Origin of the sequence: Chryseobacterium sp. HR92, from assembly GCF_045689405.1 — a bacterium.
GTDB classification, from domain to species: domain Bacteria; phylum Bacteroidota; class Bacteroidia; order Flavobacteriales; family Weeksellaceae; genus Chryseobacterium; species Chryseobacterium viscerum_A.
The window spans coordinates 200,172-315,514 of the sequence record NZ_CP139139.1 but is presented as its reverse complement, the minus strand read 5'-3'; the positions used below and the strand labels follow the sequence as shown (position 1 = coordinate 315,514).

Annotated in this window: 99 protein-coding genes and 3 riboswitches (2 of these 102 cut by a window edge); of the genes, 36 read left to right on the top strand and 63 right to left on the bottom strand. The window is 36.9% G+C overall.

Features of this window, described 5'->3' with window-relative positions:
- The 3 genes from SFA27_RS01420 to SFA27_RS01410 all read right to left on the bottom strand — a co-directional run.
- Window positions 1–467 carry the 5' portion of a hypothetical protein gene (locus SFA27_RS01420; RefSeq protein WP_047377355.1) on the bottom strand. It extends 283 nt beyond the left edge of the window, so only the first 467 of its 750 coding nucleotides appear in the window; its start codon is at window positions 465–467; the stop codon falls past the left edge of the window.
- Between the two features lie 204 nt (window positions 468–671).
- Window positions 672–2,789 (bottom strand): TonB-dependent receptor, encoded by a 2,118-nt coding sequence (locus tag SFA27_RS01415; protein WP_407295677.1) that lies wholly within the window; start codon window positions 2,787–2,789, stop codon window positions 672–674.
- Window positions 2,790–3,075: 286 nt separating this feature from the next.
- On the bottom strand, window positions 3,076–3,780 hold the full coding sequence (locus tag SFA27_RS01410) for a WG repeat-containing protein (RefSeq protein ID WP_407295675.1): 705 nt from the start codon (window positions 3,778–3,780) through the stop codon (window positions 3,076–3,078).
- A 353-nt stretch (window positions 3,781–4,133) separates the two neighbouring features.
- On the opposite strand from SFA27_RS01410, the gene SFA27_RS01405 reads away from it, so the two are divergent.
- Window positions 4,134–6,917, top strand: coding sequence for a bifunctional aconitate hydratase 2/2-methylisocitrate dehydratase (locus SFA27_RS01405; RefSeq protein WP_047377352.1), 2,784 nt, complete (start codon window positions 4,134–4,136; stop codon window positions 6,915–6,917).
- Window positions 6,918–7,235: 318 nt separating this feature from the next.
- Window positions 7,236–9,503 (top strand): aconitate hydratase, encoded by a 2,268-nt coding sequence (locus tag SFA27_RS01400; RefSeq protein WP_264519253.1) that lies wholly within the window; start codon window positions 7,236–7,238, stop codon window positions 9,501–9,503.
- 167 nt (window positions 9,504–9,670) lie between these two features.
- Here SFA27_RS01400 and SFA27_RS01395 read toward each other — a convergent pair whose 3' ends face one another.
- Together SFA27_RS01395 and SFA27_RS01390 are read right to left on the bottom strand one after the other, a co-directional pair.
- A complete protein-coding gene (locus SFA27_RS01395; RefSeq protein ID WP_407295673.1) occupies window positions 9,671–10,348 on the bottom strand; it encodes a LytR/AlgR family response regulator transcription factor in 678 nt (225 codons plus the stop codon).
- On the bottom strand, window positions 10,341–11,360 hold the full coding sequence (locus SFA27_RS01390; RefSeq protein ID WP_407295670.1) for a sensor histidine kinase: 1,020 nt from the start codon (window positions 11,358–11,360) through the stop codon (window positions 10,341–10,343). The genes SFA27_RS01395 and SFA27_RS01390 overlap by 8 nt, the downstream gene beginning before the upstream one ends.
- 191 nt (window positions 11,361–11,551) lie before the next feature.
- Between SFA27_RS01390 and SFA27_RS01385 the strand changes: the two genes are divergently transcribed.
- Window positions 11,552–13,675: a TonB-dependent receptor domain-containing protein gene (locus SFA27_RS01385; protein WP_407295668.1), complete on the top strand. Its 2,124-nt coding sequence runs from the start codon at window positions 11,552–11,554 to the stop codon at window positions 13,673–13,675.
- Between the two features lie 115 nt (window positions 13,676–13,790).
- On the opposite strand, the gene SFA27_RS01380 is transcribed toward SFA27_RS01385, so the two are convergent.
- Window positions 13,791–16,535, bottom strand: coding sequence for a TonB-dependent receptor plug domain-containing protein (locus SFA27_RS01380; RefSeq protein ID WP_407295666.1), 2,745 nt, complete (start codon window positions 16,533–16,535; stop codon window positions 13,791–13,793).
- Window positions 16,536–16,832: 297 nt separating this feature from the next.
- Window positions 16,833–16,930, bottom strand: a riboswitch (SAM-I-IV-variant riboswitch).
- A gap of 119 nt (window positions 16,931–17,049) precedes the next feature.
- Between SFA27_RS01380 and SFA27_RS01375 the strand changes: the two genes are divergently transcribed.
- Entirely contained in the window at window positions 17,050–19,275 is a 2,226-nt protein-coding gene (locus SFA27_RS01375) for an outer membrane beta-barrel protein (RefSeq protein ID WP_407295663.1), read from the top strand.
- 182 nt (window positions 19,276–19,457) lie between these two features.
- On the opposite strand, the gene SFA27_RS01370 is transcribed toward SFA27_RS01375, so the two are convergent.
- The 12 genes from SFA27_RS01370 to SFA27_RS01315 form a co-directional block, all read right to left on the bottom strand.
- Window positions 19,458–20,165, bottom strand: coding sequence for a HesA/MoeB/ThiF family protein (locus SFA27_RS01370; RefSeq protein WP_047377346.1), 708 nt, complete (start codon window positions 20,163–20,165; stop codon window positions 19,458–19,460).
- 26 nt (window positions 20,166–20,191) lie between these two features.
- Window positions 20,192–21,310 (bottom strand): 2-iminoacetate synthase ThiH, encoded by a 1,119-nt coding sequence (gene thiH, locus SFA27_RS01365; RefSeq protein WP_407295659.1) that lies wholly within the window; start codon window positions 21,308–21,310, stop codon window positions 20,192–20,194.
- A gap of 9 nt (window positions 21,311–21,319) precedes the next feature.
- The gene (locus tag SFA27_RS01360) at window positions 21,320–22,096 is read right to left on the bottom strand and encodes a thiazole synthase (protein WP_407295657.1); all 777 of its coding nucleotides are present in this window, start codon (window positions 22,094–22,096) and stop codon (window positions 21,320–21,322) included.
- Window positions 22,093–22,707, bottom strand: a complete 615-nt coding sequence (locus tag SFA27_RS01355; RefSeq protein WP_407295655.1) for a thiamine phosphate synthase — start codon at window positions 22,705–22,707, stop codon at window positions 22,093–22,095. Before SFA27_RS01355 ends, SFA27_RS01360 begins: the two co-directional genes overlap by 4 nt.
- A gap of 4 nt (window positions 22,708–22,711) precedes the next feature.
- A complete protein-coding gene (locus SFA27_RS01350; RefSeq protein WP_407295654.1) occupies window positions 22,712–23,449 on the bottom strand; it encodes a hydroxymethylpyrimidine/phosphomethylpyrimidine kinase in 738 nt (245 codons plus the stop codon).
- On the bottom strand, window positions 23,425–24,012 hold the full coding sequence (locus SFA27_RS01345; protein ID WP_407295651.1) for a thiamine phosphate synthase: 588 nt from the start codon (window positions 24,010–24,012) through the stop codon (window positions 23,425–23,427). The genes SFA27_RS01350 and SFA27_RS01345 overlap by 25 nt, the downstream gene beginning before the upstream one ends.
- Complete coding sequence (gene thiC, locus SFA27_RS01340; RefSeq protein ID WP_407295648.1) at window positions 24,009–25,820, bottom strand: phosphomethylpyrimidine synthase ThiC; 1,812 nt, start codon at window positions 25,818–25,820, stop codon at window positions 24,009–24,011. The genes SFA27_RS01345 and thiC overlap by 4 nt, the downstream gene beginning before the upstream one ends.
- 24 nt (window positions 25,821–25,844) lie before the next feature.
- Window positions 25,845–26,051 carry a sulfur carrier protein ThiS gene (gene thiS / locus SFA27_RS01335; protein WP_047377339.1) on the bottom strand — a complete coding sequence of 69 codons (207 nt, stop codon included), beginning with the start codon at window positions 26,049–26,051 and terminating at the stop codon, window positions 25,845–25,847.
- A 57-nt stretch (window positions 26,052–26,108) separates the two neighbouring features.
- A riboswitch (TPP riboswitch) is annotated at window positions 26,109–26,205 on the bottom strand.
- A 144-nt stretch (window positions 26,206–26,349) separates the two neighbouring features.
- Window positions 26,350–27,027: an RluA family pseudouridine synthase gene (locus SFA27_RS01330; RefSeq protein ID WP_047377338.1), complete on the bottom strand. Its 678-nt coding sequence runs from the start codon at window positions 27,025–27,027 to the stop codon at window positions 26,350–26,352.
- A gap of 11 nt (window positions 27,028–27,038) precedes the next feature.
- The gene (locus SFA27_RS01325) at window positions 27,039–27,353 is read right to left on the bottom strand and encodes a hypothetical protein (protein WP_047377337.1); all 315 of its coding nucleotides are present in this window, start codon (window positions 27,351–27,353) and stop codon (window positions 27,039–27,041) included.
- Between the two features lie 3 nt (window positions 27,354–27,356).
- Window positions 27,357–28,172 carry a 3-methyl-2-oxobutanoate hydroxymethyltransferase gene (gene panB, locus SFA27_RS01320; RefSeq protein ID WP_034692593.1) on the bottom strand — a complete coding sequence of 272 codons (816 nt, stop codon included), beginning with the start codon at window positions 28,170–28,172 and terminating at the stop codon, window positions 27,357–27,359.
- 61 nt (window positions 28,173–28,233) lie between these two features.
- Entirely contained in the window at window positions 28,234–28,947 is a 714-nt protein-coding gene (locus SFA27_RS01315; RefSeq protein ID WP_034692595.1) for a Crp/Fnr family transcriptional regulator, read from the bottom strand.
- 88 nt (window positions 28,948–29,035) lie between these two features.
- On the opposite strand from SFA27_RS01315, the gene SFA27_RS01310 reads away from it, so the two are divergent.
- The 9 genes from SFA27_RS01310 (at window position 29,036) to SFA27_RS01270 (ending at window position 38,612) form a co-directional block, all read left to right on the top strand.
- Window positions 29,036–31,414 carry a heavy metal translocating P-type ATPase gene (locus tag SFA27_RS01310; protein ID WP_407295644.1) on the top strand — a complete coding sequence of 793 codons (2,379 nt, stop codon included), beginning with the start codon at window positions 29,036–29,038 and terminating at the stop codon, window positions 31,412–31,414.
- Between the two features lie 109 nt (window positions 31,415–31,523).
- Complete coding sequence (ccoS, locus tag SFA27_RS01305; protein ID WP_047377334.1) at window positions 31,524–31,736, top strand: cbb3-type cytochrome oxidase assembly protein CcoS; 213 nt, start codon at window positions 31,524–31,526, stop codon at window positions 31,734–31,736.
- Window positions 31,737–31,757: 21 nt separating this feature from the next.
- Entirely contained in the window at window positions 31,758–34,019 is a 2,262-nt protein-coding gene (gene ccoN, locus SFA27_RS01300; RefSeq protein WP_047377333.1) for a cytochrome-c oxidase, cbb3-type subunit I, read from the top strand.
- Between the two features lie 16 nt (window positions 34,020–34,035).
- Window positions 34,036–34,236 carry a cbb3-type cytochrome c oxidase subunit 3 gene (locus SFA27_RS01295; RefSeq protein ID WP_002983870.1) on the top strand — a complete coding sequence of 67 codons (201 nt, stop codon included), beginning with the start codon at window positions 34,036–34,038 and terminating at the stop codon, window positions 34,234–34,236.
- A gap of 10 nt (window positions 34,237–34,246) precedes the next feature.
- The gene (locus SFA27_RS01290) at window positions 34,247–35,128 is read left to right on the top strand and encodes a cbb3-type cytochrome c oxidase N-terminal domain-containing protein (RefSeq protein WP_047377332.1); all 882 of its coding nucleotides are present in this window, start codon (window positions 34,247–34,249) and stop codon (window positions 35,126–35,128) included.
- A gap of 94 nt (window positions 35,129–35,222) precedes the next feature.
- The gene (ccoG, locus tag SFA27_RS01285) at window positions 35,223–36,677 is read left to right on the top strand and encodes a cytochrome c oxidase accessory protein CcoG (protein WP_047377331.1); all 1,455 of its coding nucleotides are present in this window, start codon (window positions 35,223–35,225) and stop codon (window positions 36,675–36,677) included.
- A gap of 10 nt (window positions 36,678–36,687) precedes the next feature.
- Window positions 36,688–37,140: a FixH family protein gene (locus tag SFA27_RS01280; RefSeq protein ID WP_047377330.1), complete on the top strand. Its 453-nt coding sequence runs from the start codon at window positions 36,688–36,690 to the stop codon at window positions 37,138–37,140.
- Entirely contained in the window at window positions 37,131–37,856 is a 726-nt protein-coding gene (locus tag SFA27_RS01275; protein ID WP_407295639.1) for a sulfite exporter TauE/SafE family protein, read from the top strand. The genes SFA27_RS01280 and SFA27_RS01275 overlap by 10 nt, the downstream gene beginning before the upstream one ends.
- An 18-nt stretch (window positions 37,857–37,874) precedes the next feature.
- A complete protein-coding gene (locus SFA27_RS01270; RefSeq protein ID WP_407295636.1) occupies window positions 37,875–38,612 on the top strand; it encodes a hypothetical protein in 738 nt (245 codons plus the stop codon).
- Window positions 38,613–38,672: 60 nt separating this feature from the next.
- Here SFA27_RS01270 and serS read toward each other — a convergent pair whose 3' ends face one another.
- The 11 genes from serS to SFA27_RS01215 form a co-directional block, all read right to left on the bottom strand.
- Window positions 38,673–39,941: a serine--tRNA ligase gene (serS, locus tag SFA27_RS01265; protein ID WP_047428874.1), complete on the bottom strand. Its 1,269-nt coding sequence runs from the start codon at window positions 39,939–39,941 to the stop codon at window positions 38,673–38,675.
- A 66-nt stretch (window positions 39,942–40,007) separates the two neighbouring features.
- Window positions 40,008–40,526 (bottom strand): hypothetical protein, encoded by a 519-nt coding sequence (locus SFA27_RS01260; protein ID WP_047377326.1) that lies wholly within the window; start codon window positions 40,524–40,526, stop codon window positions 40,008–40,010.
- A gap of 38 nt (window positions 40,527–40,564) precedes the next feature.
- Window positions 40,565–42,463, bottom strand: a complete 1,899-nt coding sequence (gene asnB, locus SFA27_RS01255) for an asparagine synthase (glutamine-hydrolyzing) (RefSeq protein WP_407295633.1) — start codon at window positions 42,461–42,463, stop codon at window positions 40,565–40,567.
- Between the two features lie 66 nt (window positions 42,464–42,529).
- Window positions 42,530–43,783 carry a polysaccharide biosynthesis C-terminal domain-containing protein gene (locus SFA27_RS01250; protein ID WP_407295631.1) on the bottom strand — a complete coding sequence of 418 codons (1,254 nt, stop codon included), beginning with the start codon at window positions 43,781–43,783 and terminating at the stop codon, window positions 42,530–42,532.
- Window positions 43,784–43,788: 5 nt separating this feature from the next.
- Complete coding sequence (locus tag SFA27_RS01245) at window positions 43,789–44,922, bottom strand: glycosyltransferase (protein WP_407295628.1); 1,134 nt, start codon at window positions 44,920–44,922, stop codon at window positions 43,789–43,791.
- 97 nt (window positions 44,923–45,019) lie between these two features.
- Window positions 45,020–45,508, bottom strand: a complete 489-nt coding sequence (locus SFA27_RS01240) for a hypothetical protein (protein ID WP_407295625.1) — start codon at window positions 45,506–45,508, stop codon at window positions 45,020–45,022.
- Window positions 45,509–45,618: 110 nt separating this feature from the next.
- Complete coding sequence (locus tag SFA27_RS01235) at window positions 45,619–46,755, bottom strand: hypothetical protein (protein ID WP_407295623.1); 1,137 nt, start codon at window positions 46,753–46,755, stop codon at window positions 45,619–45,621.
- A gap of 20 nt (window positions 46,756–46,775) precedes the next feature.
- Window positions 46,776–47,561, bottom strand: a complete 786-nt coding sequence (locus SFA27_RS01230) for a (Fe-S)-binding protein (protein ID WP_047377320.1) — start codon at window positions 47,559–47,561, stop codon at window positions 46,776–46,778.
- Between the two features lie 87 nt (window positions 47,562–47,648).
- The gene (locus SFA27_RS01225; protein WP_407295620.1) at window positions 47,649–48,986 is read right to left on the bottom strand and encodes a 4Fe-4S dicluster domain-containing protein; all 1,338 of its coding nucleotides are present in this window, start codon (window positions 48,984–48,986) and stop codon (window positions 47,649–47,651) included.
- Between the two features lie 8 nt (window positions 48,987–48,994).
- Window positions 48,995–49,945: an MlaD family protein gene (locus SFA27_RS01220; RefSeq protein ID WP_047377318.1), complete on the bottom strand. Its 951-nt coding sequence runs from the start codon at window positions 49,943–49,945 to the stop codon at window positions 48,995–48,997.
- Between the two features lie 129 nt (window positions 49,946–50,074).
- Window positions 50,075–52,228, bottom strand: a complete 2,154-nt coding sequence (locus SFA27_RS01215) for a SurA N-terminal domain-containing protein (RefSeq protein WP_407295617.1) — start codon at window positions 52,226–52,228, stop codon at window positions 50,075–50,077.
- Window positions 52,229–52,488: 260 nt separating this feature from the next.
- On the opposite strand from SFA27_RS01215, the gene lon reads away from it, so the two are divergent.
- Window positions 52,489–54,894 (top strand): endopeptidase La, encoded by a 2,406-nt coding sequence (lon, locus tag SFA27_RS01210; protein ID WP_407295614.1) that lies wholly within the window; start codon window positions 52,489–52,491, stop codon window positions 54,892–54,894.
- Between the two features lie 206 nt (window positions 54,895–55,100).
- The gene (locus SFA27_RS01205; RefSeq protein WP_407295611.1) at window positions 55,101–56,213 is read left to right on the top strand and encodes an AI-2E family transporter; all 1,113 of its coding nucleotides are present in this window, start codon (window positions 55,101–55,103) and stop codon (window positions 56,211–56,213) included.
- Window positions 56,214–56,338: 125 nt separating this feature from the next.
- Here SFA27_RS01205 and SFA27_RS01200 read toward each other — a convergent pair whose 3' ends face one another.
- Window positions 56,339–56,587 carry a bacteriocin-like protein gene (locus tag SFA27_RS01200; RefSeq protein ID WP_047377313.1) on the bottom strand — a complete coding sequence of 83 codons (249 nt, stop codon included), beginning with the start codon at window positions 56,585–56,587 and terminating at the stop codon, window positions 56,339–56,341.
- A 154-nt stretch (window positions 56,588–56,741) separates the two neighbouring features.
- On the opposite strand from SFA27_RS01200, the gene SFA27_RS01195 reads away from it, so the two are divergent.
- Window positions 56,742–57,119, top strand: a complete 378-nt coding sequence (locus tag SFA27_RS01195) for a DoxX family protein (RefSeq protein WP_047377312.1) — start codon at window positions 56,742–56,744, stop codon at window positions 57,117–57,119.
- A gap of 110 nt (window positions 57,120–57,229) precedes the next feature.
- On the opposite strand, the gene SFA27_RS01190 is transcribed toward SFA27_RS01195, so the two are convergent.
- Entirely contained in the window at window positions 57,230–58,588 is a 1,359-nt protein-coding gene (locus SFA27_RS01190; RefSeq protein WP_047377311.1) for an acyl-CoA dehydrogenase family protein, read from the bottom strand.
- Window positions 58,589–58,796: 208 nt separating this feature from the next.
- Here SFA27_RS01190 and SFA27_RS01185 point away from each other — a divergent pair, with 208 nt between their 5' ends.
- The 11 genes from SFA27_RS01185 (at window position 58,797) to SFA27_RS01135 (ending at window position 68,965) form a co-directional block, all read left to right on the top strand.
- Window positions 58,797–59,708, top strand: coding sequence for a DUF4349 domain-containing protein (locus tag SFA27_RS01185; RefSeq protein ID WP_407295608.1), 912 nt, complete (start codon window positions 58,797–58,799; stop codon window positions 59,706–59,708).
- A 156-nt stretch (window positions 59,709–59,864) separates the two neighbouring features.
- Entirely contained in the window at window positions 59,865–60,740 is an 876-nt protein-coding gene (locus tag SFA27_RS01180) for a TraB/GumN family protein (RefSeq protein ID WP_407295605.1), read from the top strand.
- Window positions 60,741–60,764: 24 nt separating this feature from the next.
- Complete coding sequence (locus tag SFA27_RS01175) at window positions 60,765–61,274, top strand: RNA polymerase sigma factor (protein ID WP_407295602.1); 510 nt, start codon at window positions 60,765–60,767, stop codon at window positions 61,272–61,274.
- On the top strand, window positions 61,264–61,869 hold the full coding sequence (locus SFA27_RS01170; RefSeq protein WP_047377308.1) for a hypothetical protein: 606 nt from the start codon (window positions 61,264–61,266) through the stop codon (window positions 61,867–61,869). Before SFA27_RS01175 ends, SFA27_RS01170 begins: the two co-directional genes overlap by 11 nt.
- 206 nt (window positions 61,870–62,075) lie before the next feature.
- Entirely contained in the window at window positions 62,076–63,716 is a 1,641-nt protein-coding gene (gene pgi / locus SFA27_RS01165) for a glucose-6-phosphate isomerase (RefSeq protein WP_047377307.1), read from the top strand.
- Window positions 63,717–63,763: 47 nt separating this feature from the next.
- Entirely contained in the window at window positions 63,764–64,648 is an 885-nt protein-coding gene (locus SFA27_RS01160; protein WP_047377306.1) for a bifunctional 5,10-methylenetetrahydrofolate dehydrogenase/5,10-methenyltetrahydrofolate cyclohydrolase, read from the top strand.
- 7 nt (window positions 64,649–64,655) lie between these two features.
- Window positions 64,656–65,285 (top strand): 7-carboxy-7-deazaguanine synthase QueE, encoded by a 630-nt coding sequence (locus SFA27_RS01155; RefSeq protein WP_047377305.1) that lies wholly within the window; start codon window positions 64,656–64,658, stop codon window positions 65,283–65,285.
- Window positions 65,286–65,328: 43 nt separating this feature from the next.
- Window positions 65,329–66,699 carry an exopolysaccharide biosynthesis polyprenyl glycosylphosphotransferase gene (locus SFA27_RS01150; protein ID WP_047377304.1) on the top strand — a complete coding sequence of 457 codons (1,371 nt, stop codon included), beginning with the start codon at window positions 65,329–65,331 and terminating at the stop codon, window positions 66,697–66,699.
- 103 nt (window positions 66,700–66,802) lie between these two features.
- Window positions 66,803–67,555, top strand: coding sequence for an ABC transporter permease (locus tag SFA27_RS01145; RefSeq protein ID WP_047377303.1), 753 nt, complete (start codon window positions 66,803–66,805; stop codon window positions 67,553–67,555).
- Window positions 67,555–68,370, top strand: coding sequence for an ABC transporter ATP-binding protein (locus SFA27_RS01140; protein ID WP_047377302.1), 816 nt, complete (start codon window positions 67,555–67,557; stop codon window positions 68,368–68,370). The genes SFA27_RS01145 and SFA27_RS01140 overlap by 1 nt, the downstream gene beginning before the upstream one ends.
- On the top strand, window positions 68,354–68,965 hold the full coding sequence (locus tag SFA27_RS01135; protein ID WP_047377301.1) for an outer membrane beta-barrel protein: 612 nt from the start codon (window positions 68,354–68,356) through the stop codon (window positions 68,963–68,965). The genes SFA27_RS01140 and SFA27_RS01135 overlap by 17 nt, the downstream gene beginning before the upstream one ends.
- Window positions 68,966–68,999: 34 nt before the next feature.
- Here SFA27_RS01135 and SFA27_RS01130 read toward each other — a convergent pair whose 3' ends face one another.
- Both SFA27_RS01130 and SFA27_RS01125 read right to left on the bottom strand, forming a co-directional pair.
- Window positions 69,000–69,311, bottom strand: a complete 312-nt coding sequence (locus tag SFA27_RS01130) for a hypothetical protein (RefSeq protein ID WP_149835431.1) — start codon at window positions 69,309–69,311, stop codon at window positions 69,000–69,002.
- Between the two features lie 86 nt (window positions 69,312–69,397).
- Window positions 69,398–70,204: a M48 family metallopeptidase gene (locus SFA27_RS01125; RefSeq protein WP_264519276.1), complete on the bottom strand. Its 807-nt coding sequence runs from the start codon at window positions 70,202–70,204 to the stop codon at window positions 69,398–69,400.
- 105 nt (window positions 70,205–70,309) lie between these two features.
- On the opposite strand from SFA27_RS01125, the gene SFA27_RS01120 reads away from it, so the two are divergent.
- Window positions 70,310–70,858 carry a DUF4251 domain-containing protein gene (locus SFA27_RS01120; RefSeq protein ID WP_407295595.1) on the top strand — a complete coding sequence of 183 codons (549 nt, stop codon included), beginning with the start codon at window positions 70,310–70,312 and terminating at the stop codon, window positions 70,856–70,858.
- Here the strand turns inward: SFA27_RS01120 and meaB are convergent.
- Window positions 70,855–71,847 (bottom strand): methylmalonyl Co-A mutase-associated GTPase MeaB, encoded by a 993-nt coding sequence (gene meaB, locus SFA27_RS01115; protein ID WP_407295592.1) that lies wholly within the window; start codon window positions 71,845–71,847, stop codon window positions 70,855–70,857. The genes SFA27_RS01120 and meaB overlap by 4 nt on opposite strands.
- A gap of 200 nt (window positions 71,848–72,047) precedes the next feature.
- Here meaB and SFA27_RS01110 point away from each other — a divergent pair, with 200 nt between their 5' ends.
- Both SFA27_RS01110 and SFA27_RS01105 read left to right on the top strand, forming a co-directional pair.
- The gene (locus SFA27_RS01110; RefSeq protein ID WP_047377296.1) at window positions 72,048–72,341 is read left to right on the top strand and encodes a cytochrome c; all 294 of its coding nucleotides are present in this window, start codon (window positions 72,048–72,050) and stop codon (window positions 72,339–72,341) included.
- 20 nt (window positions 72,342–72,361) lie between these two features.
- Window positions 72,362–72,649 (top strand): c-type cytochrome, encoded by a 288-nt coding sequence (locus SFA27_RS01105; RefSeq protein ID WP_034692685.1) that lies wholly within the window; start codon window positions 72,362–72,364, stop codon window positions 72,647–72,649.
- A 158-nt stretch (window positions 72,650–72,807) separates the two neighbouring features.
- Here the strand turns inward: SFA27_RS01105 and SFA27_RS01100 are convergent, their stop codons facing one another.
- The 15 genes from SFA27_RS01100 to SFA27_RS01030 form a co-directional block, all read right to left on the bottom strand.
- Entirely contained in the window at window positions 72,808–73,314 is a 507-nt protein-coding gene (locus SFA27_RS01100; RefSeq protein WP_047377295.1) for a hypothetical protein, read from the bottom strand.
- Window positions 73,301–73,999 carry a peptide chain release factor H gene (gene prfH, locus SFA27_RS01095; RefSeq protein WP_407295587.1) on the bottom strand — a complete coding sequence of 233 codons (699 nt, stop codon included), beginning with the start codon at window positions 73,997–73,999 and terminating at the stop codon, window positions 73,301–73,303. The genes SFA27_RS01100 and prfH overlap by 14 nt, the downstream gene beginning before the upstream one ends.
- Before the next feature lie 3 nt (window positions 74,000–74,002).
- Window positions 74,003–74,548 carry a hypothetical protein gene (locus SFA27_RS01090; RefSeq protein WP_407295585.1) on the bottom strand — a complete coding sequence of 182 codons (546 nt, stop codon included), beginning with the start codon at window positions 74,546–74,548 and terminating at the stop codon, window positions 74,003–74,005.
- Between the two features lie 107 nt (window positions 74,549–74,655).
- The gene (locus tag SFA27_RS01085; protein ID WP_407295583.1) at window positions 74,656–76,047 is read right to left on the bottom strand and encodes an RtcB family protein; all 1,392 of its coding nucleotides are present in this window, start codon (window positions 76,045–76,047) and stop codon (window positions 74,656–74,658) included.
- Between the two features lie 27 nt (window positions 76,048–76,074).
- Entirely contained in the window at window positions 76,075–76,812 is a 738-nt protein-coding gene (locus tag SFA27_RS01080) for a hypothetical protein (RefSeq protein ID WP_407295581.1), read from the bottom strand.
- A 407-nt stretch (window positions 76,813–77,219) separates the two neighbouring features.
- A complete protein-coding gene (locus SFA27_RS01075) occupies window positions 77,220–78,206 on the bottom strand; it encodes a M28 family peptidase (protein WP_407295578.1) in 987 nt (328 codons plus the stop codon).
- A gap of 44 nt (window positions 78,207–78,250) precedes the next feature.
- Window positions 78,251–80,371, bottom strand: a complete 2,121-nt coding sequence (gene scpA / locus SFA27_RS01070; RefSeq protein ID WP_047377290.1) for a methylmalonyl-CoA mutase — start codon at window positions 80,369–80,371, stop codon at window positions 78,251–78,253.
- A 138-nt stretch (window positions 80,372–80,509) separates the two neighbouring features.
- A complete protein-coding gene (locus SFA27_RS01065; RefSeq protein ID WP_407295575.1) occupies window positions 80,510–83,563 on the bottom strand; it encodes a reprolysin-like metallopeptidase in 3,054 nt (1,017 codons plus the stop codon).
- 137 nt (window positions 83,564–83,700) lie between these two features.
- Window positions 83,701–85,803, bottom strand: coding sequence for a prolyl oligopeptidase family serine peptidase (locus SFA27_RS01060; protein WP_407295573.1), 2,103 nt, complete (start codon window positions 85,801–85,803; stop codon window positions 83,701–83,703).
- A gap of 94 nt (window positions 85,804–85,897) precedes the next feature.
- On the bottom strand, window positions 85,898–86,575 hold the full coding sequence (locus tag SFA27_RS01055; protein ID WP_407295570.1) for a hypothetical protein: 678 nt from the start codon (window positions 86,573–86,575) through the stop codon (window positions 85,898–85,900).
- A 79-nt stretch (window positions 86,576–86,654) separates the two neighbouring features.
- Window positions 86,655–87,740: a peptide chain release factor 1 gene (gene prfA / locus SFA27_RS01050; RefSeq protein WP_047377286.1), complete on the bottom strand. Its 1,086-nt coding sequence runs from the start codon at window positions 87,738–87,740 to the stop codon at window positions 86,655–86,657.
- A gap of 146 nt (window positions 87,741–87,886) precedes the next feature.
- Complete coding sequence (locus tag SFA27_RS01045; protein WP_407295567.1) at window positions 87,887–89,197, bottom strand: APC family permease; 1,311 nt, start codon at window positions 89,195–89,197, stop codon at window positions 87,887–87,889.
- Between the two features lie 7 nt (window positions 89,198–89,204).
- On the bottom strand, window positions 89,205–91,628 hold the full coding sequence (locus SFA27_RS01040; protein ID WP_407295564.1) for a TonB-dependent receptor plug domain-containing protein: 2,424 nt from the start codon (window positions 91,626–91,628) through the stop codon (window positions 89,205–89,207).
- A gap of 96 nt (window positions 91,629–91,724) precedes the next feature.
- A riboswitch (SAM riboswitch) is annotated at window positions 91,725–91,830 on the bottom strand.
- A 74-nt stretch (window positions 91,831–91,904) separates the two neighbouring features.
- A complete protein-coding gene (locus SFA27_RS01035) occupies window positions 91,905–94,742 on the bottom strand; it encodes an alpha-amylase family glycosyl hydrolase (RefSeq protein ID WP_407295562.1) in 2,838 nt (945 codons plus the stop codon).
- 192 nt (window positions 94,743–94,934) lie between these two features.
- Entirely contained in the window at window positions 94,935–97,013 is a 2,079-nt protein-coding gene (locus SFA27_RS01030) for a T9SS type A sorting domain-containing protein (protein ID WP_407295559.1), read from the bottom strand.
- A gap of 154 nt (window positions 97,014–97,167) precedes the next feature.
- Here SFA27_RS01030 and SFA27_RS01025 point away from each other — a divergent pair, with 154 nt between their 5' ends.
- Window positions 97,168–98,040 carry a helix-turn-helix transcriptional regulator gene (locus SFA27_RS01025; protein WP_407295556.1) on the top strand — a complete coding sequence of 291 codons (873 nt, stop codon included), beginning with the start codon at window positions 97,168–97,170 and terminating at the stop codon, window positions 98,038–98,040.
- Window positions 98,041–98,133: 93 nt separating this feature from the next.
- Here the strand turns inward: SFA27_RS01025 and SFA27_RS01020 are convergent, their stop codons facing one another.
- Together SFA27_RS01020 and SFA27_RS01015 are read right to left on the bottom strand one after the other, a co-directional pair.
- On the bottom strand, window positions 98,134–98,418 hold the full coding sequence (locus SFA27_RS01020; protein ID WP_185097834.1) for a hypothetical protein: 285 nt from the start codon (window positions 98,416–98,418) through the stop codon (window positions 98,134–98,136).
- Window positions 98,419–98,511: 93 nt separating this feature from the next.
- The gene (locus tag SFA27_RS01015; RefSeq protein ID WP_047377280.1) at window positions 98,512–100,119 is read right to left on the bottom strand and encodes a fumarate hydratase; all 1,608 of its coding nucleotides are present in this window, start codon (window positions 100,117–100,119) and stop codon (window positions 98,512–98,514) included.
- Between the two features lie 225 nt (window positions 100,120–100,344).
- On the opposite strand from SFA27_RS01015, the gene fumC reads away from it, so the two are divergent.
- The gene (fumC, locus tag SFA27_RS01010) at window positions 100,345–101,739 is read left to right on the top strand and encodes a class II fumarate hydratase (protein WP_407295553.1); all 1,395 of its coding nucleotides are present in this window, start codon (window positions 100,345–100,347) and stop codon (window positions 101,737–101,739) included.
- Window positions 101,740–101,813: 74 nt separating this feature from the next.
- Here the strand turns inward: fumC and SFA27_RS01005 are convergent, their stop codons facing one another.
- Genes SFA27_RS01005 through SFA27_RS00995 form a run of 3 tightly spaced genes read right to left on the bottom strand, consistent with a single transcriptional unit; the run spans window position 101,814 to window position 104,040 of the window.
- Window positions 101,814–102,854, bottom strand: a complete 1,041-nt coding sequence (locus SFA27_RS01005) for a porin family protein (RefSeq protein WP_047377278.1) — start codon at window positions 102,852–102,854, stop codon at window positions 101,814–101,816.
- Window positions 102,855–102,884: 30 nt separating this feature from the next.
- Complete coding sequence (locus tag SFA27_RS01000) at window positions 102,885–103,493, bottom strand: hypothetical protein (protein WP_407295549.1); 609 nt, start codon at window positions 103,491–103,493, stop codon at window positions 102,885–102,887.
- Window positions 103,480–104,040, bottom strand: coding sequence for an RNA polymerase sigma factor (locus tag SFA27_RS00995; RefSeq protein ID WP_047377276.1), 561 nt, complete (start codon window positions 104,038–104,040; stop codon window positions 103,480–103,482). Before SFA27_RS00995 ends, SFA27_RS01000 begins: the two co-directional genes overlap by 14 nt.
- A 246-nt stretch (window positions 104,041–104,286) precedes the next feature.
- On the opposite strand from SFA27_RS00995, the gene SFA27_RS00990 reads away from it, so the two are divergent.
- A complete protein-coding gene (locus SFA27_RS00990; RefSeq protein ID WP_047377275.1) occupies window positions 104,287–104,484 on the top strand; it encodes a bacteriocin-like protein in 198 nt (65 codons plus the stop codon).
- Between the two features lie 18 nt (window positions 104,485–104,502).
- The gene (locus SFA27_RS00985; protein ID WP_047377274.1) at window positions 104,503–104,709 is read left to right on the top strand and encodes a bacteriocin-like protein; all 207 of its coding nucleotides are present in this window, start codon (window positions 104,503–104,505) and stop codon (window positions 104,707–104,709) included.
- A 60-nt stretch (window positions 104,710–104,769) separates the two neighbouring features.
- Here SFA27_RS00985 and SFA27_RS00980 read toward each other — a convergent pair whose 3' ends face one another.
- From SFA27_RS00980 to SFA27_RS00940, 9 genes are all read right to left on the bottom strand, one after another.
- Window positions 104,770–105,708, bottom strand: a complete 939-nt coding sequence (locus SFA27_RS00980; RefSeq protein WP_407295545.1) for a Dyp-type peroxidase — start codon at window positions 105,706–105,708, stop codon at window positions 104,770–104,772.
- A gap of 18 nt (window positions 105,709–105,726) precedes the next feature.
- Window positions 105,727–106,443, bottom strand: coding sequence for an ABC transporter ATP-binding protein (locus SFA27_RS00975; RefSeq protein WP_407295543.1), 717 nt, complete (start codon window positions 106,441–106,443; stop codon window positions 105,727–105,729).
- A 3-nt stretch (window positions 106,444–106,446) separates the two neighbouring features.
- A complete protein-coding gene (locus tag SFA27_RS00970) occupies window positions 106,447–107,913 on the bottom strand; it encodes a DUF5687 family protein (protein ID WP_407295540.1) in 1,467 nt (488 codons plus the stop codon).
- Window positions 107,914–107,987: 74 nt separating this feature from the next.
- On the bottom strand, window positions 107,988–109,637 hold the full coding sequence (locus SFA27_RS00965; RefSeq protein WP_407295537.1) for a DNA repair protein RecN: 1,650 nt from the start codon (window positions 109,635–109,637) through the stop codon (window positions 107,988–107,990).
- A 130-nt stretch (window positions 109,638–109,767) separates the two neighbouring features.
- Complete coding sequence (locus tag SFA27_RS00960; protein WP_047377268.1) at window positions 109,768–110,673, bottom strand: DUF4835 family protein; 906 nt, start codon at window positions 110,671–110,673, stop codon at window positions 109,768–109,770.
- Between the two features lie 36 nt (window positions 110,674–110,709).
- The gene (gene coaBC / locus SFA27_RS00955; protein ID WP_047377267.1) at window positions 110,710–111,915 is read right to left on the bottom strand and encodes a bifunctional phosphopantothenoylcysteine decarboxylase/phosphopantothenate--cysteine ligase CoaBC; all 1,206 of its coding nucleotides are present in this window, start codon (window positions 111,913–111,915) and stop codon (window positions 110,710–110,712) included.
- Between the two features lie 123 nt (window positions 111,916–112,038).
- Window positions 112,039–112,362: a DNA-directed RNA polymerase subunit omega gene (locus tag SFA27_RS00950; RefSeq protein ID WP_034681463.1), complete on the bottom strand. Its 324-nt coding sequence runs from the start codon at window positions 112,360–112,362 to the stop codon at window positions 112,039–112,041.
- A 42-nt stretch (window positions 112,363–112,404) separates the two neighbouring features.
- On the bottom strand, window positions 112,405–113,400 hold the full coding sequence (locus SFA27_RS00945; protein ID WP_047377266.1) for an outer membrane protein assembly factor BamD: 996 nt from the start codon (window positions 113,398–113,400) through the stop codon (window positions 112,405–112,407).
- 103 nt (window positions 113,401–113,503) lie between these two features.
- Window positions 113,504–114,133 (bottom strand): TetR/AcrR family transcriptional regulator, encoded by a 630-nt coding sequence (locus tag SFA27_RS00940; protein WP_047377265.1) that lies wholly within the window; start codon window positions 114,131–114,133, stop codon window positions 113,504–113,506.
- Window positions 114,134–114,230: 97 nt separating this feature from the next.
- On the opposite strand from SFA27_RS00940, the gene SFA27_RS00935 reads away from it, so the two are divergent.
- Window positions 114,231–114,854 (top strand): TatD family hydrolase, encoded by a 624-nt coding sequence (locus SFA27_RS00935; RefSeq protein ID WP_407295532.1) that lies wholly within the window; start codon window positions 114,231–114,233, stop codon window positions 114,852–114,854.
- A protein-coding gene (locus SFA27_RS00930; RefSeq protein ID WP_407295529.1) for a ThiF family adenylyltransferase crosses the window boundary here: on the top strand, window positions 114,847–115,343 show its 5' portion. Its footprint extends 229 nt past the window's final position; 497 of the gene's 726 nt are visible here — the first part of the coding sequence; it begins with the start codon at window positions 114,847–114,849; its stop codon lies beyond the right edge, outside the window. The genes SFA27_RS00935 and SFA27_RS00930 overlap by 8 nt, the downstream gene beginning before the upstream one ends.

Below are 115,343 nucleotides of genomic sequence, written 5' to 3'. Positions count from 1 at the left end.
CTGAATTTAAAATCTTTTTCGCGATTAACTGAAGGGTTAACCTTTTCTCCATTATTGATATCTGAAAATCTGATCTCTTCCAGTCCATAAAAGTCCGGACGTCCTGATTCTATTCTTTTGCCTTTGAAGTGGGTATGTCCTTCTTCAATGAAGACTGTTCCAAGGTTTTGAATTTCAAGAACCTGTTCGGCCTGAAGTTTCTTCTTCCAAAAATCTGTCTGGATCTTCAGATCACTTCTTGAAGCTTCTAAGGACATCTGCTTCTGTCCTGCAATAAAAGCAGTAAGATCTTCAGCCTGCACCTCGTAGTCTATTGTAAATTCAATCTGACTGGCTGGAGGTAAGATGCTCCCGTTTTCGGAATTGATAATTGCCTTAGAATTTTTCAGTGAAAACACCCCAAAGCCTGGAACCGTGGCAGTTCCAAATTGTTTTAAGTATTCTAAAATGTATGCTGAAATATTCATTTGGCAGCAAATTTATAACTTTTTCATGACTTTTTAAGATATTTAACCTATATAAAAAAAGACTGCCGAAACAGTCTTTTGATTATTCTGTATCAAAACAGGAATACGGGTATTTAAACTTCTTTTTTTAAGCTTAACAATTATAATGAAATGAGTAAAAGGGCAGAATTACAAATTCACTTATTTGCTTCCCTTACCTTCTCATTAATGAATCTTCCAGCTCACTCCAAACATAAAGTTGGTTCCTGCCTGTGAAAAATAATACGGCTGTCCTTCATAAACAGATCCGTTGTTGACATATTTTTTGTTGAACAGGTTATTCACCAATAGTTTTAATGCAACTTCATTATTAGCAATTTTAAACTGATACTGAGCATTGAAATCTGTCAGGAAATAATCTTTAAGCTGCAGGTTCGCATCTTCCGTATTGTCCAGGTATTGTTTTCCTACATATTGATTCATTAAAGCAAACTGAAAGTTCTTTGTAGGATTAAATTTCAGTCCTAAATTGGCAATCACGTTCGGGGAGAATGAAATCTGTGTATTTCCAAGGCTTTTGGGAACATCTCCATTCTGAATATTGAAATCCTGGTTTCTGCTCTGGCTTAAGGTTACATTTCCTGAAACTTCCCATTGTTTGGATAATTTTGCCAAAGCACCAAGTTCCACTCCTCTTCTGTAGCTCTTCCCGGAATTGGTTCTGATGAATGCTCCTACATTATTAAGTTCTCCATTCAAAACCAATTGGTTCACATAATACATATAATAAACATTGGCAGTAAATGATACAATCCCGAACTGTTTTTCAAAACCAGCTTCAACGTCGTGAAGTTTTTCAGCTTTAACGTCGTTATTAGCCATCAGATCATCCCTGTTTGGCTCACGGTGGGCATGAGCATATGACAGGAATACTTTACCACCTTCAATTCTGTAATTTACTCCGGCTTTTGGATTAAAAAACAGCCAGTTTTTGCTTAAATCTGCTCCTTCACCATCACCTGCCATCAGGATTTTGGTGTTATAGTTGATTTTTCTAAGTTGTAAATCACCAAAAAACTCAAAGTTCTCTACTCTGAACAAAGCCTTTGCAAAACCGGATACTTCATTCTTTATCGAGCGGCTTCTGTAGTACTCACTTTCATCAATCTGAGGAAAAAATACACCGGTAACATTTCCGTAGTGTCTTCCGTAATATTGGTTGGCTACTACCCCAACGTTCAAATCTAAGTTTTCAAACTTCCCATAAAGCGTTGAAACCATTCCATAGAAATCATTATTCAGCCATTTTTTTCTGATGAAATCTGAAGATTTTATAATTTGTCCACCTTCTGTTATATCCGGCAGATTATATCTTGAAAAAGGATCTCCCTGCTTATAATTTTCGTAATATCCTTTTCCTTTGGTATAGTGAAAAGTAGTTTCAAGATTCCATCGGTCACTGAATTTCTGTTCCCAAAGCAGCTGATAGTGGTTCTGTCTGTAATTGTCTGTTTCGTTGTTATAGAAACTTACGATATTCTCCCAATTGGCATCATAAATTGCTCCTGAAACATTAAACTTAGGATCCGTTTCCCACGTTTTATGATCAATACCGTTCCATGCCTGATACGTTTTCTCTTTTCCACCAAAAGCCATTAAGCGTAACTTGGTATTCCCTTCTTCAAATAAGGCCGTAAAATTATAGGAATGTAAGTTTGATGAAGCCCTGTCAATATATCCGTCAGAGTGAATATGAGTATATCTTCCCATTACGGAAAGACGGTTTTTCCAGAACTTACCGGAACCTATCTCAGCAGAATATTTATAGGTATTAAATGAGCCATAGCTGTCATCTGTTTTAAAATAAAATTTGTCTTCAGGATCTTTAGAAATCACATTGATACTTGCTCCGAAAGCAGAAACACCGTTATTGGAGGTTCCCACCCCTCTTTGAATGACAATCTGTGAAGCAGAACTTGTTAAATCCGGAACATTGACAAAAAATGTTCCCTGGCTTTCAGAATCATTGTATGGAACCCCATTCATCATTACATTAATCCCGCTTCCTGAAACTCCACGGATTCTAAAGCCGGTGTATCCTACCCCATTTCCCGCATCTGAAGTAGAAATAATAGAGGTTTGATTTTTTAAAAGAATAGGAAGATCCTGTCCTAAATTTTTCCCGTCTAAATCTTTCTGTACATTGATGATTTCCTTCGCTACCGGAAGTCTTTTGGTAAAATTGACCGCTTCAATTTCTCTGATTTTCAGAGAATCTTTATTTTGGGCCTGCATAAAAGCCACAGAGGCTACACTAAGCCCTAAAAAAAATAATCCTTTCATTCTATAAATCTTTGACATTTAATGAATAAAAGGGGATCGATAAGATATTATACAATTCAGCGCCTGATGAAGACGCATCCCTAAACAGCATTACCTGTTCCAGGTTCATTGGGTATAATCTCAGCCTGTTAAAGCACCCCTTTATTTCAGCCGCAAAATTACAAAAAATATATGAATTGAGATTCGGGGTGCGAGGTACGGGGTTTTGAGTTACAGGATAGGAAAAAGCAGAATGAAAAATAAGAGTTATTAGATGAATCATTCATCATTTATAATTTATAATTCTTTAGTAGGTTTTATTATCCGCATCAACATAATAGTAACTTTTTCCATCTTTGGAGACTTCAAACATCTTCCCCAGCTTCCAGCTGAAGTTTCTCTTAATATTAGCATACTCAAAAGGAATAATAATCTTATTGTTAACGTCAATAACTCCAAATTTATCATTATTGGAAGCAACAATCATTGGATTGGCTACATCATCTCCTTCCATAATGTACAAATACTGATATTGAGGATAAATCTGGAACTGCCTGTAATCTGCGGCATTGACAAATTTTGATTTTTCTATGATTCCGTAAAAGCCGTTCATAGTATAAGCCTGAAACAGCTGCTGCTTGTACTCTTCAAATTTACATTTTCCAAAATCTGCATCTTTGAATTGGTATACCCTCTTCCCAGACTGGTCTATCCTGTAAGAAATCATATCTTTTTCTACTGTAGCATAGTTTTTTGTTCCAAATTTCCTGACTTTTTCATTAGGCGAATTCAAAAGATTACAGTCTTCATAAAAAAATACGGCAATATGATATTCCGGCTGAATTATAAATTTTCCATTCTGGTTGACATACCCGAAATGATCTCCTTTCTTCTTAGGAATCAAAACCGGAAGATCTTTATTGATTACTACTAAATCAGGATTAGGCTTATTGGCTGCAGGCCCTTTATTAACTGTAGTTTTCACACCTTTCTTCGTCGTTATTTTCTTCACAGATTTAGTCTGTGAAAAAACAAAAACCGAAGTAAAAATGCATAAAACGTTAAGGATATTTTTCATATTCGCCATATGTCTACAAAAATATGACCAAAAATAGATATTATAAAATTCATATTTATAAAGAATCTAAATAATTTCGTTTCTATAAAATATTAAAAATTCGTAATTTTGGGAACATTTTGAATTGTTTGATAATTTTAAAAAACTTTTAAAAAAGTGTAGATTATGCTGACTTTATTCGGTTAATGTTGCATCAAAATGCGAGAACTCAAAATGTCATTAACTGTATTTGTACAGACCGGTAAAGAAGAAGCAGGCCTACCTTTAATGTTGAAAGACCTTCTATTATGAATATTTATAAGGATTACATCAAAGAGATTGAAGAAAGAAAAACCCAGGGGCTTCATCCAAAGCCAATTGACAGTGCTGAATTACTAAGCGAAATCATTACACAGATTAAAGATTCAGGTAATGCAGACCGATCGGATTCTCTTAAATTTTTCATTTATAACACGCTACCCGGAACTACAAGTGCAGCGGGAGTGAAAGCAAAATTTTTAAAAGAAATTATTCTGGGTGAATCCATAGTAGAAGAAATTTCTCAGGCATATGCTTTTGAACTATTATCTCACATGAAAGGCGGACCTTCTATTGAAGTATTGCTTGATCTTGCTTTAGGTAATGACACTGCTATTGCTAAAGAAGCTGCTGCTGTTCTTAAAACACAGGTTTTCCTTTATGAGGCGGATACTAACCGTCTGAAAGAAGCTTTCAACAGCGGTAACGAAATTGCACAAGAAATCATCGAAAGCTATGCAAAAGCTGAATTCTTTACGAAGCTGCCGGAAGTTGCTGAAGAAATTAAAGTAGTAACATTCATTGCTGGTGAAGGAGATATCTCTACAGATTTACTTTCTCCGGGTAATCAGGCACACTCAAGATCAGACCGTGAACTTCATGGTAAATGTATGATCACTCCTCAGGCTCAGGAAGAAATTAAAGCTTTGCAGGCACAACATCCTGATGCAAGCGTTATGCTTATCGCTGAAAAAGGAACAATGGGTGTAGGTTCATCAAGAATGTCAGGAGTAAATAACGTTGCTCTTTGGACAGGAAAACAGGCTAGCCCATATGTACCATTCGTAAACATCGCTCCAATTGTAGGAGGAACAAACGGTATTTCACCAATCTTCCTTACAACAGTTGACGTTACCGGAGGTATTGGTGTTGACCTTAAAAACTGGGTAAAGAAAGTTGACGAAAACGGTAACCCAATTCGTAACGCAAATGGAGACATCGTTCTTGAAGAGGCATATTCAGTAGCAACAGGAACTGTTCTAACAATCAATACAAAAGAAAAGAAATTATATAACGGCGATAAAGAACTTATCGACCTTACCAAATCTTTCACTCCGCAAAAGATGGAATTCATCAAAGCGGGCGGATCTTACGCTATCGTATTTGGTAAAAAACTACAGACATTTGCAGCTCAGCTTTTAGGAGTTGAAGCACCTGCTGTTTTTGCTCCGTCAAAAGAAATCTCTCACGAAGGACAAGGACTTACTGCTGTAGAAAAGATTTTCAACAGAAATGCTGTTGGAACTACTCCTGGAAAAGTATTACACGCTGGTTCTGACGTTCGTGTACAGGTAAATATTGTTGGATCTCAGGATACAACAGGTCTTATGACTTCTCAGGAACTTGAATCCATGGCAGCAACGGTGATTTCTCCAATTGTTGATGGTGCTTACCAGTCAGGATGTCATACCGCTTCAGTTTGGGACAAAAAAGCTCAGGCTAACATTCCGAAGCTAATGAAATTCATGAACGAGTTCGGTTTGATTACAGCCCGTGACCCGAAAGGTGAATACCACGCGATGACTGACGTTATCCACAAAGTTCTTAACGATATCACTGTAGACGAGTGGGCCATCATCATCGGAGGTGACTCTCACACAAGAATGTCTAAAGGAGTAGCTTTCGGAGCTGACTCAGGAACTGTTGCTCTTGCATTAGCTACAGGTGAAGCATCAATGCCAATCCCGGAATCTGTAAAAGTAACATTCAAAGGAAACATGAAAGAACACATGGATTTCCGTGATGTGGTTCATGCAACTCAGGCTCAGATGCTGAAGCAGTTTGGAGGAGAAAATGTATTCCAGGGTAGAATCATTGAGGTTCACATCGGAACACTTCCTGCTGACCAGGCCTTTACCTTTACAGACTGGACTGCTGAGATGAAAGCAAAAGCTTCTATCAACATTTCTGAAGATAATACCTTGATTGAATCACTGGAAATTGCAAAAGGCAGAATCCAGATCATGATTGACAAGGGTATGGATAACCATAATAAAGTTCTTCAGGGCCTAATTGACAAAGCAAACAAGAGAATTGCAGAGATCAGATCAGGAGAAAAGCCTGCTTTGACTCCGGATTCAAACGCTAAATATTACGCTGAAGTAGTAGTAGATCTTGACGTAATTGTTGAACCAATGATTGCTGACCCGGATGTAAACAACGACGATGTATCTAAAAGATATACTCACGACACCATCAGAGATCTTTCTTATTATGGAGGTGAGAAAAAAGTAGACCTTGGTTTCGTAGGATCTTGTATGGTTCACAAAGGAGACCTTAAGATTGTTTCTCAGATGCTTAGAAACATTGAAAAACAACAAGGAAAGGTAGAATTTAGTGCTCCTCTTGTAGTAGCAGCTCCTACTTACAACATTATTGATGAATTAAAGGCAGAAGGAGACTGGGAATTACTAGAAAAATATTCAGCTTTTGAATTTGATGATAATGCTCCAAAAGGAGAAGCTCGTGTTGAATATAAAAACGTAATGTATCTGGAGCGTCCTGGATGTAACCTTTGTATGGGTAACCAGGAAAAAGCAGCTAAAGGAGATACTGTTTTAGCTACTTCTACCCGTCTTTTCCAGGGAAGAGTAGTGGAAGATTCTGAACGTAAAAAAGGAGAATCTCTTCTTGCTTCAACTCCGGTTGTTGTTCTTTCTGCGATTATCGGAAGAATTCCTAGCATTGATGAGTATAAAGCTGCAGTTGAAGGGATTGATCTTACCACTTTTGTACCTTCTATTAAAGAATTGACTAGCACAAGTGCTCACTAAGAGATTAATGAATTAGTCGTAAGACTATTAGAAATTATATAATTGGAAGATTTTGATCCTTAAAGATTTAAAATCTTCCAATTTTTTGTTTAGAACGTTTCTATTTTAAGATAGTTACGTTTTTTTTTCGATAAAATCCGGAAAATAAATTCTAATTTTTCTTAAATTGAAAGTTATAAAATCTATTGATTTTGGAATCAAAAACACCCCTGTTTATGGATTATAGGAACGTTTTTTGATATATAAAAAAGTGATTTTTCTTTTTCAGACAGTAGAAAAAGAAGCATTAACGGAAAAAGAACAAAACTAAATTAAGATATGACTTTTGATATTGATATGATCAAAAAGGTGTATGAGCGTTACCCGGAAAGAATTGCTGCGGCAAGACAAACTGTAGGAAAACCTCTTACCCTTTCAGAAAAAATCCTTTACACCCACCTTTGGGAAGGAAATGCTACACAGGCTTATGAAAGAGGAAACTCTTATGTAGACTTTGCACCAGACCGAGTAGCAATGCAGGATGCCACTGCACAGATGGCCCTTTTACAGTTCATGCAGGCAGGAAAAACTAAAGTAGCTGTTCCTTCCACTGCCCATGCTGATCACTTGATCCAGGCGAAAGTAGGTGCTGACAAAGACTTACAGGAAGGGATCAACAAAAACTCTGAGGTATTCAACTTCCTTAGTTCTGTATGTGATAAATACGGAATCGGATTCTGGAAACCGGGAGCAGGTATCATTCACCAGGTTGTACTGGAAAATTATGCCTTCCCTGGAGGAATGATGATCGGTACCGACTCTCACACGGTAAATGCAGGAGGACTGGGAATGGTAGCAATCGGTGTAGGAGGTGCTGATGCAGTAGATGTAATGGCAGGAATGGCATGGGAACTTAAAATGCCTAAACTTATCGGAGTAAAATTAACCGGTAAAATGAGCGGATGGACTTCTGCAAAAGATGTTATCTTAAAAGTAGCAGGAATCCTTACTGTAAAAGGAGGAACAGGATGCATCGTAGAATATTTCGGTGAAGGTGCTGAATCCCTTTCCGCTACAGGTAAAGGAACTATCTGCAACATGGGTGCTGAAATCGGAGCTACAACTTCTACTTTCGGATATGATGATTCTATGAGAAGATATCTTTCCGCTACAGGAAGACAGGATGTAGTAGATGCTGCTGATAAAATCGCTGAACACTTAACAGGTGATGCTGAAGTATATGCTAACCCTGAACAATATTTCGACCAATTAATAGAAATTAACCTTTCTGAACTGACTCCACACTTAAACGGACCTTTCACTCCGGACTTGGCGACTCCGGTTGCTGAATTCAGATCTAAAGCTGAAGCTAACGGATGGCCTTTAGAAGTTGAGTGGGCTCTTATCGGTTCTTGTACCAACTCTTCTTATGAAGATTTATCAAGAGCTGCTTCTATCGTAGAAGATGCAGTATCAAAAGGAGTAAAACCTAAAGCTATATTAGGAATCAACCCTGGTTCTGAGCAGGTAAAATTCACAGCAGAAAGAGATGGTTTCTTAGATTCTTTCAGAAAATTTGAAAACGCAAGAATCTTTACTAATGCTTGTGGACCATGTATCGGACAATGGGATAGAGAAGGCGCTGAAAAAGGAGAGAAAAACTCTATTATTCACTCTTTCAACAGAAACTTCGCCAAAAGAGCTGACGGTAACCCAAATACCCACGCATTCGTAGCTTCTCCTGAAATGGTAGCTGCTGTGGCGATCTCAGGTAGACTAGACTTCAACCCGATTACAGATACATTAACTAACGAAGCAGGTGAACAGGTAAAACTTGACGAGCCTAAAGGTTATGAACTTCCTTCAAAAGGATTCGCGGTAGACGATAACGGATATCAGGCTCCATCTGAAGATGGTTCAAGCGTTGTTGTGAACGTAAGCCCTACTTCAGACAGACTTCAGTTATTAGAAGAATTCCCGGCTTGGGATGGTAAAAACATTGAAGGCGCTAAAGTATTGATCAAAGCTTTCGGAAAATGTACTACTGACCACATTTCTATGGCTGGACCATGGTTGAAATACAGAGGTCACTTAGACAATATTTCAAACAACATGTTGATTGGGGCTGTAAATGCTTACAATATGGAAACCAATAAAGTTAAAAATGAATTAACCGGTGAATACGGTGAAGTTCCGGCTGTGCAAAGAGCTTACAAAGCGGCAGGCGTTCCAACAATCGTTGTGGGAGACCAGAACTATGGTGAGGGTTCTTCAAGAGAGCACGCTGCCATGGAGCCTAGACATCTGGGTGTAAAAGCAGTATTGGTAAAATCATTTGCGAGAATCCATGAAACCAACCTTAAAAAACAAGGAATGCTTGGAATCACTTTCGCTAATGAAGCTGATTATGATAAAATCCAGGAAGATGACACTGTTAACTTCTTAGATCTTGATCAGTTTGCTCCAGGAAAACAATTGACTTTAGAATTCGTTCATGCTGACGGAACTAAAGACATCATCATGGCCAACCACACTTACAACGATCAGCAGATTGATTGGTTTAAGGCTGGTTCTGCTCTGAACCTGATCAAACAACAGGAAAAATAAGATTAATTGTTAGATTAATTAATATAAAGACGGCTTCAATTGAAGTCGTCTTTTTTTATTTTAACCGTATTAAAATTTTCTTTGCTGAACTTTGGTAAATGTTCCAAACCTTACAGGTTTCTAAAACCTGTAAGGTTTAACTCTCAAATTAATATCATGATATTCTATCACTTTAATCTATCAAGAAGACCTGCTCTATAACTTTCTCCTATAGGAATCTCATATTCAGGAAGAATCACTTTTTTAGCTCCAATACTTTTGACTTTATCCAGGTTGACAATGAAAGATTTATGAATCCGTACAAACCTTTCAGAAAGTTGATTTTCCATTGATTTAAGAGTATCCAGAACAATAAACTCATCGTTTTCCGTCCGGATATTAATATAATCTTTGATACTTTCCACGTAAAGGATCTCGTGAAAGCAGATACGATGCCTCTGCCCGGAGGATTTCACAAAGAAATGGGTATTTTCCTCCTGTGGAAAAGAAAACCGCTCCTGAACCTTTAATACACTCTTTTGAAATCTTTCAAAGGAAATAGGTTTTAAAAGGTAATCCACAACATTATGTTCATATCCTTCCAGAGCATATTCTGAATAGGCTGTTGTCAGAATATACTTTTGATCAGGCCCAACAATCTTCATAAAATTGATTCCTGTAAGCTCAGGCATCTGAATATCCAGAAAGATGAGGTCGGAATCATTTTTCTGAAGATATTCTAAAGCAAGAATTGGGTTTTCTGTAGAAAAAACCAGTTCAAGAAAAGAGATTTTTTCTACATAATGTTCAAGAAGAGAGATTGCCAGTGGCTCATCATCCACAATGATGCATTTGATCTTATTCATCCCGTAATTCAATTTTTAAATCTACAATAAATTCTGTTTCTGAATCACGGATCTCAAGCTGATGTTTAGGATATAATATTTCCAGCCTTTTTTTTACATTCTGGATTCCTATTCCTGAAACGGTATCTTTCATTTTATGTGTTTTAAAATTTAAAAGATAAAAATGCAGCACCTTATCATGATCTGAAATTTTCATTTCAAAACCTTTATCCCGGAAATCACCATGTTTGAAAGCATTCTCAACAAAAGGAACCAACAGCATCGGTGAAATTTTAAGCTGTGGGTGCTGAATATCTTTTTCGATACTCAACAGTTCAGGATTTCTGATTCTAAGCTTTTCCAGTGCAATTAAACTGTTAATATATCCAATTTCTTTATCCAGAGAAATTGAGTCTTTTTCAAGATCTTTTGTGCTGTACCTCAGCAATTGCCCAAGTTCTTCAATGGCAGGAAGTGCTTTATCCGATTTTTGATACACCAGGGAATAGATATTATTTAATGAATTAAAAATAAAATGAGGATTGATCTGGGTTTTCAACGCCTGAAGTTCTGCCTGTTTTTTTTCAATCAGAAGTTGCTTTTTATCATTTTCGGCAACACCATATTTCTCTACGATCCACAAAATTCCTGCAATGAAAACGGTCAATGATGCATTGTAGATATTATCTGTCAAATAATATAAAAGTCCGGTATCTTTATTATAATTTCTGAATCCAAGAGTAATAGGAAGCAGCACTTCTTCAATTCCATACCGAATGACACCAAAACTTAAAATAGAGATCAAAAAAACTAAAACAGCAGAATAAAGTTTCTCCAGATTTAATACTTTCGGAATAATAACCAGATACAAAAGATAAAAAGTAGAAATTTCAGTAATAAAATAAGTAAAATTCAGCACATACGTTTCAAATCCTCTTCGCTCAGGAAAAAAGAAATAAGGGGTGATATTGTTTCCTATAAAATTGAAACTCCAATAAAAAATCTGAAGCCAGATAATTTGCTTTTTATTCATATTCAAATATAAATCTCTGTGGGGATAATTCATCAACCCTTTTCGATAAAAACCTGTTTTTTTCCGACGAAACTATTTTTACATGCATAATCCTGGGCTTCGTCTAAACGCTATTTCCAATCAAAGGCTCTCCCTATACTTTTGTCAGAGAAATTCAACATAAAGATCAATTAATCTGACATTGATAACCTATGAAAAAGCACCTTTTATTAATAACTACCCTTGTTTGTTCTTTTATAACAGCACAAACAAAAGACACTGCTAACGTCAACAAAATTGAGGCAGTAACGATGAATGGCAAAAAAGTTCTTGTAGAGCGTAAAGTGGACCGCCTGGTTTATAATGTTCAGAATTCTATGCTTTCACAGGGAAGTTCCGGAACTGAGGTGTTGGCTGGCACTCCATTATTACAGGTGGATGAAAATAAAGGTCTTCTTTCTATTGCCGGAAAAAACGGTGTTTCTGTGATGGTGAATGACCGGATGCTGAATCTTTCCGGATCTGAACTGATTAATTATCTGAGAAACCTCCGTTCTGAAAACATATTGAAAATTGAAGTTATTACTACTCCACCCGCCAAATATGAAGCACAGGGAAACAGTGGAATTATCAATATCGTTCTTAAAAAGAATCAGAATCTTGGATGGAGCGGCTATCTGAATACCAATTACACACAGAGAACATATGCTGGTTTCAGCAGTGTAGCAGGAGTAAATTATCAGAATGAAAAAGTAAAAGCCTCCGTAAAAGTAATGGGCTATGACGGAGATAAAAGATCAGTGGAAAAATATAATATTATCGGCCAAAATTCTTCTGTCAGCAAGGATGAAAGAAGGGATATGAATGACGGACTCGGTCTGAATGCAAATTTTGACTATTCTCTTTCTAAAAATTCCAATATCGGATTGGTATACGATATTACAAAGGGACATACCAATATGGATATCCATTCAACACAAAGTTACTTTACAGATGGTATGCCTACTTTACAAACAGAGACGGATTCAAAGCATCGTTCTCCTTTTACAACCCAAATGCTTAATCTCTATTTTGATCAAAAGTTGGGGGAGCATAAACTTAGTTTTGGAGCCAACTATTATGGAAATTTACCTGATACGGAAGTTAATTTTACGACAAGAAATGTCACCAGCAATGCAATACAGATTGTGAGAAACCTTTCTTCCGTAGATTATAAAATCTACTCCGGACAGGGTGATTTGACTTTAAATTTCAAAAAAATTCAGGTAGAAACAGGTGCAAAATACAGCCAGTTTTCTAATAATTCGGACATTGCATATTTTAATTTTAACAATGGAAATTATATCATAGATCCGGTAAAGAGTAATCTTTTTGATTATAATGAAAAGAATTATGCTGCTTACATCAGTGCCAGTAAAGACCTTGGTGAAAAATGGTCTGTAAAAGCCGGACTCCGTTATGAATATTCACAAACCAGCGGTTTTTCTCCTACTACACAGTCAAAATCTGAGAATAATTACGGAAAATTTTTCCCAACAGCCTATTTGTCTTATAAAGCGAATCAGGATAATCAGTTCAGCATTAATTATTCCCGAAGAATCAATCGCCCTTATTTCCGGGCTTTAGATCCGTTCCGATGGTATTCTAATCCCAATTCTTATTATACCGGAAACCCAAGCCTGCAGCCTTCTTTTAATCATAATATTGAATTCAATTATATTTTTAAAAACAAATTTTCTGCGAATCTTTACTATCAGAGAACAAAGAATAACTTTGATCAACTCTCATTCCTGAACGGAATTGACCTTACCAGTACTTATGAAAATTATTACAATCAAAATATTTACGGGCTCAATTTCAATTATACGGATACGTTTTTCAAAATCTGGGAAAGTAATATCTCAACCTCATTCAGTTATAATGAAACTCAGATTACAAAGTTCAATCTGGTTGCTAAAAACGGACAGTCATTTTATTTTTCTTTGAACAATACTTTCCAACTGAATAAAGCTAAGACATTCATGCTATTTGTCAATTACTGGAATAATCTTCCTTCCAGAGACGGATATTTTTCTATGAAAAACACAGCGAGTCTGGATGCAGGAGTAAAAATGAGTTTTGCGGAAAAAGCCCTTCAGGTCAATCTTTCTGTAAGCGATATTTTCAGACAGTCCGGATTGAGAGCTGATATGTATTTTACTGATAATACACAATCTTTCAACAACTATTGGGATGCCAGAAGAATGAACCTCAGCATCACCTATAATTTTGGAAATCAGAAAGTAAAATCGAATAACAGATCAGTCAATTTTGAAGAAAAAAACCGTGCCCAATAACTGCAAAAAACTAAGCTCAGGGAATTTTTCCTGAGATAACCATCATCATATATAAAAAAAACAGAGAGTTCATCTCTGTTTTTTTGTTTAAATAATTTATAAATCATGCCTCTATTTAGAACCTGAATTCAATTCTTGCAAATAAGAACCTTCCTCCTATTCCATACTGAGAAACCTGTCTGGAATATACAAACTGGTTATCAGCCGTTAATGAACTTATATTCGGGCTTTTGGAAGGCAGTATATTCAGGATGTTATTGCTTCCGATAGTTGCTGAAATATTTTTATTAAAATCATATCCCACAGATAAATCTGTCACGAAGCGGTTATTAAGAACAAAATGCTCTGTACTCCCTGTTACCCCGTCAAAATTAGCATCTAAAACGTCTGCATCTGTCACCTTACCAAAGAAAGAATTACGCAGTACGAAAGTAAGTCCGGAAACCCTTAATGTATTGGACAAAGTAGCTTTTACGCGCGGTACAGCTTCTTCGAAATACACTCTATTCGGTTCTGAGAAATAATTATCAATCTGGCTTACCAATTTAGGAGACGCATGAATATCTCCGATTCTTTTGGTTTGATTAAAGTTAATTCCCAGATTATTCTCTAAGGAAACTCCTGATGAAATTTTTGAATTTTGAGAAATGGTAATATCCAACCCCTTTGTCTGAGAATCTACTGCATTGGCAAAGAAGTTGGCAGCACTAGCCCTTGCCAGATCAAAAGCGTCCTGAAGAACTGCCTGATCCGAACCTGGAGTAAAATTACCGTCAGGACGATAGAAAAGGTCTGTAAGCACTACTCTATCTTTAATCTTTATTAAATAAGCATCTGCTGTGAAAGTAAGGCTTAATGTTGGAATCTTCCATGTAATTCCTGTGCTGTAGGATTGTGAGGTTTCCTGTTTTAATTTCGGAATACCCAATGCCTGCGCTGCTTCAGAATTATTCCTGAAAGTACCCACCTGTGTAGTTTTTCCCTGCTGAATCAGTGTAGAAGTAGAGCTATAATAGATCTGCGCTAAAGAAGGTGCTCTAAATCCTGTAGAAACAGCACCTCTCCAGTTCAGATTGGGAGCCAGTTTTACATTGGTTGCCACCTTATAATTGAATGTAGATCCGAAGTCTGAATAATTCTCATATCGCAAAGCACCTTCCAACAACCATCCGTCAGTAACTTCCAGCTCTGCATCAGCATAAGCCGCAATACTGTTTCTGTTTCCGGAAACTGCATTTTCCGGACTAAAGCCTGGAAAAACCTGAGCTCCGGCTGGTCTTATACTTCCGAAGAAATCGGTTACTTTTTCATTTTCAGGAGTTTTGGTAGTTACCACACGACCATAAATATCATAAGAAGCATAAGAGTTTTCATTTCCGGCGTTCACTTTATAATTTTCGTGTCGGTATTCAGCTCCGAAAGCAATGTTCAATCCTTTCAGTACATCATATTTTTTGGAGAAGTCAAGATTGACGGTATTTTGTGAAAACTCAGATCCTCCGGCGTCAAAAGTTCTTGGAGAGCTGTCTGTAAGTGAGGCATTAAAGGTATTTACAACCCCAAAACCAAAGGTATTTTTCCCAAATGTATTACTTAAATCCACATTCCAGCCATTCCATTTTCCTTTAATTCCGGCAGCAAGAGAATAATCATTTACAGCTGCTTCAATCTGAGGGAGATATCCATTGGGAGTAACTGCATTGATGTTTCTCTCCGTATTTGGGAGTCTGTAAAATCCTCCGGCATTTCCAAGACGGTAGCTATAGCCTCCAAATGAGTACACTTTCCAATCCTCATTCACAGGAATTTCAGAATTGAAGAAGAGCTGCCCCGATTGTAGCTTAGACTGTCCTGCTCTCAGGCTGAAATCTTTTCTTTCCAATCCTCTGTAGTTAAGTTCCTGGGACGTAAAATCTTTACCTAATATTTTTTGAAGATCAGAAATACTGTTTGCCCCTGAGATCTGAGACTGGAAATCAGTTCCAAAATAACCAACCTTAGTCGCATATTGTTTTACCGTATTGATAATCTGCTGAGTATTGGAAGTGTTGGTAATATTTTTATACAAACCATCAATATTAACTCCGTCCTGTAATGCTCTGTAATTAATAGCATTATACGCATTGAAAATATCTCCTTCCCTTACTCCCGCTCTGGAATAAGGATCACGGTATTGCGCAGAACCTGTCACGTTAATAAATCCGGATTTTCCAATTTTCGCTCCATAATTAAGATCTACAGAAATAGTCTGTCCGTCAACTCCTCCTGAGAAATTATTAGCAACAGGCGAAGCATATCCACCGAGAAATACCTGTCCGGAAAGTCCTAATCTTTTTTTCAATCCCAGGTTAACTACTCCTGCAATGGCATCAGAACCATATTGAGCAGAAGCTCCGTCTCTTAAAACCTCAATTTTTTCCAAAGCAAAAGCGGGAATAGCATTAAGATCAGTTCCTACAGAGCCTCTTCCCGGTGTAAGCGTTACATTAATCAATGAAGACTGATATCGTCTTTTTCCATTGAGTAACACTAAAACCTGATCAGGACCCAACCCTCTTAGAAGAGCAGGATCTACAAAGTCAGTTCCATCGTTCACCGTGTGTGAAGTGGATGAAAATGAAGGGACAATATAATTTAAAGCCTGGCTGATATTGTTCGTCGGGCTTTGTTTTAAAATTTTTGATATATTAATGATATCTACCGGAACGGGCGTATCTGTGAGTGATCTTCCGGAACCTCTTGATCCAAGGATGACTACATCATCTATTTTTTTAGATTGTAAAGTGTCCGTCTGTGCGTAATAAAATGTAGAGATAAGCGCGAAAGAAGGAATAAATATTTTTGTTTTGAAATTATGCATGTTGTTGGTTGTTTACTTTTTGTTGTTAAAAATTGTTTTTTTGAGCAATACAAACCCTGTAGCCTTAATTGTAAGGTTACCTTTGATGATCGGAATGTTTGTATTATTTTTTAGAAATAGAAAGTGCTAGCAGCAACAACACATGCGCATATAGAAATGGCATGAAAACATATCAGAATAATGAAGATTCACTTCATGATCCGAGGAATAAAAAATAACTGATGTAAGGTGATTTCCCTTGTCTTTAAACATTTGGTTTTAACTTTAAAACAAAAATTCAAGATGGGTAATGATAGAATGATAAACATTTTTTCCGGAAGATCCGGCTTATCGATTGCAGCACCTTGCTTGTTTTTGCAGGTTGCTATCCCATCTAGAGATTCTTGATAATTACCCGGCAAAGATATAATTATTTCGGAAATAAAAAAAATTTTAGCTTAATTTTTCGATTTTCACAATTTTAGCGTAACAAATTATCTTTTTCAGCGTCTAACCGGATATCAGTAAAAACATTATGAAAAAAACGATTTTCGCTTTATCTTTATTAGGCTCTATTTTTGTTTTCTCGCAGGAGAAAAGTAATAAACCTCAGGAAAAACAAATTGAAGGGGTAGTGATCACCAAAACTAAAAAAGCCGTTGAACAAAAAGCAGACCGTACTATTTTTGACTTTTCTGAACAACCTCAGCTGAATAACGGAAATGTTATGGAGGGAATTAAAAAACTTCCGGGACTTGTATCTACCGACATCGCAGGAATGATGTATCAGGGAAAAATGCTTGAAGTGTATCTGAATGGGAGACCCTTGAACATCACTTCCAATGAATTAAACTCCTTCCTTGAAGGAATGCCCGCCAACTCTGTAGAAAGAATTGAGGTAATCACCCAGCCCGGCGCTGAATTTCCGGCTACTTCCGGAGGTGCGATCATGAATATTATCACTAATAAAAACGCCAATAAATATTTAACAGCAACTTATTCCGGGAATTATTCTTTCACGAATTATGATAAATACAGAAACAGAACAACCAATTCTGTTAATTTAAATGCAAGAAATAAATATTTCGGATGGCAGCTGAACGTAGGTCAAAATTACCGTGAAAGTATGCTGAATGGCCAGCAGGATGAGCTTTTAACAAGTCATACCGATAGATACGGACGTGGATATTTTGCAAAATCAGGCTTAACTTTTGATTTGGGGCAGGACAGATTATTATTAAACTACGATATTTATCACAATAATAATGACAATTATACTTTAAGTAATGGTCATGGAGATTTGCCTTTCCAGAATAATCCAAAAGATTTAAGAGAAGCTTTTTATACATCTTCGGATGTTGCTCATACCAATAGCCTGAGACAGGAAGCTGTTGTAACGTATCAAAAACGTTTTGCTGACAAATCTCAAAAACTGGACTTTCAGTTTGGGTATACAAGATCAGACAGTAAATTTTCTCAGGATAATTTCTTTCAAGATGGGACATTTGTAATGCCTGCAAACCCGCCAATCAATAGTCCTACCAATGGTTTGAAAGATATTCTGAACAATAAATCTGTGATGAATATTGCCAACTTCAAAGTAGATTATGCCCAGCCTATCAAGCTTCTTGATGGCGGAAAAGTAAGCTTTGGAGGTTTATACGAGAAACAGGATTATGATACGGAAAGTTTTGGTTTAACCAATCTTGAATATCAGAGACAAACGGCATCTACCTATTTGGAGTTTCAGGCAAAATTGAAAAAATTTGACTTCACATTAGGTTCCCGTGCTGAGAACTATGATATTTCAGGAGTAACAAGATATTTTGATAAAGATGCGAAATTGGTAGAGGCTAATTTGATTCCTTTCAATAAGTTTAAGTTTTTCCCGAATGCGAGTGTACAGTATAACATGATGAATCAGGTTTATATTGCCGCAAATTATAACAGAAAAATCAGTTTACCTAGTATTTCTGCCCTGAACCCGAATAACGTGACGTTCTCCGGACCAAGTACAGAAGTAAATGGTAACCCCAATCTACAGCCTACTATTTTTGATAACTATGAATTGAAAATTTCGGCTTTTGATTATGCATTTATCGGATACAGCGTAAGTTCGGCAAGCAATCAGGTAGCACAGATCATCCGAAAAGACGGAAGAAAACTTTTCAACGAGCAGGTGAACATTTCAAATATGAAAATTCACAACTTCAACGTGGGATTACCGGTTCCTTTTATGATTTTCAGCAAGCCTTTGAGCGAAATTATGAAGTTTAATTTCAACCCGGATAAAATTAATTTCATGTACTTATATGCAGGATATCAGAAGCATGAAATCGACAATCTGAATAATAAAGGGTTCTGGATTTTTAATATCATGACTCAGATTATTTTGCCGAAACACATCAAACTGACAGCCAATTACAGTTATCTGACTCCAAAGGCAGGATATTTCTACTTCACGGCAGAGAAACCGTTCAACAACTCTCTTGATATTACGTTGACGAAGAAGTTTATGAACAACCGTCTGACACTTTCTATCTTTGCGAATGATATTTTCAACGGACAGATGATGCAGGTACGTTCTAACCCGCCATCAGGAACTCCGGTAATGATCAGCAGTAAATATGACACGAGGAATTTCGGATTTTCCATCAACTATAAAATTCCGACAAGAAATAAGCTGGCAAAAGAGGACCCGAATATCCTGAACCAGACTAAAAAAGAGGATAACGGAGGTGTAATGCAGCAGGCACAATAATCCTTTTTTGTAATAGAATAAAAATAGGCGGTAAATAATTATCGTCTATTTTTTTGTAGGTAAGTTTTTGGCTAAAGCCAATGGACGGTTTTATAAAAGTAAAACGGGCTAAAGCCCGTTTCTATTGATATTAAAATGGTGTTATTTGTGAAAGATTCGTGATATTAGTGTTTATACTAACATCAGAAATCTATCGTCTGAAATCTCCAACTCAGCGTATCTACCAAAGTCAGCTGATTAACACTCACAGGAAGATTAGTAATAATTTTTAACGTCTGAAGAGCCATCATGCTTCCTATCATCCCGGGAAGAGCTCCCAATACGCCAAGGCTGTCACAATCCGGCACATCTTCATCAAAAGGTGGTTCAGGGAAAATATCCCGCAAGTTTTTGCTTCCATTATGATTAAATACAGCAACTTGTCCTGAAAATCCTAAGATACTTCCGTAAACCAAAGTTTTATGCAATTTTATACAGGTATCATTCACCAGATATCTTGTTGAAAAATTGTCTGAGCCGTCAACAATAACATCGTATTGAGAAATGATTTCTTCGGCATTCTCTTTATTGATTTTCTCTTCAATTCCTATCAATTTCACCTGATGATTGAGTTCTTTTACAAATGTTTCTGCGCTCTTCACTTTGGATAATCCTACTCTGTTTTCGGTATGTATAATCTGCCTATTCAGATTATGAAGTTCAACTTCATCAAAATCGATAACGCCTAGAGTTCCTACTCCTGCGGCGGCAAGATATTGTATAACCGGACTTCCTAAACCTCCGGCTCCAACGACAAGAACTTTGGAAATTATTATTTTCTTTTGTCCCTCCAGTCCTATCTCTTCGATAAATATCTGCCGGCTGTATCGTGAAAAATGATCTTCTTTCATAATTATAACTGAACCATTAAGATTCTTTAAAATCCACTGTACACAGAATCCCAGTCTTTCATCACAGGATCATAGCCTGCTTTTTTGATCATGAGTCTGATTTCATCCATACTTCGTTCATCACTGGTTTCAAACTGTTCCAGAGATTCTTTATCTACAGCATAACCTCCGGGGTTGGTTTTTGATCCCGCACTCATGGCTGTTGCTCCCAAAGACACTATATTATTCCTGAATACTTCATTTTCTCTGGTAGAAATGGAAATTTCAAGGTCTTCATTCCAGATTCTGTAAGCACAAATGAGCTGAAGAAGATCTCTGTCTTCCATAATAAAATTAGGTTCAATGATTCCTTCTGCCGGTCTGAGCCTTGGAAAGGAAACAGAAAACTTACTTTTCCAGTAGTGTTTCTGAAGATAATCGATGTGTAATGCGTTGAAAAAGCTATCGACCCGCCAATCTTCGAGCCCAAGGAGAACTCCGAGCCCGATTTTATGAATTCCGGCTCGTCCAATTCTGTCCGGAGTTTCCAGGCGAAAATGGAAATTTGATTTTTTACCTTTCGGATGGTATTCTCTGTACACGTCCTGATGATAGGTTTCCTGATACACCAAAACGGAATGCACTCCTTCTTCATGAAGCAGTTTGTATTCTTCTTCCATTAATGGCTGTACTTCAATGGATATATTGGAAAAATGAGGTTTTAACTTACGAACAGCATTCTGAAAATAAGGGACTCCCACTATTTTATTGGCTTCACCACTTACCAATAACACATGATTCACGCCCATGGATTTCAGTACTGAGGCTTCAATCATCAATTCTATATCGGAAAGTGTTTTTCTTTTCAAGCTATTATCGAGGCTGAATCCGCAATAGGTACAGATATTCTGGCATTCATTACTGAGATACAGCGGTGCATACAACTGAATGGTTTTTCCAAATCTTTTTTGGGTAAGCATCTGCGTCATTCTTGCCATCAGTTCCAGTTCATGAGAAGCGGCTGGTGACAGGAGATTCAGAAAATCATCAAGAGTTTTATTCTTTTTCTGAAGACTGTATCTTACCTCAGCCAGATTTACTTTTTCAAGCTTATCCTTTACCTCATCCCACTGGTAGTTTTCAAAAACATCTTTAAAGCTTTTCATGATTCTGATTTATTCAAATAAAAACGAAGTAAGCGGGCTTGAAGCTTCAGCATGGTTGCCAATGGCTCCCAATCCTGATTCAAAAGCTCTTCTTCCGGCAATCACACCTTCTTTAAAAGCTAAAGCCATATTCAGTGGATTTCCGGCAACGGCAATGGCGGTATTCACCAAAACGGCATCTGCTCCCATTTCCATTGCTTTTGCGGCATCTGATGGTGCTCCAATTCCGGCATCTACTACTACAGGAACATTACTCTGGTTAATGATTATTTCCAAAAAGTCCTGAGTTCTTAATCCTTTATTGGTTCCAATTGGTGCACCCAAAGGCATTACTACAGCTGTTCCGGCATCTTCAAGACGTTTGCACAAAACAGGATCTGCATGAATGTAAGGCATTACAACAAATCCTAATTTGGCCAATTCTTCAGTGGCATATAAGGTTTCAATAGGATCCGGCAGTAAATATTTCGGGTCCGGATGAATTTCCAGTTTTACCCAGTTGGTTTCCAGAGCTTCTCTGGCTAATTGTGCTGCTAATACCGCTTCTTTGGCAGTTCTTGCTCCGGAAGTGTTCGGCAGAAGATGAACGTTGGTTTCTTTTAATGAATCAAGCAGATCATCTTCATTAGATTGGGCATCAATTCTTTTGAGAGCCATCGTTACCATATTGGTTTCTGATGCGATGACAGATTGTACCATATCTCTCATACTCCCGAATTTTCCTGTTCCTAAAAACAGTCTTGATTCAAAAATTCTTCCTGCTATTTCTAATTTCTGATTGTTCATATCATTACTTTTTTTAGTTCATTAATAATAGTCGGCTGCTTTGTAATGAGCCCGGATACGGCAACACCATAAATCCCTATTCCCTGTAACGGCAAAATATCTTCAAGGGTAACGCTTCCGATGGCAAATATTCTAGGGATATCTATTGATTTTTCTCTTAATCCATCAATGATCGCCTGATAGCCTTCAAATCCAAGAACAGGGCTTAGTTTTTCTTTGGTTGTGGTAAATCTCAATGGTCCTAAACCGATATAATCACAAGATTCTTTGATTCTCTGAATGACATCTGAAAGGGTATTAGCCGTTCCACCAATAATTTTATTTTCGCCTAAAATCAATCTTGCTTCTTCAATAGCGCTGTCGTTTAATCCCAGATGAACACCATCTGCATCTATTTCTTTGGCTATTTGTACATGATCATTGATGATACAAACCGACTGATATTCTGAACAAAGTTGTTTTGAAACTTCACAAAGGCTGATTAATTCATGTTCAGGTGCATTTTTCCATCGAACCTGCACCCATTTGATCCCGCTATCAAGGGCTTTACGGATACAAAGTTCCTGCTCCTGTTGGGTATTTCCCTGCGATATGTATTGTAATTTTTCCATTTTTCTATGAATGTGTTCCCAGTAGAGAGGGATTGCTTTTTAAAAATTTTTCGATGTATAATTTCCCATTTCTACAAGCGGTTTCCCTATTTTCACCTTTGGCAAGTTCTGCTGTAATTGCTGATGATAACACACAGCCGGAGCCATGTTTAGGAAAATATATGGTATTGTCTTTAGTGGGAACTAAAAAAGTTTCTTTTCCGTTTTCAACTAAAATATCCGTTCCTAAATGATCTTCTCTATGCCCACCTTTGATCAGCAATGAGCATTGATGAGTATTTGGTAGAAGATCATTTTCCTTTAAAACACTGTACTCATTATAATTGGGGGTTATTAAACTGAGTTGATTAACTGTACTTTTTAATTGAGAAAGTGTTTCAAGATCAAAAAAAGAGAATTCGGAAGTACTTTTCAGCACAGGATCCCAGACGATTTTTACTTCAGGGTTCCCTTTTTGAACTGTTTCTACAATTTTACCCAGAAATTCTGCATCTTTCACAATTCCGATTTTCACGGCTGAAATGGGATAATTTTCCATCAGCACCTGAATTGCTTCGGTTACTTCATCTATAGGACGCCATTCTAAGCTCAGGCATTTGGCAGCGGTTTGCAATGTCAGTGCAGTACATACTCCCAGTCCTATAACTTTCGACTGTTCAAAGGTTTTACTATCTGATAACAAGCCTGCTCCACCACTGGGATCAAAACCTGCGATACTTATGACATAAGGCCGTTCCTGCATTTTCTGAATACTTTTAAAGGGTCTTCATTTTCCCAGATGGCACCTAATAACGCGGCTCCATCTGTTTCTGCTTCGAAAACTTCATTAATATTATCCTGATTAATTCCTCCAAGGGCAATCAATTTTACATCCGGATTGTTCCGGTGTTTTATTTCTTCTTTAATAGTAGAATCCATTCCATATCCTTTTTTGGAGATACTTGGAAAGAACGGGCTTATGAAAGCATATTCCCATTCTTTATCCAAAGTATTATAGGTTGTGATATCATGTACCGAAGTTGAAATGATATTTTCTTCTGCAAAAGGTTTATATACTTCTTCCTTTCGATCAATCTCCCTGAAATGAAATCTTGAAATATTAAATTCCTTCCCAAGATCATAATGCGTATGTAAAACCAATTGTGAATGAAAGGGTTCATCAATCTGGGTGATGAATTCAATCATTTCATTGCGGCTGAGCCATGGTTTACGGATATGAAGCAAATCAAGTCCTTCCTGAAACATTTGATTAATTGTATCTGTTTCGTTCGGGACAATCAATTCAGGAGTGATGACTAGGATCATATATAAATTTCTTTCCCTTTTTCGATGAATTCCTGTGATTTATCCAGCATTCCTTGTTCTGCAGATTCACGAATTTCCTGAGTAATTTTCATTGAACAGAATTTCGGTCCGCACATGGAACAGAAATGGGCAATTTTTGCACCTTCTGCCGGAAGTGTTTCATCATGATAAGCTCTTGCTGTCTCTGGATCTAATGAAAGGTTGAACTGATCTTCCCATCTGAACTCAAACCTTGCTTTACTTAATGCATTATCTCTGTATTGTGCTCCAGGGTGGCCTTTTGCCAGATCCGCCGCATGAGCTGCCAGCTTATAGGTAATTACCCCAACTTTTACATCATCTTTATTCGGAAGTCCTAAGTGTTCCTTTGGTGTTACATAGCAAAGCATTGCACAACCAAACCATCCGATCATTGCTGCACCGATTCCGGAAGTAATATGATCATAACCTGGAGCGATATCCGTTGTTAAAGGACCTAAGGTATAAAACGGAGCTTCATGACATTCTTCCAGCTGCTTTTCCATATTTTCTTTGATCATATGCATCGGAACGTGCCCGGGGCCTTCAATCATAACCTGTACATTGTGTTTCCATGCAATTTTCGTCAGTTCACCTAAAGTTTCAAGTTCTGCAAACTGAGCGGCATCATTGGCATCTGCAATAGATCCCGGACGAAGACCGTCTCCCAGAGAGAAAGCAACATCGTATTTCTTCATGATTTCACAAATGTCCTCAAAATGGGTATACAGGAAGCTTTCTTTATGATGAAATAAGCACCATTTTGCCATGATAGATCCACCTCTGGAAACAATTCCGGTGACTCTTTTTGCTGTTAAATGAATGTATCTCAACAAAACTCCGGCGTGAATAGTGAAATAGGAAACTCCCTGTTCTGCCTGTTCAATTAAGGTATCTCTGAAAATTTCCCATGTCAGATCTTCCGGAACTCCTTTTACTTTTTCCAATGCCTGATAGATGGGAACAGTACCAATAGGAACCGGACTGTTTCTGATGATCCATTCTCTTGTTTCGTGAATATTCTTCCCGGTGGAAAGATCCATAATGGTATCAGCTCCCCATCGGCAGGCCCATACTGCTTTTTCTACTTCCTCTTCAATACTGGATGAAACGGCACTGTTTCCGATATTGGCATTGATTTTCACCAGGAAATTTCTTCCAATGATCATCGGCTCACTTTCCGGGTGGTTGATGTTATTGGGAATAATAGCTCTTCCGGCAGCAATTTCGTCTCTTACAAATTCCGGTGTGATCTTACTTTTCGGAGTATTGGCTCCAAAACTATGTCCGGGATGTTGAAAAGCCATTTCTTTGGATACAGAGTCAAGCTGTTCTATTCTTTGATTTTCTCTGATCGCCACATATTCCATTTCCGGAGTGATGATTCCCTGTTTTGCATAGTAAAGCTGAGTAAGCTCTTTTCCTTCCTGTGCTACTTTAGGTTTATGATCATAGGAGAATCTCAGTTCATCAAGACGCTGATCTGCTAAACGGGCTTTTCCGTATTCAGATGTTATTCCGTCCAGAATATTCACATCATTTCTGTCCAGAATCCATTGTTCTCTGATTCTTGGAAGTCCTTTCTGAATATCAATGACTGCATTTTCATCGGTATAAGGACCTGAAGTGTCATAAATGGTAACCGGGGCATTATGTTCAAAGCCGCCATTGGTCAATTTGGTCGGGCTAAGCTGTATTTCACGCATTGCTACATTGATAGGGTGTAATGTTCCTTCAATATAGATTTTCTTTGAGTTCGGAAATGGCGAACATGTAATGGAGTGAGCCATAAGTATTGGTATTAAATATGAGAATTAACCGCCTTGAGTGGCAGTAATGATTAAAACTGAATCGTTATTGTTAAGGATGGTTTCCGCCCAGACTGACAGGGGAATAATGCGATTGTTGAGGGCTACAGCAATACCTTTCTTCTTTCCGGGTAGCTCAATAGCCAATAATGCTTCCAGGTTGGCAGGAAGTACATCAAATGTTTTTCGGGTGTGGTTGATAATAAGTTCCATTCCTAATAATTTAAATATACTTTAGGAATGGCTATTATTGTACAATAGAATGTACAGCAAAAGTCATCTACTTTTCCCTACGCTGGTATGATCCAGATCAGGTTCAAAGGGTAAAGTCTCAGTCTGTTGGTAACAGACACCCCTAAAGTTTGGGACGAAGTTAGACATTTTTTTAGAATAGGCAAAAATTTTTTGAAAGACAGAGCAAAAAGCTAAGTAATGTGAACAGGAAATTATTTAATCAAAAAAAATAGGCTGAAAGTGTAACACTCCCAGCCTATTTATTATTTTTCTCTTATTATTCTTCACAAGCCCTCCAGATTGCATCATTCTGCGGAACAGGAGCTATAATTTCAATTTCTTCTTTGGTTACCGGATGAATAAACTCCAGTTTTCTTGCATGAAGATTGATTCCTCCATCAGGATTGGAACGCGGTGCTCCATATTTCAGATCTCCTTTGATTGGAATTCCTGTTTTGGACAATTGTGCTCTGATCTGGTGATGTCTACCGGTTTCAAGATCAATTTCAAGAAGTAGGTAATTATCCAGAGTCTTAATAACATTATAAGTCAAAATCGCTTCTTTTGCTCCTTCCGTAGCTTTTGGAAAAACAATAGCTTTATTATTCTTCTCGTTTTTCTTTAGGTAATGAACCAGCTTTTGACTTTGCGGGATCATTTCTTTTCCTACAACAGCCCAATACGTTTTTTTCACTTCACGGTTTTTTACCATCTGTGTAAGACGGGAAAGTGCTTTGGAAGTTTTTGCATAGATTACCAGTCCGGATGTAGGACGATCTATACGATGAACCAAGCCAAGAAAAACATTTCCCGGCTTAGTATCTCTTATTTTTATAAAGTTCTTGATGGATTCTAGTAGTGATTCATCTCCGGTTTTATCACCCTGTACAAGCTGGCCAACCTTTTTATTAATCACCAGAAGATGGTTGTCTTCATATATAATCTGCTCCTTCATATTTCTTTCATCTATCTTCTTCTATTGGATAAAGACAGGATAATTCCTGCCAGAAGACCTACCGTTTTAACAGCTGAAAGCTTTGAACCTTCTGGAATGAATGCTCCGAATACACAAATTGCAGCTGCAGCATACATTGCATACACGAAGTTTTTATTGGTAAGCAGCGGTGCCTGAATAAAGAAGCTTGCTCCTATCAGCACATAAAAAACTTTTCTTGAAAGTAAATGATTGATTTCCGGAGAAAATAGATTAAACCATCCTACAGCAAGACAAATCAAAGCTGCGATAGATAATATTCCCTGGATTGATTGTTGATTCTGCATGAATTAATAGCTTTCGTTTTCATTTGGGAACTCAACACTTTTTACGTCTTTTACATATTGAGCGACAGCTCCTGTAATTTCTGTATAAAGGTCAAGATATCTTCTTAAGAATTTCGGACTGAAACCTTTGTTCATTCCTACCATATCGTGATAAACTAAAACCTGTCCATCACAATCTGCTCCGGCACCAATTCCGATAGTAGGGATAGAAATACTTTCAGTTACTTTTTTGGCTAATTCTGCCGGAATTTTTTCCAATACAATTGAAAAACATCCTAATTCTTCCAAAAGCTGTGCATCAGCGATCAGTTTTTCGGCTTCTGCCTCTTCTTTAGCTCTTACTTTATAAGTTCCGAATTTATAGATGGATTGCGGTGTTAATCCCAAATGCCCCATTACCGGAATTCCGGCATTGATGATCTTTTTGATAGACTTGGAGATTTCTTTTCCGCCTTCAATTTTCACAGCATGCGCTCCACCTTCCTTCATCATTCTTACCGCAGACTCCAGTGCTTTTTCAGGGTTACTCTGATAAGTTCCGAAAGGTAAATCTGCTACCACCAAAGCTCTGTCGGTTCCTCTTACCACACTTTGAGCATGATAAATCATTTGATCCAGCGTAATAGGCAATGTAGTTTCAAAACCAGCCATTACATTCGCTGCAGAGTCTCCAATTAAAATAGCATCTACTCCACCTGCATCTACCATCTTTGCAGTGGTAAAATCATAGGCTGTAAGCATTGTTATTTTTTCCTTGTCGAATTTCATTTTACGCAAGGTTTCAGTTGTAACTTTTTTAATTTCAGAGTGAACAGACATAATTTATCTATTTTTAAAAGTTAAAAAGTCGGCCTTGGGCCGACTTAAGTTTTTGTATGATTTATAAAACTACGTGACCGAGTTTCATGAGTTTGTCGTGATTTAAGATCTTGATATTTCTTCCGTCTACTTCAATGAGACTATCCTGTTTGAATTCTGATATCAGACGGATGGCACTTTCTGTAGCGGTACCGATAATATTGGCAATTTCTTCTCTCGTTAATGAGATCTTGATAAAACCTTCAGGATCTACTCCCAGTTTCTGTTCCAGAAGCAACAGAATTTCTGCAAGCCTTTCTCTTACCGTTTTCTGAGCAAGGAAAGTGATGGTATTGGAAGATTCTCCTAATTCGTATGAGATTTTCTGAAGCATTACGAAAGACAGCTGTGGATCTACCTCCAGAAGATACATAAAGATATCTGCGGGTAAGAAAACACATTCAATATCTGTCATTGCTTCTGCTTTGGCCTGGAAATTTTCCCCGCAAAGCAAAGAACGATAGCCGATGATATCCCCTTCTTTGATAAATCTTAAAATTTGATCTTTCCCGAACGCTCCTGATTTTGAAAGTTTGGCAGCCCCTTTTTCCAGAACAAACACTCCTTTCGGAGTTTCGCCATCCTCGAAAATGGTATCGTGTTTCTGAAAACTCAGTTTCTTTTTGCCATTAATGTATTTCTCAAAATCTGCGCTAGAAAGTCTTTCTTTAAATGATTTATCATTAAAAACTCTGGCGAACCTCTCTTCAATTGCTATCTGTTGTTCCTGCGGCATTTTATATGATATTTATCACAAAAATAGAACTTTTTAACGCGATAAACAAAAAAATTTGTTATAATTTTGTAGTTCAATATTTTATGGGGTGAGCGAGAACTGTTTTCATTGTGGTCAAGGGATAGAAAAAGAGAGAATTTTATTTGATGAAAAGACTTTCTGTTGTAATGGATGTAAGTCTGTTTACGAAATTCTAAATTTAAATAATTTAAGCAATTTCTATGAGCTTAATAAAGGAGCGGGAATTCGTCCGAATGATGAAAATTCTTCTCAATTTGACTACTTGGACACACCGGAAATTTTTGAAAAAGTGACTGATTTTTCTGAAGGAAACACCAGTCTCGTTACATTCAAAATCCCTGTTATTCACTGTTCTTCTTGTATCTGGCTATTAGAAAGCCTTCACACGTTAAATAAGCATATTAAATATTCGCAGGTTAATTTCACAAGAAAGACCTTACAGATTTCATTCAATCATAATGATATGAAATTAAGCGAACTAGCTAAATTTTTAACCAATCTAGGATACAAACCGGTTATCAGCCTTGAAACCGCTGATAAAAATGAAGATCATCTTGACAAATCTTTATTAGTAAAATTTGCCATTGCTGCCTTTGCTTTTGGTAATGGAATGTTCCTTGCCTTTCCTGAATATATCGGAGGGGAAGATTATTGGATGGAACATTACAGAGGCTTATTCAGAACCCTGATATTCCTTTTGGCAACACCTGTCGTATTTTACTCCGCTTCAGATTATTATAAATCTGCATGGTACGGTTTAAAAAATAAGATTGTTAACATTGATGTTCCGATTGTCTTAGGAATTTTTGTTCTATACGGAAGAAGCATCTACGAAGTGCTAACAGATTATGGTCCAGGATATTTCGATACTCTTTGTGGACTTTTATTCTTCATGCTTCTCGGAAAAATTTTCCAAAAAAGAACATACAGTGCTCTTTCTTATGACAGAGATTACAAATCTTTCTATCCGATTGCCGTAACGAAAGTTGATTTTGAAGGAAAACAGGATAATATTTTACTATCTGAAATAAAAGTAGGTGATAGAATTCTGGTTAGAAATCAGGAAATCATCCCGGTAGATGCTATTCTGATCAACGGAGAAGGAAATATTGACAACAGTTTTATTACCGGAGAAAGCGAAAGTATCAGCAAACAGCCAGGTGATAAGATTTTTGCCGGAGGTAAGCAGATAGGCTCATCCCTGGAACTGGAAGTGATTAAAAACGTAGATCAAAGTTATCTTACCCAGTTGTGGAACAAGGAGGCCTTTAAGAAACACGAGACCGGACTTGACACGCTGACAAACAACATCAGTAAATACTTCACATTCATAATTTTAGGCATTGCTCTCGTTGCGGGAACCTATTGGGCATTTATTGATCTGGAGAAGATGTTCCAGGTTATTTCTGCCATTCTGATTATTGCATGTCCTTGTGCGCTTGCGTTGTCTGCACCGTTCACTTTTGGACACATTATGAGGATTTTAGGTCGAAATAAGTTCTATGTAAAAGATACTTTAACGATTGAAAAAATCGCGAAGCTTGATACCATTGTTTTTGATAAAACCGGAACGATTACCCACAGAAAAAAATCAAATATCAAATACGAAGGGCCCGAAATCAGCGAATTTGACTCCCTGAATATTAAAACATTATTAAAGAATTCCAACCATCCGCTTTCAAAATCTTTGTATGAATTCATCGAAGTAAATGATGAATATTTCCCGGTAGAGAAATTTGTTGAAATCTCAGGAAAAGGATATGAAGCCAGCATAAGAGGAAATCTTTATAAAATCGGCTCGGCACGCTATAACAACCAGGAACCCAAAAACCTTGAAACAGCAGTTTACATCAGTAAAAATGATGAATACTTAGGGAAATTTATCTTTAAGAATGAATACCGCCCGAAACTGAGAGAACTTTTCACAAAACTTACCAACTACAAAATATTTATCCTGAGTGGAGATAATTCCTCAGAAGAAAGCCAGCTTAAAGAGCTTATTCCAAATTATAAAGGAATGGCCTTTAATCAGAATCCGGAAGATAAACTGAATTATATTAAAGCCCTTCAGGATCAGCACATGAAAGTAGCAATGCTTGGAGATGGCCTTAATGATGCGGGAGCTTTAAAACAAAGTAATGTAGGGATTGCAATTGCTGATGACACCAACAGTTTTACACCATCTTCTGATGTAATTATGAACGGTGATAAAGTGGTTACATTAGACAATTACCTGAACGTTTGTAAGGGCTCTATCACCATTGTGAAAATGACATTTATAATCAGTTTTCTATACAATATCGTTGGTTTAAGTTACGCTGTTACAGGACATATGCATCCGCTCTTCGCAGCAATCATCATGCCAATCAGTTCCATCACGGTGGTTACCTTTACTACACTTTCAACCTGGATATTAGGACGTAAACATTTCAAAAAACAGGCGTAGAAGCCCTTATTTAGACTGATTTTAAATTAGCTGAAATCGGCATTTCGTGATGAATGTCATTATTTTTCACTAAATTTGAACCCCGAAAATAGGTTAATTTTGTTGTCCAATGGATATTCTATATTTAATGATCCTCTGCAGTGTTTCTTTAGCTGCGATTTTCTTGGTCGTATTTATAGTGTATGCCCGAAAAGGACAGTTTGAAGATGATGAATCTCCGGCTGTCAGAATCCTTTTTGATGATGAAAAAATCAAAGAAAATGATGAAGCAGGCAACAAAGATAAAGACGAGAAAGAAATAGGAGAAAATAATAAAAATTGAGAAAAATAGTGAATAGTTGATATGGAAACACAGAAGTTTAGTTATGACAATAGTATTGTCCGTGCGTTCCTTTATGCGACCTTAGTTTTCGGTCTTATAGGGTTTACGTTCGGGCTTACGGCGGCATTAATGCTTTTCTACCCTGAATTACCTGAATTCTTTTTCGGGACAGATGACACAACCATCAAAAGTTTGGCATCGGGAAATATTCAAGGTTTAATAAACACTCATGGTGCATTTGGTTTTGGTAGAATCAGAATGCTGCACACCAACACCGTAATCTTTGCATTCGTTTGTAACATTGTTTACACGGGTATTTATTACTCATTACAGAGATTATTAAAAACAAGAATGTACAGTGACACATTGTCTTGGTTACATTTCTGGACTTGGCAGTTTATGATCGTTGCTACGTTCGTTACGTTCTTTATGGGAATCAATACCTCTAAGGAATATGCTGAACACGAGTGGCCGATCGACATATTGATCGCATTCTCATGGATCATTTTCGGTATCAATATGTTCCTGACTATTTCAAAGAGAAGAGTGAGACACCTTTATGTAGCGATCTGGTTCTACATTGGTACATGGATTGCGGTAGCAATGCTTCACATCTTCAATAACCTTGAAGTACCTTTATCTTTCACAGGCTGGAAATCTTATTCAGCATATGCAGGGGTAAAAGATGCTATTGTACAGTGGTGGTATGGACACAATGCGGTTGCATTCGTATTGACGACTCCGGTTCTAGGTTTAATGTATTACTTCCTTCCGAAGGCTGCAGACAGACCGGTATTCTCTTATAAACTGTCTATTATTCACTTCTGGTCATTAATTTTCGTATATATCTGGGCTGGTCCTCACCACCTTCAGTATACAGCTCTTCCGGCTTGGGCTCAGGCGGTAGGAACAGGGTTCTCTATCATGCTTATTGCACCATCTTGGGGAGGAATGTTAAATGGTCTTCTTACGCTAAGAGGAGCTTGGGATAAAGTAAGAGAAAATCCTATCCTTAAGTTCTTTGTAGTAGCTGTTACTTGTTATGGTATGGCAACGTTTGAAGGACCGCTTTTGGCAACTAAAAACATCAACAAAATTGGTCACTTTACAGACTGGGTTATCGGTCACGTACACTTAGGAGCTCTTGGATGGAATGGTTTCATGGCATTCGGAGTTATCTATTATTTGGTACCAATTATGTGGAGAACAAAACTTTGGTCTGTAAAATTAGCTAACTGGCATTTCTGGTTAGGTACTTTAGGAATCATTTTCTATGCAGTTCCAATGTATATTTCAGGATTTACACAAGGATTAATGTGGAAGCAATTCAACCCGGACGGAACATTATTATGGAAAAACTGGTTGGATACAGTAACTGCTATTATCCCTTACTTTAAAATGAGATTTGTAGGAGGTTTATTCTATATCTCAGGATCTATCTTAATGATCGTAAACGTAATTGCTACGGTAAGAAAAGGATCATTCCAGAAAGAGGTTCCTGCTGAAGCGCCTGCATTGGCAAACATCAGTAAGAACAGAAAAGAAGGAGAAGGTACTCACCTTTGGTTGGAAAGAACTCCGGTATTATTAGGTATTTTATCTTTCATCACAATATCTATTGGTAGTTCAATTGAAATCATTCCTACGCTATCTCTTAAGAAAAGTGTACCTACGATTTCTGCAGTGAAGCCTTATTCACCACTAGAACTTGAAGGTAGAGATATCTATATCCGTGAAGGATGTAACGCTTGTCACTCTCAGATGATCAGACCGTTCAGAGATGAGATTACAAGATTCAACGGTAAAAACGGACAATACTCCAAAGCTGGAGAATTCGTATACGACAGACCATTCCTATGGGGTTCTAAGAGAACAGGACCGGATTTACATAGAGAAGGTGGTAAAAACCCAAGTTCTTGGCACTACAAGCACATGTATAACCCAAGATCAACTTCTGCAGGTTCCATCATGCCTCGTTACCCTTGGTTAATTGCTACTGACTTAGACAGAACTAAGATGGTAGACAAAATGAAGCTGATGAAGAATGTATTCGATGTTCCTTATTCTAAGGCTGAAATCGATTCTGCAGACAAATGGGCTAACAACCAATCAGCAAAAATTGTAAAAGATATCTTCTCTGAAGCAAATGACCTTAAGCAGGCTTATGCTAAGAGACCTCAGGGAGAACTAGAGAAAAAAGAAATTGTAGCTCTTATTTCTTATCTTCAGAGATTAGGTACAGATATCAAAACAACTGAAATCAAAACAGCAAGTAATAACTAAACATTAAAAGGTTCATATGATTCCTCAGAACTTTAAAGATATATTATCCAATACAGAAAACGCTGGTTTCTACCAGACGCTGGCTCTGATTTTCTTTATGCTGTTCTTCATAGCTTTAGTAATCTATGTTTTTAGCAGACCTAAGAAATATTACAAAGAAGAAGAAGAAGCACCACTTGGGGATGATGAGGATGACGATTTTAATTTAAAAAATTAAACTATTTTTTATGAAACAAAGAACACCTGTTGTCGTAAACATCTTAATAATAATCGGGCTTTTAATAGTTTTTTATTATTTATTTGTACAGAGCTACGCGTTCCTAGCTTCGCCTTACTTCTGGGGAACTGTTGTGATCGCTGGTATCCTTGCCTATATCCATGGTGCAATTGGAGATCTGATTGAAAACAACAAATTCAAAAAATTATCTCCGGAGGAAAAAGCAGCTTATTTAGCTGAAAAGAAAGTTCCTTTCTTAAAAAGAATGTATTTGGCTGCATTCAAAAAGCAATCTGAAACTGAAGAAAAAGATATCCTTATCGACCATGGTTTCGATGGAATTATGGAGTTGGATAACCAGTTACCAAAATGGTGGGTAGGTTTATTCTATTTTGGGACCGCATTTTGTATTGTATATATTGCTGCATACTCTTTCACAGACTTCGCTCACCCATTAAGCGAATATGAAAAAGAATATAAAGAACAGTTGGCAAGTATTGAAGAATACCAAAAAACTCAACCTCCTGTAACGATAGAAACAGCAAAATACTCTGCTGATAATATTGCAGAAGGTAAAGAATTATTTAAAACAAACTGTGCATCTTGTCACAAAGAAGACGGTAGTGGTGGTATCGGACCAAACCTTACTGATAACTACTGGATCAACCAGCCTGAGAAAACGTTATTCAAAAATGTATTCCATATGGACTGGAATGGTTCTCCTACTAACCCTGCGATGAGAGCTTTCGGTAAAAACGGAGAAGTTTCAGGTGCAGAGATTGAAAAGATTGCAGCGTATGTATATCACATCAATCAGGAACAACCACCAGTGACTCAGGCTCAAGGAGGAGCAGCTCCTCAAGGAACTGAAGCACATTGGGAAAAAGAATAATTTAAAAAATTAGAAACATATGAAAAAAACATAATTTGTTATTAGATAAAAATAGTAACGAATTATGTTTTTTCTTTTTTAAAACCTATTACATATGTCAGACATAGAAGAAATAGAAGTACGCGGCGGACAGGGACAGGTTCTGGACCCTGAGACTTACAGAGATTCTATAGGGACAATGGAGCAATCCGGAAAAAGAAGATGGGTATTTCCTAGAAAACCTAAAGGGAAATATACCAACTATAGAAACATTGTAAGCTATTTATTATTAATTATTTATTTTACATTACCGTTTATCAAAATCAATGGTAATCCATTATTGTTGTTCAATGTTATAGACAGAGAGTTTTTCATCTTTGGACAGCCTTTCTACCCACAGGACTTTTTTATCCTCACTTTAGGTGCTATTGCATCTTTAATCTTCATTATTGTTTTTACGATTGCGTTCGGAAGAATTTTCTGCGGGTGGATTTGCCCTCAGACAATTTTTATGGAATCGATCTTCCGTAAAATAGAATATCTGATTGAAGGTGACCGAAATAAGCAGATGAAGCTGGACAGACAGGAGTGGAACAGTGAAAAGATCTGGAAAAGAAGTTTAAAATGGTCTGTTTATATCATTATTTCATTAATCATCACCCACTTTATGTTCATGTACATTGTAGGATATGAAGAGGTATTTAAGATCATTGGTGAAGGACCATTTGCACATCCTACCAATTTTATTGTAATGATTCTTCTTACCGCTGCATTTTATTTTGTATTTGCATGGTTCCGAGAGCAGGTTTGTACATTGGTATGCCCATACGGAAGACTTCAGGGGGTATTGATTGATAAAGACACCATCAATGTTTTCTATGATTTCAAAAGAGGGGAAAACAGATCAAAATGGAGAAAAGGTGAAGACCGTCAGGCTGCCGGCAAAGGAGATTGTATAGACTGTCACCAGTGTGTAGTAGTGTGTCCTACCGGAATTGACATCAGAGACGGACAACAGCTGGAATGTATAAACTGTACAGCCTGTATTGACGCCTGTGATGAAGTGATGGAAAAAGTAGGGCTTCCAAAAGGACTGATCCGGTATGCTTCTGAAAACGAAATTGAAAAACAAACTCAATTTAAGTTTACAGGCAGAATGAAAGGATTTACAGTATTCTTATTCCTTTTGGTAGGATTCTTGGGATATCTTCTATACAGCCGTGGTGAGATGGAAGCTAAATTCATCAAGCCGGCAGGGAGTACATTCTTTGTAAGAGATGGTAAAATTACCAATACCTATAATTATACTTTCCTTAATAAAACGAACGACAAAAAAATCGTTACCATCAAAGTAATTGATCCGGCACATGGTGAAATTACTTATAGTGCATCAAGCAAAATTCAGGTAGACAGAGATAAAATTTCGAAAGGAACGATTAATATCAGCTTCCCGGAAGATGAAATGAAACTCTCTAAACAGAATATCACAATTGGTGTTTATGATATGAAAGGAAAACTGATTGATTCATATCAGACATATTTTGAAGGACCATTTAAACTGCAATTTTAATTAGAAAAAAATGAAGAACTTTAGTTGGGGACACGGTGTTGTAATTGCATTACTTGCATTCATAGTTTTTATATTATCCATGATGTTTCTTTTCCCAAATGGGCAGAAAAACTCTGAAATGGTAACAGATAATTATTACGAAGAGGAGTTGAAGTACCAGGATGTGATTGATGCGAAGAAAAAAGCAGATGAATTACAGGAAAAACCTGTATACAGTCAGGATGCCAAAGGAATTAAAATTACTTTTCCAAAAGAATATAACAACTCAAATACTACGGTAAAATTTGTTTTAAACAGAACCGACGACCAGAATTTAGATATCAAAAAATCTGTACAGCTTGATGCCAGCCAGTCTTTCACAATACCAGCACAGGTATTGAAAGTAGGAAACTACACATTAAGATTAAGTTGGACAAAAGATAAAGCAGACTACCGAATGGATTATGATGTGATATGGAAATAGGACTTATTGTATCGGCTATTGCTTTAGGCTTTGCTTCCGGTTTTCACTGTATCGGAATGTGCGGTCCTATTGCCCTGTCGATGGGATTAACCAAAAAGCAGGCAGCTAACTTCTATCTTCAGAACCTTACCTATCAATTCGGGAGAATATTCACTTATTCATTATTAGGTGCGCTTCTTGGAATTATCGGACAAGGATTTGAAATGGCAGGATTCCAAAAATATTTGACTATTACGGCAGGAGTTCTTCTGATTATCATGGCTGTATTTTCATTTGGCGGAAAAGATTTTGCTTCGAAAATACCCTTTCTTTCCAAATTTTTATACTCTGTCAAATTAAACTTAGGAAAACTTCTTCAGAAGGCAGATTACCGTTCAAGATTCTCTACAGGAGTTTTGAATGGCTTTTTACCGTGTGGAATGGTTTACATGGCACTTACTGCCAGCCTTGCAGGAGGAGGAATATGGCAGGGAGCTTTATATATGGCTTTATTTGGTCTTGGAACCCTTCCATTCATGTTTGCAGTTGTTTTAGCCGGAAACCTGATGAATCAGGCCTTCAGGGTAAAAGTTTTGAAAGCAGTTCCGGTCATCATGATCATTTTGGGAGGATTATTCATTCTAAGAGGTCTTGAGCTGGGAATTCCCTATGTTTCTCCGAAAGCTGAATCTATGACCATCATTAAAGATCCAAACGGGGCTGTTAACTGCCATTAATTTGTATTTAAATCTACCATGAAGAAAACCATTGTCTTATTTCTTATAAGCCTTTTTATACTGCAATCCTGCAGTGTGAATTCTGAAATTGTCTATCACAAGGATGCCGCCTCTACTTCCGTAATGGATATTGATACAAGAGAGTTTATGGCAGAGATGATGGCTATGACACCAGATTCATTAAAGCAAAAGGAATTTGGAGAAATGGACAGACTTCCAACTACCTGGACAAGTATGTATGATGTTGCCAGAAAAGAAGGAAAATTAAAAACAGAAAATCCCGATTCCATCAAAATCATGAAAAAAATCTTCATGAAGTCTACGAAAGAAAACAACACACTTGCAGGGTTTTCTTTTAAGATGGATCATTTTTCACCGGAAGATTATCTGATTCTGAAAAGTTTTACAAAAACTGAAAAAATTCCGCTGGATCAGAATATTTATAATAATTGGGACGGAAAAACCTTGACGATTGATACCGAAAACTTTAATCTTAAAAGTATTGAAGAGGCTATTCGCTCCAAAAGCTCAAAGGAAGAAGCTGAGAAAATGGCCGGAATGATGATTATGTTTTTCAAAAAGATCGGCACTACTTTAAAGTTTGAGAGTCCCATAAAATCAATTACAGGCAAACATGACTGGGTAAAGCAGATTGATGATCATTCCATAAGAATAGAATATGATCTGAAAACCATTTATGATAAAGATTCAAAATTCAAAAAAGAAGATAAAAAGATTATCATTGTTACAGAATAAAACAAAACCCACCGGAATCCGGTGGGTTTTTATTTGTATGCTAAACGAACTGATCGCTGTTTAGTTAATTACATCAAATCTAGCATATTCTGCAATCTTCTTAGGCAGCTTGATACCTTCCGCTGTCTGGTTGTTTTCAAGCAATGCAGCCATAATTCTTGGTAACGCCATTGCTGACCCGTTTAAGGTGTGAACCAGCTGAGATTTACCATCTCCTTTGTAACGGCATTTCAATCTGTTTGCCTGGAATGTTTCAAAGTTAGAAACAGAACTTACTTCCAGCCACATTTCCTGAGCAGCACTCCATACTTCAAAATCGTATGTCATCGCAGAAGCAAAACCAGTATCACCACCACAAAGTCTTAGTACTCTGAATGGAAGCTCAAGATCTGTAAGAATTTCTTTGATGTGCTCTACCATCTCTTCCAAAACAGCATAAGAGTTTTCAGGCTTTTCAATTCTTACGATTTCAACTTTTTCAAACTGATGAAGACGGTTTAACCCTCTTACGTGAGCTCCATAGCTTCCTGCTTCTCTTCTGTAACACTGAGAGAATGCTGTATTTTTAATCGGAAGATCTTTTTCATCCAGCAATACATCACGGTAAAGATTCGTTACGGGAACTTCAGCCGTAGGAATGAGATATAATTTATCTTCGTTGATATAATACATCTGTCCTTCTTTATCCGGCAGCTGTCCGGTTCCAAAACCTGACGCTTCATTTACAACGTGAGGAGGATTCACTTCTGTATATCCTTTCTCTACATTTTTATCTAAGAAATACTGAACCAAAGCTCTTTGCAATCTTGCTCCTTTCCCTAAATAAACAGGAAAACCTGCTCCTGCAATTTTCACCCCTAATTCAAAATCAATAAGATTATATTTTTTGGCCAGTTCCCAGTGAGGAATAGCGCCTTCACCAAGACCTTCTACCGGATGAGACTGGAAAATCATTTCATTATCATCAGCAGAAGCTCCGCTTTTTACCAATTCGTTTGGAATGTTCGGAAGCTGGTACAGAATATTCAGTAAGTCGTTTTCTTTAACTTCTAACTGGGATTTCAATTCTGAGCTCGACTCTTTGTATTGTGCTGTTTTAGATTTTGCTGATTCCGCTTCTTCTTTTTTCCCTTCTTTCATCAAAAGCCCAATTTCTTTCGAAATTTTGTTGATTTCGGAAAGCTGGGAATCTAGTTCAAACTGGATTCTTTTTCTTTCGTCGTCGGCAGCGATAGCCTCGTCTACCAACTCAAGATTTTTGAATTGTCTTTTCTTAAGACCTTCTAAAACGCGTTCTTTATTGTCGCGCAAAAAATTGACTTGTAACATTTTATTTAGATGTTAAATATTAGATGTTTAGCTTATAATAAGCTAACAATTGTACAAATTTAAAAATTATTTTGTGATCGTAACTGTATTTATCGAAGTTGGTGCATCAGCATCTTTTGAAAATACCGGAACCCTGTTATACAAAACTTTTGAAACTTGGAATACAGTTGGTGTATTACGATACTGAATTTCCAAAGTATCAATCACATTATCAGCCACATTAGTACTTTTTGTATAGGTAATCTGCATTTTGGAAAAGTAAGAATTTCCTGTCCCCGGATTATCAGGACTGATAGAATCCAGCCTTCTTCTTTTTGCTCCTGCCAGATACTCCATATAAAATAATGAATCCGTTGTCATTCTTAATGAAACACTTACCGGAGCAATATCCTTAGTTCCAAAAATATCATTTACCGAAAATCCTGTATAAGACCCGGCTTTTTTACTGTTCAGAAGATCCTGTCCAGCGCTGTTTTTCACATAGATATTCATTAACTGATCTATTCTCTGCAAAGAATCATCATCACTTTTACAACTTACCAATGCAAAAACCGCAACAAGTATGCCCCAAAAATATTTCATCATAAATACAAAGGTAAAATATTAATCTTTAGACTGCTTCTTTATTTTTCAAAATATTTCTGATACCACAGTTCAAAAGTAACCAGCTGCCATATTTTCACCCAGTCGTATTCATTTTCCCGATGATTCCACCACTCGTCAATCACTACACTATTGAAGAAGTTTCTCTTTTTTAAACTTTCAAGGTTTTCAACAATAAAATCCCTTACTCGCTTTTCATTTTTAATGAAATAATGAACCGGAAAAGAAAACCCTTTTTTAGGCATATTCAAAACAGATTCAGGGAGATATTTTTCAGCTGTTTTACGAAGTAATGGTTTATTCTGAGTTCCACTAAATCTAATCTTTTCAGGTAATGAAGCCACATAATTAATCAGGCTGTTGCTCAGGTAAGGATAACGAAATTCCACACTGTATTTCATTGCACTCAGATCATCCCGGAATACATGATGGGAAGACAGCGAATATTTCATATCATATTCAAAATACCCGGAATAGTTTTTTGATTCCGAAATATGGTACTTTGAAAAATTTGAATCAATCTTACTGTAAATATCTGACGCTATAAGACTTTTAGCTTCCAAAGGTCTCATACTGATCTGGCTCTGTCTGAAAAAATCAAACATATCATCCTGAGAGAAATAATTTTTTACCCGCTGAGAAAATTTATCTTTTGTAAAAATAAAAGGGCTTACAAAATTGAAATTCCGCATCAACAGCCATCTATTCAGTTTCAGCGTATGGGAATAGCCGGCAAAAAGTTCATCGGCACCATTTCCGCTTAATACTACTTTAAAATCTCTGTCATGTGCATATTTTGCGGCATTGATCAAAACTTCAAAGCCGCTGTAAGGTTCTTCAAAATGCTGAATATTTTCCTTAAGCTGCTCCAACGCTTCATGATCACTCACCTCTTTTATATCATGCGAAACGCCAAAATGCCTGGCAGCCAGAGATGCATTTTTCACTTCTTCCTCAGAAAAGGGGTAAGAAATGGTGTATGTGTTGACATCAGAGTTAAAAGATTTTGATTTTGAAGCAATTAAGGTAGAATCTATCCCTCCGCTCATCATTACTGCCACAGGAACATCTGCATATAATTGCTCTGATATACTTTCAGAAAGCAGTTCATCTATTTTCCTTACAGCTTCTTCTTCCGAAACATTTTTCACAGATGATGAAGGCAGTACCCAGAATTTTTCTTTGGTAATTTTATGATCTGCTAAATCAATAGTCATAAAAGAAGCAGGTTCCAGGGAAAAAATATCCTGAAAACAAGTTTGCGGAGCCAATGTTGTTTGAAAAAGAAAATTGGTATACACTCCATTCCAGTTGATTTCAGGCTTTACAAATTCATTTTTCAACAATGCTTTTATTTCTGAAGCCCAAACCAATCCTTCTTCACTTTGATGATAAAAGAGAGGTTTCATTCCTACTCTGTCTCTTGCCAGTATAAGTTGTTGGCTGACAAGATTAACAATACAGATCGCAAACATCCCATCCAGCATTACAAAAACTGAATTTCCCCATTCCTGATAAGCTTTGAGAATAACTTCAGTATCGGAATTACTTCGGAAAACATGTCCTAAAATCTCAAGTTCTTTCCTTATTTTTTTAAAATTATAAATCTCTCCGTTAAAAGTGATAATAATCTGCTCATTCTCTGAGAGCATGGGCTGATGGCCTTTTTCAGACAGGTCAACAATAGATAATCTGCGGAAGCCCAGGGCAATCTCTGAACCCCTTTCCTGTAAAACAGGAAACTGTTCTTTAATTTTTGTGGTAGAATCATTTCCTGAAAAAGAAATCCCCTGACCATGATTATACAGCCAGAATCCTTCATCATCCGGTCCGCGATGTTTGATCGCCTGATTCATTTCCAGAATATTTGTTGAGGAAATACTTTTATGAAATGAATAATAACCACTGATTCCGCACATAGTATGACTTAATAGATTTGTAAAAATAGGAAAATGACTTTGTTTTCTGTACCTGAACAGAATAAATTATTTCTTCAAAAACTTTTCTTTTAAAAGCTGAATTTCCTCTTTTGATACTGTATAATCTTTCAAACTGAACGGAGTAGAACTATAAAATTTCCGGAACAGCAAGAACGCTGAAACCAAATAAGATGATGTGGTAGCAAGGCAGGCTCCCAAAATTCCCCATCTGGGTATTGCAATGAAAGAAAATACCACCGTAACAATAAGTCCAATTAATGATTTTACATTGAGAATCCTGAGCTCTCTCATTCCTGAGAAGTAATGTCCTACCATATCACTTACAGCAATAGCAAAAATTCCCGGGGATAAGAGGAGCATGATTTCTTTTGTATTCCTGAATTCTTTTCCGAAAATCAGTTCATAAACCTGAGACGGGATAATGATTATTCCCAGTATAAAACCTATCATCAGAATAAAGGTCAGCTTTAAAGATTCTTTGGTTTTTTCTACAGATTCTTCCCTGTTTTTACTATTCACCACATCTGAATATAAAACTACAGCAATACTTCTGGTAATTGTCCATATAGCTTCAGAAAAAGTTACTCCTATCGAAAAGATCCCTACACTGGAGATCCCTTCAAAATATTCCAGGAAATAAAAGGAAAGTCTATAGTTCAGAAACTGAACAAAAGCACTTAACTGGGTTTTCCAGCCATATTCAAACATATTTCTGGCAACCTCTTTACTGAATGATATTTCAGAAATATTGCATTTTTTGATGATCTGAAAAAAGCTGGTAAGAAAGAGAAGCCCCAGGCATCCAATCTGTGCAAGAAAGTATACTGAAACATCTTTTTTACCAAACAGATATACCAATATTCCGATAAAGATAATATGTACCAGCTGTTGTAAGACAGTATACACATTAAACTTTCTAATATCCTGTGTTCCAATAAACAAACTGATATTGGTAGATAGAAGTGAAGAAAAAACGGAAATTCCGATAAGATAAAATAGATATTCGCCCTGAATAGAGGCTAGACCAAATAAAAACGGGATTAAAAGTCCTGTGAAAAGTGACCACAAATAGGCATACAATAAAACTTTTTCTATTTTAAACCTTGAAGCGAAATAAGAAGCACTGCTTCCGGAAAAGATACTGCTGAAAAAACTTACTGCTGCAGCATTGGCAACCACAATTGAAATGGTTCCTTTACCTTCACTTCCCCACATATTCGTAGAATAGATCACAAGCCCGAAACTTAGGATCAGAATAAGAAAACGTGAGACAAATGTTTTAATAATAGTAAGCTGCATGGCGGTTATTTATCAATAGATTTTTTTACAAAATCAACAAAAGACTCTTTTATCGTGCTCCAGTTATATTTTCCTTCAAATTCTTTCCGGGCATTGAGAGCATGCAAACGATACAGCTCCGGATTTCTTACATAATTGAGGATAACTTCTGAAATGGCATCAGCATTCTGTGGATCTACCAGACTACCAAATGAAAGCGAACCCAAATGTTTTCGGATTCCCTTCAGGTTTGAATAGATCACGGGTTTTCCTGCTCCCATAAAGTAAAACAATTTTATTGGCAGTGAATGATCGTTTTCAAAATTAATTTCCCGAAGATCAAAACATATATCAGCATCTGCAAATGCTTCTGTAAACCGCTCAAAAGCCGTAGATTTTCTGATCTCGATATTATCAAAAGAATATTTCTTTAGTAATGTTGAAAAATAGAGTTCATCATTTCTCTGTACTGTCGATCCGATAATCAGAATACTGATATCGAGAGCAGGAGCTTTTTGGCGAAGCTGATCTATAGCATTAAAGAAGTTTTCAATTCCTTTATCTTTAGAAATCTGACCTGTATAGCATAAAGTGATAGTATTAGGCTCAAGGCTTTTGATATTTTCACTGATATAAACAGGGTCCGGATAATAAGGAAGAATCATCTGTTTTTTAAAGTAAAAAAAATATGCTAAAGGAAACTTTTTGGTAGTTTCACCAAAAATAAGACGAGTGCTTAAAAATCCTGCATACCACTGAATAAGAGAAAACTTAACTGCCTGGAAGATTTTTGCCGGAAATCGGTACCTGCCAAGCATTGACATAGAAGGATACCATTCTGTAACATCATAGATACAGCCTGCATGATATTCTTTTACAAATTTCTTTGATGCCGCCACAGCAAGAGGTTCGGAACAAATAATAGTCTGGGGGTGAAAATGATCACAAACCTTATGGAACGTTTCCATTTTCTTTTCTATACTTTCTTCCAGAATGGCATAGGACTCTATTTCAATTCCGTCAATAACACCTTTATATTCTGCATATAAACTGCATATTTTTACTTCATACCCATTATCTCTAAGAGCTTTTGCCTGATGATAAAAAATACGGTCATCATTATAGCTGTGGGATGTCGTTAAAAAAAGTACTTTAGGCATTAGTCATACTCGAATCTATGCAAAGATACATTAAAACAAAAAAGTGAGAAACAGGTTCCCACTTTATGATTATTCGCCTAAATTAGCTTAATAGCGATTATTTTACAGAAGCCGCCCAGCTTTTCTCCAAAGGAAGAAGGAAATGGCTCAAAAAGTCAAGGTAGGTATTTTTTGAAAAGTCAAAAACCTGAATATCATCTGAAAGTTCTCCGCTTCTCAACTTCGTTTTAAAGTCAATCAGCTTTAAAGTCTTCACTTCACCATTTTCTACAAAACTAGCTTTCATTCTGTCAAAAAGCCCCAATTGATATTCTTCATCAATTTCTCTCATGATCTTTCCTAAAGCATCAATGCTGCATCCTGAAGCCATTTCTTTTTCTTCATCTACACATACTACAATAAACTGATTCTTTTCAATTTTAAATGAAGAAGAAAGCGGCTTTCCGTGAGCTGCCCATGTAGCAAGGAAATCAAACAGTTTTTCGGTAATCGCTTTTGCTTCTTTCGTTTCAAAAGGTCTTGAAGCCGGATATATAATGACTCTGTAGTCGTTGGTTTCTACAATATTAGATTCTTCGATTTTCATAATGTAAGTATTTATTTTTCAAGGAACTGTGCAATCACTTTCAATTCTGATTCTTGAACAGAATGTTACTGTAATCGTGATTTCAAACCCTTATCATTTTAAAGACAAAATTACGCAATTTTCTCGAGTTTGAGATCATTGTATTTTTTACTCAGCACATAGAGCATCATAATGAAAAGCGGAAAAATAAACGGAAAGAAGAACCTTAATGCAGCCGGTTGTGGAAAGAAAAAGAATTTGATGTACACATTCGCCAGAAAAAGTACTGAAATCATCCTTATCCATGCATCTTTGGAACGCCAAAATACTACTGCAATCATGATGCTTACAGACAAGGTTACTTTTTTGAAGTAGATAATTTTGATATAAATAATGCTTAGATAATCTTTTAGGCTGACTTCGATGGGATGTGTTGAAATAATAGCCCTTCTCTCGATAAAAGTATCATAAAAGACGTCTTTCCAACCGGGATAATGATAAAATTTAATGATCGCCAGATACATCACTAAAAGTACTGTGCCTTGTGCAATAAGGGAAGCATCAATTTTCTTTTCTCTGAAGTAGTAAAAGAAGAAAACAGCAATAATATAAGTGAGGGTAAATGTAATATAGTCCGGACGTATAAAAGTGATTGCAAACAAAAGCACAAACATGCCCCATTTGCTCCATTTTTTGATCAACCCAATAATAAAGATCAGGATAAACTGAAAAATAAACATATCCGGAGTGGGAGTTCTGGACATATGCGCCATTGGTGGCAAAAGCATGGCGGCAACCGTTAGTCCTATTGCAACCCAGTATTTCTTCGGAAACAGAAGCTTTAGAATATAAAATAATAATAATCCTGAAAAGAAGTAAGAAATAAGACTTGTAAACAGAACGGCCATTGGGGATGAAAGTCCAAGCTTATAAAAAATAGTGATTACAAAAATATACCCTACTTTGATTTGAAAATAGGGTAATTGTTCTGTAAAAGATTGTGTATTTTTTACGAAATACTGCCTTGGAATATCCCACTGCTTTATTCCGATTATGTCTGTATAATGGTCTGCAGGAGCCTCTTTCTTTATTTCATCATAGGTGATGATTCGAACTTTATCCGGTGAATTCGGAAATTCAGAAGTATACATACACCCTAAATAACCCGGCATATCCCAGTCATATACTCTATTTTGGTAATTCCAGAATGTAAGAGCAGCAAGTATTGAAATTATAAACAAAAAGGAGAGTCTCCATTCTACCTTCATAAACCTGTATAAGATTACAATTATAAATCTTCTGCTTCAGCAAGAAGTTCAACGATATCTTTTACGGCAACTTCGGTATTTTTGTTAAAGTGTTTTACACCATCTGTCATCATGGTATTACAGAAAGGGCATCCTGTAGCAATTACCTTTGGTTCAAAAGATAAAGCTTCCTCTGTTCTTTCGATATTGATGTCTTTATTTCCTTTTTCAGGCTCTTTAAACATCTGTGCTCCTCCTGCTCCACAGCATAGACCGTTGGTCTTGCAACGTTTCATTTCTACAAGCTCTGCATCCAGCTTCTCAAGCAGCATTCTCGGAGCTTCATATTCGTCATTGGCACGTCCGAGGTAACAAGGATCATGGAAAGTGATTTTTTTCCCTTTGAATGCTCCTCCTTCTATTTTCAGTCTTCCTTCTTCCATTAAGGTTTTAAGGAATTGAGTATGGTGTACTACATCAAAGTGACCACCTAAGCTTGGATATTCATTTTTCAGGGTATTGAAACAGTGTGGACAAGCTGTTACGATTTTCTTTACTTCGTAAGCGTTCAGCACTTCAATATTCGTAAGGGCCATCATCTGGAAAACGAATTCGTTTCCTGCTCTTTTTGCAGGGTCTCCGGTACAGCTTTCTTCCTGTCCCAAAACGGCAAACTCTACCCCTATTTTATTTAATATCTTGCAAAATGCTTTTGTAATTTTTTTAGCACGGTCATCAAAGCTTCCCGCACATCCAACCCAAAATAAAACTTCCGGGGCTTTTCCTTCGGCAGCATATTCTGCCATTGTTTTTATATTGAAATCCATTTCTTTTCAATTTGAAAATGTGAGAATTTGGAAATTTGAAATGATGCAGATCTGTATCAATTTCAAATTTTCAAATTGATTAATTATCTAGTTTTCCGATGCCCAGTTCAGACGGTCAGCCTGATTATACTGCCAAGGGGCTGCATTGTTTTCCACATTGGTCATCATCAGATTCAGTTCCTGTGGAGCAGCAGACTGTTCCATGACCAGGAATCTTCTCATTTCAAAAATAATGGAAAGCGGGTCAAGCAATACAGGACAAGCTTCTGTACAGGCATTACATGTGGTACAAGCCCAAAGTTCTTCTTTTGTGATATAATCGTTCAGCAATTTTTTACCGTCATCAACGAATTTTCCATTTTTATCAATGTTTCTTCCTACTTCTTCAAGCCTGTCTCTTGTCTTCATCAGGATGAGTCTCGGAGAAAGTTTTTTACCGGTAATATTTGCCGGACAAACGGAAGTACAACGTCCGCATTCTGTACATGAATAAGCGTTAAGCAGCTGTACCTGATTCAGGTCAAAGATATCCTCAGCACCAAATTTAGAAGGTACATCAGCATCAGCTCCTTCAGCCGGTGCAGCATAAGGATCTGCATTAGGATCCATCATTAATTTGATCTCCTTCGTTACAGACTCAAGATTATTGAATTTTCCTTTTTTATCAAGGTTTGCATACCATGTACTTGGAAACGCAAGGATAATATGCAGGTGTTTTGAGTAATAAAGATAGTTCATGAAGAAAAGGATTCCTACAAAATGAAACCACCAGGCTCCCTTCTCTGTAAAAATCAAAAATCCGCTATCAAAATTGAAGATTTCCAAAAAGGGAACCAATGTCATTTCACTAATCGGGAAGCTTCCATGTTCAGGAAAAACACCTCTTGATTGTAAAATAAAATCTGAAGCATTCATCATAAAGAAAGCCATCATCAGAGCGAATTCAATGATCAGAATCCAGTTTGCATCATTTTTCGGCCATCCGAAAAGTTCTTTCATTGTCAGCCTTTTCACTCCGTAAAAATTTCTACGAATAAAGAAAATGACAACACCAATCACTACCAAAAGTGCTAAAACTTCTAGTGTTGCAGTGAAGAAACTATAAAATGTATGTCCTAAAATGCTTGATAAGAAACGATGTGTCCCAAATATTCCATCAACAACAATTTCTATTAATTCGATATTAATAATCACAAAACCTACATATACAAAAAGGTGTAAAACTCCTGCAACAGGGCGTGCTGTCATTTTACTCTGTCCCATTGCTACACGAGCCATGGTTCCCCAACGTTCTCCTTTTCTGTCATTTCTGTTGATTTCGTGACCCAACCTGATATTTCTATAGATCTTTAGAAGGCTTTTGGCAAACAAACCAAATCCGGCCACTAATAAAATCAGGAAAATAATGTTACCGATGTACTGCATAAAGTGAATTAGTCTTTATTATTTTTACCGAAAACCGAGAAATTGATATATCTCTTCGGATTCGCTTTCATATCTTCAATTAATGTATTCAGATTGGAAGAAGCTGAGTTCAGATTATTGTAAAGCTGATCATCTTTCATCAGTTTGCCTAAACTTCCTTCTCCTTTATCTATTCCACCAATCACCTGATTCAATTTCCCTACCGTAGCATCCAAATTGGCGATAGTTGCATTCAACTGTTTAGTATCAATGCTCTGAGCCAGGTTTCCGTATTTATCCAGGGTAACTTTTCCGCTCTGCATCGTAAGGCTTGCATCATCCAATACTTTCTGCAATTTAGGGTCATTGTGTCCTACCAGGCTGTTTACACTTCCGGCAGTAGTCTGTAATGCTCCTACTGTTTTATTAAGATTGGATAATAAAGCTTTTATTTCAGCTCTGTTTTGAGCATCAACAAGCAGATTGGCATTAGCCATTAAAGAGTCTACTCTGTGCAGAACTACCTGCAGCTGATCTTTTACCGGACCTACCTGAGAAGAAAGACTTCCAAGCGTTCCCAGTTTGAAAGCACCTTTCAGAGTATCTCCGTCTTTAGCCGTCTGGCCTCCGTAGGCAAGGTTCACTCTCATTTCTTTACCGGACATTAGTCCCGGTTCAAAGATTTCTAATGATGAATTTTTTGAGAATTCGAATTTGTTATCTACTGTAATTTTTACAACAAAATTAATTTTTCCGTCTTTTGAGGTCAGCGGAATAATTTTATCCACCTGCCCTACTTTCAACCCGTTGATAGAAACAGCCGAAGACTGCGCCAGGCCTTCTACGTTATCATATTTTGCGTAAAATATATTATCGGTAGTAAAAAGGCTTTTCCCTTTCATAAACTGAAACAACACCACAAAGCCTACAATAGCCAGAAGTGTGATCACACCAGCTTTTAATTCTTTACTGAACTTCACTTGCTAATTTTTTTCTAATAAGCAAATATAACACATTTTAAATAAATCTTTTCCAATATTGTTCTGCGTTAAATACAAAAAAAAGCGACAAAAAAATTTGTCGCTTTTTATATCATTGAAATGAATTTCTTATTGTTGCTGATTTCCAAGTTTACCCCAGATTTCAATTCTAAAATCTTCAATATCTGCATTGTCCTGAAGACTTTTCATCCAAGCCTGTCCGAACATTCCAGAACTTCTCTGAGTAAGAGACTCTGTAAATTGCTTAAGATCTCCAGGTTGTTTGTTTACCGTTTCTGATTTTTTGATCAAAACATAAACTCCTGTTCCTCCTTCAACCGGGTTAGAAAGCTTACCTTTTGCAACACCGAATGCTGCACCGGCAACTTTAGGTTCCATAGCACCCGCTACTGAAGGATTCAATAGATTTACCTGAGCAGACTGTTTTGGAGCTGCAAATAATTTAGCAACCTGATCCAGACTAGAAGCTTTCGCCGCTGTAATCTTATCAGAAATTTGTTTTGCCGCCAATTTATTTTTAACTACAACTTCGATCTGATCTCTTACAGATTCCGGATCAGCAAGACCTGCATCTTGTTTTCCGTTCAGATAAACTACAATTTTATCGCCTGTACCATCTACAGTAAATAGTTCAGTATCTCCTTTAGTTCTTTTCTTATCGAAAGCCCAAGTAAGAATCTCTGCATCTTTTTCAGTACCTAAGCCCTGAATCTGACCTTCAAATCTTTTTGCCGCTTTTGGATTAGAGAACTGGTAATTTCCTTTTTTAGCAATATTCACGAAATCGTTGAAAGATTTCCCTTGAACCTGCTGAATGAATTTTCTTGATTTCTTGTCTGATTCAGCCTCAGTAGCATCTGAAGGTTTGATTGCTTTCACAAGGTTAGCAACTTTATACCCCATTGATCCTGATTTTTTATCTTCAATATTGATGATATGGTAACCGAACTGTGTTTCTACTACACCTGTAGCTCCTTTAGGATTGCTTGCAAGGTAAGCAAGGAATTCAGGAACGAAAGGTGTTTCAGGAGTTGTCCATCCTAAGCTTCCTCCTTGTGCTGCAGAATTCGGATCGCTTGAAAGCTTAAGGAATTCTGTAAATTTAGCAGGAGTAGCTTTTACAATAGCACCAATAGAGTCTGCCAATTTCTTAGCCTGCTCCTTAGTTCTTGTTACCCCTTCACCTGCAGGACTTCCTTTGAATGCAATAAGGATGTGTCTTGATAAAGTAGAATCTGAAGCTCTTTTACCTACAAGTTTAGAAACTACATAAACGTCTTGCTCTTTATAAGGACCAAAAGTCTGACCTATAGCTGCAGCTGTAATCTGATCTTTGATCGTTGGCGGCAATTGAGCAGGATTCATATACTGAGAATTGAATGGCGCATCAGAATTTGCCATTACAAACATAGAATCATTTTTCGTATTCTGGAAGTTTTCAGTACCTCCGCTTGCATCTGTACCTCCTGAATATAATTTTGTAATTTCTTTCAGGGTTGCTGCATCATCTGCTGCACTAGGTTTTGACGGAAAATATACAACACCGATATTTCTGCTTGGTTCAGCTTTGAACATTACAGGGTGCTGCTTGATATAATCTGCCAGATCCTGTGTTGTAACATTGATTTTTGTTTTCTGAAGATAAGCTGCATAATCCACTTTCACAAAGTCAATATCAGCAAGCTGATCTCTCTGCTTCATCAATTCTTCTGCTTCTTTCTTACCGGTAGTGATACCTGCTGAAATATTGGTAAACACCTGTCTTGCCATCAGTCTGTACTCAATCGTCTTTTTAGTTTTCAACCATTGATTATACCCTTCAGGATTGGTGTTTTTTAATGTTTCAATTTCTTTTTTAAGCTCTTGAGTTTTAAAATTACCTTTCTCATCAAAGAACTGTTGATTTTGAGCAAACATCTGATCGTACTGGATTTGGTTCCAGAAATAATCATCAGTCATTTCAAAGCCTAGTTTCTCAAACTGTTGTTTGATAAGTTTAGATTGTACAAGTAACTGCCAAGCCTGCTCTTCAAGACCGCTTTTCGGACGTCCTTGCTGATCAGCCTGCTGCTGCAACACGAAAAGCTGATCATTGAACTCTTCGCGGGTGATTTTCTCACCATTTACTTTTCCTAAAACGTCAGGATTCTTACCAAAAACCTTGTCGATACTATCGGGGTTCACCAGGAACGCCAAAAGCGCTAAGGCTATTACTCCCATTAAAAGCCAAGGCTTACTCCTAATCTGTCCTAAAATTGCCATTTTATAAATTATAGTTTTTTATCAGTTTGCGAAAATACACATTTTTAAGAAATTACAGAAACAGAACTGCTTTATTTTGATTTTTAATGCAAAGTTTATCTAAAAAAGGAAATTTTGACCGTATTTTTAAGTAAAAAACAAATGGCATAAGTATTGTGCATTTTTAGAATATTATAATATGCCACACGTTTTCAACGCATATTATAAAAAATCCCTTTAACGATAAAAAACGAAAATGACAATTTGTCATTCGATTGACTATGACAGAATTTGAAGATATTAGTTTAGAAGAAATGATCAGCGATGGATTTGATATCGTAGCTGAAGAAATCAATCTTTCCGACTTCGCAGAGACTGATAAAAATTCCGAACAGAAAATATTCCCGATACTTCCCGTAAGAAATATGGTTATGTTCCCTAATGTAGTAATTCCTATTACAGCAGGGAGAAAAAACTCTATACAGCTTCTTGAGGAAGCACAGAAGAACGGAGATTTCATTGGAATTGTAAGCCAGAAAAATTCGGATATGGAACAACCTTCCGAAAAAGATATTTATTCTACCGGTACATTGGCTAAGATCATTAAGATCATCAAGCTTCCGGAAGGCAATATTACAGCTATAACCAAAGGTTTCCACCGATTCAAGATTAAAAAAATCATTGAAAACCAACCTTATTTTCGGGCAGAAATATCAAAATTAAAAGATACACGTCCTAAAAACCAAGACGAATACGAGGCATTACTGGAAAACATCAAAGATCTTGCTTTAAAAATCATTGAACTGGATCCGAATATCCCTAATGCCGCAAATTTTGCGATCAAAAATATTACTAATAATGATGATCTTCTGAATTTCATCTGCACCAATGCCAATTTTTCTTCGATAGCAAAGCAAAAGCTTCTTGAAGAGAAAAATCTGATGACGAGAGCGAATCAGTGCTACGAAATGATGCATGAAGATTTCAGAAAACTGGAACTGAGAAGTCAGATTCATCAGAAAACCTCCAAGGATCTTGACAAACAGCAGAGAGAATATTTTCTGAATCAACAGATCAGAACCATCCAGGAAGAATTGGGTGGTGGCCCCGAAAGTGATGTTGAAGATCTTATTGCTAAGGCTAAGACCAAAAAATGGAGTAAGGAAGTAGAGGAACATTTCCAGAAGGAAATTAGCAGACTGCAACGTCAGAATCCTAATTCTCCGGACTATAATGTACAGAGAAATTATCTGGATTTCTTTACGGATCTCCCTTGGGAAACTTATACAAAAGACGTTTTTGATATTGCAAAAGCAGAAAAAGTGCTTGACAAAGCTCACTTTGGGCTGGAAGATATCAAGAAAAGAATCCTGGAGCACATGGCTGTTTTAAAATTAAAAAACAATATGAAGTCTCCGATTCTACTGTTGGTAGGGCCTCCGGGGGTTGGTAAAACATCTTTAGGAAAGTCTATTGCAGACGCTCTAGGAAGAAAATATGTAAGATTATCATTAGGCGGCCTTCATGATGAGAGTGAAATCCGCGGGCATAGAAAAACCTATATCGGTGCTATGGCGGGAAGAATTTTACAGTCTATCAAAAAATCCGGCACTTCAAACCCGGTAATCGTTCTTGATGAGATAGATAAAATCGGACAGGGTCTTCATGGGGATCCAAGTTCAGCATTGCTGGAGGTTCTTGATCCTGAACAAAATAAATCTTTCTATGACAATTTCCTTGAGATGGGTTATGACCTGTCAAAAGTAATGTTTATTGCTACGGCCAATTCTCTTTCAACAATACAGACTCCTCTTTTAGACAGAACGGAGATCATTCAGATTGCCGGTTATACTTTGGAGGAAAAGATTGAGATTGCGAAAAGACACTTAATCAAGAAACAGCAGGAAGAAAATGGTCTGGGTGCAAAATCATTCAAACTTGGAAATGCAGAACTTAAGCATATTATAGAAGCCCACACTTCGGAAAGCGGTGTAAGAACTCTGGAGAAAAGAATTGCTGCCGTTGGAAGATGGGTCGCTCTTCAGACGGCTTTGGTAAAAGAATATGATCCAAAAATTTCGCTTGAAAAAGTAGATGAAATTCTGGGGGTTCCAAGACCAAAAAGCTTATCTGAAATCACTGGAGTTCCAGGGGTTGTAACAGGTCTTGCCTGGACAAGTGTAGGTGGAGATATTCTTTATATTGAAAGTATTCTAAGCAATGGAAAAGGTTCTTTGACAATGACCGGAAATCTTGGAACAGTGATGAAAGAATCTGCTACTATTGCTCTTGAATATATTAAGGCTAAGCATGACGAACTGGGAATTCCTCAGGAGGAACTGGACAAGAAAAACGTTCACGTACACGTTCCTGAAGGAGCAACTCCTAAGGATGGCCCATCTGCAGGTATTGCAATGCTTACTTCAATGGTTTCTTCTTTTAAAAATAAGAAGGTAAAACCTCACCTTGCGATGACCGGAGAAATCACCTTAAGAGGAAAAGTACTTCCTGTAGGAGGAATCAAAGAAAAACTTCTTGCCGCTACAAGAGCCGGAATTAAAGATGTTATCCTTTGTGAAGCCAACAGAAAAGATGTGGAAGAGATCAAAAAGGATTATTTAAAAGGTCTTAATGTACATTATGTAAGCAGAATGGAAGAAGTCATTGATATCGCCATTGAAGAATAAACAACTTATAACATATTAACTTCTCAATAGGGAAACACGTTCTGAGTATCAGAGCGTGTTTCTGTTTTATAAACAAATACATACTTTTCTTCATTACGTGGAATAAAATTTGATGCAATAGAATAAAATTCTGAGGATTGAATAAAAAAATTTTTCAATTCAGAGGGGTTTTCTTACTTTTATTCCACACTGCAGATTTTTAGATTATGAATTTTCTTCGACTTCCTTTCCTTGTCAAGCTTACGCTTGTGGTGATCTCCATCATTGGCCTTGGCTATCTTCTGGCATTAGGACAGAGTATTTTAGCTCCGTTTTTCCTTGCATTCCTTATGGCCATGCTGTTTTTGCCAGCGGCAACTTTCATGGAAAGAAAGTTAAGATTTCCAAGATCAATGTCCACAATGACCTCAGTGTTCATCATGTTGATCATTTTAGGTGGAATCATTTACTTTTTCACCAATCAGTTATCGGACTTCAGTAAGGATCTTCCTCATCTCAGTGAGCAGTTTACAACTGTTTTTAATGGTCTGCAGCATTGGGTTTCCAAAACATTCAATGTGAAAGTAGATGAGCAGGTAGATTATATCAACCAAGGACTGAATAAACTCCTGTCTTCTTCAGGGGCTATTTTAGGATTTACTTTTGGGATTTTCTCCACGGGATTCGGCTTTATTATATTTTTCACCCTGTTTTTTATCTTTATTTTAAATTACAGAAGGCTTTTAAATAACTTTATCGTTACCGTTTTCAACGAAAGACATAAATCAAGTGTACAGGAAGCTGTAAATGAGATTCGTATCATGACCAAGAAATACATCTTCGGGCTTTTTCTTCAGGTAATTATCGTATCCGTTCTTACTTCCACTCTTCTTACAATTCTGGGAGTGAAATACGCTATTCTTTTAGGGGTTCTTACTGGGTTATTAAACGTTATTCCATACCTTGGAATTTTTATTTCACTTTTAATTTCCTGTTTTATAGCTTTTGCAACTTCTACTCCTTCAACGTGTATTTATGTTGCTTTGGGATATATTGCCATTCACGCAGTAGACGGAAATATTGTTCTGCCATTTGTGGTCGGCTCCAAAGTAAAAATTAATGCTTTATTTTCTTTTATTGGTATTCTTTTAGGAGAGCATCTTTGGGGAATTGCAGGTATGTTCCTGTGTATTCCGGCGATTGCCATTATTAAGATTATTTGCGAAAGAGTAGACGATCTTAAACCTTGGGGAAGATTGCTTGGGGAAGAATCGGGACCTCATAAGAAGAAGAAAACTTATAAGATTTCCAAGAATATTACGCTGAAGGAGATGGACTGATCATGAATAATGAGTGATAAGTAATAGACAAAGGACAATAACTAATATAGTCCACCTTTGAATGCTTAAACTTTGGACTTTAAATAACAAAGACTGCCTTTTTCAAGACAGTCTTTTTATTTTTGTTATGAAAGAGGACACAAAGGACTTGTTCCATTTGGACAAGTATCTGTACATAGGATATAGTTCTGACTGTCCGGACAGTAACCATAAGTCGGGCCTCCGGGCTCTCCTCCAGGACCACCTAAACAAGGATCTCCCGGTGGAATTTTACATGGACATCCTATTGGGCCAATATCACATTTTCCAATACCTACTCCTCCCTGGATTTCTCTTAAATCCGTGCGGCTTAATTTTTTAAGATTTTTTTGCATGAGTTATTAGTTTTAATTTGCATTTCGAAGATATACAATAAAAATCACACAAAAGCACTAATTAACGTACATTAACAATTGATTTCATATTTTATGTTAAATCAAACTCAACATATCCCATTTTTATTTTACATTTGATATTAAATCATCAATCATGAAAATAATAAAATTCATTTTATGCTTACTTTTCGGGCTTATGTTTATTAATGCCGGATTAAACAAGTTTTTTAATTATATGCCCATGGAGAAACCCACTCCGGAGCAGATGAAACTTTTCGCAGCTTTTGGAGAAATCAGCTGGCTGATGCCATTAGTGGGTGTTGTAGAAATCATTGGTGGCTTATTATTCATTTTTCCAAAGACAAGAGCACTGGGAGCTATTGTTATTCTACCTGTCATGGTAGGAATTGTCACCCATGTGTTCACTATGGATAAATCTCCAATGGGAATGGGGATTGCCGGTGTGATGTTCCTGATCAATCTTTGGATGATTATTGACAACAAGGAAAAATATAAACATTTAGTTTCTTAAGGTTGCAGATAATAGGTTATAGGTTGCAGTTTTTATGGTGTTCAATTAAAATTTACTGTTGTTAATCAGTTTGAAAGACGCACTAAAAACTACAACCTATCATCTGCTCCTTATACGAAAGCACTGAAGCCTGTAATGGAGCGTCCTACAATTAATGAATTGATTTCTTTCGTTCCTTCATAGGAATAAATAGCTTCAGCATCGGCAACAAATCTGGCTACATCGTACTCCAGCAGAATTCCGTTTCCTCCCATCACCTCTCTTGCCCTGGAAACAATATCTCTTGTTCTGAGTGTACAGAAAACTTTAGCTAAAGAAGCATGTTCATCTTTTAAAATCCCTTCATCCTGCATTTCGGACAACCTGAAAACCATAGTTTGCATCGCAGTAAGATTTGACAGCATTTCTACCAGATGCCCCTGAATCATTTGAAACGAAGCAATAGGTCTTCCAAACTGTTCTCTTTTTCGGGTATAATCCAAAGCGCTTTCATAAGCTCCACGTGCGCAGCCTGTAGCCATCCAAGCTACTCCCGCCCTGGTCATTCTCAGTACTTTTCCGGTATCTTTAAAGGAATTGGCATTCTGCAAACGGTTTTCTTCAGTTACAAGGCAGTCTTTTAAAGTAATCAATCCATTCTGAACAATCCTTAAAGCCATTTTCCCCTTGATTTTTTCTACAGAATACCCCGGATTATCTTTTTCTACAATAAATCCCTTCACTTCACCACTGTCCAGATCTCTTGCCCAGATAATGATAAGATCTGCAAAAGTGGCATTCCCAATCCATTTTTTCTGACCATTCAGAACCCAGCCTTCCGGTGTTTTTTTACAGGTTACCGTAAGTCCGCCTGCTGCTCCGGATCCAACTTCCGGCTCCGTAAGCCCAAAGGCTCCTATTTTTTCAAATTTCTGCATCTGTGGAAGCCATTTCTGCTTCTGCTCTTCAGATCCGCAGATATAGATAGAACCCATTGCCAGCCCGGATTGTACTCCGAAAAATGTAGCTATAGAGGCATCCACTCTTGCCATTTCCATCGCGATAACACCTTCCATCAGGAAAGGCATTCCGGGGCAGCCATAGCCCTCATAAGTAACACCGCAGATATCAAGCTTCTGGAATTTCGGAATCAGCTCAAAAGGGAATTCGTCTCTGAGCCAATAATGATTCACCAGAGGTTTTACTTCTTTTTCCATAAAAGCTCTTACTTTAAGCTGAATTTCACGCTGTTCAGGAGTAAGGGTATGGTAGATATCATAAAAATCTCCATCAATAGGAGGTAGTTCTTTCTTTTTCTTTTCCGGATCAAGCATTTTCATGAGCCCGGAAAGCTGTTTATCATCCAGTTTTGAAAAATTATGCATCAGTTTTGAAAGATCCACCTTCTGAGAAATGGCACTCAACTGATCAAAATCTATGGATGTGAATAGTCCTATTACGTTTCTGATTTTGGAAAAGGTATTTGACATAGTGATAGATTGTAGTTTTGGTTTGTAAAAGATAAGCAAAAATTGCTCCGAAAGCAAAGCACCAGGTCCTGCTCTATTTTACAAAACACTTAATTTCAATCAATTAAAACATCATACTTTATTTACAAGCTTTTTACTTTTGTTTTTCAAGCGTTACAAAAGATCCTGACTGAACTTTGACTTCAGGAAAACAATAAAAATCAACGCTATGAAAACGACTTACATTAAATTATCTCTATCTGCTGTTATTTTACTAGGTATTTATTCATGTAAAAAAGGCGAAGTTTCTTCAACAGATCTTGATGCCTACGCTACAACAGATTCAGCATCTGCTATTGTTTCAGACAGTATTTCATCTGTTGCAGAGATGAAGGTAAAGGATAAACAGTTCATTAAGACCGCAGATGTGAATATGGAAGTAAAAGATGTGTATAATGCAACTGTTGCTATTGAAAAATCAGTACAGGAGCTTGGAGGATTTGTTACAAATAGCAATCTTCAGAGTAATGTGGTTTCTGAAAACACCTACAACACATCTAATGAAGAAGCTATGCTGATCAAGAAATACCAGACAGAGAACAGGATGCAAGTGCGTATTCCTACGGAAAAGCTCGGTGAACTTTTAACAGCAATCAATACAAATAAATTATTTCTTAATTCAAGATCCATCAATGCTGAGGATGTGACGGCCAACATCAAATATTCTGAACTGGAAGGAAAAAGAAATCAAAAAACTTCTGAAAATATCAGCAAACTGAAAACAAATAAAGATAAAATAACACTGGACAATGAAAATATGTCTGAAGGAAATCTTCAAAAACTGCAGAGTATGAATATGACAGACGATTTGAAATACAGCACGATTGACATCTACATCAAAGAACCTCAATTGCGCATTGCTGAAATTGCTGTTACCAACACAACAAGTATTGACAATAAGTATAAATACAATTTCATCTATGATGCTAAAGATGGTTTTGTATACGGATTCTATCTGATTCAGAGAATCATAGTAGCTCTTATCAATGTATGGCCACTTTTATTAATTGCTGCTGTAATCCTCTATTTTTTAAGAAAAAGAAAAATTTCAAAACCTGAACATTCAAAAATACAGGAATAAAAAACCATCCTAACCAATTGGTTATCATCATAATTTTAGATTTTACAACCTCCTGTTTTCGGGAGGTTTTTATTTTTTTTGAAAAAAAACTGTAACGATTGTAATGCCTGCTTTACCTACTATTTAAAAGAACAAAAAATCAAAAAAAATAATACTATGAAAAATTTAATAAAACTCGGAGCTGCAGTGTTATTATCACTAAATTCAATGACAACAAATGCTCAAAGTAAAAGTTCTGAAAAAGACAACAGCCTGCTTTGGGAAGTCTCAGGGAACGGTCTCTCTAAGCCTTCCTACATTACCGGAACTTTTCATATCTTATGCAGTAAAGATTTTGAAATAAAACCTAAAGTATTGAAAGCTCTTGAGAAATCTGACAACTTTGTTATGGAAATCAATTATACAGATCCCGCTGAAATGATGTCACTGCAAAAAATGTTTACTGCAGATAAAAAAATATCTGATCAGCTTTCTTCTGATGAAGCTAAAGAATTGAATACTATTCTTGCCAATTATGGAACTGATCTGAAAAGCATAGATTCTTCAAGTCCTCAGGCGCTGTATGCTCTGCTTTCCACAAAGGCTATTCCATGTCCAAAGACTGAAATAAAACTTTACGAAATGGAACTTCTGCAGAAAGCAATAAAAGACAAGAAGAGTATCAGAGGATTGGAAAAAGTAGAGGACCAGATGAAGTCTATTAACAAAGCTTATGATCTGAAAAGCACCATCAACCAACTGAAAATGGATAAGGAATATGAAATATTATTCAGGCAGATGATCGAAGCTTTTAAAAATGAAAATGTACAATCTCTTTACAATCTTTTTAAGGATGAAAGATTTATGAATTCCCAACAGGAAAAAGCAATGCTGACTGACAGAAATCAAAACTGGGTAAAAATAATGCCGGAAATGATGAAAAAAGAAGGTTCCTTCTTTGCTGTCGGGGGATCTCATCTTATGGGTAAAAACGGAATTATTCCTCTTCTTCGGGCAAAAGGCTACACCGTAAAACCTGTATCAGGTTTATAACCATAACCAAACCACGAAAAGACTGTGAGCAATCCCACTGAAACTGCTTTTTTAAAGCTTGTCAACCAGCATAAAGGTATTTTATATAAAGCCTCGCGGATCTATGCAGATTCTATAGAGGACCGGGAAGACCTGCAGCAGGAGATTCTTATCCAGCTTTGGAAATCTTATCAGAATTTCAAAGGAAACAGTGAGTTTTCCACCTGGATGTATCGGGTTGCCATCAATACTGCGATTACGTATTTAAAAAAGGAAAAAAAGAGATCCAATAACCATACAGATGCTCCTTCCCATTTTGAAGTACAGCAGGAAGATTATAATCCCACAAAAGACAGACAACTGGAAATCTTCTATACTGCCGTTCAGGAACTAAACTCTTTAGAAAAAGCCGTCATATTTTATTTCATGGAAGGGATGTCACACAAAGAAATAGGAAATAATTTAGGTCTCAGCGAAGGCAATGTCCGCGTAAAACTCAACAGAACAAAAGAAAAAATACAGCAAATCATAAAAAAATCAGGCTATGAATTTTGATCAATTAAAAGAACAATGGAATAAAGAAGACAGCGACGTCCATATTCCTGATACCATAGAACAGTTAAAGGAAAGCAAACACCCTATAGAAAAGATTCAAAAGAATATGAAGAGAGAGTTTCCTATGCAGATTCTTGCTATTATTCTGATTGCTTTTTTTCCTCTTCAGTTTAAATTTCCATCTTCACAGTACATTATTTATTATGTGTCTTATACAATGATGGTAGTTATTTCATCTTACTACCTGTTAGGATTTTATAAATTCTATAAGCAGACGGAACTTTACACCGGAAACACCAAAAACAGCCTTTGGAAGATATACCATGAACTGCGCCTGAACATGGAACGATACCAGTCTTTCGGATTTTTATTACTCCCTCATTTTCTGGTAACAATAGGACTTGTCATTTATAACACAATGGAAGAGCAGGGAAAATCTTTGACAGAACTTACGGCTTCTCATCAGCAGGGATTAATCATCGCTGTACTGCTAGGGACTTTGGGAGTCATTACAAGTATCGTTCTATGGACAAAATATATCTATGGAGGAAGCGCCAAAAAACTGGAAAATATCCTGAACGAAATGGATGAATAAGATCTTAAATTCTTATCATAAAACACTTTTTATACAACCTCAGATGAACTCTGAGGTTTTGTTTTTTAAAAAAATGTTATTTATCGTCTTCAAATTTATCTGAGGTTTTATTTTTCCGTAAATTTGCAAATCAGAAATAAATCATTATGGATTATGAGCTATTTTCATCCGATACATGATTTTCTGAATGATAAAAATTCTGTAATATGCTATCAAAAATAAATCCAACACAAACTAACAGCTGGAAAGCACTTGATGAACACTTCGGTGGAAATGACTTTGACCTTAGAACCCTTTTTCATTACAATCCGAACCGTTTTAATGAGTTTTCCCTGCAAAAGGACAACTATCTTTTTGATTATTCTAAAAATTTAATTGATTCCAGAACAAAGGATCTTTTATTACAATTGGCTGAAGAAAGCCAGTTAAAAGATGCCATTTCAAGAATGTTCTCGGGTGATAAAATAAACGAAACAGAAGGAAGAGCTGTACTGCATACGGCATTAAGAGATTTCTCAGACCGTGAAATTCTTGTGGACGGAGAAAATATCAAACCACAGATCAAAAGAGTTCTTGATCACATGAAATCTTTTTCTGAAAAAATCATTTCAGGAGAGCATAAAGGCTTCAGTGGAAAAGAAATTACGGATGTAGTAAACATCGGTATCGGGGGATCAGATTTAGGTCCTGTAATGGTTTGTTCTGCTTTAAAGCATTTTAAAACAAGATTAAACGCTCACTTTGTTTCCAATGTGGACGGAAATCATATTGCAGAAGTGGTAAAAGATTTAAATCCTGAAACCACTTTATTCATCATTGCTTCCAAGACCTTTACGACTCAGGAAACAATGACCAATGCAAACTCAGCAAAGGACTGGTTCCTGAAGGCCGGAAAACAGGAAGATGTAGCGAAACATTTTGTTGCTCTATCTACTAATATTGAAGAAGTTAAGAAGTTCGGAATTGCTGAGGAAAATATTTTTGAGTTCTGGGACTGGGTAGGTGGAAGGTATTCTCTATGGAGTGCGATCGGATTAAGCATCGTGCTTTCTGTAGGATATGAAAACTTTGAGCAGCTTCTAAGAGGTGCTTTTGATACTGACCAGCACTTCCAGACTGCAGATTTCTCGGAAAACATTCCTGTTTTAATGGGACTTCTGGGGATCTGGTATCGTAATTTCTATGCAGCAACCACGTATGCAATCTTACCTTATTCCCAATATCTGGACAGGTTTGCAGCATATCTTCAACAGGGAGATATGGAAAGTAACGGAAAATGTGTAGACAGAAACGGAGAATTTGTAGAATATGAAACGGGGCCTATTATCTGGGGAGAGCCAGGTACAAATGGTCAGCACGCATTCTATCAATTGATCCATCAGGGAACTGAACTGATTCCGGCAGACTTTATTGCCTATACAAAAAGTCCGAACAAAGTTTCAGATCACCAGGATAAATTATTAGCTAACTTTTTCGCTCAGACTGAAGCACTTGCCTTCGGAAAGCTGGAAGAAGAGGTTGAAGAAGAGCTTAGAAATTCAGGAAAATCCGATGAAGAAATAGATAGACTAGTCAATTTCAAAGTCTTCCACGGAAACACACCTACTAATTCCATATTATTCAAAGAGTTAACTCCTTTTTCATTAGGTCAATTGATAGCTTTATATGAACACAAAATTTTTGTTCAGGGAGTAATCTGGAATATTTTCAGTTTTGACCAGTTTGGAGTGGAATTAGGAAAAGTATTAGCCAATAAGATTCTTCCAGAGCTTGAAAATAATGAAGCAATAAGCTCTCATGACAGCTCAACCAACGGATTGATTAATTACTATAAAGAAAACAAATAGTAAGTAAAAAGAAAGTAAAAGTAAATCTATAAAGTAAAAAAGTAAAAATGGCAGAAATTCTTGACGGACTTAAAGTATCCAAGGAAATTAAAGCAGAGATCAAGGTTGAAGTAGAAAAGATTCTCGCAAGCAAAAGAAGAGCACCGCATTTGGTAGCAATTCTTGTAGGAAATAATGGAGCAAGCAAAGCCTATGTAAACTCTAAAGTAAAAGACTGTGAGGAAGTAGGATTTCAATCCAGCTTAATCAAATTTCCAAGTACAGTTTCAGAATCTGAACTATTGGAAAAAATTGACGAGCTAAACAAATCTAAAGCAGTTGACGGATTTATCGTTCAGTTGCCTTTACCAGATCAAATTGATCAGGAAAAAATCATCAACGCTATTGATCCAAGAAAAGATGTGGATGGTTTCCACCCTGAAAACTTCGGAAAAATGGCTCTTGAAATGGATACTTTCTTACCGGCGACTCCTTTTGGCATTTTAACATTATTAGAAAGATATAATATTGAAACTAAAGGGAAAGACTGTGTCATTATCGGAAGAAGTAAAATTGTAGGAAGACCAATGAGTATTCTGATGGGAAGAAAAGATTTCCCTGGAAACTCTACGGTTACCCTTACACACTCATATACGAAAGACATTGAAGAATACACGAGAAAAGCAGACATCGTAATTACCGCTTTGGGAGATCCTCATTTCTTAAAAGGAGATATGATCAAAGAAGGAGCCGTAATTGTTGACGTGGGTATTACCAGAGTAGATAATGACTCTCCAAAAGGATATTACCTTGCAGGTGACGTAGATTTTGACAGCTGCGCAGAAAAAGCGAGCTGGATTACACCGGTACCTGGAGGAGTAGGCCCAATGACAAGAGCGATGTTAATGAAAAACACCATCATTGCTTACAAAACTTCGGTCTATAACGACTAATTTTAAGATGAATAAAGAAGAAGATATTTTATTAAAAGAAGGTAAAATGCTCCCTGTAATGGAGCATTTTTACACTTTGCAGGGAGAAGGAGCACACACCGGAAAAGCCGCTTATTTTATCAGGCTGGGAGGTTGTGATGTAGGATGTCACTGGTGTGATGTAAAAGAAAGCTGGGATCCGGAACTCCATCCTCTGATGAATACAGTAGAAATTGCAGAAATGGCTGCAAAACATTGTAAAACAATTGTCCTAACGGGTGGTGAACCTCTAATGTGGAACTTAGAAGTACTGACTTCCAGATTGAAAGAACTGGGATGTACAGTACATATCGAAACTTCAGGAGCTTATCCTATGAGCGGACAGCTGGACTGGATCACCCTTTCGCCAAAGAAAACAGGACTGCCTAAAGAAGAAATCTATCAAAAAGCCCATGAGCTTAAAGTCATTATCTTCAACCAGCATGACTTTACGTTTGCACAGGAACAGGCTGCAAAAGTTTCTGAAAACTGTAAGCTTTATCTTCAGAGTGAATGGAGCAAAAGAGATGATATGTATCCTAAGATCACAGATTTTATCCTGGAACACCCGGAATGGCAGGCTTCAGTTCAGACTCATAAATATCTGAATATCCCGTAAAAAAGCTTAAATTAGCTGGGCTTATCCGCTATAATACCGATAGATGCAGAGAATTCGATACTCTAGATACCTGAAATCGATCATTATGTTGCTTGACCTCATGGTTATTGCATCTATCTTCATATTCTTTTTTATAAGCAGAAACGAAAGTTTAAAATACAATAAAGAAACCTGGTATCAGAATATTTTTTCTCTGATTCTGTTGTTTTTGTTCTGGGTGCTGTTGAGCGGTAGGACAAAAATATACAATATTCCGAGGAACCTTACTTATACCTTATTTCTTGAACGCCTTTTAATCCACTTCCTCTTTTTTATACTTGGCGTACTGCTTATAGGAAAGGTAAGTAAAAATGTATTTTTCAGTTCGGATATATACTGGCTCTCACTTTATCTTTTCATTTTCATCTTTCTTGTAAAATCACTAATTTATTTCGCGATCAAGTACTTACGATCACTTGGAGCTAATTACAGGAATGTCATGTTTTTAGGAGATAGCCACTCCACAGAGATCCTGAAAAACATTTTTACAGACCGTAAAGACTACGGATACAGAATATTTGAATATGAAAACTCTGAGATCAATATTGATGAACTGGTTACTTTCTGGAAAAAAAACGGGATACACACTCTGTTTTTATCGATGGAAAACTCCTATGATGAATGGATTCAGAATGAGCTTTTCAAATTGGCAGAGGATAATAAGATTCATATTTCATTGATTCCCAGCATCACACAAAGTGATTTTTTCCTGTATGATCTTGGATATATACAAACCCAGCCAGTCCTTAATCAGGCAAGATATCCTTTGGATTATTATTCTAATTTCCTGATGAAAAGGACGTTTGATATTTTGTTTTCTGTTATAATACTGGTTTTTATCTGCTCCTGGGTATTTCCCATCATTGCGGTTTTAATCAAAGCAACCTCCAAAGGCCCGGTATTTTTCCTTCAGAAAAGATATGGTTTCCATGAAGAGGTATTCAATTGCTTTAAATTCAGAACAATGGTTGTGAATGATGAATCCACAACCAAAACCACATCGGTAAATGATGCAAGGATTACCAGAGTAGGTAAGTTTTTAAGAAAAACCAGTCTTGATGAACTTCCACAATTTATCAATGTACTGAAAGGAGAAATGTCTGTGGTAGGTCCGCGCCCTCATATGCTTTCCGTTGACAATTATTATAAACCAAAAATCGGAAGATACAGCTTAAGAAGTATGGTAAGCCCAGGTATCACAGGATTAGCACAGGTAAATGGACTGCGTGGTGACTTCGGGGATGTGGAAGTAGAAATGAAAAAACGAGTCCTGGCTGATGCTTTTTATGTAAGAAACTGGAGTTTTGTACTCGATCTGGTGATTATTTTAAAAACCGTTTTCCTGGTTATAGGTGGAGATAAAAACGCAAAATAAAGAACAGGACCAGACCAATATTGAAATAATTTTAACACAAAACCAGGCTTTAGTCTTGTTCTCGACTCTAGCCTAATTAAATAAAAAAGTCTAATTTAGCAGTATGTTAAAAAAGTTTTTCACAGCAGTAGGGGAATACATGATCCTCTTGGGAAAATCCCTTCGGAAACCTCAGAAAATGAGGGTTTTCTGGAAGCTGTTCATGAGAGAAATTAATGATTTGGGAGTAAATTCTTTCGGACTTGTCATCTTCACATCCATATTCGTTGGAGCTGTTGTGGCTATTCAGATGTTCAACAACTTTGATGCTTCTTCTTTTCCTATTCCACCTTCATTTGTGGGATATGCTACGAAGGCGGTTTTGGTATTGGAATTTGCCCCTACTATTATCAGTCTGATTCTGGCAGGTAAAGTAGGTTCATATATTGCTTCCAGTATTGGAACTATGAGAGTTTCTGAACAGATTGATGCATTGGACATCATGGGAGTAAACTCACCCAATTTTCTGATACTTCCTAAAATTATCGCCTGTATGCTGTTTAATCCTCTTCTTATTGCTATCAGTATCGTATTTGGTATTGGTGGAGGCTATATTGCCGGGATTTTAACAGGGAACTGGACGGAAAACGACTATATCGTTGGTATTCAAATGTATATGCCTAATTTATTTATTTACTATGCATTTAGCAAGACTATCGTTTTCGCTTTTATCATTGCAACAGTTCCTTCCTATTTCGGATATTTTGTGAAAGGAGGATCTCTGGAAGTGGGAAGAGCCAGTACGCAGGCAGTGGTATGGACAATGGTATTTATTATCATTTCTGAATTAATTTTAACCCAATTAATATTAAGCTGATGATTGAGGTAAAAGATCTTAAAAAAAGTTTTGGTGATGTTGAAGTACTTAAGGGAATTTCAACTTCATTTGATAAAGGAAAAGTAAACTTAATTATTGGGCAGAGTGGTTCCGGGAAAACCGTTTTTTTAAAAAGTTTATTGAATGTCTATATGCCATCTTCAGGAGAAATCCTGTTTGACGGCCGGGATGTCAATACCATGAACAGGGATGAAAAACAACATCTCCGTTCAGAAATCGGAACCCTGTTTCAGGGAAGTGCATTATTTGACTCCTTAACTGTGGAAGAGAATATTATGTTTCCGCTTGATATGTTTACCAATCTTACCTACAGAGAAAAAAAGAAAAGGGTTTTTGAAGTTATAGGAAGAGTACATCTTGATAAGGCAGATAAAAAATACCCTTCAGAAATCTCAGGAGGAATGCAGAAAAGAGTTGCTATTGCCCGGGCGATTGTCAACAATCCCAAGTACCTGTTCTGTGATGAACCCAATTCCGGTCTCGATCCTTATACCTCTAAGGTAATTGATGATCTTCTTTACGAAATCACAAAAGAATATAATACCACAACCATCATCAATACTCACGACATGAACTCTGTAATGACGATTGGCGAGAAAATTGTATACCTAAGACTGGGAATCAAAGAATGGGAAGGGAATAAAGACATCCTGATTACCGCAGGCAATAAAAATCTGATTGATTTCGTTTATTCTTCAGAACTATTTAAAGAGCTGAGAGAATATTTACTTGAGAATAATAAAACGATTGAAACTACAACTACAAAAATAGACGATAATGAAAAAGGTACTTAGTATAGCGTTAATAGGATTTTCAATGTGGGCTTCTGCACAGATTTCACTGGCAGGTAAGGCTAACTTAATTTTTCCTACCGGCTCTCCTTCGTGGTCCAATATTAAAGGAACAGTGAATGATGCCATTGACGGAACAGGTAAAAATAATGTAGGTTTCAATGTCGGCCTTTCATTAAAAGTAGGTCTTCCTACTTCATTGTTTGTGATGCCGGAAATCTATTATACTCACTTCAAAAATGAGTTTACTACAGAGAACACTACTTTTGATGTTAAAAGCAACCGTATAGATGTTCCGGTTCTTTTAGGATATAACCTTTTGGGGAATATGTTAGGTGTTTTTGTAGGACCTGTTGGAAGTTTTAATTTAAACAAAGACAATACTTACAATGATTTCAAAGAAAATGCTAAAAATGACTTTACAGTAGGTTACCAGTTTGGGGCACAGCTTGAAATCAAAAAACTTATTGTAAATGCAAGATATGAAGGAGCTTTCAGTAAAGACGAAAGAAACTTTATCAACAGAGTTTCCGGTTCGGAAATCAGATATGATAACAGACCTAACCTGTTTATGGTAGGTTTAGGATATAAATTCTAATCAGATATTGAAATAACAACTTTAAACCCTCAAATTAAATTTGAGGGTTTTTATTTTGTTCTTCAAGTTCAGCCTGGCGTTTTGCAATGTCTGCAGCCTGTTTTTCAAGCTCTTCTTTGTCTTTCTGCAGCTGTTTGAATTCTTTTTTCTTCTGTTCCGCTTTTATAGCGCTTCCTTTGCTTACATAACCTACCATTCCTCCAATGATAAGCCCTATTCCTACTCCTGCCATTATTCCCATAATGTGGGAAATTTTTATTTGTTCTACGGCAAAGTCAGTAGTTAAATAGAAAAGTAATGCAGAAACAGCCAAAAGTATAAGTCCGGTAATTGATAAACTCTTCATAATATTGTGTTTAGGTGGTTATATAAAAAAGCCTTACCAAATTTACTAAAAATTTAATAAGGCCTTATTCAAGATTAAAATTCTAATTATATTTTTCCTCCCGCAGCCTTATAATATTCTAAAGCTTTCGGAAGATCCTTATTGATATCTGAAATTCTTGTTTCCGGATTCGGGTGGGTAGACAAGAATTCCGGTTGTCTTGAACCTGTAGATGCGGCTTCCATTCTGTTCCAGAAAGGGATTGCCGCTCTTGGATCATATCCTGCCATAGACATCAGGTAAAGCCCCATTTCATCAGCTTCTGATTCCTGACCTCTTCCGTATTTCAATAATGCCACCTGTGAACCGATAGGATATACCTTCTGGAAAACACTGGCCCATTGTGAATTTGAGATTGTTCCTCCCAGAATAGCACCTCCGTACTGGGCTACCATTGCCTGAGAAATTCTTTCGTTTCCGTGGCCTGCCAATGCGTGGGAAACCTCATGTCCCATTACTACGGCAAGTCCGTTATCGTCTTTGGTAACCGGTAATATTCCGGTATAGACAGCTACTTTACCACCAGGCATACACCAGGCATTCAGTTCGCTGCTTTGCAGAAGATTAAATTCCCAGCTGTAGCTCGCAAGATCTGCTGATCTTCCTATACTCTGATAATATCTTTCTGCAGCGCTTTTAATTCTGTTTCCTACATTTACCACTCTCTTTGCATCTGCCGTACCGGTAATCACCTTACCTTTAGACAATGTCGTCTTGTATTCCTGCGAAGACATTGTTAAAATTTCCGAGTTGTTGGCCAGCTGTAAAGACGATCTTCCAGTAATCGGGTTTGTAGTACAGGCAACAGCCGACAGAGCAATAGCTCCCATTCCTAATAGATGTGTAACTTTCATAGTTTGAGTGTTAATAATTCAACCTTAACAATTTTTATTCCAAAATAATTCAGAAAGAATATATTTGCATACATTTTGCTATTTAAATGTAATAATTATATCATTATGAAAAAGTATATTTCTTTACTGATGATTTTTGGATTTCTGTTCTTTTTTCAGAGCTGTGCTTCACAGGGTTCATTAGATTCGAAAACAGTGGATACATTAATCAATTCTCAGGAGTTTACGTTCCATGCAGAAAGAGCCAATCCTACGAATTATGACGTTATCAATGTCATGAATTCAATGCCTAATGCTACTGCCACGAGAATATTGAATCTGAATGGCGATTATACTATTGACGTAAGTAAAAATACACTGGATGTAGTGTTGCCGTATTTCGGAAGATTATTCAACCCAACCTATGGAAATACGAGTGATAACAGCTACAGATTTACCTCAAAAGATTTTACTGTAAGTAAAATTCAGAATAAAAAAGGAAAATGGACTTTAAAGTTCAAGCCTAATGATGTAAGAACTGTAGATGAAGTGAATATTGAAATTTTCAAAAACGGTAAGGCTTTCGTTTCTATGAGAAGTAACGACAGACAACCAATTAGTTATGACGGATATATTTCTAAAACTGAGGTAAAACAGGAAAAAGAGAAACCTTAATCTCTGTTTTTATTAGATAGAAATTTTTCTACAAATAATTTTGCTTCAGTACTTGGATTGGAAACCATGGCTGAAGCATTTTTTTTGTGCATATGATAAGCTTCTTCCACTGCATTGCTCTTTTTCATCAGGGATAAAATATATTCCTGAACCCAATATTCAAAGCGTTTTTCAGCTTGCTGAACACGGATTTCTTCAAAACGGCCGCTTTTCTTTTTCAGATCAATAAATTCGAAGATTCCATCATAAACCTCCTGTAATCCTTCGTTATGAAGGGCAGAGCCTAATAAAACAGGGATCTTCCAGCCTTTTTCTTTAGGCGGAATAAAATCCAGCGCTCTTTTTAATTCCAGTCTTGTATTCTTTGCTTTCTGAAGATTGTCCTGATCTACTTTATTGATGAAAATAAGGTCTACCATTTCCATGATGCCGCGCTTTATTCCCTGAAGTTCGTCTCCGCCTCCAATGATTTTAAGGAATAAGAAAACATCGGTAATATCAGCAACAAGGACTTCTGACTGCCCTACTCCAACTGTTTCGATCAAAATATAATCGTATCCTGCTGCTTCACAGATCATCATGGTTTCAAAAGTAGTATTGGCTACTCCACCCAGAAAACCTGAGCTTGGGGAAGGACGTATGAATGCATTCTCTTCCTTCGCAAGTTCTTCCATCCTGGTTTTATCCCCTAAAATACTTCCTTTATTGATTGCAGAACTTGGATCAATAGCCAAAACTGCCACTTTTTTGCCTTGTGTGATAACCAACCGGCCGAAGTTTTCTATAAAAGTGGATTTTCCGGCTCCTGGAACTCCTGTTACTCCTACTCTCACAGAGTTTCCGGTAAAAGGCATAATCTTCTTCAGAAGGTCTTCTGCCTGTACTCTGTGCTCTGCTTTTTTACTTTCAACCAATGTAATAGCTTTTGCAATCAGGCGTTTGTTTCCTGACTGTATTCCTTCTATTAGCTCTTCTGTAGAAAATTTCATTGATTCAAAATTAATAATTAAAATGGGAATGGTCAATACCCCAACCTTAATGATGAAACAAAAGACTTAAAATTTTATTCATTCTGAATTACAGATTTTTCATGAATTTAATTTTTATTTCTTCTAAATTAAAACTAGAACGCCCTGTGTCAAAGGCTTAAGGAATTTATTACATTTGTTATATCTCAAAAAGAAGAAACATGAAAAAACTCATCGCTGCGGCTTCATTTACTGCTATTTTGGTGGTTTCCTGTACGCCGAAAGCTGCTACATCCACTACCACTGCAGGAACATCTACATCTACTGCAGAACAGATTGCTCAAGGAAAAACAATTTTTGAAAACTCTTGTGGAAGATGCCATAAATTACCTGATCCTGCTTCACACAATCCTGTACAATGGGTAGGAATCATGAATTCTATGGCTCCAAAGGCAAAATTAACGGATGAACAGCACCAATGGGTTTATGATTATATTGTTTCTGTAAAGAAGTAATCATCAAACAAAAATAGGATATGAAAAAATTCATTTTAACAGGTATTGCGGCATCAGCATTTCTGGTGTCCTGCGGACCAAAAAGTGTGGCTGTTACAGGGCCAAAGTATACCTCATCTGAGCAATTGGCACAAGGGAAAACTATTTTTGAAAATTCCTGTGCAAAATGCCATAAGCTGCCAGAACCAACCAAGCATGACAACCAGGGATGGATCAATACATTAAGCAGAATGGCTCCAAAAGCTAAACTTACTGATGACCAGCATCAAATGGTGTATGATTATCTGATTTCTGTTAATAAAAAATAAGACTGCCTCAAAATTGTCATTCTGAACGAAATGGAACGGAGTGAAGAATCTCACGCTTATGGTTATCAATGAGATTCTTCCTTCGTCAGAATGACAGAAGTCAAATGATTTGACTTTTGAGGTAGTCATACTATTTTTATTATAAGTTAAAAAGCAGATTATTCCGTCTTTTTTATAGTTCTGTTTCTGGTTACCTTTCCTTTGACAAGTTTCTCTCTATCTTCAAGTATTTCTAGGGCTGCACGGTTGTAAGCAAATTTTTTGGCTTCTTTAAGGGTTCCTAAAGCTTGCTTATACTCAAAGTTTCTTTCCTGCAGAAGGGAGAGACAGTTCAAAATTTCCGATTTGTCAATTCCCTTTAATTTTAAAGCAAATTCAATTAATTTTTCTGCTTCTTTATAATCTTCGTTATTCAAAAGACACTCAATGTAATATTTGGGAGTATTGATATTTCCGATGTTACTCTGCATAGCTTCATCGAAGTATTTTTTAGCTGTTTCATAATCCTTCAATTCTTCTGAATATACTCTTCCCATCAGACAAAGGCTGTCGGCATCTTCAGGTTCATAAGACAGAGCATAGTTCAGAGCATCCATACATTCGGAAAGATTGAATGGAAAATAGTCTAATGCTTCAAAATAGTATTTACTTTTAGTTAAGGTCATGTCTGTAGTTTTTAAGTTCATTTTTTAGGACGTTCCTTTGTTTTTTGAATGTCCTGTCTTCATAATTCTTTTTAAAATCTGTTCCTGAAAATGTACGAACCGGATTTCCCCGTTCCACCTGCATCTGAAGAGACCAGGTTTCTTTCAGTTTTCGTTCGAGTTGTTGGATAAAAACAGCCATTACTTTTTCTTTAAGTCTGATAACAGATAGTCTTTTATTTTCCAGCTGCGAACGAGAGTCCTGTACAAAAACAGTTTCATTGGTAGGAATATAAGTAGCACGCACAGCGGTATTCACCTTGTTTACATTTTGTCCTCCGCTGCCCTGACTTCTCGTTGTCTGAAACCGGATATCTTTTTCATTGAAATCAATCATTTTTACATCGTCCAATTCAAAAATTCCGATAAACCAATTGCTTCTTTTGTGCAGTTTCCTGAATGTACTTTTTCCAATCCAGCAAACACTTCCCAGCCAGTTTTTTAAAAACAGGCTTAAGTCTTTTCCTCTTAGAAGTATGGTCACAGACTTTAGGGTTAGGTTTTCATCACCGTTTTCACGATGAATGATTTCGTATTCTATTGTATTTTGTTTTGCCTCTTCAAGAAAGGTCTTCAGAACCTTGGCTGCTACCCACTGGCATTCTAAAGGACCTCTTCCCGAAGTGATCTGTATTAATTTTTCCATTTTTTATGTTGGCATTTTGCTTAATAAAGGGTTTCCTACCGGATCTATTCCCTTTTGTAATAAATCTTTTGCAGCCATCACTGCCCAGCATTTGTCACTGGAATGAATATTTCTGTAAAACGAAAGTAAAATATCAGGTTTCACAATGGTAAAACCATTAGCTTCAATGGTTTCAAGACCATCCTTTTCAAAGAAGTCTATGGTAATTCTATGAAATTTTTCATTTTCCATCTCAACTGTTTTCTCATACCTGCGAAAGTTTTCTTCACTCGGCAGATGGTCATATCGGGTCCAGACTTTCTGGAACCCTTCCTGCTGAAGAATGATAACTACTTCTGCTATATTTTCTTTTTTTACAAAAACATCAATATCCTTGTGATCATGGGCATGTTTGTATTCTGTATGTCCTGTTTCAGACATGAAATGCCATGCCCAGCCACCTGATATAATGATTTTATCTTTTAATATATTTAAAATTTCGAGCCCTAACCGGATTCTGAATTCCGGCCAGACTTCACCGTATCTTTTTATGTTATGTGGTGCTCCCATTTTTTTGTTTTTTAATTGAACATTTTAAACCTTGTAGATTTTAAAATATTTCCTTGTTAAACCTTATAGGTTTTTGAAACCTATAAGGTTGTAAAGTATTAGACAAATTACCTATCCATTCTCACAATTCTCGGTTGGAATGTTCCCAGAATATCTACCAGCTCACTCTGTGCATTCATCACTTCATTGATATCTTTATAAGCCATAGGTGCTTCTTCTGCATTTCCACCCATCAGGGTAACATTTTTCAATTTCAGTTCTTTTTTGATGTCATGCTGAGTAAAAAGGCTTCTGCATTCCCCTCTTGAATGGGCTCTTCCCGCACCATGAGATGCTGAGTTCAGTGATTCCGGGTTTCCTTTTCCGCGAACAATGAATCCTTTTGCCGTCATAGATCCCGGGATCATTCCCAGTTCATTTTCATTGGCAGGTGTTGCTCCTTTACGGTGAACAATCAATTCTTTACTGTTATGGATTTCTTTCCACGCAAAGTTGTGATGGTTTTCAATTCTGGCTTTTACTCTTCCACCGACTGCTTTTACCAGCCTTCTGTGAATATCATCGTGGCAGGCTGAAGCATAATCTCCGGCAAGATTCATTGCTGTCCAGTATTCAAGTCCGAGATGGGTACTAAGATCCAGCCATGCGAAGTTTTGTGCTTCTTTTGGTAACGGACATTGTTCTGTTGCCACTCTTGAATAATACTGTGCGATTTCTGCTCCGAGGCCTCTTGAACCGCTGTGAGAAAGGATTCCCAGATATTTTCCTTTCGGCAGGCCAATCTGTTTATCTTCTTCGGTGATTTCTACTTCTCCGAATTCAACAAAGTGATTTCCTCCGCCTGAGGATCCCATCTGTTTGATGGCTTTTCCTTTTAATCTTCTTAAGATCGGGATCATATCGAATGTATCTCTGTCGAAAATCTCATGATCTATGTGAGATTTATGCGTTTCATACATTCCGAATTTTGTATGTTCGGCAAGCGCTTTTTCATATTTATCTCTTGCTCCTTCAAGATATGAAATAGGTGTATCCAAAATGCTAAGGCTCATTCTGCAGCCAATATCCATTCCTACTCCGTAGGGGATTACCGCATTTTCCACTGCCAGAACACCTCCTATCGGAAGTCCATACCCGCTGTGGGCATCTGGCATTAATGCTCCCTGAGTAGAAATAGGCAGTTTCAAAGCAGTATATAACTGATTTTTTGCCTCTTCTGAAATATTGTTTCCAAAAATCTGAAATGAAGCACGTTGTGAATTCAGCATTCTTTTTTCAGTTTTTTTGGATGAAAGCAGGGTTTCTGCAATTTGTCCGAAGGTGAGATCTTTTTCAAAATTCTCCGGATTCAGCAGGATTTCCTTTAAAAGAGATTTTACGTGATGAATATTTTTCGTTGCAAAATTTCTTTTCATGACTTCCAATGCTACGTTTACGCTTTGGTTATTTGGATAGCCCAGTTTTAATATATCTTTTCCTTTTAGTTTTAAATTTCCCATTGTTTTTGTTTTAAATAACAGTTGGACCTATAAGTCCTGTAAGCTTTCTGCAATCTCTGTTGCAGACATTGTGCAGGTTGCATATTTCCTGCCTTTGATAAGTGGAATATCTTCTCTTTTCCTTTTCCATGGATATGATCTTCCATAAATTGTTTTGTGGATAATACCAACAATCTTATGTTGTCCTAAATAATCGTCCAGTTCTGCACATTCTTTTTCTAATTCAAAATTTACAGGTTTATAATGGGTAATCATATTAGGTCTTGTACGCAGGGTAAATCTCCAGGATTCGGTAAATTCGTAGTAAGGCACATAAGTCTTCCGGGCAGAACAGTATTCTTCCTGTTTCAAAAAATACTGTCTCTCCCTTGGAGTGAGTCCCAATTTTGGATCATTCCATGAATATGAAGAGATCTGTTTGAGCTTCTGTACTCTTTCTACATATATTCTTCGTCCGAATTTTCTTTTCTTTTTCAAAAACTGACGACTTTCCGAATACATGTAGGTGTTAATCTTCTTCAATATTCCTTCAAAGAAATCTCCGTCTTTAGATCTCAATACATCTTCCCTTACTGCAAAGAATCTTACAAATCCTCTTTGATAAGGTTTATCCAAAGGAATCCATGGGGTATTTCGTCTTATGTCCCAAAGTTCATCACTACGTTGATATTTTTTTCTTATCTGCTTTTCTACATCTTTTCTAATTGTTCTTTTTCTGCTTCTCACGCTTCTCAGCCGGTAAAACAGAAAGTTATCATTTTCCATTGTTTACAGAAGTATGATGTAAGATTGTAGAAACTGAATTCTTTTATCTCACACAACTTTTAATCAACTAAAACATTAGTTGAATGGATTAATAATAGACGGTTACAGTGTGAAGATATAATTCACCTGCTTCGTCTGTAATGACACTAAAAAAGATTTCGGGTAAACCTGAGAGTTTGAAATATTGCGCAATAAAAAACCCGAAATCTCTACGACTTCGGGTTCTGATATTTCATTGTACTGTTATTCTAAGAATGTACCAAACCGCGAAGCCTTACCACCATAAGTGGCAATCCAACTGTAGAATTCTGTTTTGTTCTGAACATTGCTTCGTTGTTTTTTTATTGGTTAAACTTGATTTTCAGGTGCAAATATATAAATTTTTCTGAGAATCAAAATTATTTTTTTCACTTAAGGTGAATAATACTGAGAAAAATAGCATCAATAACTTTTGTCATTCTCTTTGTATCGAGGGTTTCCAGAGTGTCTGTAGGTTTGTGATAATTTTTATTTCTGAAAAAAGATGAATCCGTGATCATGAGTGCCGGAAAATCAAAATTCCAATAGTTGAGATGATCGGAAAAGTCTATTCCAGCCACAAATTTAGGTGCTGAAAAAGTTTCTGCTTTGATCTGCTTTGAACCTTTAAAATTGCTAATAAAGTTTTTTACAAACGGACCTGCCCCACTGAACTTTTTAGCTAAAGTAATAAAGTCTCCTTTATCACCGTAAAACCATGAAAGGATCCCTAAAGGAAAGCTCTGTGATCCTTTTTCATCTCTGAAATATCCAATCATTTCCACGCTGGCCATTCCATACACATCAATATTATTGTCTTTTAAGTATTTCGCATGGACATAACTTCCCATGTTTTCGGTTCTGAAATAAGGAGGTTCTTCCAAGGTATAAGCCACAAGATCTATTCTATAGTTCAGCTTTTGTCCTTTAAGCATTCTTGCCAGTTCCAGGAGGGCTGTAACTCCGGTTGCATTATCATCTGCACCCTGCTGATCTCCGCAAACATCGTAATGAGCTCCTATGATGATCCGTTTTTTGTTTTCTGTTCCAAAAGAGGTAATTACGTTCTTATATATTTTCCCATCCACTTTATATTCCTGGTAAGCGGTGCTGTCCCCATAGGTATTGAAAGTCTGATGAATATAGTCTGCAATGGTATTCAGCTGATCAATATTTTTATGATTACGGAATTGTGGAGTTTGAGTAAGTGCCGTCAAATGCTTTTTAACCATAGCGGTGTCTGCTACAACCCGCGAACTTTGTATCAGTATATTTTTCTTATCTGAACCGGGCAGGAAAATCCCTGTAATAATAAATAAGCCTACGAGAAGAAACAGTTTTTTCCTCGTAGGCTTTATTATATTTTTCAGATTCATAGGATATGCTTTTAATTTCTGTGCTGAAATTAAAGCTTTTCTGTTTATTTTTCTAAAAATCTTTCCAGAATTTCCACTGCACATTTCGGAAGGTTGGTCCCAGGTCCGAAAATGAAGTCTGCGCCGTTGGCATACAGGAATTCGTAATCCTGCTGAGGAATTACACCTCCTACCACAATGGTGATATCATCTGCACCCAGTTTGGATAATTCTTCTACAACCTGCGGAACTAATGTTTTGTGTCCGGCGGCCAATGATGATACTCCTAAAATGTGAATATCATTTTCTACGGCCTGTTTAGCTACTTCTTCCGGTGTCTGGAACAATGGAGCGACATCCACGTCAAATCCCATATCTGCAAATGCGGTTGCTACTACTTTTGCTCCTCTGTCGTGTCCGTCCTGTCCCATTTTAGCGACCATAAGTCTTGGGCGGCGTCCTTCTTCTTCTTCAAATTTCTGAGTCAGATTAAGGGCTTTTTCAAAGTATTCGTTTTTACCGGCATTCATTGCGTATACACCAGAGATTGTTTTAATATTTGCTTTATATCTTCCGAAGGTTTCTTCCATGGCATCACTCATTTCGCCAAGGGTAACTCTTCTTCTTGCTGCTTCGATACATAATGCCAGAAGGTTTCCTTTTCCTGTTTTGGCACTTTCACGGATTTCATTGAGGATTTGTTCTACAGCTTCAGTATTTCTTTCAGCTTTAATGGTGTTCAGCCTTTCGATCTGCTTTCTGCGGACTTCTGTATTGTCAATGTCTAAGATTTCTATTTGATCTTGTTTTAATGAGGATTTGAATGAATTGACTCCGATAATGAATTCTTCTCCACTGTCTATTTTAGCTTGTTTCTTAGCTGCAGCTTCTTCAATTCTCATTTTTGGAATTCCGGCTTCAATAGCCTTGGTCATTCCTCCTTCCTGTTCTACCTCATCAATATACCTCATCGCTTCTTCGATCATTTGCTGGGTAAGGCTTTCTACAAGATTACTTCCTCCCATCGGATCTACAACATCGCATATTCCGCTTTCCTGCTGAAGAATGATCTGTGTATTTCTTGCAATTTTTGCTGAATAGTCTGTAGGAAGGGCAATGGCTTCATCCAATGCATTGGTGTGGAGAGACTGTGTTCCTCCTAATGCTGAAGACAACGCTTCTATTGCTGTTCTTGTAATATTATTGAAAGGCTCCTGCTCTGTTAAAGACCATCCGGATGTTTGGGAATGGGTTCTTAATGCGAGAGATTTTGGATTCTGAGGATTAAACTGTTTTAAAAGGGTTGCCCAAATGTATCTTGCGGCACGCATTTTAGCAATTTCCATGAAATGATTCATCCCGATTGCCCAGAAGAAAGATAGTCTTGGAGCGAAATCGTCTACGTTCATTCCTGCTTTGATTCCTGTTCTCACATATTCAAGGCCGTCTGCCAGTGTGTATGCCATTTCAAGTACCGGTGTAGCACCAGCTTCCTGCATATGGTATCCGGAAATGGAAATAGAATTGAATTTTGGAATGTTTTGCGAAGTATATTCAAAAATATCTGCGATAATCTTCATGGAAGGTGCCGGCGGATAGATATAGGTATTTCTTACCATGAACTCTTTCAAAATATCATTCTGAATGGTTCCAGAAAGCAGATCCTGTTTTACACCCTGCTCTTCTGCAGCTACGATATAGAAAGACAAAATGGGAAGTACAGCTCCATTCATTGTCATGGATACTGAAATCTGATCCAATGGGATTTCATTGAAAAGTATTTTCATGTCTTCCACAGAATCGATGGCAACTCCTGCTTTTCCTACATCTCCTACTACTCTTGAGTGGTCAGAGTCATATCCCCTGTGTGTTGCTAAGTCAAATGCTACTGAAAGTCCTTTCTGTCCTGCAGCAAGATTTCTTCTGTAAAAAGCGTTGGATTCTTCGGCAGTAGAAAACCCTGCATATTGACGAACCGTCCATGGTTTTTGAACATACATGGTAGAATACGGTCCTCTCAGATAGGGAGCAATTCCTGGAGAAGTCTGCGTTAATGATTCATCTTTTACATCATTTTTTTCATAGGATGATTTGAGTTCAAGCCCGTCTTTTTCAAAATTGTAAATCTCTCTTTCCTGAGGTGATACACTAAAATCCGGTTTTTTCACAGAAATTGTCTTTCGCATTCCAATTATTTTTGTCCCCGTAAAGTTAATTTTTTTGAACGAAACATGAAACTTCTGTTAACGTTCTGTTTTTCTATTTTTTAGGGAAAGAAAAAGGCCGGACAAATGCCCGGCCTTTCTTATTGGTATATCGTCTGCTTATTTTTTGATAAGCTTCGTATTGTAAGTATTTTTGTCATCTTTTATCGTGATTACATACATACCTTTGATTAATGAAGCAACATTAATTCTTTGTCCATCAATCTGCCCTTCCTGAGCTAATCTTCCGTCAGCAGTATAGATTTTATAATCTGCTTTTCCTTTAAGGTTTTTCACTTCAACGAAAGTATCTGCAGGGTTCGGATAAATTGAAATTTCGGTTGATTTAACATCTTTTGTTTCGTTTACAGCAAGAGTACCTGTAATTTTCACAGGCAGATCCATTACTGAACCTCCTCCAGTTGAGATGTCTCCACATGCACTTGCTAAAGCAGCAGTATTATACTTTGTAACAATTCTCATTCTTAAAAGCTTATCTCCAGCATATGTTGTTGAAGGCACTGTAAAGTTTTGTGCTCCAAAACTTACACTACCCGGAGGAACTCCTCCTGAAACAGTAATTACTCTTTCAGATATCTCAAACACTCCATTTCTGTTATAATCAATCCAAACAGAAAGATTTAAAGGAACATTCGAGTTACTAAATGCTTGTCTCACTACGGGTGTAATAGCGTATGCTGTTCCCTGAACCAAATTAACAATCTTGCTAGGATCCTCAGATAAATCTTTATATGATCTTAATGAAGGATCATCATAAACAAGGTTTGATATTGTTACTTTTCTGATTGCTCCGACATACGATGTCCCTGAATTCATTATACAGTAATCTATTCCAGTCTTTAAGCCATTTGTTTTAAATACATAATTATTAGAGAATGCACCAGGAACACTATTTACAACAGCTGCTACCTGCACTTCATAATTTGTTTCATCTTCAAGACCTGTTAATACAACTGAATTCGTTGTACTTGTTGTATTTGACCAGCTTGAAACGCCTTGTTTTCTATAGTTAACAGAATAAGTTGCTCCAGGTACGCTATTCCAAGATGCTCTGGCTGTTGTCTTAAACACCTCTGTGCTTATTGTTGTAAGCCCTGTTGGAGCAGCAGTTGTAGAAGTAGGTGCATCTGCAACAGTAACCTGAGGAGAAACGGCATAGAAAACGTTACCAATTGATGATACTCTCAACTTAATTGGTGTCGTAATTGTATTTGGCATCTGCACTGTGAAGCTACCTGTATTAGGTGTAGAAGCTACTAAGTCTGTCCAGGTTGCTCCATTATCTGAAGTATAATCAATCTTTACGTTAGGTGAGTTATAAGGAGCTGTATTTGTATTGGCTACTTCCCACTGAATAACGTTATTAGCATTTTTATATAATACTGATGATGCAGTAAGTCCGTTAAACTTAAAAGGACCATCATTTCCAATGACTGTATTAACTTCTGAAGAAGATAGCATTGGTCTTTGTGCGTTTTGATCTCTAACAGTTACGGCATAACTTACCGTTCTAGGAACATAAGATACAGTTTCCCAATTTGGATTAGGATTATTTGCAGCATCAGTTTTATTAGTCAGAATTCCATTCATCACTAGAGGAAGGCTTGGGAAATATCTTCTTCCACTAGCTGTTCCAAAACGTGATCTTGTTAAAGCCCCCTGTGTATTGTATCCCCATCCTGTATCTCCGGAAATTGAAGCTAGGGCGGTAACACTATTTGTCTGCTCCCATGTGTAATTAATAGCATCTCCTTCTGCATCTGTTGCGGATGCATCAAGATAATAGGCGGTTCCTTTAGGAACTGTATATGACGTAAGTGCCGCTATTACAGGTGGTGTATTATTAGTAATATTTTCTGACGTACCACATGTTGCAGGCTTACCTTCTAAATTCGTTAAAATCTGATCCACGGATTTATAGTGGAAATAGGCATCTGAAGACATTTGAACATTATCACTTGTAATCCCCGCATATCCCATAATAGTAGTTCCTCCTCCTGGTTCTACATTAACATTACTTCCTTCCGATTTATTTGAAAATGTATGATTCCCTCCTAACTGATGCCCCATTTCATGAGCTACATAATCAATATCAAAAGAATCTCCACTTGGAACATTATTAGATGGTGAAGTAAACCCTGATCCTTTACCCGCAGGTACACTAGTGGTAGGGTCGACACATATACAACCTATACATCCGGCATTTCCACCTCCTCCTGAAGCACCGAATAAGTGTCCGATATCATAGTTTGCATTAGTTACCTCCGCTGTCATAGCATTCTGAAGTTCAAGATTCCAAGCTCCAGCTACACCATCATCAGCAATTGAATAAGGGTCTGTATTTGGATCTGTATAGATAACATTCGGGAAGTTCTGAACCAATAATTTTATTCCAAAGTCTTTTTGAAATACTCCATTCACACGGCTCATCGTGTTGTTGATTGCAACCAATGCCGGGGCTCTCTTTTGATCATCAGTAGCTGTAGCAGGTACACCAGCCAAATTCATAAAGTATTGGGTATATTCTCCTGTAACAGAAACTGCTAACCTGTAAGTTCTGAATTTTGTACTTGATGGTCTGTTAGTGATTCCTACGTTAGAAAGAGTCTTTTTTCCATTAGCTTCTAATGCTTTAATGTCTTTAAAATTCTTTTCATCTGTAGCACATTCAAATCCGTGTTCGCTTTCTGTTCTGTTTGTTTTATAGAAAACACCATAAACCTGTTTATCTGTAGTAATAGGTTCTATGAACTGAAACTTTCCGTCTTTGATAATCATTGACTGCATTTCAGTAGGTGCAGTACTGAATCTTACGTATTTCCCTGGATCATCAACTCCTACTCCTACATAAGACCCTAACTGATATCTGTCTGCCATAGATTTTTCTATAACAGGGTCGCTATATACTGCAAACTTTTCAATCTTTCCTTCTGCAGTAGGCAGAGATACAATAACAGCCTGAGCTCCTTTTCCTGTCTCTACAGCATCTTTTAAAATATTTCTAAGCGACTGAAGATCAAACCTGTAAGAGTATTGAACTTCTACTTCTTTTCTGATCTGAGATGTTCTTTGTGAGGCCGGTTCCCACCTCTGTGCATTAAAACTGGACAATCCAGCAGCCAATGCACAAACCAGTAAAATTCTTTTTTTCATAATTATTGAATTAATTTAGAATTAATAAACTTTAAATATCCGCCATAAAAATACTAATTATAAACACAACAACATAGAAAAAACGGCTTATTTTAAATTAAACAAGCCGTTTTTTTGAAATATTTCTATTTCATAAACTATTTCTTTATTCCCATCTCAAACAAAGCAAATGATATAAGATCTGCATTTTCACTAATTACCTGATCTGTTGCTCTTCCTGCTCCGTGACCTGCATTTTTTTCAATTCTCAAAAGAATAGGGTTTTTACATGCCTGTTTTTCCTGAAGTTCAGCTCCAAACTTGAATGAGTGTGCCGGAACTACTCTGTCATCATGATCACTGGTGATAATCATTGTTGATGGATAGCAAGTTCCTGCTTTTACATTGTGTACAGGAGAATATGACTTAAGATATTCGAACATTTCTTTACTGTCTTCTGCTGTACCATAGTCATAAGACCATCCTGCTCCGGCTGTAAATTTATTATATCTCAACATATCCAAAACACCTACTCCCGGGAAGGCTACTCTTGCCAGATCCGGTCTCATCGTCATTGTAGCACCTACCAGTAATCCCCCATTCGACCTTCCTGAAAGAGCCATATATTGTTTTGAAGTATAACCTTTGCTTTGAAGATATTCCCCAGCAGCAATAAAGTCTTCAAAAACATTTTTCTTTTGTTGCTTTGTTCCGGCATCGTGCCATTTTTTACCATACTCGCCTCCACCACGGATGTTTGGAACAGCATAAATACCACCATTTTCCATCCAGATAGCATTTACTACAGAGAATGATGGCTGCAGACTGATGTTGAAACCTCCGTAAGAGTATAGAATAGTAGGGTTTTTACCGTCAAGCTTAGTTCCTTTTTTATAATTGATCATCATAGGAACTTTTGTACCGTCTTTTGAAGTATAGAATACCTGTTCTGAAACATAGTCGTCCGGATTAAACTTCACTTTAGGTTTTTGGTACACTTCAGATTTTCCTGAGTCTACATTGAATTTATAAGTGGTTCCCGGTGTAATATAATTGCTGAAAGAAAAGTAAACATCTTTCTCTTTTTCTTTTCCTCCGAATCCTGAAATATTTCCTTTACCCGGAAGTACAATTTCTCTGATCAATTTTCCAGTCTTATCAAACTGTTTTACCTGATCTATGGCATCAATCATATAGGTTGCAAAGAAATATCCACCGCCTGAAGAAATTCCTAACACATTTTCAGTTTGTGGAATTACATCCTTCCATGTTGCCGGAGCAGGATTGCTTATCGTTGTTTTTACAAGACGCATATTCGGGGCATCTTTATCGGTAAAAATGAAAAGATCATCACCTTGTGTATCTACAATGCTTGCATTGATATCAAATCCGCTCATCATTTGCACAAAGTCTCCCCCTTTTTGAAGATCTTTGATATACAGTTCATTACCATTGGTAGCATTAGCCGCAGAAATAATAAGATATCTCTGGTCTTCAGAAACTCCTGCACTTAAATATCTTCTTGGTGTTTTATCACCTCCGAAAATCAATTTGTCTTCAGACTGTTTTGTTCCTAATTTATGAAAGTATACCTTGTGTTTGTCAGTCATACCGGAAAGCACAGTTCCTTCTTTCGGTTTGTCATAGCTTGAATAATAGAATCCCTCATCTCCCTGCCAAGAAATTCCACTGAATTTTACATCCAGTAAAGTCTCATCAATCTGTTTTTTGGTAACAGCATCAATGATGATAATCTTGTTCCAGTCACTTCCTCCTTCAGAAATAGAGTAAGCAGCAAGGTTTCCTTTTTTATTGAACGAAAGATTGGAAAGGGAAGTCGTTCCTTTTTCCGAAAATTTATTAGGATCTAAAAATACTTCTGTAGCATTGGTTTTGTTGTTTGTTCTGTACAAAACAGATTGCGCCTGCAGACCATCGTTTTTATAATAATAGGTATAATCTCCCTCTTTGAAAGGAGCTGAAATTTTTTCATAATTCCAGATTTCCTTCAACTGATTTTTAATTTTATCCCTGAACGGAATTTTAGAAAGATAATTCTGGCTGTAAGCAACTTCTTCATCTACCCATTTTTTTGTAGGCTCCGAATCGTTTTCCAGATCTCTGAAAGGATCAGAAACAGCGTTTCCGAAATAGGTATCTGTCTGGCTTCCTTTTAATGCTTTAGGATAAATCATTTTCTGAGAATAAAAAGATGCTGAAAATAAAACTCCAGCAGTTAACAATATAGGTTTAAAATTCATACTGATCGGTTTTTCTCAAAAATACGCAAAGTATGTGAAATAAAAAAAGTCCCTTTGTATTGGGACTTTTTATTCTTTATAGTAGTTTTTTTAACTATTCATTGGCTCCGAAGCTTTCAAAATAGAAATCAGTAAGATTGGAAACAATCTCATCGGGACTTCCGTTCCAATAGTATATTTTATCACCTTCTTTAAGTTCGTATAAACTAAAGTTTTGATCTGTTGTTACGGTCTTATCCGCATTTTTGAAGTCCTGAGCTGCCTGAGTCAAATATTTTTTCAGATCTTCAGCTTTTACTTTATTAAGTTCTCCCTTTGGTCCGGAAGTAAGTTTTGATGGAACCAAGAAACTCACGGAATAACTGATTTCTGCAATTTTTTGTCCTTCAACGTATTCATTAGGAACTACTTTTACATTTTTAACCGTTAATTTTCCTGTTTTAAAATTCCCAAACATTGCGGTGAAATACTCTTCCGCCTCTTTTTTACAAGCTGCAGCCGTAGCTTTAGGGAAAGCAGACAGGAAATTCTCTACACTGCCGTTCATCATTTCTTTTGAAGTTTCTTTAAAATCTACCTGATAAGCATTCTGCCCTTCTACTGTTGGTTTCAAATAATCATTCAGCTTATTCAATGCAGCGTCGTCATTATTCACAAAAGTTCCGAAGAATAACTCAAATGCTTCTTTAGGTTTCTTTACTTCAGTTTGAGCCATAAGGTGTTGCCCCATCATGGTAAGCAGCAACAGCAAAATAATTTTGTAATTTTTCATAGTATATATTTTATGTTTAGTTATTTGAAAAAGCAAAGCCCCTGAAGGATCAGAGGCTTTGTTTTTATTTTTTCTAATTTTAATAATTTTCTTCTTCCCCTTTCATCTTTTCTGCATTTTCTGCCATGATTACGGCATCAATCATTTCAGAAATATCTCCATTCATGTAAGCATCCAGGTTGTACATAGACTTGTTGATTCTATGATCCGTAACTCTTCCCTGAGGGTAGTTGTATGTTTTAATTTTTGCAGAACGGTCACCGGTAGAAACCATAGATTTACGCTGTGCAGCAATATCTCCCTGTACTTTCTGCAATTCGATATCGTATAATTTTGTTCTTAGCATTTCCATCGCCAACTCACGGTTAGCTAACTGAGAACGAGCCTGTTGACATACTACAACAAGTCCCGAAGGTTTGTGGGTAAGCTGAACTTTCGTTTCAACTTTGTTTACGTTCTGACCTCCGGCACCTCCTGAACGTGAAGTCTGCATTTCAATATCAGCTGGATTCAATTCAAAATCTACTTCTTCAGCTTCCGGAAGAACAGCAATTGTGATGGCAGAAGTGTGCACTCTTCCCTGAGATTCTGTTTCAGGTACACGCTGTACACGGTGAACTCCGGATTCAAATTTCATGATTCCGTAAACGCCTTCTCCTTCCACTTTCATGATCAATTCTTTGTATCCTTTTGCTGCTTCATTAGAATCTGTTACTTCATGTCTCCATCCTTTTGTTTTGAAATACATGGTATACATTCTGTAGATATCTTCCACAAAGATCGCTGCTTCATCACCACCTGTTCCGGCACGTAATTCCACAATAACGTTTTTGTCATCGGCAGGATCTTTAGGGATCAATAATACTTTCAGTTCTTCTTCCAATCCTGGAATTTTAGCCTGAGCTTCAAGCTTTTCTTCTTTAGCAAGATCTACCAGATCTCTGTCTGAACCATCTGCAATAATTTCTTCAGATTCTGCAATACTGTCCAGTGCCCCTTTGTACTGATCATAAACTCTTACAATTTTTCCCAAATCACTATATTCTTTGTTCAAAGAAGAATATCTTTTTTGGTCTGAAATGACATCAGGCTGTATAATAAGGTCTGCAACCTCATTATATCTTTGTTTTATAGCTTCTAATTTTGGAATTAATGATTTAGACATTGTAGAAATTTTGTGGGTGCAAAGATAAGGATTATTAATTCAAAATTAAAATTACTGAGCACCATAAATTTTTGAGCATTAGGGATAAAGGAAGCAAAACTGTAAAAGGGTGAATTTATAAATTGTCTATTACCCTTTCTATGCTATTAATACTTGTTTTGATGTTGCCCGGAAAGTCTTCTGTCAACTAAATATAAAATAATTCCCACGGCTATAATTCCTACTCCAATAAGGCTTTCTTTAGGGTTATGAATAAATGTAAAATAGAGAATATAGATACTGAATAATAGAAAAAAAGCCGGAAAAATATGGAAAGCATTCGACTTAAAAATTTTCCTGTCTTTTTTCTTAAGGAAGAAGACGGTAGAAATCGCCAGGCTTGCAAAAAGTTGTAAAATAAAAGCTGTGTATACAAAAATCTCTTTAAAACTTCCTGTGAGAATAATAACTGCGGCAATGACTGCATGGGCAAAAATAGCTCTTACAGGAATGCCTTTTGTATTGCCCGTTGATAATGGTTTCCAAATGTAGGTATGTTTTGCAAAAGCCTGGGTCAACCTCGAACCAACCCATAAATATCCGCTAATTGTTGCAATCAGCTGCAGGGCAATAAAAATATTGACGATCTTTCCGAAAGCAGGTCCCAACATATTGACTGCCGCTTCTCCCATCACGTCTTCTTTTCCTGCCAGCTGGCTCACAGGAGCGTGTTTCAGCATAATATAATTCACCAGAATATAACTTACCGTCACAAAAACAGTCCCAATAATCAAAGATTTTGGAAGGTTTTTCTGAACATCTTTTATTTCTCCTGCGATATAAGAAGCGGAGTTCCAGCCTGTGTAGGAATAGGTGACAAATACCAGAGACGTAGCAAATGCCGGAAGCATGATTTCATTTTTCCAGCTGTCACTGAAGTTTAAACTATTACCAATCTGTGGTGAATCTGAAAGTCCGACTCCCAAAATAACCAATACAATAATAAAAGCTATTTTAATAAATGTAAAAAAGTTATGAAATCTGCTGGATGTTTTTAAACTGAATGATAATGAAACTGCAACAAGAAAAATGGCTGCAATCGCAAAACCGTTTCCAAAGGTATAATCAAATACGGAAAGATATTTTGACATGGCCAATGCTGCCAGTGCCACAGGAGAGGAAAATCCAATAATCAGAGAGACCCAGCTAATCAGATATCCGAACAGCGGATGATAGGTTTCTTTAAGATAGATAAAATCGCCTCCGTTTCCTTTGAAATGTGAACCTAATTCTGCGTAACAAAAAGCACCGAACAAAGCGAGAATTCCTCCGATGGCCCATAACAGGAATATACTGTAGGTATTGGTAATATCAGATAATTGAAAACCGAGGGTAGTAAAAATCCCGGTTCCTATCATATTGGAAACAACAATGGCAGCGGCTGTTTTCCAGCCAATCTGATGTGAGGTAGTACTCATTTAATGATTAAAAGTTAAAATTAAGCCTTCCGAAGAAATAATTCCCCAGTGTTCCCATCTGAACCGGTGCATATTTGAATACTCCATAATATGAATTTTCATAAATCTGGCGGTCCGGGAAGACATCAAATACATTATTGGCACCTACCGTAAAATTGATGCTTTTTGTGATATCATATCCCACACTGATGTCAGTAACCACCTTTGGAGAGAACTCCTGCACCCCTCCAAACGGATAACCATCTCTTATTACTTTGCCAAAATAGGTATTTCTTACGAGAAAATTGAATTTCCCGATTCCATAATTTAATCCTAATGAGGCTTTTGTTTTTGGAGACAGGGTTTCAATAATGTTGATCTGATCAGGACCGAAAAACTGATCCTGAGGAGTTTCTAAATTTTCCGGAAAATGGAAATCTGTAATTTTTGTTTCTGTGTAATTTCCGGCAAGGTTCATATTTAATTTTCCATTCCCAAGAATCCAGTCATAAGAAACCACTACATCTACTCCTTTTGTCTCTGTATCAATAGCATTGGCGAAGAATCTTCCGCTTTCTACCTTAAACTGGTCTAACCTTGAGTCTGTAATATTGCTGGTAATCACAATTCTGTCTTTCACTTTAATCCAGTATCCATCTATAGCGATCGTCAAATTGTTTAAAGGTTTCAGCGTAAATCCAGCACTCGCGTTGATAGAAGTTTCCTGTTTGAGTTTATCAAATCCAAGAATTCTGGCGGCTTCGCTATCATTACTGAATATTCCTTTGGTAACAATCTTTGAGCCGGAAGTAGAAATATCCGCATATGAATTATTGAAATACTGCTGCTGAAGCGAAGGCGCTCTAAACCCTGTTCCAACCGCTGCTCTTACTGCATAATTTTTCACGAATTCATATCGTATGGCCAGCTTTCCGTTCAAGGTATTCCCAAAATCTGAATAATTTTCAAATCTGGCAGCGGCATCAATATTTAATTTTTTATCTAAATCATACGAAACATCAGCATACACCGCAGTGGAATGTCTGTCTTTCTTCAATGCATTGTTGGGAGAAAAACCGATAAAGGATTGAGATCCTCCTGCGCCAAGTACTGTGGATCCTTCAGTGGCAACGTTTCCATTGATATCATATTGGGTATAAGATGCTTCATCGCCGGCTTTGATCTCATATTGTTCAAATCTGAATTCTCCACCGAATGCGATATTGAAACGGTTTATATTTTTGGAAATATCAAGATTCACAGTATTCTGAAGGAAACTATGAGCGCCTGCGTAAAAACGGGTTGGTGATTTTGACCCGAGAGAAGCATTGTTGGTATTGCTCACATTATAATTGAAGGTATTGCTCCCGAAGGTATTGCTTAAGTCAAATAGCCAGTTATTAACATTATATTTAGCCCCTACAGCATAAGAAACATCATATACCTGAGATCCAAGAACTGCCTGAAATCCGTTTGGATAAATGGACGCAACTACATTGGATGTTTCGCTAGGAAGTCTTCTGAAACCAAATCCTTTTCCTTCTTTGATACTGAAACCTCCGAAAGAATATACTTTAAAATTATCATTAAAAGGATATTCTGCATTGAAAAACAACTGTCCCTGTCTGATCTGGGCATCTCCGATCTGAAAATTGAAATCATCACGGGTCAATCCTCGTTCCTTTATCTTCTCATCATCCGCCGCTCTTGCTGCAGCGGGATCATCAGCAAATGCATACGCAAAATTATTCCCGAAAATATCGAGGTCATGGTTTTGAGTTCTTGTGGTTTTGCCCCTGTGGCTTAACTGCAGGGAAAGGTTGATATACCCGTCTTTTTTTCCTAATGAAGTTCCATAATTGACTCCCGCCTGATAAGTATCCCCATCATTTCTTCCGGTCAATCCGTAAGTAAGACTTGCTGAAGCACCTGGATTTTTTTTAAGAATAATATTGATTACTCCTGCAATGGCATCAGAACCGTATTGTGCTGCTGCACCATCCCTTAAAACTTCTATTCTATCAATAGCAATCACAGGAATTGTGCTCAGGTCTGTTCCTACAGAGCCATTTCCCACTGTATTCTGATAGTTGACCAAAGAGGTTGTATGTCTTCTTTTTCCATTCAGCAATACAAGAACCTGATCTGGTCCCATTCCTCTTAAGGTTACGGGGTCAATATGTTCGGTTCCATCAGAAGCTGACTGTCTCACTGCATTAAACGATGGGATCACATAGTTCAGAAGATCCTGAGCTGTCATTTGCGGAGAACTTCTTTGGATTTTGTCAATACTGATAACATCTACAGGAACCGGTGTTTCCAGTTTTGTTCTTTTGACATTACGGTTTCCAACGATGATAATATCTTCTATTTGCTTTCCTTTTTCCTCATTCTCCTGAGCAGCAACCCAAATTGCTCCAAGCAATAATACAGCTGTACTTAATTTTTTCATTTTTGTTCTTGCCAATTAAATAATAACGGTCTGGCGGATATTTCCGCAGCGATTACAAGACTTCAAGAAATGGAATTCATATAAGAATATTGACTTCACTTATCTCCCCCTCAGGGTTGGAATTAGCACCTTTACACTTCTCGAATTGTGCAGGTTGCTAAGGTTTCTTTGGGCCAAATCCCTCCACCTTTCTTGATAAATCTACTGCAAAAGTAGACTAATTTTCTTAATATACAAAAAAGGCAAATCTGCAATACTGCAAATCTGCCTTTTCGTTTATTTAACAATCATCTTTTGAATGGCGGTTCCTGTTTCCGATTTCAGCTGTATCAGATAAGTTCCTGCCGGATAATTGACTTTCACTTCATAAGTTCCGTTTTCTTTATTTAGCTTGAATGAATCCAGTTTCTTACCGGTCATATCAAAAATCAAAATTTCTCCGTTTTTCGCTTTACTGAAAACTAATTTTGCAGTTCCGTTTTGTATCGGATTCTCAGCAATCTGAAGGGATAATTTATTTACAGCGTTTGTATCAATTGCCGACAAGGCACCAGCATAATTCCCGAAGATTCTGAATTCTCCCGGCTGTAAATTGATTGGGGCTGTTGTGGAAGCTACATTCGAAATAGTATCATCCATTAGGTTTTGCCATTGCCCTGTGTAAGGAAAGAAAGGAACAACGTTTTGTGCTGATGTGGTGTAATTGGCCAGTACTACCACATTTTTTATTCCGGTTGTAATAGCCGGATCATAGAGATAAATTCTCGTGATCAATCCATCCGGATCATTAGTCAGATTATTGGATTCTATACTGTATGTTTTAGTTTTAAAAATCTGATGAGTATTTCTGATCGTGATTATTTTAGCCCACGTGTCATATATTGATTTTCTGTTTACATTGGTATCGTATCCCAGAGTAAATGCAACAGGTTTTTCATCGGTTCTGCACCCATTATTGATGGTACCGTCAGCACATCTGTTGATACTGAACTCATAGCCTAATTCCCCAAACTGCCAGATCATTTTCGGACCAGGAATGGTAAAGAAAGTTGCTCCGAAAGTTTTCATTCTTTCAAGAGCAGTATTAAGATTTTTAACATCGTAACTTCCATTAACGGCTCCGTAAGCAAGGTTTTTAAACATAAGCCTTTCTTCATCATGACTCTCTCCATACCCTACAGCTCGCATATTGGTAAAACCATGAAGACTGTGGTTCATTCTGTCATAATTACTGTTGTCTTTATATCCCATGGTATTCTGGTTATAAGGATCAGTTTGTTTATTCCAAAGCATTACTCCTTTCCCTTCTGCTACTCTGTAATTGGCCCATTGCTGTTCTTCTGCATCCGTTCCCAGATGCTCAAAGATCATGTAAGAATTGGGATCAATGGCCCATTGTCTTTCTGCATAATGTTTCATGATATCCACTCTGTCCTGTTGATAGGCATTGGTGCATGCTTCGTCATTTTCGGAACAGCTTTGGGTAAATCCTTTTGTTAAATCCCAGCGGAATCCATCTATTCTATATTCTGTCAGCCATTGCTGAAGACATCTTTCAACGTAATATTGAGTTGAAGGGCTCGTATGATTAAAATCGTTAAACACATTATATGAATGTTTCGGAACCTGATTGAAATAAGGGTTGTTTGCCGCAACATTTCCGTAACCATCTCCATCCGGATCTATATTCCAGAGTCTTACTAAAGGTGAGCGCCCTGTAGCGTGATTAAATGCTATATCCAGAATCACAGCAATTCCGTTCTGGTGGCAGAGATCTACAAATTCTTTGAATTTTTCAGGAGTTCCATACGCTTTATCCAATGCATAATGAAACGAAGTATTGTATCCCCATGAAAGGTTTCCATCAAATTCCATGATAGGAAGTAGTTCTATAGCATTGATCTTTAAGTTCTTTAAATAAGAAATTTTATTGATTAATGACTGCCAGTCCTTTTCCTGTGTAAAATCTCTCAATAATAATTCATAGACCACCAGATCTTCTTTCGCTGGTCTTTGAAAATTGGTAACCTGCCAGTTATAAGCTGTCTGCCCTGTTTTAAACGTTGAAACTTCAAACCCTTGTCCGGCTGGGAATCCAGGCAAATTCGGATAAGTTGAAGCTGAAATCCACGGATCATCATAAGAAGATAAGATTTGTGGTGAATAAGGATCTGCTACTTTTCTCAAATCGTTTGTTCTGTATTGGAAAGTATAGAGCTGCTGAGGGGTCAATCCAATCAATTCTATCCAGTACAGATCCGGATTTGTGGTATCTTTTTTCATTAAATAGGTATCATTCACCACCCAGTTATTGAAACTTCCGATGACATGTACAAAACTTTTCCCCGGTGCATATAACGCAAGTCCTACTTTGGTAGGATCTGTAGGGTGATAATTGATTCCCTGCTTGATCCAGGCTGGAATGGCTTCAGAAACTACATTTCTCGGAACCTGTAAAATAAACGTTGCCGTTTTAGAATTAGCTCCTTCTGTAGCAACAAGTTCCATGCTGGCATCCTGAGTGACGGTATAACTGTAAGAATAGGATTGTGAGGGTGTGGCTGTAGAGTTGACAACAATTCCATTTGCTTTTAACTGAAATGTTGCGTTGGCATTGGTGGCAGCAGTAATATTGATAGAGTTTCCTGCCAGAACAGAAGTCAGGCTATTGGCTAATGGATTGGTAAGATTTAAACTTAAAGTACCCACATTTACAAAAATGTCCGGTGTAGTCTGATGAGATCCCGTTTTATCTTTTAATAAAAATCCGAACCTTCCTATTCCTGTTCTTCCGAAAAAAGAGGTTGGAGCAAAAGTGAGTGAATAGCTATCTGTAACAGCATTATAATTGAGCTTATTCAGATCATTGGAGTTATCCCAACTGCCATTGGTAGGACAATTCTGGCTGTTCTGGTAATTAGTGTCAAAAGACCATGACCAGATATAAATGCTGTTATTGGAAACTCCCCAGGCAGATTCATCAATCTGGTCTCCCGGAACCGTAAGTGTGATAGCATCTGTTTCATTGAATGGATTGGGAGAAATCGTATAACTGATCTGCCCAAAAACAAACATGGTAACAAGCACAAAAACAACGGAATAAAACTTTTTCATTTATTATTTTTTATCGAATATAGTATAAATTTTTCTTCATAACGACTATTCTCATCCCGTTTTCACCAAATATTTCAATTTTCCGGGAAAAAATAAATTTAAAAAAGACTCATGAAAATTTCATGAGCCTCCCAATAAAAGTAATTGTAATGAACTATTTTTTGAACGAAAATCTCTGTTGTTGAAATCCGATTAGTCTTTTATAATTTTTTTAGAAACGGATTGTCCATTCTTTAATTTTAAATCTACGATATATAACCCTGATGGAAGTTCAGCCATATTGATCTGATGATCTGAGAACTGTACATTAATACTTTGTCCTACTGCATTGATAACAGTTGCTTTTTCAATTGCGGAATCTGATTTAACAGTAAGAATTCCTTTTGTAGGATTTGGATATATTCCTATAACAGATTTATTCAGTTTAGTTTCTGAAGTACTTAAAGAAGATGTAGGTTTAATACATCTTACTGACGAACCCTGTCCTCTCATTGCTCCTGCTGATGAATTGGCAATAGTTGATCCGATATACAGATATTTCGCTCCTAAGCTTGATGTATCTGAACTCCAGAAATATCCTCTTTGACCAACGAAAGTAAAGTCCCCATTACTTGAGCTTCTGTATCCTCCTGCCGGTAATTTAAGATTGCTGCTGTAAGCCGTTGCCGGATTACCAATACCTTCAGCTCCTACTAAAGCAGTCCAATCTGCCTGAGAAGGCATTTTCCAGTCTGCTCCTATCGCTTTACAAGGATCTACCCCTACTGATGCATTAACATCCGCAACTGATGCACCAGTCCATGTATCTGAACCTGCAAAACCTGCCCACCATGCCGGAGATCCTGCAATATATAATCCTCCTGCAGCACCAATTCCTTCCGGAGTATTAGGTGAAGGAGCTTGTGCTGTCTGAGAATTTCTAAGCTGGTGTCCGTCATCCCATCTTCCCCATTGGAAAAGATCTCCATATGAATTGGCGTCAGCCACTGATGAAGCAACCTGTATACTTCCCAGATTCTGCTGAAGCCATATTTTTCCGTCAGCACCTCTTACCGTGGAATAAGCTACCTGCTGGCCACGATACATAAAGCTCACACAGCCTGTATCACCCACATTGGTTCCGGGGTCTGTATTGCTGCATGTTTGAGGATTTACAGTCAGAGAAATTCTTTTAACTTTTGTGGCATTATCAGAATAAGCAAGAACAAGATAATTGTGTGCTTTATCTATAGCAAGGTCATTGTATTTTGCTTCACCATCCGAAACAAAATCTCCTCCAAAAGCAACCCAGTTTTGGGAATCATCTAATTTATAAACTGTATTTCTCAGGAAATTATCAGTTTCAAAACGGCTGGCAACTACATATGGTTTCCCGGATTCTGTCACCGCTAAAGCAACGTGCTGAACTTTCCCTTCAGAAAAATTAGCATTTCCAACCTGTACCCAAGAGTTTCCGTCAAATTTTTTAACATTCACTTTTCTGCCTCCTCCTGAGTTTGAAACATAGGCTACATAAATCGTATTAGATCCATCCAAAGCAATATCAGCATTGTATTGTTCTCCTGAAGAAGAAGCATCTGCAGGAGCTCCGCCTACCAAACTCCAGTTTTGCATTGAGCTTGCGCCAGTGCTGTTTTGATACACTTTTAAGCCTCCGGAAACATTACACGTATAGATCATATTATTAGTTCCGATGACCATTTCAGCAAATTCTGCACCTCCTGAAAAGCCCGCGTTTCCTACCTGTTCCCATGTACCTCCAAAATATCTTTTTACCGTTCCGGAACCATAAGATCCATAGGTGAATATAATATTATCAGAAGAAACTGCAGAAGCCTGATAATTTACAGAACTGTCTGTAGCATTCGGAAGTTGCGACCATAAGGATCCGGTAAACAAACGAACTTCCATTCCTGACTCCGGATAACCACGTTGATTGGTATAATAAAGACTGTTTCCATTTGGACTTATTGACAGGGAATTGTAAGTTGCCGTTCCAGTTGTAACCCCCGCGCTTCCTCCTAAATATGACCAAGAATTTCCGTCAAATTTCTGAACAGAACCTCTGGCCACGGAAACATCATAATATGACAGATAATAATTTCCTGAGTTGTCAATCACTAAATTATTAAAACTGCTTCCCCCTGCTGATACATCCTGAATGCCTCCAACATTTTCCCACTGCTGCGCATACAAGCAGCTTCCGGCAATGGTCAGCAATGTTAATCCCGTTCTGATTTTCTGTATTGCAAAATGTAAATCTTTAAACATATAAAATATTATTTTTAATTATTCTAAATTTAATTTAATTTTGCGCAAAAGTACTTCACATTATTAACCTCAAGTTATCATTTTCAAACTTTTTGTTATCCTGAGAAGCACTTTTACCTTAAGTAGTTGTACCATGGCCGTAAAAATGTGTTGTATGAGGAATCAATATAAAAGTGGACTTTTGTTCAGATCCGAAGACATCAAAATCATCATGCAGGAAGATCTGAGTCCTGATCAATCCTTCAAGTCTCATATACTGGAAGGGAAGTCCAGCTTTAATCTTCTTTTTCTGCTGAGTGATGGTATTAATTTGGAAGCTCATGACTGCGGAACCCAATTTTCATTCAAGAAAAATCAATATATTCTCCATTACTCACCCAAAGAAAGTGTTGCAGAGCTATGGACGGAAAACCAGGAAATTCTGAAATTTCTTCAGATTCAGATCAATTATCAATATGTTTTCAACCTCATCAACCCGGACCTCAACCACGAGAATGCAGAAATTCTGGAAAACATGACCCATAATAATTTCATATTCCTTCATAAAGAGACACCGCCGGACATGACGGTTGAAATGCATATGATTGTAAAGGAAATTCTGGGGTACACCAAAAAGGGAATCATGCAGAAGCTATTTATAGAAGCCAAGATTATTAAGCTGCTGATTTTAATTTTTGAGCAGTTCAATGAGAAAAACATTTTGGAATCTACTCCGAAGACTCCAGAAATGATCAGGAAATTCATTGATGAAAATTACCACAGAAATATAAAAGCAGAAGAGATCGGAAAGTATATCGGCATGAATCAGAATATTATCCGAAAGGAATTCAAGGCCCAGTATCATACAACTATTGCCCATTATATCTCTGAACTCAGAATGCTGAAAGCAAAGAAACTGATCACCAACAAAGAGATTATGATCAAAGAAATTGCTATTGAATGTGGTTATGAATATCTCCAGAACTTTACACGGGCTTTTAAAAAGAAATTTGGAATGTCCCCGGAAAGCCTTAGGAATAATAAATAGAAAAACCGCCTAACGAATTAAGCGGTTTTATATATGTTGTTTTGCTTTGATATTACTTTTTCAGAATTCAGGTGAAAAAGCAATGACAATCAATTAATGATGATGTCCGTGATCGTGAAGGAAAGGTCCATTTCCTTTAGGCTCGCTATAGATAACCTCTACACCTTCCTGCTCAGTAATAAGCTTTCTTCTGATATCTTCAGGGTCGAAAGGCTTTACTTTTCCGAAATACTCTTTCAAACCTTCAGTTAGCCACATTGGGATTACTAATCCGAAGAACATAAAAATGCACCAGAATCCTACTAAGAACATAGTAATGAAGAATATAGTCCAAAGGAACTGGTAGAACGGCCAAAATGCTGATAATATCGTTATCATTCTCTTAAAGATTTTAGGCAAAAATAAAGCTTTTTTCTTTTTTACACAAAAGATCAGTGCTCTATTTTATTATTTATTTTAATTTTAAACTAATTAGTGAGCAAGATTTGCGAAGAAATCGTTGCCTTTATCATCGGAAATAATGAATGCAGGGAAGTCTTTTACTTCGATTTTTCTTACGGCTTCCATTCCTAATTCCGGGAAGTCTACTACATCTACAGACACAATATTGTCTTTGGCAAGAATAGCAGCAGGCCCTCCGATAGATCCTAGATAAAAGCCTCCGTATTTATGACAAGCATTAGTAACATCTTTACTTCTGTTTCCTTTTGCCAGCATAATCATACTTCCGCCGTGGCTTTGGAATTCATCCACATAAACGTCCATTCTACCTGCTGTAGTAGGCCCGAAGCTCCCTGAAGCCATTCCTTCCGGAGTTTTTGCTGGTCCTGCATAATAGATCGGGTGGTTTTTGAAATATTCAGGCATTGGTTTCCCGCTGTCGATAATTTCTTTGATTTTTGCGTGAGCGATATCTCTTGCTACGATTAGTGTACCGTTCAGTTTCAATCTTGTTTTGATTGGATATTTGGATAGCTCAGCAAGAATTTCCGGCATTGGTTTATTCAGGTTAATCTCAACAGCTTCTTCTAAGTGTGGAGGGGTATCAGGTAAGAATCTTTTTGGATCCTGTTCCAATTGCTCAAGGAAGATCCCTTCTTTTGTGATTTTTCCTTTGATATTTCTGTCTGCAGAACATGAAACCCCCATTCCTACCGGACAAGATGCAGCGTGTCTTGGAAGTCTGATTACTCTTACGTCATGGGTAAGGTATTTTCCTCCGAACTGAGCTCCGATGGCACTTTCCTGGCAGATTTTCTGAACTTTTGCTTCCCATTCAAGGTCTCTGAATGCCTGGCCGGCTTCATTTCCTTCTGTAGGAAGATGGTCGTAATATTTTGCTGAAGCTTTTTTCACTGCAGCAAGGTTAGCTTCTGCTGAAGTTCCTCCGATTACCAATGCTAAGTGGTAAGGCGGGCAGGCAGCTGTTCCAAGGTCTGAAATTCTTTCTTTAACGAACTCTTCAAGAGATTTTTCGTTCAATAAAGATTTCGTCTTTTGGTATAAAAATGTTTTATTAGCTGAACCTCCTCCTTTTGTTAAGAATAAGAATTCGTAGTAATCTCCTTTTTTAGCATAGATATCAATCTGTGCAGGAAGGTTAGACCCTGAATTTTTCTCATCAAACATTGTCAAAGGCACAACCTGAGAATATCTTAAGTTTCTTTTCTGATAGGTATTGAAAATTCCTTTGCTCAGGTATTCCCCATCCTCTACTCCTGTGTATACATTTTCTCCTTTCTTTCCCATTACGATAGCTGTTCCCGTATCCTGGCATGAAGGAAGAGCTCCCTCAACGGCTACTGCAGCGTTTTGCAGAAGGTTATAAGCAACGAATCTGTCATTATCTGTAGCTTCAGGATCATCAATGATTCTTCTAAGGCTTTCCAGGTGTGAAGAACGAAGCATGAAAGACACATCTGCCATAGCTTCTTCAGCTAATAATTCCAGTCCTTTCGGATCAATTGTTAAAATTTCTCTGTCACCCAGTTTTTCAACCTTTACATAATCTGATGTAAGCTTCTTATACACCGTATCATCTTTCTGAATTGGATACGGATCCTGATATCTAAAGTCCATTCAATTTTTGTTTGTGCAAAAATACGGCTCATTAAAAAAATATGAGTAAAATCAGTCATTTAAATTGATATTTATAATGATTATAAATTGGAGGTTTCTGAGTTTATAAGTACCTTTATAGAAGCTAAATAAATAAAGCCACAGCATTATTTTTTCATCAAAGTTGAATAATGTTTAAAATTTTTATGGCTTTAAAATCAACAGATCATACAAATTTCAACCACTATGAATTACAGAATAGAAAAAGACACCATGGGAGAAGTGCAGGTACCTACAGATAAGCTTTGGGGTGCACAAACCGAACGTTCCAGAAACAATTTCAAAATAGGGCCTGAGGGTTCAATGCCGCATGAAATCATTGAAGCTTTTGCCTATCTGAAAAAGGCTGCAGCTTATACCAATACTGAGCTGGGCGTACTTCCTGCAGAAAAAAGAGATATGATTGCCAAGGTATGTGATGAAATTCTGGAAGGAAAACTTAACGACCAGTTTCCTTTGGTGATCTGGCAGACGGGGTCCGGAACACAGTCGAACATGAATGTCAATGAAGTAATTTCAAACAGAGCTCATGTTAATAATGGAGGAACATTGGGTGAAAAATCTGAAATCCACCCGAATGACGATGTCAACAAATCCCAGTCATCCAATGATACCTACCCTACGGCAATGCACATCGCTGCCTATACAAAAGTTGTGGAAGTAACAATTCCGGCTGTGGAAAAACTAAAAAATACATTGGCTGAGAAATCAAAAGCCTTCAAAGATGTTGTAAAAATCGGCAGAACCCACCTGATGGATGCCACTCCGCTTACTCTTGGACAGGAATTTTCCGGGTATGTGGCTCAGCTGGAATTCGGATTGAGAGCTTTAAAAAATACTTTACCTCACCTTTCTGAGCTTGCATTAGGAGGTACTGCTGTAGGTACAGGATTAAATACACCTAACGGTTATGATGTAAAAGTAGCTGAATATATTGCCCAATTTACCAATCATCCTTTTGTTACTGCAGAAAATAAATTTGAAGCTCTTGCTGCCCATGATGCTATTGTTGAAAGCCATGGTGCTTTGAAGCAGCTTGCTGTTTCTTTATATAAAATTGCTCAGGATGTGAGACTTCTGGCGTCTGGACCTCGTTCAGGAATTGGAGAGATTCATATTCCTGAAAATGAACCAGGATCATCTATTATGCCGGGGAAAGTAAATCCTACTCAGAATGAAGCCTTAACAATGGTTTGTGCTCAGGTTTTAGGAAATGATACGACAATTTCATTTGCAGGAACTCAAGGGAATTATGAACTGAATGTTTTCAAACCTGTAATGGCTTACAATTTCCTTCAGTCTGCTCAACTGATTGCTGATGCATGTATTTCCTTCAATGATCACTGTGCGGTAGGTATCGAACCGAATCATGAGAGAATTAAAGAGCTTGTAGACAAATCTTTAATGCTTGTTACAGCTTTAAATACTCATATCGGATATGAAAATGCGGCTAAAATTGCAAAAACAGCCCATAAAAATGGTACAACTTTAAAAGAAGAAGCCATCAACCTTGGTTTACTCACTGCTGAGCAGTTTGACGAGTGGGTAAAGCCTGAAGATATGGTAGGGAGTTTAAAATAATGATTCTATAACTGATACAATGCAAAAACTCCGGGAGCTTTTTCCGGAGTTTTCGTTTTGCTGTCAAAATGTATTTAATCTAATCCGATGGCCAACCCAAATATCAGCGCTTTATCATTTTTGAAGTAACTGTCTTTAAAGAAATTACTGAAATCTTTTTTAACAAACAGACTGAAACTGTTATATGAGAATGTAATCTGTGCCCCATATACAAAAGGATTCACCTGATAATTTCCACGGTCTCTGGTTTCACCATCAATTCCTTTTACAATATTGTTGGTAGACATTTTTACCCCGCCATATACATTGGCTCCAATTTTAAATCCTGTATAATAACTTCTGTACTGGATATCCATTCCGGCATTTTTAAGCTTGGAGAAATTATACTGTACCCCAAGAGGAACCATAATATACCCGGTTCTCAGCTTACTTTTCTCAAGGTTTTCGCTGTACTGAGCCAGAGCAACCCCCTGATTTGCATTTCTTATAAACATCATATTATTATCCGCTCTTACTGTTCTCCAAGAGAATCCTAACCCTGAAGTAATTGCCCAAGGGCTTGTTCTGCTAAGCTGGTAATTCAGTTTCAGACCAAATTCCAGATTATTGGCATATCCTATGTTTTTATCCAGTTCATTATCGGGAGAGCTATTTGTCAATGTCATAATTCCGTAAGAGAAATATCCTGTAAAGCTTCTGCTGGGACGGAATTTTTTCAACAGTTTCTCTTTAAGCTCTTCTTTAGAGGTAACATCTGTATTCAGAAGGGAATATCTTACCTGTTTCTGAATAACGTCATCCAGATCAAACCCAAGCGCCTCAATTCTTTTATCCATTTTCTCAGAATAGCGATCTGCAATCTGAGCTTTTTCTCTGTCAAAATCTGCTTTATCAAGGTTTCTTGCCTGCAAAACTACCAGTTCTTCTTCCATCAGTTTCTTTTCTTCCTGAATAATGGTATTGATTTTTGTGGCATATTCTTCCACTTTCTCTTTTACAATAGGACTTACCTCAGTATCTTTTTTAGAAGACAGGTTAATATTCAAAGCCTTTTGTGCATGGAATGATGCTGAAATAGAGCATAGCAGTCCCATTACGATTAATTTCTTGATCATATTATTAATTTTTAATTTTTTACGGACAAATTATCTGGCATTTAAATCAATAGTGGTAGCCACATTACTTCCATCCTTTGTTTTTTCGATAACATCTTTATGTTCTACTGAAAAAAGGAGTGTAGAAGGATCTACATATTTTTTCTTTTTAACCGGAGTTTTTAAAGAATCAGCTTTTGCCAGAAGTTTTGGATTAGAAATCTGAGGAATTTCTATTTTTTTTACTGCAGTTTCTCTGGGAATAAGTTTACTCTGATCTATTACTACTGCGGAAATCATTTCTTCTTTATCTTGGGAAGGTATCTTCTTTACTTCCTTTTTATCATTATTCTGAGCAGCCAGAGCTGTATTATCTTGAGCCTCATTTTTTATAATTTGACCTGCCTTATTTTCTTCTGTTTTCTTTACTATTTCAGGTTGAATTTCTGAAGGTTGATTGAGAAAAAACAGAACGGTTCCTAAACTCAATGTCAAGATCAGACAGGCAGCCACTAAAACCCAGTTCATTTGTGATTTGGGACGGTTATTGTTGCTGTTTTGAACCTCTATTTCAGACCACAGATCACGGGATGGAGCAATCTCTCTTTCTTCGATCTGTTTTTTGATCTGACATTCAATATTATCCTTAGACGTTTTCATTTTTTACTTTTTTTTGTTGTTGAAAGTAAATCTTTCTTAATTTTTCTTTTGCTCTGAACAGCTGTGTTTTACTGACAGCCATTGAAATCTGCAAAGTATCAGCAATTTCCTGATGAGAATATCCTTCCAGGACATAGAGGTTAAAAACCATCCTATAGGCATCGGGAAGCTGATCCAAAAGGTCCTGTGCATTAAAGTCACAATCAATCTCCGGTTCGTGAATGTCTTCATGAAAAGATTGGTTGATCTCATCCAGATAGAATACCGTTTTATGGCTTTTGATAAAATTCAGGCATTCGTTAACGACAATTCTTCTTGCCCAGCTATCCAGGTTCGACTCTCCTCTGAAGCTTTCTATGTGCTTAAAAATTTTACAGAATGCTTTAATGAGACAATCTTCCGCCTGGTACAAATCGCTCACATAGCTTTTGCTTACACTAAGGAATCTCTTGACATTCTGTTCATAGAAAATCTTCTGTGCAGCCGGATCCTGTTTCTTCAGGAGGCTCAACAAATCATTCTTTTTATTTCCGAACAAAAGTTTCATGCTTATGCTGTTTCTATATTAAAGACAATGAAAACAAAAAAAGGTTACAACTTTTTTAAAAAAATTTCCTGTTTAATACAATGAGTTGATTTTTTTTATTCAGAGTTACAAATTCTATCATCTTTTTTATTCAAAAAAACAGAAGAGCGGTTCTATATAAAAAACTGAAATACAATTTTTTAAACACAAGTAACTTATATTTATTTTTTCCTATATTAGGGATATAATTAACTCAAAACTAAACCCATGAAAAATTTAAAAAAATTAGACAGAGAAAATTTAAAAGCTGTATTAGGAGGAGACTTTACGTGTCTTGGTAATCTTTACTTAGTAGAAGCTAACGGTTATTATGCCTGCTGTACAAAACCTAATGTAGATCCGTGCAATACGTCTGCAATGTGTCTGACTCCTGTTGGTATGTGTGACTCTGGTATTCCAGCTTAACAATATTAAAGCAATACCATGAAGCATTTAAAAAAATTAAAAAGAGAGAATCTGAAAACAATTAAGGGAGGAAATACACCATTTTGCGATATGTATCTGGTACAATTCAACGGATATTATGCATGCTGCAGTGTACCTACAACCAATCCCTGTGAACTGAAAAAAAGAGAGTGTCTGGTGGAAAACGGAATGTGTGATTCATACAATCCGGGAAATCCGGTATAATTTCTGTAAAAGTAATTGATAAAAGGCTGCCTTACTTATGAGACAGCCTTTTTTATTGTTTTATCCAGAGAATTCATCAAGCATATTTCTGGTAGGAACAAAAAAAAGTGTTCCGGTAACTGATGTGCTGAAATCTAAAATTCTGTCATAATTTCCTGGAGGATCACCTATAAACATATGGGTCAACATCTTTTTTGTTGTTGTAAATGTACTTGAGTAGGCAATAAAATAGGTTCCGAATTCATTAGTAGAAGGATTTCCAAAAGGCATATTATCTCTGACAATTTTCAATTCTTCTCCATTTTCTCCTTCGATATTGGCTAAAGCAATGTGTGAGTTGGAAGGTTTTACATCATCAGACATTTCAATATCGTTTTCTTTTGATCTCCCGATGACCTTCTCCTGATCCTCTGTTGACAAACCTTTCCATGCATCCATATTATGCAGGTATTTCTGAACGAAAAGGTAACTTCCACCTTTATACTGAAGATCCTCATCTCCGATCTTTGCAAAATAATCACGGTCGTCTCCATGCGGATTTTCTGTTCCGTCTACAAATCCAAGAATAGAACGTGCATCCCAATATTTAAAGCCATGAATTTCCAGAATACTTTCCGCCGCAGAACTTAATAGTTTGGATATTTCCACAGCCATATCGAAAATCAGGCTTTTATTGTCTGCTCTTAAGTGGAAATGAAGGTCTCCGGGAGTAGAAACCGCGGTATGCTTCATCCCCTTTATTTCTTCAAAATTGATTAATTCTTTTGGCAGTGGTGTCGGAAGCTCCAGTTTTCTCCATGCTTCTGCACCAATTCCCATTACACAGCTTGCTCTACTGTCCGGGAAACGGTTAAACACTGAATTATTAAGATTTAAAACCAATGCGCATAGTTCCTGAAAAATATCTTTAAGCTCTGGGCTGTCATGAAGTTTCCAGACCATGAAAATAGTATTGCTGTTTGGATAATCTGTTACATTCTGTGACTCTATCGTATTCATACCTCTATTTTTGTGGTATTAAATATCCGAAACAGAAACCTGATCTGCAAAATATTGTTCCAAATCTTTCAATGTTTCCGGGTTGGTCTGAATATCTTTTACCAAAAGACCTTTATTCACCACCACAATTCTGTTACATACTTCTGTGGTATGGGAAAGATCATGACTGGAAATAAGAAAAGTAACGCCATCCTGTTTTGATAATTCTTTGATCAGGTTTTTCAGCTTGATCTGTGTAGAAGGATCCAGGTTGGCAAAAGGCTCATCAAGGATAATAATTTCAGGATTTCCAATAATAGCCCCTACAATTCCTACCTTTTTCTGATTTCCTTTTGAAAGGTCTCTGACGTATTTCCCGGATTTAAGGATTTCCCCATTGAAAAAATCATGAAAAGGCTTCAGAAATTCGTCTACTGATGCTTTGTTCTGCCCTCTCAACTCTCCAATGAAGTAAAAATATTCCTCAGGAGTAAGATAACCGATAAGAAATGTATCATCTACAAAGGCAGAAACTTTATTTTTCCATGCTTCAGATTCATCGACTTTAATTCCATCAATGCTTACAAATCCTGTAGTAGCCTGAATTAAATCCAGCATCAGGCTGAAAAGGGTTGTTTTTCCTGCTCCGTTATTTCCCACGAGACCAAATGTTTCCCCGTTTGAAATTTCAAGATGTTCAATATTAAGAACTGTTGATGTTCCGTATGTTTTAGATAAATTTTGTATGTTGATCATGGCTTAACTTATATTTTTAAATGCATCCAGTGTGCTGTATTTTTCTTTTTTATAAAGTTTCACAATAATATCGAAGATTTTCTCTCTCAGGAAAAACCCTACAATTCCGATAACTGCAATACTTATGACTCCTCCGGTAATTCCCCACAAAAATTTTGTTAAGGCAAATACTCCCATTGGAAGAAGCATTTTAGGAATCAACAAGAGCATAGCGATCATATTGAAGCTCCCTTTCTGTCCCAATCTTTTTTCTTTTGTATTAAGGTCAATCTGAGTTTTATTGAAAGCTCCGGACCACAGGGTAAATTGAGAATTCACGCCAATATTATATAATCCTGCGGCAAAAAATGTAATGTAAACCTCCCAGCCGAAGTAGGCATAGCAAAGCGCTATAATGATAGAAATTCCTGTTACAATATTCATCAGCCACCATTTTGCTTTTAAATATTCTTTATAAGGAACATTCAGGGTCATCATCAACGGATAATATGAGCTGTCAAAAGCGGGAACTCTCTGCCCGAACAGAAACTGAAAACCTCCTGTTACAAAAAGTCCCATAACCATCATCATTGCGGGTGTTTTGTACATTGAAGAAGTAAACATCAGCAGTCCGTAGAACAGAAACATAAAGCTGCCCAGCAAAATCCCTTTAGGTACTTTATTACGTCTCAGCATTTTAATATCATTATTGATAAATGTTCCGATAACTCCATATTTATTCAGGAAAGCAATATTCTCTGTTTTTCCAACTGTTTTCTTTGCCTCAAGCCCCTGATCAAGGTAAAATTCATTACGAAGATAACGGAAACAGATCCACCACAACATTACGAACAAAGCAACAGGTATCAGTGCAAAGTAAGGTTTCTCATAGAAACTGAAGAAAATTGATTCGGAATAAGACAGAACCGGAATTATTTTATAATATCCCAGCATTCCTATGCCCAAAAAGCATATTCCAATAATCACCGCCAGGGTTTCTTTACCATTGAAAAAAATATTGATGAAATTATTAAGATAAAGTAACGAAATCACACCTATAAGCCACACCAACACCCCTAAGATACTATATCCGTTGAATAAGGCAATCAATGAAAATGTGATAAAGAATAAAGAACTCAGCCAGCTGAATGCTGAAAGAAAAGTTTTGGCCAGCATATAATTGACCAGCGTATTCTTTCTGATGTTCATGGTAAGGAAGGGTTTAATATTCTGAGTAGGAATTTCCTGCCAGAGATATTTAAGAACAAGATCAATAATCCAGGCAACAATCATGAATTTTGAAACTACCTTTACAGGATTCTGGTGCATCTCCTCCTGTATGTAGAAAAAGGCAATAAAAGCCCCACCTACAAGACAGCCCACGAAATAGAGTATTCCAATAAAACGGAGAATTTTCATGGTCAGATTGATCCCTAAAGATGTACCACGGAAGAAGCTTTTTATTTCAAGCCTAAGGAACTTTAGAAACATATGTTAGTTTTTTACATTAGTAAATATAATGTAAAATATGTTACAAAGTTTTAAAGAAAAGTGTGATTTTATGGTTATCCTATAAGCTCTTTTGCCTGTGCCAGAGCAGCTTCTGTAATTTTGCTTCCGGAGAGCAGCTGGGCAATTTCATTCAGCTTTTCTTCGTTGCTCAAAGGAATTATAGTAGATTGTGTTCTGCCTAAAACATCCTGTTTTACCACTTTATAGTTATCATTTCCTTTTGCTGCAACCTGCGCCAGGTGTGAAATAACGATCAGCTGCATGTCTTCAGACATTTCTCTCATAAGGTTTCCGATCTCTTCAGCTACTTTTCCTGAAACTCCGGTGTCAATTTCATCCAGAATTAAAGTTGGCAATTCATCACTTTCAGCGATAATCTTCTTTACAGCCAGCATTACTCTTGATCTTTCTCCTCCGGAAATAGCAGTCTGGATAGGTTTTAAAGGGAAACCGGAATTGGCCTGGAATAGCAGCTGGATATTTTCTTTTCCAAACTGATTGAATTCCTGAGCATCCTGCAGTTCTATATCTACTTTTGCTTTTTCAAGACCTAATTTTTTCAGCAGGCTTTCTGCTTTTTTGATGAAAACAGAAACATTTTTATGTCTGTTCTTGGAAAGCTTTCCAGCAAGAGTTTGAAGTGTTTTTTCTTTTTGAGAAATATTTTCTTCTGTTTCTTCAATCTGTGCTTCCAGCTCTGAGGCTCCTTTCTGGTCTCCTGCCAGCTGGTTTCTGATTTCAATCAGTTCATTAAGATCTGATACATTATGTTTAAGAAACAGGGCGTTTATTTTATTATTCAAATCGGTAAGATATACCAGATTTTCAGGATTGATTTCAACTTTTTCTGCCGCATGTTCAAGTTCAGAAATGATATCCTTCAGCTCTACAAAAGAGGTTTCCAGCCTTTCATCAAGCTCTGCGAAACTGGTAGAAACTTCAGAAATTTTTGAAAGCTTGTTGGTAGCTTCATTAAAGAATGACAGAATTCCTATTTCTTCCTGATGGAACCTGGATAGGATCTGGCCTACGTTTTCGGAAATCATCCCTGCATTTTCCTGAATAGAAAGCTGGTTCTGAACATCTTCATAGTCTACATCATCAAGCTTGAGTTCCTCCAATTCGTTAAGGAGAAATTCTTTATAATCACTTTCTTTATTGGATTCTGAGAGTTGGATTTTCAGTTTTTTCAAAACCAATTTAAGGCTCTGAAAGTCAGAAAATTCCTGTTGATACTCTTCAATGATATTTTTATTACCGGAAAGTCCGTCTATGATTTTAAACTGATATTCTGATGTAAAAAGATTGGATGTTTCAAACTGGGAATGAATATCGATCAGCTGTGAAGAAAGCTCTTTAAGGATATCCAGCGTTACCGGCACATCATTGATGAAGGCACGCGATTTCCCTGATGGAAGGATTTCTCTTCTTATAATCGTCTGAAGCTCGTAATCCAGATCATTTTCAATAAAGAATTTCTTAAACTGGTTGTTCAGGGAAAATTCAGTTTCCACCACGCTTTTCTCTTCAGTTTTGGCAATAGATTTTACATCTGCTCTTTCTCCTAAAATAAGTCGGAGCGCTCCTAAAATAATAGATTTACCTGCTCCCGTTTCACCGGTAATAACCTGTAAACCATTATTCAGAGATACTTCAAGAGTATCAATCAGGGCAAAATTTTTAATGTAAATTCTCGAAAGCATTGATAATCCGGGTTATAATCCAATTTGAGTTTGAACTGTAAAAATAAGTTTTTTTTTAATGAATTGAGAAAATGTTTAAGTGCTTTCTGCTTCTCAAAATTTTTTATCGCTTATTAAATGGATTTCGAACTTACACCTTCCACTTATTCCACTTATTATCAATATTTTTTGGTGAAAGAATAATCATTGTCTGTTTAAGATCATTCAGAATCAAACCTCCATTATTTCCGGAATTGAATATATTGAAGATTTCATCACTTTTTGTATCCATAAACAGATTAAAGAAAAATGCCTGCTGAAACGTGTTTTCGTACATTTTCAATTGCATCAGGGCATCAAAGATCACTTTTTTCCCGGCAGTCTGGTCCTGATTAAAAAGGTTATCCATTCCGGCTCTGTGGTAAGTATAAATTGTAGAACGCAACTGGTTCCAGTTAGGATTCATAATTTCATTAATCAAGATAGAACGGCTTCTTGGTTCATTGATAGTATTCCAGCCTTCATAGTTTCTGTTCTGGGAATTCTGAGCAATCTGCTGTGCTTTTGCGTACCATTGAGATCCTCCCATAGACTGGAAACTATCTGCATCTATCCCCAAAATAAGATAAATATAGAAGCTGACCACATCAGTAAGATTTTTCCCCGAAAACTGCCTTTCATTAAAAATAAGACTTTCATTCTCAATATATTCAAAACCAAATCTCTGATCCTGAAGGTTAATCAAAGGGGATTCGTAAGTTGTATTATAAACAGGGCGCATAGCCTGAACTACAATGGATCCTTTGAATCTATTTCCATCTCTTTCTCCAATAACAACGGAAAAACCACATTTTATTTTTTCAAAATTCTGAAGCTTTTTCCCTGTCCAGCTGGTATTATTGATAAAATCCCTGAGACTTTTCTCCAATGCTTTAAACGCCTGCTGATTACTCCCTCCTACCTGTTGGGAATTTACCTGAACGGTTGCCAACAGCTCCTGGGAAAAACTTTGGGTATATATGAGAAACAGAAAAAATAAGCTTATAATTTTTTTCATTGTCTATTAAAAATTGAGAACGGAAATTTATTAAAATTATTTTAAAAGTTGAGATTCAACAAAATTGAGAATATCTTTCGCTACGTCATCTTTGGATTTCAGGTCGAATTCTTTTTTCTCCGTTTTGGTAAATATCCTTATTTTATTGGTATCATTCTTAAACCCGGCACCTTCGTCACGCAAAGAGTTTAAAACAATCATATCCAGATTCTTCTTCTCCAGTTTTCCTTTTGCATTTTCTTCTTCATTTTGGGTTTCCAGTGCAAAACCTACCAAAAACTGGTGCGTTTTCTTTTCTCCCATCGTTTTAAGGATATCCGGATTCTTAACCAGCTCAATCGTCAGGTTATCATCATTTTTCTTGATCTTTTCTTTCGCAACTTCTTTGGGTGCGTAATCAGCTACCGCAGCACTTGCAATACCGATATCTATTTTATCATAGAATTCAAATACTTTTGCCAGCATTTCTTTTGCTGAAGTTACTTTATGAAGCTCAACCTTTGGATCATTAATGGTTTGGAAACTCGGCCCCGAAATAAGAATAACTTTTGCCCCTCTTTTTGAAGCTTCTTCGGCCAGGGAAAACCCCATTTTTCCAGAGGAATGATTTCCGATGAATCTTACAGGATCTATAGCTTCATAAGTAGGGCCAGCTGTAATTAAAACAGTTTTCCCTTCAAGGCTCTTGGAATGGCTGTTTGCTGTAAAATAATGTTCAACAGTATTAAAAATTGTTGACGGTTCTGCCATCCTTCCCTGCCCGACCAACCCGCTGGCCAGCTCTCCGTTTTCCGCAGGAATTATAATATGTCCAAAACTTTCTGCGAGTTCCAGATTCTTTTTTGTAGAAGGATGTGCATACATATCAAGATCCATTGCAGGAGCAATAAAAACAGGGCACTTTGCAGACATATAAGTTGCAATAACCAGATTATCACACATCCCGTGAACCATCTTAGACAGTGTATTGGCTGTACAGGGAGCTACGATCATAACATCCGCCCACAGTGCCATTTCCACATGGCTGTTCCATGTTCCGTTATCGCTGTAAAATTCTGAATACACCGCTTTTTTGGATAGTGTAGACAGGCTTAGTTTTGTCACAAAATGTTCTGCATCAGGAGTCATAATAATCTGTACTTCTGCTCCTTTTTTCACAAAATCCCTTATCAAAAAATGAATTTTGTAGGCTGCAATTCCACCAGAGACGGCGATAAGAATCTTTTTACCGGAAACACTCATTGAGTTTTAATTTTTGAAGTACTAAAATACTTATTTTTTCCCACACAATCTGGCTTTAAAACGATAAAGGTCATAAAAGAACTGATTTCCTTTATGACCTTCATTTATAAAAACACAGAAGATTTATTTTCTCTCTTCTGTTTTTCTGAAATAAACATCTTCGTTTAACCACTCTTCAATAGCGATTGAAGTTGGCTTTGGAAGCTTTTCGTAATGTTTAGAGATCTCAATTTGTTCTCTGTTTTCGAAAACCTCTTCTAATGTAGAATTGTGAACCGCAAATTCATCTAATTTGTTGTGAAGTTCCGTACGGATCTCCGCATTGATTTGCTCTGCTCTCTTTCCCATGATAACAATAGCTTCATAGATTGAACCTACTTTATCTTCAATCTTATCTTTATCGTAAGTAATTGTATTTACTTCTGCTTTTGTATCTTTTACACTCATTTTGAGAAAATTATTTTTATTTTAAGACGACAAATTTACGAATTATCTTTGAATTTTGAAAGTCGCTGCTGGAGGAGGGGTCTTAAGTGCTGCACTGTCCCTCTGTAACTGCATTGCTTTCTTTTCATTGCTAATCTGATCTTTAACTTGCTGCTCCGTTTTACCTTGATCAGCCAATTTTTCAGCTTCTTTTTTCTGTCTTGCTGTCAAAGCTGCAATTCTTGCATCTGTTTCTTTTTTAACGACAGCAAAATGTTCTTTTTCCTTTTCCAGTTTTTCCCTAAGATCTGTAGCTATTTTAGAATATTCTGTATTAGGAAGTTCTTTCTCTACAAATCTTGTATAAGTTAATGCACTTTCAATACGTTCTGCTTTAAGATTATAGATTGACTTCATCGCCAGTTCATAGCGGGATTTCATGATATAATCATAAATTTTTGAGCGAAGTTTTGTACTTGGGAAATCTTCCAGAACGTTTTCCAATGCTACGTTTGCGGCTTTATACTCTCCCATTTTGAAGTACTGTCTTCCATTTTCATATGCTTTAAACTCAAGCTTATAAGACAATTCATCAATTAGCTGGCTGATATTCTTAGATCTTTCAGAGTTTGGATAATTGTTAAGGAAATCCTGAAGCTCATTGATCGCCAATTCTGTACTAGACTGATCTAAGTTGTAATCCATAGACCCTTCATAATAGCACAATGCAGACATATAGGCTGCTTCTTCAGCTCTCGGATCTTTTGGAAAACTAACTGCAAAATTTTTGAACTGGTGCCCCGCCAGCTTATAGCTCTTATCATAATAGTTGGCATAAGCAGTGTTGAAACCTACATTCGGGAAATCATCTGTTCCTGCCACAAGATTTGCAAGTCTGTCATAAAGAGCCAATGCATTTTTCCACTTTTTCTTAGCAAAGTTTTCATTAGCTGCCTTCAAGATAAATTCTTTATCAGCACTCCTCATTGCTCTTTCCTGCTGGCTTACACAAGATGAAATCACCGCTACAGCAAAAAGACCTAAAATATATTTTTTCATATAAAAAGTTCAACAGTTTTCGGATTATACAGCCGATTTACTAATTTGCAAAAATATAACTTTTTTGTCAATAGATTTTTTTTTATGAATATTTAACGTAATTTTAGTCTGCAGCGTATCCCAAAATTGCAAAAACACTTAATAAAAGATTCATTCGTACCTTTTTTTCAGCTTCTTTGGTATATGTTTCTTCATTTTTACTCGGAACATATAGCTCATAGAAGTTTTTATTCCTGATTACAAATAAAGTGGATCCAATAATCATGGTAAGGATATCTTCAGGCTTGGGAGTAAAAGTAAAAACACTGGAAGCTACTCCTTTTTTAATGACTTCATCCAGTTTTTTTACAAATAACTGGTAGAAATCAAGCAATTCATCTTTCAGGTTTTCTGTATGGCGAAGTTCCTGAGTAACAAACCCATGGAAATAGTTATACTTAAACAGCTGAGAAACAATATATTTGATCATTTCCCGCATTTGCATTTCCGGTTTCCCATCTTTAATGGTATCTGCAAATTCTGAAAAATTCTCTCTGGTCTTCAGTACTCTGTACTGGTAGAGATAAGACATCATTTTCTCTTTAGAACCGAAGTAATAAGAGATCATGGCGACATTAATATTTGCTTTGGAACAGATATCCCTTACAGAAGTACCCTCATATCCTTTTTTTGCAATGAGTTCTTCTGCAATATCCAGTATGTGAATCTGTTTTTCCGTAAATTTTTTTTTCATGAAGTGTACTTTGAGTAAAGTTAAGAAATTTTTAACACATTTATAAACGATCGTTTAATAATTTTAGATTAAATCTTAAAAATTCTTATTTTTGAATATGGAATTTTTTGATTTTCACCATCATAAAAAATATATCAGAAACGGAATTTACAATCTGTCGAAAGAAATTCCGCCTGATTTCCCTTATTCCGTAGGTATTCACCCAAAAGATATTGATGTTAATACTATAGAACAGCAATTTTCATGGATGCGAAACATGATTTCTGAAAACTGTTTTGCTATTGGTGAATGTGGTTTGGATTCTTTGGTTTCCATAGATCAGAAAATTCAGGAGGAGATTTTTTTAAGACAAATAAAAATCGCAAATGAGGTAAAAAAGCCTTTGATTATTCATTGTGTAAGAAAATTTTATGAGGTCATTTCTTTTAAAAAGAAGGCCGAACAGCCAATGGTTATCCATGGTTTCAATAAAAAACGCACAATTGCCGAAGACCTTCTGAGTAATAATTTTTACCTGAGTTTTGGAAAAGCTGTTTTGTATAATTTATCTTTGCAGGATATTATAAAAACCACTCCATTAGACAGAATCTTTTTAGAAACTGACAATGAAGACTTTAACATTGAAGAATTGTACATTAAAGTTTCGGAAATAAAGGGCATTTCTCCGGAACAACTGAATGAACAAATTTTAGAAAATTTACACTCAATAAAAAATGGATAAATACTGGCTGGAAAGAACTGAACTTTTGATAAAAGAAGAGGGATTGGATAAGTTGATAAAGGCGAATGTACTTGTGGTAGGCCTGGGCGGAGTAGGTTCTTTTGCCGCAGAATTTCTTGCGAGAGCCGGAGTAGGAAATATGACGATTGTAGATGGTGATACGGTAGACATTACTAATATCAACAGACAGCTGCCTGCTCTACACTCTACTATCGGAAAACATAAGGTGGATGTGGTTGCTGAAAGGCTTCTTGACATCAACCCACAGCTTAATTTAACGAAAATCAATGAATTTCTGAATCCGGAGAGAATGGATGAAGTTCTGGATTCCGCAAAATTTGATTATGTTTTGGACTGCATTGACAGCGTTACTCCAAAACTTTGCTTGATTATTGCGGCCAAAAGAAGAAGGATAAAAATCGTAAGTTCAATGGGAGCCGGCGGAAAAACTGATCCAAGCAAAGTAATGGTAAGAGACATCAGCAAAAC

Coding starts and splice junctions, on each gene's coding strand:
- SFA27_RS01415 (WP_407295677.1), bottom strand. CDS start 2,789: ATGAAAGGATTATTTTTTTTAGGGCTTAGTGTAGCCTCTGTGGCTTTT.
- SFA27_RS01155 (WP_047377305.1), top strand. CDS start 64,656: ATGAATAAAGAAGAAGATATTTTATTAAAAGAAGGTAAAATGCTCCCT.
- SFA27_RS00965 (WP_407295537.1), bottom strand. CDS start 109,637: ATGCTTTCGAGAATTTACATTAAAAATTTTGCCCTGATTGATACTCTT.
- prfA (WP_047377286.1), bottom strand. CDS start 87,740: ATGTCTAAATCATTAATTCCAAAATTAGAAGCTATAAAACAAAGATAT.
- panB (WP_034692593.1), bottom strand. CDS start 28,172: ATGTCTGTTCACTCTGAAATTAAAAAAGTTACAACTGAAACCTTGCGT.
- thiS (WP_047377339.1), bottom strand. CDS start 26,051: ATGGAACTTATTATCAACCACACCCGAAAAACATTTGATGTACTTCCT.
- SFA27_RS01205 (WP_407295611.1), top strand. CDS start 55,101: ATGAATTTTCTTCGACTTCCTTTCCTTGTCAAGCTTACGCTTGTGGTG.
- SFA27_RS01330 (WP_047377338.1), bottom strand. CDS start 27,027: ATGAAGGAGCAGATTATATATGAAGACAACCATCTTCTGGTGATTAAT.
- scpA (WP_047377290.1), bottom strand. CDS start 80,371: ATGCGAAAGACAATTTCTGTGAAAAAACCGGATTTTAGTGTATCACCT.
- SFA27_RS01295 (WP_002983870.1), top strand. CDS start 34,036: ATGATTCCTCAGAACTTTAAAGATATATTATCCAATACAGAAAACGCT.
- SFA27_RS01245 (WP_407295628.1), bottom strand. CDS start 44,922: ATGCCTAAAGTACTTTTTTTAACGACATCCCACAGCTATAATGATGAC.
- SFA27_RS01135 (WP_047377301.1), top strand. CDS start 68,354: ATGAAAAAGGTACTTAGTATAGCGTTAATAGGATTTTCAATGTGGGCT.
- SFA27_RS01040 (WP_407295564.1), bottom strand. CDS start 91,628: ATGAAAAAATTAAGTACAGCTGTATTATTGCTTGGAGCAATTTGGGTT.
- SFA27_RS01105 (WP_034692685.1), top strand. CDS start 72,362: ATGAAAAAATTCATTTTAACAGGTATTGCGGCATCAGCATTTCTGGTG.
- SFA27_RS01360 (WP_407295657.1), bottom strand. CDS start 22,096: ATGAACAATCAGAAATTAGAAATAGCAGGAAGAATTTTTGAATCAAGA.
- SFA27_RS01140 (WP_047377302.1), top strand. CDS start 67,555: ATGATTGAGGTAAAAGATCTTAAAAAAAGTTTTGGTGATGTTGAAGTA.
- ccoG (WP_047377331.1), top strand. CDS start 35,223: ATGTCAGACATAGAAGAAATAGAAGTACGCGGCGGACAGGGACAGGTT.
- SFA27_RS01055 (WP_407295570.1), bottom strand. CDS start 86,575: ATGAAAAATTACAAAATTATTTTGCTGTTGCTGCTTACCATGATGGGG.
- SFA27_RS01235 (WP_407295623.1), bottom strand. CDS start 46,755: ATGAAGGTAGAATGGAGACTCTCCTTTTTGTTTATAATTTCAATACTT.
- SFA27_RS00970 (WP_407295540.1), bottom strand. CDS start 107,913: ATGTTTCTAAAGTTCCTTAGGCTTGAAATAAAAAGCTTCTTCCGTGGT.
- asnB (WP_407295633.1), bottom strand. CDS start 42,463: ATGTGCGGAATCAGTGGTTATTATTCATTTCATAAAAGTATTTCCTCA.
- SFA27_RS01395 (WP_407295673.1), bottom strand. CDS start 10,348: ATGAATAAGATCAAATGCATCATTGTGGATGATGAGCCACTGGCAATC.
- SFA27_RS01030 (WP_407295559.1), bottom strand. CDS start 97,013: ATGTTTAAAGATTTACATTTTGCAATACAGAAAATCAGAACGGGATTA.
- SFA27_RS01160 (WP_047377306.1), top strand. CDS start 63,764: ATGGCAGAAATTCTTGACGGACTTAAAGTATCCAAGGAAATTAAAGCA.
- SFA27_RS01370 (WP_047377346.1), bottom strand. CDS start 20,165: ATGAAAGAAGATCATTTTTCACGATACAGCCGGCAGATATTTATCGAA.
- thiC (WP_407295648.1), bottom strand. CDS start 25,820: ATGGCTCACTCCATTACATGTTCGCCATTTCCGAACTCAAAGAAAATC.
- SFA27_RS01385 (WP_407295668.1), top strand. CDS start 11,552: ATGAAAAAGCACCTTTTATTAATAACTACCCTTGTTTGTTCTTTTATA.
- SFA27_RS01270 (WP_407295636.1), top strand. CDS start 37,875: ATGAAGAAAACCATTGTCTTATTTCTTATAAGCCTTTTTATACTGCAA.
- SFA27_RS00950 (WP_034681463.1), bottom strand. CDS start 112,362: ATGAGTGTAAAAGATACAAAAGCAGAAGTAAATACAATTACTTACGAT.
- ccoN (WP_047377333.1), top strand. CDS start 31,758: ATGGAAACACAGAAGTTTAGTTATGACAATAGTATTGTCCGTGCGTTC.
- SFA27_RS01090 (WP_407295585.1), bottom strand. CDS start 74,548: ATGGGAGCACCACATAACATAAAAAGATACGGTGAAGTCTGGCCGGAA.
- SFA27_RS00990 (WP_047377275.1), top strand. CDS start 104,287: ATGAAAAATTTAAAAAAATTAGACAGAGAAAATTTAAAAGCTGTATTA.
- SFA27_RS01350 (WP_407295654.1), bottom strand. CDS start 23,449: ATGCAGGAACGGCCTTATGTCATAAGTATCGCAGGTTTTGATCCCAGT.
- SFA27_RS01045 (WP_407295567.1), bottom strand. CDS start 89,197: ATGAGTACTACCTCACATCAGATTGGCTGGAAAACAGCCGCTGCCATT.
- SFA27_RS01240 (WP_407295625.1), bottom strand. CDS start 45,508: ATGAAAATCGAAGAATCTAATATTGTAGAAACCAACGACTACAGAGTC.
- lon (WP_407295614.1), top strand. CDS start 52,489: ATGACAGAATTTGAAGATATTAGTTTAGAAGAAATGATCAGCGATGGA.
- SFA27_RS01060 (WP_407295573.1), bottom strand. CDS start 85,803: ATGAATTTTAAACCTATATTGTTAACTGCTGGAGTTTTATTTTCAGCA.
- SFA27_RS01185 (WP_407295608.1), top strand. CDS start 58,797: ATGAAAACGACTTACATTAAATTATCTCTATCTGCTGTTATTTTACTA.
- serS (WP_047428874.1), bottom strand. CDS start 39,941: ATGTTACAAGTCAATTTTTTGCGCGACAATAAAGAACGCGTTTTAGAA.
- SFA27_RS01400 (WP_264519253.1), top strand. CDS start 7,236: ATGACTTTTGATATTGATATGATCAAAAAGGTGTATGAGCGTTACCCG.
- SFA27_RS01390 (WP_407295670.1), bottom strand. CDS start 11,360: ATGAATAAAAAGCAAATTATCTGGCTTCAGATTTTTTATTGGAGTTTC.
- SFA27_RS01110 (WP_047377296.1), top strand. CDS start 72,048: ATGAAAAAACTCATCGCTGCGGCTTCATTTACTGCTATTTTGGTGGTT.
- SFA27_RS01280 (WP_047377330.1), top strand. CDS start 36,688: ATGAAGAACTTTAGTTGGGGACACGGTGTTGTAATTGCATTACTTGCA.
- SFA27_RS00980 (WP_407295545.1), bottom strand. CDS start 105,708: ATGAATACGATAGAGTCACAGAATGTAACAGATTATCCAAACAGCAAT.
- SFA27_RS01150 (WP_047377304.1), top strand. CDS start 65,329: ATGCAGAGAATTCGATACTCTAGATACCTGAAATCGATCATTATGTTG.
- SFA27_RS01085 (WP_407295583.1), bottom strand. CDS start 76,047: ATGGGAAATTTAAAACTAAAAGGAAAAGATATATTAAAACTGGGCTAT.
- SFA27_RS00960 (WP_047377268.1), bottom strand. CDS start 110,673: ATGAAAAAAATTATAAGCTTATTTTTTCTGTTTCTCATATATACCCAA.
- SFA27_RS01170 (WP_047377308.1), top strand. CDS start 61,264: ATGAATTTTGATCAATTAAAAGAACAATGGAATAAAGAAGACAGCGAC.
- SFA27_RS01260 (WP_047377326.1), bottom strand. CDS start 40,526: ATGATGAAATATTTTTGGGGCATACTTGTTGCGGTTTTTGCATTGGTA.
- SFA27_RS01145 (WP_047377303.1), top strand. CDS start 66,803: ATGTTAAAAAAGTTTTTCACAGCAGTAGGGGAATACATGATCCTCTTG.
- SFA27_RS01225 (WP_407295620.1), bottom strand. CDS start 48,986: ATGCAGTACATCGGTAACATTATTTTCCTGATTTTATTAGTGGCCGGA.
- SFA27_RS01200 (WP_047377313.1), bottom strand. CDS start 56,587: ATGCAAAAAAATCTTAAAAAATTAAGCCGCACGGATTTAAGAGAAATC.
- thiH (WP_407295659.1), bottom strand. CDS start 21,310: ATGAAAAGCTTTAAAGATGTTTTTGAAAACTACCAGTGGGATGAGGTA.
- SFA27_RS01025 (WP_407295556.1), top strand. CDS start 97,168: ATGAGGAATCAATATAAAAGTGGACTTTTGTTCAGATCCGAAGACATC.
- SFA27_RS01230 (WP_047377320.1), bottom strand. CDS start 47,561: ATGGATTTCAATATAAAAACAATGGCAGAATATGCTGCCGAAGGAAAA.
- SFA27_RS01130 (WP_149835431.1), bottom strand. CDS start 69,311: ATGAAGAGTTTATCAATTACCGGACTTATACTTTTGGCTGTTTCTGCA.
- SFA27_RS01125 (WP_264519276.1), bottom strand. CDS start 70,204: ATGAAAGTTACACATCTATTAGGAATGGGAGCTATTGCTCTGTCGGCT.
- fumC (WP_407295553.1), top strand. CDS start 100,345: ATGAATTACAGAATAGAAAAAGACACCATGGGAGAAGTGCAGGTACCT.
- ccoS (WP_047377334.1), top strand. CDS start 31,524: ATGGATATTCTATATTTAATGATCCTCTGCAGTGTTTCTTTAGCTGCG.
- SFA27_RS00940 (WP_047377265.1), bottom strand. CDS start 114,133: ATGAAAAAAAAATTTACGGAAAAACAGATTCACATACTGGATATTGCA.
- SFA27_RS00975 (WP_407295543.1), bottom strand. CDS start 106,443: ATGATCAACATACAAAATTTATCTAAAACATACGGAACATCAACAGTT.
- SFA27_RS01375 (WP_407295663.1), top strand. CDS start 17,050: ATGAAAAAAACGATTTTCGCTTTATCTTTATTAGGCTCTATTTTTGTT.
- SFA27_RS01315 (WP_034692595.1), bottom strand. CDS start 28,947: ATGCCGCAGGAACAACAGATAGCAATTGAAGAGAGGTTCGCCAGAGTT.
- SFA27_RS01355 (WP_407295655.1), bottom strand. CDS start 22,707: ATGGAAAAATTACAATACATATCGCAGGGAAATACCCAACAGGAGCAG.
- prfH (WP_407295587.1), bottom strand. CDS start 73,999: ATGGAAAAATTAATACAGATCACTTCGGGAAGAGGTCCTTTAGAATGC.
- SFA27_RS01380 (WP_407295666.1), bottom strand. CDS start 16,535: ATGCATAATTTCAAAACAAAAATATTTATTCCTTCTTTCGCGCTTATC.
- SFA27_RS01100 (WP_047377295.1), bottom strand. CDS start 73,314: ATGACCTTAACTAAAAGTAAATACTATTTTGAAGCATTAGACTATTTT.
- SFA27_RS01035 (WP_407295562.1), bottom strand. CDS start 94,742: ATGAAAAAGTTTTATTCCGTTGTTTTTGTGCTTGTTACCATGTTTGTT.
- SFA27_RS01250 (WP_407295631.1), bottom strand. CDS start 43,783: ATGCAGCTTACTATTATTAAAACATTTGTCTCACGTTTTCTTATTCTG.
- SFA27_RS01190 (WP_047377311.1), bottom strand. CDS start 58,588: ATGTCAAATACCTTTTCCAAAATCAGAAACGTAATAGGACTATTCACA.
- SFA27_RS00945 (WP_047377266.1), bottom strand. CDS start 113,400: ATGAAAAAATATATTTTAGGTCTTTTTGCTGTAGCGGTGATTTCATCT.
- SFA27_RS01075 (WP_407295578.1), bottom strand. CDS start 78,206: ATGAATCTGAAAAATATAATAAAGCCTACGAGGAAAAAACTGTTTCTT.
- SFA27_RS01080 (WP_407295581.1), bottom strand. CDS start 76,812: ATGGAAAATGATAACTTTCTGTTTTACCGGCTGAGAAGCGTGAGAAGC.
- SFA27_RS01000 (WP_407295549.1), bottom strand. CDS start 103,493: ATGAAAACGTCTAAGGATAATATTGAATGTCAGATCAAAAAACAGATC.
- SFA27_RS01120 (WP_407295595.1), top strand. CDS start 70,310: ATGAAAAAGTATATTTCTTTACTGATGATTTTTGGATTTCTGTTCTTT.
- SFA27_RS01195 (WP_047377312.1), top strand. CDS start 56,742: ATGAAAATAATAAAATTCATTTTATGCTTACTTTTCGGGCTTATGTTT.
- SFA27_RS01405 (WP_047377352.1), top strand. CDS start 4,134: ATGAATATTTATAAGGATTACATCAAAGAGATTGAAGAAAGAAAAACC.
- SFA27_RS01015 (WP_047377280.1), bottom strand. CDS start 100,119: ATGGACTTTAGATATCAGGATCCGTATCCAATTCAGAAAGATGATACG.
- SFA27_RS00935 (WP_407295532.1), top strand. CDS start 114,231: ATGGAATTTTTTGATTTTCACCATCATAAAAAATATATCAGAAACGGA.
- coaBC (WP_047377267.1), bottom strand. CDS start 111,915: ATGAGTGTTTCCGGTAAAAAGATTCTTATCGCCGTCTCTGGTGGAATT.
- pgi (WP_047377307.1), top strand. CDS start 62,076: ATGCTATCAAAAATAAATCCAACACAAACTAACAGCTGGAAAGCACTT.
- SFA27_RS01020 (WP_185097834.1), bottom strand. CDS start 98,418: ATGATAACGATATTATCAGCATTTTGGCCGTTCTACCAGTTCCTTTGG.
- SFA27_RS00995 (WP_047377276.1), bottom strand. CDS start 104,040: ATGAAACTTTTGTTCGGAAATAAAAAGAATGATTTGTTGAGCCTCCTG.
- SFA27_RS01065 (WP_407295575.1), bottom strand. CDS start 83,563: ATGAAAAAAAGAATTTTACTGGTTTGTGCATTGGCTGCTGGATTGTCC.
- SFA27_RS01215 (WP_407295617.1), bottom strand. CDS start 52,228: ATGGCAATTTTAGGACAGATTAGGAGTAAGCCTTGGCTTTTAATGGGA.
- SFA27_RS01180 (WP_407295605.1), top strand. CDS start 59,865: ATGAAAAATTTAATAAAACTCGGAGCTGCAGTGTTATTATCACTAAAT.
- SFA27_RS01005 (WP_047377278.1), bottom strand. CDS start 102,854: ATGATCAAGAAATTAATCGTAATGGGACTGCTATGCTCTATTTCAGCA.
- SFA27_RS01275 (WP_407295639.1), top strand. CDS start 37,131: ATGGAAATAGGACTTATTGTATCGGCTATTGCTTTAGGCTTTGCTTCC.
- meaB (WP_407295592.1), bottom strand. CDS start 71,847: ATGAAATTTTCTACAGAAGAGCTAATAGAAGGAATACAGTCAGGAAAC.
- SFA27_RS01290 (WP_047377332.1), top strand. CDS start 34,247: ATGAAACAAAGAACACCTGTTGTCGTAAACATCTTAATAATAATCGGG.
- SFA27_RS00985 (WP_047377274.1), top strand. CDS start 104,503: ATGAAGCATTTAAAAAAATTAAAAAGAGAGAATCTGAAAACAATTAAG.
- SFA27_RS01345 (WP_407295651.1), bottom strand. CDS start 24,012: ATGATCCTAGTCATCACTCCTGAATTGATTGTCCCGAACGAAACAGAT.
- SFA27_RS01325 (WP_047377337.1), bottom strand. CDS start 27,353: ATGCAGAATCAACAATCAATCCAGGGAATATTATCTATCGCAGCTTTG.